The sequence below is a fragment of the Rhizobium sp. 007 genome (genome assembly GCF_015353075.1).
In the GTDB taxonomy this organism is placed as follows: Bacteria; Pseudomonadota; Alphaproteobacteria; order Rhizobiales; family Rhizobiaceae; genus Rhizobium.
In genome coordinates this window covers 1537415-1652757 of the sequence record NZ_CP064188.1, presented here as the reverse complement: position 1 = coordinate 1652757, position 115343 = coordinate 1537415, and the positions used below count along the sequence as shown (strand labels likewise).

The 115343-nt window shown below is 59.7% G+C and carries 100 protein-coding genes and 4 pseudogenes (2 of these 104 running past the window's edge); 46 read left to right on the top strand and 58 right to left on the bottom strand.

The annotated features are described in order from the left end of the window. Positions 1 to 1170, top strand: the 3' portion of a protein-coding gene (gene nuoF, locus ISN39_RS28900; protein WP_194731421.1) for an NADH-quinone oxidoreductase subunit NuoF. Its footprint begins 96 nt before the window's first position; the window shows 1170 of its 1266 coding nt (coding positions 97-1266); the start codon falls outside the window, past its left edge; the stop codon is at positions 1168 to 1170. 32 nt (positions 1171 to 1202) lie between these two features. After that, positions 1203 to 3833 carry an NADH-quinone oxidoreductase subunit NuoG gene (nuoG, locus tag ISN39_RS28895; protein WP_194731420.1) on the top strand — a complete coding sequence of 877 codons (2631 nt, stop codon included), beginning with the start codon at positions 1203 to 1205 and terminating at the stop codon, positions 3831 to 3833. Here nuoG and ISN39_RS28890 read toward each other — a convergent pair. From ISN39_RS28890 to ISN39_RS28875, 4 genes are all read right to left on the bottom strand, one after another. Next, positions 3827 to 4267 (bottom strand): CBS domain-containing protein, encoded by a 441-nt coding sequence (locus ISN39_RS28890; protein WP_194731419.1) that lies wholly within the window; start codon positions 4265 to 4267, stop codon positions 3827 to 3829. The two genes, nuoG and ISN39_RS28890, sit on opposite strands and share 7 nt — an antisense overlap. Before the next feature lie 44 nt (positions 4268 to 4311). Then, complete coding sequence (locus ISN39_RS28885) at positions 4312 to 4878, bottom strand: NADH-quinone oxidoreductase subunit I (RefSeq protein ID WP_194731967.1); 567 nt, start codon at positions 4876 to 4878, stop codon at positions 4312 to 4314. A 31-nt stretch (positions 4879 to 4909) separates the two neighbouring features. Further along, the gene (gene nuoH / locus ISN39_RS28880) at positions 4910 to 5896 is read right to left on the bottom strand and encodes an NADH-quinone oxidoreductase subunit NuoH (RefSeq protein ID WP_074071553.1); all 987 of its coding nucleotides are present in this window, start codon (positions 5894 to 5896) and stop codon (positions 4910 to 4912) included. A gap of 326 nt (positions 5897 to 6222) precedes the next feature. After that, positions 6223 to 6702 (bottom strand): Lrp/AsnC family transcriptional regulator, encoded by a 480-nt coding sequence (locus ISN39_RS28875; RefSeq protein WP_194731418.1) that lies wholly within the window; start codon positions 6700 to 6702, stop codon positions 6223 to 6225. 128 nt (positions 6703 to 6830) lie between these two features. Between ISN39_RS28875 and hppD the strand changes: the two genes are divergently transcribed. Further along, entirely contained in the window at positions 6831 to 7943 is a 1113-nt protein-coding gene (gene hppD / locus ISN39_RS28870) for a 4-hydroxyphenylpyruvate dioxygenase (RefSeq protein WP_194731417.1), read from the top strand. Between the two features lie 83 nt (positions 7944 to 8026). Here the strand turns inward: hppD and ISN39_RS28865 are convergent, their stop codons facing one another. Continuing rightward, positions 8027 to 8626 (bottom strand): HupE/UreJ family protein, encoded by a 600-nt coding sequence (locus ISN39_RS28865; RefSeq protein ID WP_194731416.1) that lies wholly within the window; start codon positions 8624 to 8626, stop codon positions 8027 to 8029. A 189-nt stretch (positions 8627 to 8815) separates the two neighbouring features. Then, complete coding sequence (locus tag ISN39_RS28860) at positions 8816 to 9832, bottom strand: substrate-binding domain-containing protein (RefSeq protein WP_074071557.1); 1017 nt, start codon at positions 9830 to 9832, stop codon at positions 8816 to 8818. A gap of 303 nt (positions 9833 to 10135) precedes the next feature. Here ISN39_RS28860 and ISN39_RS28855 point away from each other — a divergent pair, with 303 nt between their 5' ends. The 7 genes from ISN39_RS28855 (at position 10136) to ISN39_RS28825 (ending at position 17541) form a co-directional block, all read left to right on the top strand. Next, on the top strand, positions 10136 to 11401 hold the full coding sequence (locus tag ISN39_RS28855) for an ABC transporter substrate-binding protein (protein ID WP_194731415.1): 1266 nt from the start codon (positions 10136 to 10138) through the stop codon (positions 11399 to 11401). 68 nt (positions 11402 to 11469) lie between these two features. Then, positions 11470 to 12456: a sugar ABC transporter permease gene (locus ISN39_RS28850; protein ID WP_194731414.1), complete on the top strand. Its 987-nt coding sequence runs from the start codon at positions 11470 to 11472 to the stop codon at positions 12454 to 12456. After that, positions 12456 to 13286, top strand: coding sequence for a carbohydrate ABC transporter permease (locus ISN39_RS28845; protein WP_194731413.1), 831 nt, complete (start codon positions 12456 to 12458; stop codon positions 13284 to 13286). Before ISN39_RS28850 ends, ISN39_RS28845 begins: the two co-directional genes overlap by 1 nt. Before the next feature lie 12 nt (positions 13287 to 13298). Further along, entirely contained in the window at positions 13299 to 14324 is a 1026-nt protein-coding gene (locus ISN39_RS28840; protein WP_074071560.1) for an ATP-binding cassette domain-containing protein, read from the top strand. Between the two features lie 65 nt (positions 14325 to 14389). After that, the gene (locus ISN39_RS28835) at positions 14390 to 15175 is read left to right on the top strand and encodes a ThuA domain-containing protein (RefSeq protein ID WP_194731412.1); all 786 of its coding nucleotides are present in this window, start codon (positions 14390 to 14392) and stop codon (positions 15173 to 15175) included. Between the two features lie 10 nt (positions 15176 to 15185). After that, positions 15186 to 16301 carry a Gfo/Idh/MocA family oxidoreductase gene (locus ISN39_RS28830; RefSeq protein ID WP_194731411.1) on the top strand — a complete coding sequence of 372 codons (1116 nt, stop codon included), beginning with the start codon at positions 15186 to 15188 and terminating at the stop codon, positions 16299 to 16301. A 145-nt stretch (positions 16302 to 16446) separates the two neighbouring features. Beyond that, positions 16447 to 17541, top strand: coding sequence for a Gfo/Idh/MocA family oxidoreductase (locus ISN39_RS28825; RefSeq protein WP_194731410.1), 1095 nt, complete (start codon positions 16447 to 16449; stop codon positions 17539 to 17541). A gap of 10 nt (positions 17542 to 17551) precedes the next feature. Here the strand turns inward: ISN39_RS28825 and ISN39_RS28820 are convergent, their stop codons facing one another. From ISN39_RS28820 to ISN39_RS28810, 3 genes are all read right to left on the bottom strand, one after another. Next, on the bottom strand, positions 17552 to 19450 hold the full coding sequence (locus ISN39_RS28820) for an ABC transporter ATP-binding protein (RefSeq protein ID WP_194731409.1): 1899 nt from the start codon (positions 19448 to 19450) through the stop codon (positions 17552 to 17554). A 23-nt stretch (positions 19451 to 19473) separates the two neighbouring features. Beyond that, positions 19474 to 21327, bottom strand: a complete 1854-nt coding sequence (locus tag ISN39_RS28815; RefSeq protein ID WP_194731408.1) for an ABC transporter ATP-binding protein — start codon at positions 21325 to 21327, stop codon at positions 19474 to 19476. Positions 21328 to 21486: 159 nt separating this feature from the next. After that, entirely contained in the window at positions 21487 to 22683 is a 1197-nt protein-coding gene (locus ISN39_RS28810; RefSeq protein WP_194731407.1) for an acyltransferase, read from the bottom strand. A gap of 62 nt (positions 22684 to 22745) precedes the next feature. Here ISN39_RS28810 and ISN39_RS28805 point away from each other — a divergent pair, with 62 nt between their 5' ends. From ISN39_RS28805 to ISN39_RS28795, 3 genes and pseudogenes are all read left to right on the top strand, one after another. After that, positions 22746 to 23675, top strand: a complete 930-nt coding sequence (locus ISN39_RS28805) for an alpha/beta hydrolase (RefSeq protein ID WP_194731406.1) — start codon at positions 22746 to 22748, stop codon at positions 23673 to 23675. A 329-nt stretch (positions 23676 to 24004) separates the two neighbouring features. Next, the gene (locus ISN39_RS28800; RefSeq protein WP_194731405.1) at positions 24005 to 25411 is read left to right on the top strand and encodes an FAD/NAD(P)-binding protein; all 1407 of its coding nucleotides are present in this window, start codon (positions 24005 to 24007) and stop codon (positions 25409 to 25411) included. Positions 25412 to 25524: 113 nt separating this feature from the next. Beyond that, positions 25525 to 27108 (top strand): annotated as a pseudogene (locus ISN39_RS28795) (ATP-binding protein); the annotation flags it as partial. On the opposite strand, the gene ISN39_RS28790 reads toward ISN39_RS28795, so the two are convergent. From ISN39_RS28790 to cyoA, 5 genes are all read right to left on the bottom strand, one after another. After that, positions 27011 to 27700 carry an SURF1 family protein gene (locus ISN39_RS28790; protein ID WP_246763460.1) on the bottom strand — a complete coding sequence of 230 codons (690 nt, stop codon included), beginning with the start codon at positions 27698 to 27700 and terminating at the stop codon, positions 27011 to 27013. The pseudogene ISN39_RS28795 and the gene ISN39_RS28790 overlap by 98 nt on opposite strands. A gap of 119 nt (positions 27701 to 27819) precedes the next feature. Beyond that, positions 27820 to 28221, bottom strand: coding sequence for a cytochrome o ubiquinol oxidase subunit IV (cyoD, locus tag ISN39_RS28785; RefSeq protein ID WP_022716674.1), 402 nt, complete (start codon positions 28219 to 28221; stop codon positions 27820 to 27822). Continuing rightward, positions 28218 to 28838: a cytochrome o ubiquinol oxidase subunit III gene (gene cyoC, locus ISN39_RS28780; protein ID WP_074073032.1), complete on the bottom strand. Its 621-nt coding sequence runs from the start codon at positions 28836 to 28838 to the stop codon at positions 28218 to 28220. Before cyoC ends, cyoD begins: the two co-directional genes overlap by 4 nt. Positions 28839 to 28843: 5 nt before the next feature. Beyond that, entirely contained in the window at positions 28844 to 30847 is a 2004-nt protein-coding gene (gene cyoB / locus ISN39_RS28775) for a cytochrome o ubiquinol oxidase subunit I (protein ID WP_194731402.1), read from the bottom strand. Positions 30848 to 30893: 46 nt separating this feature from the next. Further along, positions 30894 to 32081, bottom strand: a complete 1188-nt coding sequence (gene cyoA / locus ISN39_RS28770) for a ubiquinol oxidase subunit II (protein ID WP_194731401.1) — start codon at positions 32079 to 32081, stop codon at positions 30894 to 30896. A 367-nt stretch (positions 32082 to 32448) separates the two neighbouring features. Between cyoA and ISN39_RS28765 the strand changes: the two genes are divergently transcribed. After that, positions 32449 to 33783, top strand: a complete 1335-nt coding sequence (locus ISN39_RS28765; RefSeq protein WP_194731400.1) for an MFS transporter — start codon at positions 32449 to 32451, stop codon at positions 33781 to 33783. Between the two features lie 98 nt (positions 33784 to 33881). Here ISN39_RS28765 and ISN39_RS28760 read toward each other — a convergent pair whose 3' ends face one another. From ISN39_RS28760 to ISN39_RS28715, 10 genes are all read right to left on the bottom strand, one after another. Continuing rightward, on the bottom strand, positions 33882 to 34352 hold the full coding sequence (locus ISN39_RS28760) for a cyclic nucleotide-binding domain-containing protein (RefSeq protein WP_022716669.1): 471 nt from the start codon (positions 34350 to 34352) through the stop codon (positions 33882 to 33884). Positions 34353 to 34459: 107 nt separating this feature from the next. After that, entirely contained in the window at positions 34460 to 37174 is a 2715-nt protein-coding gene (locus tag ISN39_RS28755) for an ABC transporter transmembrane domain-containing protein (protein ID WP_194731399.1), read from the bottom strand. Positions 37175 to 37367: 193 nt separating this feature from the next. Further along, the gene (locus ISN39_RS28750; RefSeq protein ID WP_194731398.1) at positions 37368 to 38516 is read right to left on the bottom strand and encodes a glycosyltransferase; all 1149 of its coding nucleotides are present in this window, start codon (positions 38514 to 38516) and stop codon (positions 37368 to 37370) included. Beyond that, the gene (locus ISN39_RS28745) at positions 38498 to 39745 is read right to left on the bottom strand and encodes a glycosyltransferase (protein ID WP_194731966.1); all 1248 of its coding nucleotides are present in this window, start codon (positions 39743 to 39745) and stop codon (positions 38498 to 38500) included. The genes ISN39_RS28750 and ISN39_RS28745 overlap by 19 nt, the downstream gene beginning before the upstream one ends. A gap of 10 nt (positions 39746 to 39755) precedes the next feature. Continuing rightward, complete coding sequence (locus ISN39_RS28740) at positions 39756 to 40964, bottom strand: glycosyltransferase family protein (protein WP_074073034.1); 1209 nt, start codon at positions 40962 to 40964, stop codon at positions 39756 to 39758. 93 nt (positions 40965 to 41057) lie between these two features. Further along, positions 41058 to 42230: an ABC transporter permease gene (locus ISN39_RS28735; RefSeq protein WP_074071575.1), complete on the bottom strand. Its 1173-nt coding sequence runs from the start codon at positions 42228 to 42230 to the stop codon at positions 41058 to 41060. Beyond that, a complete protein-coding gene (locus ISN39_RS28730) occupies positions 42230 to 43228 on the bottom strand; it encodes an ABC transporter permease (RefSeq protein WP_074071576.1) in 999 nt (332 codons plus the stop codon). Before ISN39_RS28730 ends, ISN39_RS28735 begins: the two co-directional genes overlap by 1 nt. 1 nt (position 43229) lies before the next feature. Continuing rightward, positions 43230 to 45140, bottom strand: coding sequence for an ABC transporter substrate-binding protein (locus tag ISN39_RS28725; RefSeq protein ID WP_194731397.1), 1911 nt, complete (start codon positions 45138 to 45140; stop codon positions 43230 to 43232). Beyond that, on the bottom strand, positions 45134 to 47029 hold the full coding sequence (locus ISN39_RS28720) for an ABC transporter ATP-binding protein (protein ID WP_074071578.1): 1896 nt from the start codon (positions 47027 to 47029) through the stop codon (positions 45134 to 45136). Before ISN39_RS28720 ends, ISN39_RS28725 begins: the two co-directional genes overlap by 7 nt. Positions 47030 to 47174: 145 nt before the next feature. Continuing rightward, a complete protein-coding gene (locus ISN39_RS28715) occupies positions 47175 to 48518 on the bottom strand; it encodes an adenylate/guanylate cyclase domain-containing protein (protein ID WP_194731396.1) in 1344 nt (447 codons plus the stop codon). A gap of 448 nt (positions 48519 to 48966) precedes the next feature. On the opposite strand from ISN39_RS28715, the gene ISN39_RS28710 reads away from it, so the two are divergent. Next, positions 48967 to 50307: a nucleotide sugar dehydrogenase gene (locus ISN39_RS28710; protein ID WP_281438328.1), complete on the top strand. Its 1341-nt coding sequence runs from the start codon at positions 48967 to 48969 to the stop codon at positions 50305 to 50307. Here the strand turns inward: ISN39_RS28710 and ISN39_RS28705 are convergent. Next, on the bottom strand, positions 50297 to 51472 hold the full coding sequence (locus ISN39_RS28705; protein WP_194731395.1) for a DUF3095 domain-containing protein: 1176 nt from the start codon (positions 51470 to 51472) through the stop codon (positions 50297 to 50299). The two genes, ISN39_RS28710 and ISN39_RS28705, sit on opposite strands and share 11 nt — an antisense overlap. Before the next feature lie 123 nt (positions 51473 to 51595). Here ISN39_RS28705 and ISN39_RS28700 point away from each other — a divergent pair, with 123 nt between their 5' ends. After that, entirely contained in the window at positions 51596 to 52075 is a 480-nt protein-coding gene (locus ISN39_RS28700) for a class I SAM-dependent methyltransferase (RefSeq protein ID WP_074071583.1), read from the top strand. Positions 52076 to 52115: 40 nt separating this feature from the next. After that, positions 52116 to 52371 (top strand): annotated as a pseudogene (locus ISN39_RS38015) (hypothetical protein); the annotation flags it as partial. On the opposite strand, the gene ISN39_RS28695 reads toward ISN39_RS38015, so the two are convergent. Next, positions 52344 to 53222: an FkbM family methyltransferase gene (locus ISN39_RS28695; RefSeq protein ID WP_194731394.1), complete on the bottom strand. Its 879-nt coding sequence runs from the start codon at positions 53220 to 53222 to the stop codon at positions 52344 to 52346. The pseudogene ISN39_RS38015 and the gene ISN39_RS28695 overlap by 28 nt on opposite strands. Beyond that, the gene (locus ISN39_RS28690) at positions 53222 to 54940 is read right to left on the bottom strand and encodes an adenylate/guanylate cyclase domain-containing protein (protein WP_074071585.1); all 1719 of its coding nucleotides are present in this window, start codon (positions 54938 to 54940) and stop codon (positions 53222 to 53224) included. Before ISN39_RS28690 ends, ISN39_RS28695 begins: the two co-directional genes overlap by 1 nt. 302 nt (positions 54941 to 55242) lie before the next feature. Here ISN39_RS28690 and ISN39_RS28685 point away from each other — a divergent pair, with 302 nt between their 5' ends. Continuing rightward, complete coding sequence (locus ISN39_RS28685; protein WP_194731393.1) at positions 55243 to 56331, top strand: glycosyltransferase family 4 protein; 1089 nt, start codon at positions 55243 to 55245, stop codon at positions 56329 to 56331. Beyond that, positions 56328 to 57107: a polysaccharide deacetylase family protein gene (locus tag ISN39_RS28680; RefSeq protein ID WP_194731392.1), complete on the top strand. Its 780-nt coding sequence runs from the start codon at positions 56328 to 56330 to the stop codon at positions 57105 to 57107. The genes ISN39_RS28685 and ISN39_RS28680 overlap by 4 nt, the downstream gene beginning before the upstream one ends. Here ISN39_RS28680 and ISN39_RS28675 read toward each other — a convergent pair. Both ISN39_RS28675 and ISN39_RS28670 read right to left on the bottom strand, forming a co-directional pair. Continuing rightward, the gene (locus tag ISN39_RS28675; RefSeq protein ID WP_074071588.1) at positions 57089 to 57919 is read right to left on the bottom strand and encodes an MBL fold metallo-hydrolase; all 831 of its coding nucleotides are present in this window, start codon (positions 57917 to 57919) and stop codon (positions 57089 to 57091) included. The genes ISN39_RS28680 and ISN39_RS28675 overlap by 19 nt on opposite strands. A 390-nt stretch (positions 57920 to 58309) precedes the next feature. Further along, positions 58310 to 59077 carry an SDR family oxidoreductase gene (locus tag ISN39_RS28670; protein WP_194731391.1) on the bottom strand — a complete coding sequence of 256 codons (768 nt, stop codon included), beginning with the start codon at positions 59075 to 59077 and terminating at the stop codon, positions 58310 to 58312. A 116-nt stretch (positions 59078 to 59193) separates the two neighbouring features. Here ISN39_RS28670 and ISN39_RS28665 point away from each other — a divergent pair, with 116 nt between their 5' ends. After that, the gene (locus tag ISN39_RS28665; protein ID WP_194731390.1) at positions 59194 to 59718 is read left to right on the top strand and encodes an N-acetyltransferase; all 525 of its coding nucleotides are present in this window, start codon (positions 59194 to 59196) and stop codon (positions 59716 to 59718) included. On the opposite strand, the gene ISN39_RS28660 is transcribed toward ISN39_RS28665, so the two are convergent. The 11 genes from ISN39_RS28660 to pcaD all read right to left on the bottom strand — a co-directional run bounded on the left by ISN39_RS28660 (position 59715) and on the right by pcaD (position 69696). Next, positions 59715 to 60431, bottom strand: a complete 717-nt coding sequence (locus tag ISN39_RS28660) for an ABC transporter ATP-binding protein (protein WP_194731389.1) — start codon at positions 60429 to 60431, stop codon at positions 59715 to 59717. The two genes, ISN39_RS28665 and ISN39_RS28660, sit on opposite strands and share 4 nt — an antisense overlap. Beyond that, positions 60412 to 61176, bottom strand: a complete 765-nt coding sequence (locus tag ISN39_RS28655; protein WP_074071591.1) for an ABC transporter ATP-binding protein — start codon at positions 61174 to 61176, stop codon at positions 60412 to 60414. The genes ISN39_RS28660 and ISN39_RS28655 overlap by 20 nt, the downstream gene beginning before the upstream one ends. Then, positions 61173 to 62183, bottom strand: coding sequence for a branched-chain amino acid ABC transporter permease (locus tag ISN39_RS28650; RefSeq protein ID WP_194731388.1), 1011 nt, complete (start codon positions 62181 to 62183; stop codon positions 61173 to 61175). Before ISN39_RS28650 ends, ISN39_RS28655 begins: the two co-directional genes overlap by 4 nt. Position 62184: 1 nt before the next feature. Next, the gene (locus ISN39_RS28645; protein WP_194731387.1) at positions 62185 to 63048 is read right to left on the bottom strand and encodes a branched-chain amino acid ABC transporter permease; all 864 of its coding nucleotides are present in this window, start codon (positions 63046 to 63048) and stop codon (positions 62185 to 62187) included. Between the two features lie 201 nt (positions 63049 to 63249). Next, the gene (locus ISN39_RS28640) at positions 63250 to 64422 is read right to left on the bottom strand and encodes an ABC transporter substrate-binding protein (protein WP_194731386.1); all 1173 of its coding nucleotides are present in this window, start codon (positions 64420 to 64422) and stop codon (positions 63250 to 63252) included. Positions 64423 to 64601: 179 nt separating this feature from the next. Beyond that, positions 64602 to 65648 carry a 3-carboxy-cis,cis-muconate cycloisomerase gene (locus ISN39_RS28635; protein ID WP_194731385.1) on the bottom strand — a complete coding sequence of 349 codons (1047 nt, stop codon included), beginning with the start codon at positions 65646 to 65648 and terminating at the stop codon, positions 64602 to 64604. A gap of 110 nt (positions 65649 to 65758) precedes the next feature. Then, positions 65759 to 66928: an acyltransferase gene (locus ISN39_RS28630; RefSeq protein WP_194731384.1), complete on the bottom strand. Its 1170-nt coding sequence runs from the start codon at positions 66926 to 66928 to the stop codon at positions 65759 to 65761. 184 nt (positions 66929 to 67112) lie between these two features. After that, a complete protein-coding gene (gene pcaG / locus ISN39_RS28625; protein WP_074071594.1) occupies positions 67113 to 67724 on the bottom strand; it encodes a protocatechuate 3,4-dioxygenase subunit alpha in 612 nt (203 codons plus the stop codon). A 2-nt stretch (positions 67725 to 67726) separates the two neighbouring features. Further along, positions 67727 to 68476, bottom strand: coding sequence for a protocatechuate 3,4-dioxygenase subunit beta (gene pcaH / locus ISN39_RS28620; protein WP_194731383.1), 750 nt, complete (start codon positions 68474 to 68476; stop codon positions 67727 to 67729). 9 nt (positions 68477 to 68485) lie between these two features. Then, complete coding sequence (gene pcaC, locus ISN39_RS28615; RefSeq protein WP_074071596.1) at positions 68486 to 68890, bottom strand: 4-carboxymuconolactone decarboxylase; 405 nt, start codon at positions 68888 to 68890, stop codon at positions 68486 to 68488. Beyond that, positions 68887 to 69696, bottom strand: a complete 810-nt coding sequence (gene pcaD, locus ISN39_RS28610; RefSeq protein ID WP_194731382.1) for a 3-oxoadipate enol-lactonase — start codon at positions 69694 to 69696, stop codon at positions 68887 to 68889. Before pcaD ends, pcaC begins: the two co-directional genes overlap by 4 nt. A 92-nt stretch (positions 69697 to 69788) precedes the next feature. On the opposite strand from pcaD, the gene pcaQ reads away from it, so the two are divergent. After that, entirely contained in the window at positions 69789 to 70712 is a 924-nt protein-coding gene (gene pcaQ, locus ISN39_RS28605; protein WP_194731381.1) for a pca operon transcription factor PcaQ, read from the top strand. 197 nt (positions 70713 to 70909) lie between these two features. Here the strand turns inward: pcaQ and ISN39_RS28600 are convergent, their stop codons facing one another. Beyond that, positions 70910 to 71569 (bottom strand): SGNH/GDSL hydrolase family protein, encoded by a 660-nt coding sequence (locus ISN39_RS28600; RefSeq protein WP_194731380.1) that lies wholly within the window; start codon positions 71567 to 71569, stop codon positions 70910 to 70912. Positions 71570 to 71674: 105 nt separating this feature from the next. On the opposite strand from ISN39_RS28600, the gene ISN39_RS28595 reads away from it, so the two are divergent. The 7 genes from ISN39_RS28595 (at position 71675) to ISN39_RS28565 (ending at position 79285) form a co-directional block, all read left to right on the top strand. Further along, entirely contained in the window at positions 71675 to 72721 is a 1047-nt protein-coding gene (locus ISN39_RS28595; RefSeq protein ID WP_194731379.1) for a LacI family DNA-binding transcriptional regulator, read from the top strand. Between the two features lie 28 nt (positions 72722 to 72749). Then, positions 72750 to 74351, top strand: a complete 1602-nt coding sequence (locus ISN39_RS28590; RefSeq protein ID WP_194731964.1) for an FAD-dependent oxidoreductase — start codon at positions 72750 to 72752, stop codon at positions 74349 to 74351. A 33-nt stretch (positions 74352 to 74384) separates the two neighbouring features. Then, positions 74385 to 75668 carry a sugar ABC transporter substrate-binding protein gene (locus tag ISN39_RS28585; protein WP_194731378.1) on the top strand — a complete coding sequence of 428 codons (1284 nt, stop codon included), beginning with the start codon at positions 74385 to 74387 and terminating at the stop codon, positions 75666 to 75668. An 11-nt stretch (positions 75669 to 75679) separates the two neighbouring features. Further along, positions 75680 to 76612, top strand: a complete 933-nt coding sequence (locus ISN39_RS28580; RefSeq protein WP_194731377.1) for a sugar ABC transporter permease — start codon at positions 75680 to 75682, stop codon at positions 76610 to 76612. Then, the gene (locus tag ISN39_RS28575) at positions 76602 to 77444 is read left to right on the top strand and encodes a carbohydrate ABC transporter permease (RefSeq protein WP_194731376.1); all 843 of its coding nucleotides are present in this window, start codon (positions 76602 to 76604) and stop codon (positions 77442 to 77444) included. The genes ISN39_RS28580 and ISN39_RS28575 overlap by 11 nt, the downstream gene beginning before the upstream one ends. 19 nt (positions 77445 to 77463) lie before the next feature. Next, the gene (gene ugpC, locus ISN39_RS28570) at positions 77464 to 78513 is read left to right on the top strand and encodes a sn-glycerol-3-phosphate ABC transporter ATP-binding protein UgpC (RefSeq protein WP_194731375.1); all 1050 of its coding nucleotides are present in this window, start codon (positions 77464 to 77466) and stop codon (positions 78511 to 78513) included. Positions 78514 to 78745: 232 nt separating this feature from the next. Continuing rightward, positions 78746 to 79285 (top strand): DUF2380 domain-containing protein, encoded by a 540-nt coding sequence (locus ISN39_RS28565; protein ID WP_194731374.1) that lies wholly within the window; start codon positions 78746 to 78748, stop codon positions 79283 to 79285. A gap of 326 nt (positions 79286 to 79611) precedes the next feature. Here ISN39_RS28565 and ISN39_RS28560 read toward each other — a convergent pair whose 3' ends face one another. After that, entirely contained in the window at positions 79612 to 79782 is a 171-nt protein-coding gene (locus tag ISN39_RS28560) for a hypothetical protein (RefSeq protein WP_167377989.1), read from the bottom strand. A gap of 235 nt (positions 79783 to 80017) precedes the next feature. Here ISN39_RS28560 and ISN39_RS28555 point away from each other — a divergent pair, with 235 nt between their 5' ends. Then, on the top strand, positions 80018 to 80332 hold the full coding sequence (locus ISN39_RS28555; protein ID WP_194731373.1) for a hypothetical protein: 315 nt from the start codon (positions 80018 to 80020) through the stop codon (positions 80330 to 80332). Between the two features lie 26 nt (positions 80333 to 80358). Beyond that, positions 80359 to 80613 carry a YMGG-like glycine zipper-containing protein gene (locus ISN39_RS28550; RefSeq protein ID WP_194731372.1) on the top strand — a complete coding sequence of 85 codons (255 nt, stop codon included), beginning with the start codon at positions 80359 to 80361 and terminating at the stop codon, positions 80611 to 80613. A 147-nt stretch (positions 80614 to 80760) separates the two neighbouring features. On the opposite strand, the pseudogene ISN39_RS28545 reads toward ISN39_RS28550, so the two are convergent. Continuing rightward, positions 80761 to 81116: pseudogene (locus ISN39_RS28545) on the bottom strand (YciI family protein); the annotation flags it as partial. A 223-nt stretch (positions 81117 to 81339) separates the two neighbouring features. Then, positions 81340 to 82389, bottom strand: a complete 1050-nt coding sequence (locus tag ISN39_RS28540; RefSeq protein ID WP_074071607.1) for a helix-turn-helix domain-containing protein — start codon at positions 82387 to 82389, stop codon at positions 81340 to 81342. 179 nt (positions 82390 to 82568) lie between these two features. On the opposite strand from ISN39_RS28540, the gene ISN39_RS28535 reads away from it, so the two are divergent. Continuing rightward, the gene (locus ISN39_RS28535; protein WP_194731371.1) at positions 82569 to 83645 is read left to right on the top strand and encodes a class I SAM-dependent methyltransferase; all 1077 of its coding nucleotides are present in this window, start codon (positions 82569 to 82571) and stop codon (positions 83643 to 83645) included. A 436-nt stretch (positions 83646 to 84081) separates the two neighbouring features. Here ISN39_RS28535 and ISN39_RS28525 read toward each other — a convergent pair whose 3' ends face one another. After that, complete coding sequence (locus ISN39_RS28525) at positions 84082 to 84573, bottom strand: ROK family protein (RefSeq protein WP_246763459.1); 492 nt, start codon at positions 84571 to 84573, stop codon at positions 84082 to 84084. 29 nt (positions 84574 to 84602) lie between these two features. Between ISN39_RS28525 and ISN39_RS28520 the strand changes: the two genes are divergently transcribed. Continuing rightward, a complete protein-coding gene (locus ISN39_RS28520) occupies positions 84603 to 84959 on the top strand; it encodes a beta-galactosidase trimerization domain-containing protein (protein ID WP_194731369.1) in 357 nt (118 codons plus the stop codon). Positions 84960 to 85184: 225 nt separating this feature from the next. Here the strand turns inward: ISN39_RS28520 and pobA are convergent, their stop codons facing one another. Further along, positions 85185 to 86357, bottom strand: coding sequence for a 4-hydroxybenzoate 3-monooxygenase (pobA, locus tag ISN39_RS28515; RefSeq protein ID WP_074071616.1), 1173 nt, complete (start codon positions 86355 to 86357; stop codon positions 85185 to 85187). A 112-nt stretch (positions 86358 to 86469) separates the two neighbouring features. On the opposite strand from pobA, the gene ISN39_RS28510 reads away from it, so the two are divergent. Further along, positions 86470 to 87351 (top strand): helix-turn-helix domain-containing protein, encoded by an 882-nt coding sequence (locus ISN39_RS28510; RefSeq protein WP_194731368.1) that lies wholly within the window; start codon positions 86470 to 86472, stop codon positions 87349 to 87351. A 35-nt stretch (positions 87352 to 87386) separates the two neighbouring features. On the opposite strand, the gene ISN39_RS28505 is transcribed toward ISN39_RS28510, so the two are convergent. Then, positions 87387 to 88142, bottom strand: coding sequence for an IclR family transcriptional regulator (locus tag ISN39_RS28505; protein WP_194731367.1), 756 nt, complete (start codon positions 88140 to 88142; stop codon positions 87387 to 87389). Between the two features lie 153 nt (positions 88143 to 88295). Between ISN39_RS28505 and ISN39_RS28500 the strand changes: the two genes are divergently transcribed. From ISN39_RS28500 to ISN39_RS28475, 6 genes are all read left to right on the top strand, one after another. Then, on the top strand, positions 88296 to 89003 hold the full coding sequence (locus ISN39_RS28500; protein ID WP_194731366.1) for a 3-oxoacid CoA-transferase subunit A: 708 nt from the start codon (positions 88296 to 88298) through the stop codon (positions 89001 to 89003). After that, positions 89000 to 89704, top strand: a complete 705-nt coding sequence (locus ISN39_RS28495; RefSeq protein WP_194731365.1) for a CoA transferase subunit B — start codon at positions 89000 to 89002, stop codon at positions 89702 to 89704. The genes ISN39_RS28500 and ISN39_RS28495 overlap by 4 nt, the downstream gene beginning before the upstream one ends. A gap of 10 nt (positions 89705 to 89714) precedes the next feature. Next, positions 89715 to 90920: a 3-oxoadipyl-CoA thiolase gene (pcaF, locus tag ISN39_RS28490; RefSeq protein ID WP_194731364.1), complete on the top strand. Its 1206-nt coding sequence runs from the start codon at positions 89715 to 89717 to the stop codon at positions 90918 to 90920. Between the two features lie 116 nt (positions 90921 to 91036). Beyond that, positions 91037 to 91831 (top strand): SDR family oxidoreductase, encoded by a 795-nt coding sequence (locus ISN39_RS28485; protein WP_194731363.1) that lies wholly within the window; start codon positions 91037 to 91039, stop codon positions 91829 to 91831. Positions 91832 to 91908: 77 nt separating this feature from the next. After that, positions 91909 to 94062, top strand: a complete 2154-nt coding sequence (gene glgX, locus ISN39_RS28480) for a glycogen debranching protein GlgX (RefSeq protein ID WP_194731362.1) — start codon at positions 91909 to 91911, stop codon at positions 94060 to 94062. Between the two features lie 15 nt (positions 94063 to 94077). Continuing rightward, complete coding sequence (locus ISN39_RS28475; protein ID WP_194731361.1) at positions 94078 to 95121, top strand: DNA topoisomerase IB; 1044 nt, start codon at positions 94078 to 94080, stop codon at positions 95119 to 95121. A gap of 48 nt (positions 95122 to 95169) precedes the next feature. Here the strand turns inward: ISN39_RS28475 and ISN39_RS28470 are convergent, their stop codons facing one another. Next, positions 95170 to 95730, bottom strand: a complete 561-nt coding sequence (locus ISN39_RS28470) for a type 1 glutamine amidotransferase domain-containing protein (RefSeq protein WP_194731963.1) — start codon at positions 95728 to 95730, stop codon at positions 95170 to 95172. 134 nt (positions 95731 to 95864) lie between these two features. Between ISN39_RS28470 and ISN39_RS28465 the strand changes: the two genes are divergently transcribed. The 3 genes from ISN39_RS28465 (at position 95865) to ISN39_RS28455 (ending at position 100240) form a co-directional block, all read left to right on the top strand. Continuing rightward, the gene (locus tag ISN39_RS28465) at positions 95865 to 96356 is read left to right on the top strand and encodes a cupin (RefSeq protein WP_194731360.1); all 492 of its coding nucleotides are present in this window, start codon (positions 95865 to 95867) and stop codon (positions 96354 to 96356) included. 201 nt (positions 96357 to 96557) lie between these two features. Beyond that, positions 96558 to 97517 carry a trypsin-like peptidase domain-containing protein gene (locus ISN39_RS28460; RefSeq protein ID WP_194731359.1) on the top strand — a complete coding sequence of 320 codons (960 nt, stop codon included), beginning with the start codon at positions 96558 to 96560 and terminating at the stop codon, positions 97515 to 97517. Between the two features lie 581 nt (positions 97518 to 98098). After that, positions 98099 to 100240 carry a TonB-dependent siderophore receptor gene (locus ISN39_RS28455; protein WP_194731358.1) on the top strand — a complete coding sequence of 714 codons (2142 nt, stop codon included), beginning with the start codon at positions 98099 to 98101 and terminating at the stop codon, positions 100238 to 100240. A gap of 259 nt (positions 100241 to 100499) precedes the next feature. Here ISN39_RS28455 and ISN39_RS28450 read toward each other — a convergent pair whose 3' ends face one another. From ISN39_RS28450 to ISN39_RS28410, 9 genes are all read right to left on the bottom strand, one after another. After that, positions 100500 to 101606 (bottom strand): ABC transporter substrate-binding protein, encoded by a 1107-nt coding sequence (locus tag ISN39_RS28450; RefSeq protein WP_246763508.1) that lies wholly within the window; start codon positions 101604 to 101606, stop codon positions 100500 to 100502. A 53-nt stretch (positions 101607 to 101659) separates the two neighbouring features. Beyond that, positions 101660 to 102889 (bottom strand): MFS transporter, encoded by a 1230-nt coding sequence (locus tag ISN39_RS28445; protein ID WP_194731356.1) that lies wholly within the window; start codon positions 102887 to 102889, stop codon positions 101660 to 101662. Beyond that, positions 102886 to 104772 carry an IucA/IucC family protein gene (locus ISN39_RS28440; RefSeq protein WP_194731355.1) on the bottom strand — a complete coding sequence of 629 codons (1887 nt, stop codon included), beginning with the start codon at positions 104770 to 104772 and terminating at the stop codon, positions 102886 to 102888. The genes ISN39_RS28445 and ISN39_RS28440 overlap by 4 nt, the downstream gene beginning before the upstream one ends. Next, the gene (locus ISN39_RS28435; protein WP_194731354.1) at positions 104772 to 105911 is read right to left on the bottom strand and encodes an NAD/NADP octopine/nopaline dehydrogenase family protein; all 1140 of its coding nucleotides are present in this window, start codon (positions 105909 to 105911) and stop codon (positions 104772 to 104774) included. The genes ISN39_RS28440 and ISN39_RS28435 overlap by 1 nt, the downstream gene beginning before the upstream one ends. Next, positions 105908 to 106918, bottom strand: coding sequence for a cysteine synthase family protein (locus ISN39_RS28430; RefSeq protein WP_194731353.1), 1011 nt, complete (start codon positions 106916 to 106918; stop codon positions 105908 to 105910). The genes ISN39_RS28435 and ISN39_RS28430 overlap by 4 nt, the downstream gene beginning before the upstream one ends. Further along, positions 106919 to 108292 carry a Y4yA family PLP-dependent enzyme gene (locus ISN39_RS28425; protein WP_194731352.1) on the bottom strand — a complete coding sequence of 458 codons (1374 nt, stop codon included), beginning with the start codon at positions 108290 to 108292 and terminating at the stop codon, positions 106919 to 106921. It lies immediately after the preceding gene. After that, a complete protein-coding gene (locus ISN39_RS28420) occupies positions 108289 to 108720 on the bottom strand; it encodes a ParB N-terminal domain-containing protein (protein ID WP_194731962.1) in 432 nt (143 codons plus the stop codon). The genes ISN39_RS28425 and ISN39_RS28420 overlap by 4 nt, the downstream gene beginning before the upstream one ends. A gap of 278 nt (positions 108721 to 108998) precedes the next feature. Then, entirely contained in the window at positions 108999 to 110048 is a 1050-nt protein-coding gene (locus tag ISN39_RS28415; RefSeq protein ID WP_194731351.1) for a murein L,D-transpeptidase family protein, read from the bottom strand. Positions 110049 to 110282: 234 nt separating this feature from the next. Next, positions 110283 to 111638, bottom strand: coding sequence for a DUF882 domain-containing protein (locus ISN39_RS28410; protein ID WP_246763458.1), 1356 nt, complete (start codon positions 111636 to 111638; stop codon positions 110283 to 110285). Positions 111639 to 112263: 625 nt separating this feature from the next. Between ISN39_RS28410 and ISN39_RS28405 the strand changes: the two genes are divergently transcribed. From ISN39_RS28405 to ligD, 4 genes and pseudogenes are all read left to right on the top strand, one after another. After that, entirely contained in the window at positions 112264 to 112530 is a 267-nt protein-coding gene (locus ISN39_RS28405; protein WP_022716615.1) for a hypothetical protein, read from the top strand. Positions 112531 to 112545: 15 nt separating this feature from the next. After that, on the top strand, positions 112546 to 112776 hold the full coding sequence (locus tag ISN39_RS28400; RefSeq protein WP_074064889.1) for a DUF2188 domain-containing protein: 231 nt from the start codon (positions 112546 to 112548) through the stop codon (positions 112774 to 112776). Positions 112777 to 112796: 20 nt separating this feature from the next. Next, positions 112797 to 113642: a Ku protein gene (locus ISN39_RS28395; protein WP_194731350.1), complete on the top strand. Its 846-nt coding sequence runs from the start codon at positions 112797 to 112799 to the stop codon at positions 113640 to 113642. A 2-nt stretch (positions 113643 to 113644) separates the two neighbouring features. Then, a pseudogene (gene ligD, locus ISN39_RS28390) lies at positions 113645 to 115202 on the top strand (DNA ligase D). Positions 115203 to 115270: 68 nt separating this feature from the next. Here ligD and fdhA read toward each other — a convergent pair. Then, a protein-coding gene (gene fdhA / locus ISN39_RS28385; RefSeq protein ID WP_074071636.1) for a formaldehyde dehydrogenase, glutathione-independent crosses the window boundary here: on the bottom strand, positions 115271 to 115343 show its final stretch. It continues 1118 nt past the right edge of the window; only the last 73 of its 1191 coding nucleotides appear in the window; its start codon lies beyond the right edge, outside the window — the gene reads right to left on this strand; its stop codon occupies positions 115271 to 115273.

Here is a 115343-nt window from a genome sequence, read left to right as displayed (position 1 = left end):
ACGCTGCGCGAGTATACGCCGGACGAGGTCGTCGACCTCGTCAAACAGTCCAACCTGCGCGGCCGCGGCGGGGCCGGGTTCCCGACGGGCATGAAATGGTCCTTCGTGCCGAAGCAGGCCGGCAAGCCGAAATATCTGTGCTGCAACGCTGATGAGGGCGAGCCCGGAACCTTCAAGGACCGGATCATCATGGAGCGCGATCCACACCAGCTCATCGAGGGGCTGGCGGTAAGCGCCTACGCGATCGGGGCCGAAACCGCCTATGTCTACATCCGGGGAGAATATGTGACGGCGATACGCCGCCTGGAGCAAGCGATCGCCCAGGCTCACGAAAAGTCCTATCTCGGAACGCGTGTTCTAGGCTCTGATTTCAAGTTCACCGTGCACGTTCACTGCGGCGCGGGCGCCTATATCTGCGGCGAGGAGACCGCGATGCTCGAGTCGCTCGAGGGCAAGCGGGCGCAGCCGCGATTGAAACCGCCGTTTCCCGCCGTGGCCGGGCTCTACTCCAGCCCCACCGTCATCAACAATGTCGAGACGCTTGCTTGCGTGCCGCATATTGTGATGCGCGGGCCGGCCTGGTTTCGGGGGATAGGTCCGGATAAGAGCCCCGGCCCGAAGCTCTACTGCCTGAGCGGGCAGGTGCGCAAACCCGGCCTTTACGAACTGCCGATGGGCATACCGCTGCGCGAACTGGTCGAGCAGCACGCTGGCGGTCCGTTACCGGGGCGCAGGATCAAGGCTGTAATTCCGGGCGGGGTCTCGGCGCCGGTAATACCTGAGGGCGGGCTGGAGGTCGGGATGGATTTCGACTCGCTTGCTGCCGCCGGCTCGATGCTTGGTTCGGCCGGCGTTGTCGTAATCGACGACTCGACCTGCATGGTCAAGGTCGCCACCCGGATCATCGAGTTCTTCCATCACGAGTCCTGCGGCAAGTGTACGCCATGCCGGGAAGGATTGAACTGGGCCGTAAAAGTACTGCGCCGCATTGAGACTGGGGAGGGCGGCCCTGGCGATCTGGAGCAGCTGGAGATGCTTTGCAAAGGCATTTTCGGCAATACGTTTTGTGCTTTGGGTGACGGTGCCGCGATGGGATTGCGGGCGGCGCTTAAGCATTTCCGCGACGAGTTCGTCGCCCATATCGAAGAGCGGAGGTGCCCGTTTCACTGAGAGCGTGTGTTTGAGGCGGGCTTGGAGGAAGCATGGTTAGCGTTACGATCGACGGACAAACGCTTGAAGTCGAGGCTGGCTCCACGGTGCTCATGGCGGCTGAGCGTTTGGGCATCGACATTCCAACTTTCTGTTACTGGAAGCGGCTGCCGCCGCTGGCCTCCTGCCGCATGTGCCTGGTGGAGATTGAGGGGTTGCGGCGGCTGCAGCCGTCCTGCGCCACCACGGTCACCGATGGCATGGTCGTGCGGGCGAATACGCCGCTGATCGACGAAACGCGATCTTCCATGCTCGACATGCTGCTTGCCAACCACCCCCTTGACTGCCCGATCTGCGATGAGGGCGGCGAATGCGAGCTTCAGGACATGGTGATGGCATACGGCCCCCGCAAAAGCGAGTTCCACGATCTCAAGCGTGTATTCCACTCCGAGGACATTCGTCTCAGCCCGGTCGTCATCATGAACGTCAACCGCTGCATCCAGTGCCAGCGTTGCGTCCGAATGTGTGAGGAGGTGGTCGGCGCGGTCGCGCTTGGCACCGTCGAAAAAGGCATGGATACGGCCGTCACCGGCTTCGAGGGTAGCCTTGCGAGTTGCGATCAGTGCGGCAATTGCATCGAGGTCTGCCCGGTCGGCGCTCTGATGAGTTTCCCCTACCGCTACAAGGCACGGCCCTGGGATCTGGTCGAGACCGACACGGTCTGTCCGCATTGTGGCACCGGTTGCCAGTTGACGGTGGGCACACGCAAGGGCGAGTTTATGCGGGTACGCTCGAAGTGGGGCGAGGGGGTCAACCGCGAAACGCTTTGCGTGCGGGGACGCTTCGGTCTCGATTTCGTCTCGGGCAGGGACCGGATCGAGCGGCCGATGATCCGTCGCGATGGCACTCTGGCTCCGGTTTCCTGGGACGAAGCGGCGGACTATCTGCGCCGGCGGCTGTCGGCCGTCGAGGACAAGGCTGCAGGGGGGCTGGCCTCGCCGCGCCTGCCCAACGAGGTGCTCTATCAGTTCCAGAAGCTGATGCGGACGGTATTCCGGACCAACAACATTGATTGCTCGTCGCGCTGGTCCGCGCCCTTCGATACGCTCGGGCCATTACTGGCAGCCTTCTACAGCCGCGCACCACTGGAAGAGGTGATCGCCAACGACTGCGTGCTCGTCGTCGGCGGCAACGTGACCGAGGAGAACCCGGTCACCGAATACCTGCTGCGGGACGGCGCGCGGCGGCGGCAGACCGCTTTGCTCATGCTTTCGGCGCGGCCCTCCCGTCTTGAGGCCGATGCCTGCGTTGTGGTTCGCGTGCCGCCGGGCGGAGAAACGGCGAGCCTTGCGGCGGTGGTAGCCGGGCTCGTGGAAGCGGCCGGTCACGCCTTGCCGGGCGAGACTTTTGCAGACATCGAAGCGACGGTCGGCAGGCCGCCGGTGAATACCGGTAGTGACGGGCCGGCTCGTCTGGCCAGTGCGCTCAAGGAAAGCCGAAGCGTCACTGTGCTTGTCAGCGTCGAGCTCCTGAGGTCACCCGAAGCGCGCGCGACGCTGCAGCAACTCAACAACCTGCTGCAGGTTCTCCGCCTGCTCGGCAAGGGCCTGGCGATGCAGTTCCTCTTTGATCGCGCCAACCAGCTGGGCGCCTGGGACATGGGTGTTTTGCCAGCGGCTTTGCCGGGGTTGTGGGCGGTCACCGATGATGCGACCCGTACAACCCTTGCACGGAACTGGGGTGCCGAAATCCCGTCTGAAGCCGGCGCGGGTCTCGAAGCCATGCTGGAGCTCTGCGTCGGTGGCGGGATGGGCGCGCTCTACCTCGCCGGAGCAGACCCCCTGATCGCCTACCCCGACAGGGATTTCGTGACGCGAGCGCTTGGCGCCGCCGATCTCCTGATCGTGCAGGATACCTTCCTAACGGATACGGCGGGCCTGGCCGAGGTTGTTCTGCCCGCGGCAGGTTACGGCGAGGAATCCGGGACGTTCACCAACAACGAGGGTCGGACCCAGAAGATCCGCAAATTCCGCGAACCCTCCTTCGAGGCGCGAGGCAATCTGGCGATCTTCGACTTCGTCGCAGCGCTGCGCAGCCAGACCCTGCAGCCCTCGACAGAAGGCGGAATTTTCGACGAGATTGCCCGGCGGGTTCCGGCCTATCAGGGGTTGACGCAGGATGGACTTGGCGCTGACGGCGCGTTCACCAAGGCGGTCCCGCTGCCACCGGCTGGCGAGTTCTTCGCGCCGCCGCCGGCCGCGAAAGCAGCCACCGGACTGATGCTGATTACCGGCAACTGCCTGTTCCACAACGGATATCTTTCCGAACGCTCGGAGATACTGAATACGGTCGCTGATGACCCCTATGTCGAGATGAGCGCGCAGGATGCCACCCAACTTGGCTTTTCGGATAGCGATCCGGTGGTCGTGCGATCCGCTCTGGGAGAATTGACGGCGAAGCTCAAGGTCAACAGGCGCTTTCCTAAGGGCCTCGTATTTCTCCCCGAGAACTACAGGGCCCTACGCCTCAACAGACTGATGCGTCGGGGTGTATATCCATGTCCGGTGGAAGTTCACCGGGCCACGGCGTCCGCCTGTCTCACTGGTTCTACGTCGAACCCTAAGGATCGACACCAAGGCATGGACGGTGGCTTGCCTGACCCTGCATCGCGCCTTGATCAGTGATACCTGTTCCCGCAGATGTAATCCTGCAGATCCTGTTCCGTGCGCTCCGCTTCGTCGAGCCTATGTTTGACCACATCGCCGATGCTGACCACGCCGACAACGTTGTCCCCATCCATTACCAGGACATGACGCGTACGCCGCCGGGTCATGATTCCCATCGCGACCGGCAGCAAATCCCGGGTCGAACAGGTCGCTACATTGCGGTTCATGATGTCCGCGGCTCGCATCATCGCCGCCGCGGCCCCGTATTCGGCTACCGCATTGCAGCAATCCCGCTCCGACAAGGTACCAAGGTATTCGCCGTCTGATTGGCTGACGACAACGAAGCCTATATTGTTCTCGCGAAACAGTCTCAGGACTTCCACCATCGACTGATCGCGATTGACCGCGATGACACCGACACCCTTGTTCTTCATGATTTCGCCGACAAACATCTGAGCCTCCTGTCCGAGCGCATTGTTTGACAGCTGGCGCGTCTTCACGTTCGCCGTATATTCCGCCACCAGTTGTAGCCCTGCGTCTCTTTGGTTTCGACGAGCACGTCCTTCTCCGTATTCAGGCGCGCGGCAATTACGCCGCCACCGGTTGCCGCCTTGCCCGGTTTGGCGAGCAGATCGTCGCGCCCGATCACCAAATCACGCGAGGAAAAGCTCGAGAATTCGTATTGTTGGCCAAGCGCGATCGCGTCCGCTGGACAGGCGTCCTCACATAGCCCGCAGAATAGGCACCGGGCCGTGTCGATCTCGAATTTTGCCGGGTGACGGTTGCCCTTTTCGTCCTCGTAGGGGATGACTTCGATGCAGTCGCAGGGACAAATCCGGGCGCAGAGTTCGCAGGCCACGCATTTGATCTCGCCCTCTTCGTCGCGCGTCAAGAAGTGATGCCCGCGGTAGCGCGGGTAGGGCAACCATTTTTCCTTGTCCGGATACTGCATGGTGACGGATCTGGCGAACATGTAGCCGAAGGTCAGCGCCAAGGCTCTCGCCAGATCGCCGAAGAACGCCCAGCCGATCCATGTTCCAATACTGTCCTGCGCGCGCGACATCATCGCCCCCGCTATGGAGCCGCTGCGGCCCCTAAATGAAAGCAATTCCGGTTATGATTATGTTCGCCATCGATAAAGGAAGCAAGACTTTCCATCCGATCGCCATCAGTTGGTCGTAGCGGTAGCGGGGGAAAGTGAAACGGAACCAGATAAACAGATAGACGAAGAACGAGACCTTGAGCAGAAACCAAAGGAGCGGTGGCAAGGGGATCAGTACGCCGTTCCAGCCGCCGAAGAACAGGATCACCACCAGCACCGACACCAGCAAGACGATGGCATATTCGCTGATCATGAAAAACGCAAAGCGGATACCGCTGTATTCGGTATGGAAGCCAGCCCCCAGATCACCTTCCGCTTCCGAAAGGTCGAATGGAATGCGCTGTGCCTCGGCCAGTCCGGCAACGAAGAACACCAGGAAGCCGATCGGTTGGTAAACGATATTCCAGACATCGGCCTGCGCCCGTACGATTTCGAGCAGGCTCATGGATTGCGCCAACATGACCACGCCGATGACCGCAAACCCCATCGGGATCTCATAGCTGATCATCTGCGCGCAAGTCCTGAGGCTGCCCAGAACAGCGTATTTGCTGTTCGCGGCCCATCCGCCGAAGATGACACCGTAGACCTCAATGCCGATCACAGCGAAGACGAAAAGGATCGCCACATTCATGTTGGAGACGTAGAGCGTGATCTCGGCACCCAACACCGAGACGGTTTCGCCGAACGGGATCGCGACGAACACCACGAATGGTGGGGCGAGCGCCAGGATTGGCGCCAGTTTGAACAGAAAGCGGTCGGCCTCGTCCGGGATGTGGTCTTCTTTGGTCAAGAGCTTGATTCCGTCCGCCACCGGCTGCAGCAGCCCGTGCCACCCGACGCGCATTGGCCCCATCCGCTGCTGGATGTGCCCAGCAATCTTGCGTTCCAGCCAGGTCAGCGGCAAGGGCAGCAATAGCAGGATCGCGATCAGAAACGCGACCTTGAAGACGATCAGGCCGAGGGCGACGATAAGTTCCATGATCCGCGGCTACTTATTCATCGGTTGAAACGCGCGACCGGATTTTTGCCCGGCTATAGACTGAGCACTTGTGCAGTTATCAGCTTGATAGGGTACAGCGGCGACGCGCTACTTGCAAAGCGGAAATCAATTCTGCCTTCTCCGATGGCAAGAACCGCTTTTAACGGGTTTGTATGAGCCTACCAAGGTTGTTGAAAGGCAGAGCTTAGGTCCCGCTTTGGGCGAGGGAACGGAGTCTGACAAAAATAATCACAGAATCCAACGCAAACAAATTTGTCGCTGCAATTTCAATAAGATCAATATAATAGGAAACCTATGAATAAGGCTTACGGCCTACTGCGCTGGTGGACTGGCAATCCCTGAAAGTCCTTGAGCGTCGCTAATACGATCGACGTCTTGACATGCTGAACGCTGTCGTGCGGCAGGAGCACGTCGTTGACGAAGCGCGAAAGTCCGGCAAGGTCAGGCGTCACGACCTTGAGGTGGTAATCCATTTCGCCGGTCAGGGCGTAACATTCCAGCACCTCCGGCAGGTCCGCAATCAGTGTTGCGAAACGCTTGGCGTTGTCGCGGTTGTGGGTCGCAAGGGTTACGGCGATGACGACCATGAGGTCGAGCCCCAGCCTGCCGCGATCGAGCACGGCGCGATAGCCGTGGATAAAGCCCTCCGCCTCAAGCCGTGCCCTCCGGCGCGAACATTGCGATGGCGAGAGCGCGATTAATTCCGAGAGCTCGTTGTTGGTGAGGCGGCCGTCGCCTTGCAATTGGGCAAGGATTTTTAGATCGTATCTGTCGAGCTGTTCCATTTGTGCGCGTTCTCCCATTTTTTTGCATGAAACATGTATTGAATCGCTAGAACTGCGCGTGAATGCAAGCACCATGCGTAAAAATCCCGTCATAATGCCATCCAGGATCTTGGTTGGAGGAAAGAACGATGGGCCCCTATCCGCACGACGCGCCGCCGACAGGCATCACTGCCGACAATCCGGCCGGCACTGACGGTTTCGAATTTGTGGAATTCGCCCATTCGGAGCCGGAAAAACTGCGCGAGCTTTTTATCCGCATGGGCTACAGTTGCGTTGCAAAGCACCGCACGAAGGACGTTACCGTCTGGCGCCAGGGCGATATCAACTATCTGCTCAATGCCGAGCCCGGCAGCCATGCCATGCGCTTCGTCGCCGAACACGGCCCTTGCGCGCCCTCCATGGCCTGGCGTGTCACCGACGCCAAACATGCCTTCGACCACGCGGTTTCAAAGGGGGCGACGCCGTATGAAAGCAAGGACAAGGCCGTCGATATCCCGGCCATCGTGGGCATCGGCGGTTCGCTGCTTTATTTTGTGGAAACTTACGGCGAGAAGGGCACGCCCTATGATGCAGAGTTCGAATGGCTGGGTGAACGCAACCCGAAGCCGAAAGGCGTTGGCTTTTACTACCTCGATCATCTGACCCACAATGTCTATCGCGGCAATATGGACAAGTGGTGGGAGTTCTATCGCGAGCTCTTCGGTTTCCGCCAGATCCATTTTTTCAATATCGACGGCCGCATTACCGGGCTGATGAGCCGGGCAATTACGTCTCCTTGCGGCAAGATCCGCATCCCGCTGAACGAGTCCAAGGACGACACCAGCCAGATCGAGGAATATCTGCGCAAGTACAAGGGCGAGGGCATCCAGCATATCGCCGTTGGTACGGAGGCAATCTACGACGCGACGGACAAACTCGCCGAAAACGGCCTGAAATTCATGCCCGGGCCGCCCGATACCTATTACGAACTCTCGCATGAGCGCGTACACGGCCATGAGGAGCCGATCGAACGGATGAAAGAGCATGGCATTTTGATCGACGGCGAGGGCGTCTTGGATGGCGGCACGACCCGCATCCTGCTGCAGATTTTCTCGCGAACCGTCATCGGACCGATTTTCTTTGAGTTCATTCAACGAAAGGGCGACGAAGGCTTTGGCGAAGGAAACTTCCGCGCTCTGTTCGAATCGATCGAGGCTGACCAGATCCGGCGCGGCGTGCTGCGCCCGACGGCTGCCGAATAACCAGAGCCGCGTTTGAGAACACGGTGAGAATAAGCGGCGATAGACGGATCGCCCCTCTTACATTTTTGGTGTTTGTCGAACGATTATATCATGCCGGCGAGGATGCCGACGCCTGCTATAGCGGCTAGGCCGCCGGCAAGGCGCGTGACGATGAAGCCTCGGCGTTCGCCGATGCGGCCGATCGCATAGCCAAGCCCGAGTCCGACAGCGTGCAGAAGAGCGGTCGCGATCAAAAAACCTCCCCCGTAAGCAGCGCCCGCAGCACTTTCCGGCATTTCGGTGCCGTGGGCATAGCCATGGAAGATCGCAAACAGCCCGACCACGGCCATCGCAATGGCTGCTGGGGCCTTGACGTTGAACGCCACGACCGCGCCGAGAAGGACCACCGATAACGCGATACCCGCTTCAACAAATGGGATATCGATTCCGGCAACACCGAGCGCGCCGCCGAGGGCCATAACAAGGACGAAGGTTGCCGGGACAAGCCAAGTTGCGCGACCGCCAAGCTGATAGGCAAAAACGCCAACCATGATCATCGCAAGGACATGGTCGATACCCGATACGGGATGGGTGAAGCCATGCGCGAAGCCTGCTGCTTCGCCGGCGACGGGATGGGCATAGGCGGCGGCTGGAAGCGCTGTTGCGACCAGTGCCAAAAGGCCGCTCTTGAGTGTTGATTTCATTAATCAATTCCCCATTGAGTTATAGAATGCGTTGCGGGCGCTGGATCGGGTAAGCACGGTGAATATCGCGGGGGCAATGCTATGTGAAACACGCCGGAAACGTCAACGAAAAAAATGTCGAATATGGATGTATTTCAATAGTTTATCAGTAGTGCATTTGCGGCATGCATCTGCCTAATAGGCGGGCACTCATCGCCTTACAGGACGCGTCGATTCCCGCAAATTGAGTTCGACAGGCCATAATTCATGAATATCTGAAACCGAGCGTCCCGCCAGCAGTTGCAAGGTCAGGTCGGCGCACCTTGCGCCTGCTGCTCTCATCGATGATCGGCTTGCCGAAAGTGAGGGTGCCATGTTTTCCGCCGTCAGGTAGGGAAACACGTCGTCATGGGCGATGACAGAGACGTCCTCGCCGATAGCGAGGCCGAGGGATCGGACGGCGCGATAGACGCCGAGTGCTGTCATCATCGAACCGGCCACGAAGGCCGTTGGCGGATTGGAACTCTCCAGAAAAAAGCGGGCATGTCTAAAGCCGAGCTCGTCGGTGAATGTGTCATGGGCGATCAGCTGTGCGTCCTGCTCAAGAGCCCGCCCCTCGAAGGCCTTGCGGAAGCCGATATCGCGGTGGATGGAATAAGTCAGTCCTTTGCGGCCGTTGATCATCGCGATCCTGCGGTGGCCGAGGTCGAGCAGATGCTCCGTCGACCGGCGGATTGCCCCTTCATTGTCGATGTCCAGCCATGCATGGGGAACGGCGATATCCGATCGCCCATGCACGAAGAAAGGAATTTTGAGCCTGTCCAGAAGCTCGATGCGCGGGTCGTTCGGTTTCGGAGAGTGGACGATAATTGCATCGACGCGCCGGCTTTCGGCAAGCCGTCTATAGGTCTGCATCTCCTCGTTAAGATCGCGATCGGCCATCGGGATCACCAGGATATCAGTATCCTCCGAGGCCAGTCTCTCCGCCATGCCGGCCATGAATTCGGCAAAGTGGAATTCACCGGAGCGTCCCATAATGACCCCGATCGCGCCGACGCGGCCGGTCTTCAGCCGGACGGCGTTGACGTCCGGCCGGTAGCCGAGCCTCAGGGCTTCCGCAACGACGCGTGCGCGGGTCGTCTCGCTTACCTCCGGATAGCCGCTCAGCGCTCGGCTTACCGTTGTCGGCGACAGGCCGACTTGTTTTGCGAATTCCTTGAGCTTCATTCGAACACGTGAGGTTGGATCCGCGCGGATCAATGACGGATTGTTGAGCGCTCGGCAATCTCGTCTATCACCAACTGCGGGTATTTGAAATCGGTTTCAATTGTTTAAAGCCAATAATGAGGAACGATCAGTTGCTCTGATCATCTAATTTAAGAGTTTAAATAGTTGATATAAAACATAAAAATAGAAATTTAGCGACATTGTGGATCTCTGAGGTGGCGCTCTTGACGGTTGAAAAAACTTTTGTAATGTTCCGTCTAGCCAAATCGATTTCAATTTTTCGTCTGGCAACGGGAGGATGACATGAAATATCGTTTGATGGCCGCCGTTTCGGCGGTGAGCATGATCTGTACCTTGAATCTTGCGGCTGCAGCCGAGCTTTCCTTCGCGGCGAGTTCGACGGGCAATAACCTCGAGTTTTTCCGCAAGCAGTTTGCCGTCTTCGAAGAGAAGACGGGCCACAAGGTCAACATCGTGAGCATGCCGTCGTCGAGTTCTGAACAGTTCTCGCAGTACCGTCTGTGGCTTGCCGCCGGCAACAAGGACGTCGATGTCTATCAGACCGACGTCATCTGGGCACCGCAGCTTGCCGATCAGTTCGTGGACCTGAAGGAAGCTGCCAAGGACGTCGTCGAGCAGTTCTTTCCTTCGATCATCGCATCGCAGACGGTCAACGACCGTCTCGTGGCGCTGCCGATGTATACCGATGCGCCGGCGCTTTATTATCGCAAGGACCTGCTTGAGAAATACGGTAAGCAGCCGCCGAAGACCTGGGACGAGCTTGCCGAGACCGCCAAGGAGATCCAGGAAAAGGAACGCGCGGCCGGTCAAAAGGACATGTGGGGCTTCGTCTTCCAGGGGAATTCCTATGAAGGCCTCACCTGCAATGCGCTGGAATGGGTGAAATCCTCCGGCGGCGGGCAGATCGTGGAGCCGGACGGCACGATCTCGATCAACAATGAAAAGGCAGCAGCCGCAATCGACCGTGCGAAGGGCTGGGTCGGCACGATCTCCCCGCCTGGCGTGCTCGCTTATCAGGAAGAGGAGTCGCGCGGCGTCTGGCAGACCGGAAATGCCGTCTTCATGCGTAACTGGCCCTATGCCTACTCGCTCGGCAATGGCGCCGATAGCGCGGTGAAGGGCGAGTTCGACGTAACGACGCTTCCCGTCGCCGCGCTCGGCGACAAGCCGTCTTCAGCGCTCGGCGGCTGGAATCTCGCAGTTTCGAAATATTCTGACGAGCAGCAGGCGGCCATTGAGCTCGTCAAGTTCCTGGCGTCGAAAGACGTTCAAAAGGCACGTGCCATCGAACTTTCCAATCTGCCAACCCTGGTGGCGCTTTACGACGACAAGGATGTCGCTGCCGCGCAGCCTTTCATGCCGGAGTGGAAGCCGATCTTCCAGGATGCCGTACCGCGTCCTTCGGCGACAGCCAAGGTGAAGTACAACGAAGTGTCGTCGAAGTTTTGGACGGCGGTACACAACACGCTGTCCGGCAACGGGACCGCGGCTGAGAACCTTGAGCTTCTCGAGGCCGACCTGACGACCCTTAAGGGCGATAACTGGTGATGAGCGGGACCGGCGGCCGGCAGGCCGCCGGTCCCGCTTCAGATGTCTCGAGCACGGATAGCCTTTCCATGAGCGAAATCGCAGTTTCACAAGCGCTCAAACCGCCAGCCTCCGCTTTGAGGTCGGCGAGCGAATTGCGCTCCGAGCGTGTCAGATCGGCCTGGCTGTTTCTGGCGCCGACGCTTTTAATATTGGCTGTGGTGGCCGGGTGGCCGCTGTTTAGAACGATTTATTTCAGCTTCACGAATGCGTCGCTGACCGATCTTGGCAATGCGCAGTTCATCGGTTTCGGCAATTATCTGTCCTGGGTCACGCTGAAGAGCGGGCGAACCATCTATCGTGGGCTGCTTGCCGATCCCGTCTGGTGGAGCGCCGTCTGGAACACCGCCAAATTCACGGTGGTCTCGGTCATGACCGAGACGACGCTTGGCCTTATCGTTGCGCTGGTCCTGAACGCACAGTTTGCCGGGCGCGGCATTGTGCGCGCTGCAATTCTAATTCCCTGGGCAATTCCGACGATCGTTTCGGCAAAAATGTGGGCCTGGATGCTCAACGACCAGTTCGGCATTTTGAACGATATCCTCCTTGGTGTCGGCCTCATCAGCGAAAAGATCGCCTGGACTGCCAATCCGGAAACGGCAATGATTGCGGTTCTGATAGTCGACGTCTGGAAGACGACGCCCTTCATGGCGCTTCTGATCCTTGCCGGACTGCAGATGGTACCGGCGGATATCTACGAGGCTGCCAGGATCGACGGGGTCAATCCCGTCAAGGTCTTCTGGCGGCTGACGCTGCCGCTGATCCGGCCGGCCATTATGGTCGCCGTGATCTTCCGGATGCTGGATGCGATGCGCATCTTTGATCTGATTTATGTGCTGACGCCCAACAATGCCCAGACCAAGACCATGTCGGTCATGGCGCGTGAGAACCTGTTCGACTTTGACAAGTTCGCCTATGGCGCAACCGCTTCGACAGTTCTCTTCCTCATCATCGCGTCCGTCACCGTACTCTACATCTGGTTCGGGCGCGTCAAACTCGGTGGGGAGGACCGTTGATGCTCTTGCAGATCACGAAGAATACGGTCTTTTACCTGCTCGTCGCTGTGATCGTCCTTCTTGCCGTTTTTCCTTTCTACTACGCGATCCTCACGAGTCTCAAAACCGGCACGGCGCTTTTCGAAGTCAATTACTGGCCGAGGTCGATTTCATTCGGAAATTACACATCGGTGATGAACCAGGGCGGCTTTGTCCGAAGCCTTGGAAATTCCATAATGGTTGCCTTGATCGTGGTTGCCGCGTCGCTGCTGCTTTCGATCACCGCATCTTTCGCCTTGGCGCGAGTGAATTTTCGCGGCCGGGCGCTGCTGATGCTGACGATCCTTTCAGTGTCGATGTTCCCGCAGATCGCCGTACTTGCAGGCCTTTTCGAGCTCATTCGGTGGATCGGCATCTTCAACACGCCTTTCGCGCTGATTTTTTCGTACATGATCTTCACACTGCCGTTCACCGTGTGGGTACTGACGACCTTCATGCGCGACCTGCCGATCGAGATCGAGGAGGCCGCGATCGTCGACGGTGCTTCGCCATGGGTCATCATCACCCAGGTCTTCATGCCGCTCATGTGGCCGGCGCTTGTGACAACCGGCCTGCTTGCCTTCATCACCGCTTGGAACGAATTCCTCTTCGCGCTAACGTTCACATCATCGAATGCGCAGCGGACCGTGCCGGTTGCCATTGCCCTGCTTTCGGGCGGCAGCCAATTTGAAATTCCTTGGGGCAACATCATGGCGGCGTCGGTCATCGTCACCGTGCCGGTTGTTGTTCTCGTCTTGATATTCCAGCGCCGGATCATCTCGGGACTGACCGCCGGCGGCGTTAAGGGTTGAGGGAGTAGACCATTGGCACAGATACGCCTAGACAATATCCGCAAGAGCTTCGGCGCCTTCGAGGTCATCAAGGGTGTTACGATGGACATCCGCCGCGGCGAGTTCATGGTCTTCGTCGGTCCCTCCGGATGTGGCAAATCAACGCTGCTGCGCCTCATCTCGGGCCTTGAGGACATTACGTCCGGCACGCTCTCCTTCGATGACGAGGTGGTAAACCAGCGTGCGCCGTCGAAGCGAGGGATCGCCATGGTGTTCCAATCCTATGCGCTTTATCCCCATATGACGGTTTTCGACAATATGGCCTTCGGCATGAAGCTTGCGGGACGGACGAAGGATGAATGCCGGCATAGGGTGGAGCAAGCCGCCGGCATGCTGCAGCTATCGCCCTATCTGGACCGTCTGCCGCGTCAGCTATCGGGCGGGCAGCGTCAGCGCGTCGCGATCGGCCGGGCGATCGTTCGCGATCCCAAGGTCTTCCTCTTCGATGAGCCGCTGTCGAACCTCGATGCCGCCCTGCGCGTGGCGACAAGGCTGGAGATCGCCAAGCTGCACCGCAGCATGCACAACACGACGATGATCTATGTGACGCACGATCAGGTTGAGGCCATGACGCTTGCCGACCGTATCTGCGTGCTGAGGGACGGCGTTGTCGAGCAGATCGGCACGCCGCTTGAGCTTTACGAGAGCCCGAATTCAATCTTCGTTGCCGGCTTCATTGGCTCGCCGAAGATGAATTTCCTGTCCGGCGGCCTGGCGCAGCCCTATAATACCCATACGATCGGCGTGCGTGCAGAGCATATCCGGATCACGCCGCAAGCGGCAGTCTGGAACGGAACCGTCATTCATTCGGAGATCCTCGGTTCCGACAGCTTTGTCTATCTGGACATCGGTGCAGATGAGCCGCTGATCGTGCGTGAGACCGGCGTTTCCGGCCATGAGCCGGGCCAGAAGCTCGGCGTTGCGCCAGTAGCCGGCCACATACACCGTTTTGACCAATCTGGCCGCGCGCTTGCGAAGGCATCCATGCGCGCTGCCTGACTATCCACCAAGGATCGATCCACCTCCCAGGCTCGGTCCTCTTCACATCGCAAGGAGTAACGACCGTGCCTATTCGCACCATTGTCTGGGGTGAAAACATCCATGAGAACACCAATGCCGTCGTCAGGGAAATTTATCCCGAAGGCATGCACACCACGATTGCCGCTGCGCTGAACAGCGACCCGGCAATCAGGGCGACGACCGCGACGCTGCAGGAGCCGGAGCACGGCCTGTCGGAAGCGCGGCTTGCCGAAACCGATGTCCTCACCTGGTGGGGCCACAAGGATCATGGCGCAGTCTCCGACGAAGTGGTCGAACGCGTCGCCAAGCGGGTCTGGGAAGGCATGGGCCTGCTGGTGCTTCATTCCGGACATTTTTCGAAGATCTTCAAGCGGCTGATGGGAACACCCTGCGCGCTGAAATGGCGCGAGGCAGGCGAACGCGAGCGGCTGTGGACCATCAATCCGCGCCATCCGATCGCTGCCGGCCTTGAGGAGAACTTCGTCCTTGAAAACGAGGAGATGTACGGCGAACAGTTTTCGGTTCCCGAGCCGCTGGAAACAGTGTTCATCTCCTGGTTCCAGGGCGGTGAGGTGTTCCGGTCCGGGATGACCTGGCGGCGTGGGGCGGGCAACATCTTCTATTTCCGTCCCGGTCACGAGACCTATCCGACCTATCACGACCCCAATATCCGCAAGGTGCTGATCAACGCTGTCAAATGGGCTCATAACCCGCAGGGCGACCTCAAGACCATCACCGATGCCCCGAACGTTCCGGTGGAGAAGGCGCACGAACCGATTGTGGAGCGCGGCCCGAAATTGCACCAGGCCGGCGAAGCCGGTTATCGCTGAGGGGGCAAGGATGAGACTTCTTGTTCTTGGTACAGGCTCGATGGCGAAGAGCCAGGTCAGTCATTTCAAATTGATCGAAGGCGTCGAGGTCGTCGGCGCTGTCGACACTGATCCGTCACGCCTTGCCGAATTTTCCGATCATTTCGGCATTGAGAAACGTTTCCTCGCGCTTGAGGAAGCAATCGCCTGGGGAGATTTCGATGCCGCCACCAATGTAACCCCAGACCGAATCCATCATCCGACGACGATGGCGCTGATTGCCGCCGGCAAGCACGTCTTCTGCGAAAAGCCGCTGGCCGAAAACTACGCTGACGCTCTGGAGATGACGACTGCCGCGGAGACGGCCGGAGTGATCAATATGGTCAACCTCACCTATCGCAACGTCGCGCCGCTGCAGCGGGCTCGCGAGATGGTGCTCGCCGGTGAACTCGGTACGATCAAGCATGTTGAAGCATCCTATCTGCAGAGCTGGCTGGTGTCGCGGGCCTGGGGGGATTGGCGCACGGAATCGCGCTGGCTCTGGCGGCTTTCGACCGGTCACGGCTCGAACGGTGTGCTTGGCGATGTCGGCATCCATATCCTCGACTTCGCCGCCTATGGCGCGGCAACCGATATCGACCACGTCTTTGCGCGGCTCAAGACCTTCAACAAGGCGCCAGGTGGCCAGATCGGCGAGTATCTGCTCGATGCCAACGACAGCTTCACGATGTCTGTCGACTTCGCCAATGGTGCGCTCGGCGTCATTCACGCGACCCGCTGGGCGACGGGTCATCTCAATGAGCTGAAGCTTCGCATCTACGGTGAACGGGGCAGCCTCGAGGTCATTCACCGGCCGAACGGCTCGCAGCTGCGCGGCTGCTTTGATGAGAACATCGAGACGGCGACCTGGGCCGATATCGATGTTGCGCCGGTGCCGACCAACTATCAGCGTTTTGTCGAAGCGGTCGCGACCGGCAAGCAGCTTGATCCGAATTTCCGTCATGCCGCTAACCTGCAGAAGGTCATCGATCTCGCGATCGTCTCGGAAAAGGAGCGCCGTGAGCTCAATCTGCTGTCGGAGGAGGTCGGCATGACGCCCGGACCGGAAGGCGCCGGCAACGTGGAGGTGCTGCCGATCGCGGTTTAAGCGCTTGCCGCACGAAGCCCCATGCGGCCCGTCCAAAGGGCCGTATGGCCGGATGTTGAAGTCCCGCCTTGATGAAGCATGACCGAGGGCCGGGCGCAAATGCCAACGTGCCCGTCTGGTCGGGTGCAAGCACAAGGAGGCAACAATGAAGCTGATCATACTTGGCACTGGCTGGTGGGCGAACACCCATGCCACGAGTTTCTCGGAGATCGCAGGCGTGGAGATCGTCGCGGCGGTCGATAGTGATGATGTGCGCCTGCGCGCCTTTGCCGCCCGGCACAATATTCCGCTCACCTTCAATTCACTGGAGGATGCGCTTGCCTGGGGCGAATTCGACGCAGCGACCAATGTCACGCCGGACCGCGTGCACTATGCCACGACCTTGGCCCTGCTTGCAGCCGGCAAACATGTCTTCTGCGAAAAGCCGCTGGCTGAGAATTTCGCCCAGGCTGCAGAAATGGCCGACGCCGCCGAGAGGTCGAAGCAGATGACGATGGTGAACCTCACCTATCGCAATGTCGCTCCGCTGCAGAAGGCTCGGCAAATGGTGCTGAACGGCGATATCGGTCAGATCCGGCACTTCGAGGCTTCCTACCTTCAGAGCTGGCTCGTGTCGAAGGCCTGGGGCGACTGGACGACGCAGCCGCAATGGCTCTGGCGCCTGTCGAGCAAGCATGGGTCGAACGGCGTTCTCGGGGACATTGGCATTCATATCCTCGATTTCGTGGTTTACGGGGCGGGAAGCGATATCAAGACCGCGGCTGCGCAACTGAAGACCTTCGAAAAGGCGCCGGGTAACAGGATTGGCGAATACGAGCTCGACGCCAACGACAGCTTCGTGATGATGGCCGAGCTGCAGAACGGCGCTCTGGGCGTCATCCATGCCAGCCGCTGGGCGACTGGACACCTGAACGAACTACGGCTGCGGGTCCACGGCGACAGGGGGGCAATCGAAGTCACCGACACGCCGAACGGCGCGACGCTTAGAATCTGCGCCGGCGCGGATGCCGACAAGGCGATCTGGCGGCGGGTGCAGGTTGAACCCGTTGCGACGAACTTCGAGCGGTTCGCCGAGGCCGTGAGGACCGGCGTCGGACAGGAGCCATCCTTCCGGCATGCCGCCAGTCTCCAAGAGGTCATCGACCACGCGCGCAACTCCGCCGCCAGCCTGCCCGCCCTGATCATCGCCGCTCAAGGCGGACAATATGACACGGTGGCTGCCGGGGAGCGTCGTCGTTAGACAGTTGCGGTCACGTCGTCGAACTGCTGAGGGCCGTCTCTTCCAAAACCTCCTCCGGAATATCGTCGAAGGAGGCATAGTTCAGATTGTAGAGCCGCGAATAGAGTTTGCCGTTCGTCATCAGCTGCCGGTGATCGCCGCTTTCGATGAGCTCGCCATTTTGCAGGACGATGATACGGTCGGCCTCCCGGATCGTCGCCAGCCGGTGGGCGATGACGAGGCCGGTGCGGTTTTCGAGAAGTTTAACCAGCGCCTTCTGGATCAGCATTTCCGTGTAGCTGTCGATATTCGCCGTCGCTTCATCGAGCACCAGGATCTTTGCATCGGCAACGAGCGCACGAGCGAAACTGAGCAGCTGCCGCTGGCCGAGCGACAGGTTGCCGCCGCGCTCGCCGAGCACGCTGTCGTAACCTTCGGGCAGGCGCATGATGAAGTCGTGAGCACCCACGGCCTTGGCGGCTTCGATCACCTGTTCGCGCGTCGCCTCTGTCTTGTGATAGCGAATGTTGTCGAAGACGCTACCGGTGAAAAGGAAAGGTTCCTGCAATACCATGGCGATCTGATCGCCGAGTGAATCCTGCGTCAGCTGGCGTACATCATGCCCTCCGACCAAAACCTGGCCCTGCTGCACATCATAAAACCGGTGGATCAACGACATACAGCTCGATTTGCCTGAGCCGGTCGGGCCGACGAGGGCGACTGTTTCGCCGGGGTTCACCTTGAAGCTCACCTGCTTCAGCACCGGGTGCTTCGGATTGTAGCCGAAGACGACGTCGCGGAATTCGACTGAACCGTCCATGTCTTTCGAAAGCGCCATGGCGTTCGGTGCATCCTTGATCTCTACCGGGACATCGAGAACCTCCGTCAGTCTCTGACCCGACGCCATGGCGCGCTGCATGACGGAATATTGCAGCGTCAGCGAGCGGATCGGATCGAAGAAACGCTGGATGTAGAAGAGGAAGGCAACGAGCACCCCGACATCGAGAGCCTGGTTCAGGACGCGCGCCCCGCCGACGACGATAACGAGAGCCATTGCTACGCCGGTCAAAGAATCAACGATCGGTACCATCACCTGTGCATAGCGGGCGGCCGTCAGATGCGTCTTGAGGTTCGCGTGCGCCTTGTCGTCATAGAGCGTGAAATTGACGCCCTGGCGATCCATGCTCTGCACGGCGCGGACGCCGTGGATTGCCTCGGCAAGCGCACCAGCCGCAACCGAGTTCGTCTCGTGCGCCGCCATGAAGGATTTGCGCGCCAGCGGCAGCCAGAAGAGACGGACGATGAAGAGGACAGGCAAGACGGAGAGCGTCAGCAGGCCAAGCCTGAAGTCGAGATAGAGCATCACGAAAACGATGCCGAAGAGTAGGGCGATATCGCCGACGGAAAGCACTGACGTCTCGAGAAACTCCTGCATGGAGTTCACGTCGCCTTGAAGACGCGACATCAGCCGTCCGACCTCCGTCTTGTCCATGAAGGAAAGCGAGACCCGCTGGAGATGGGAGAACATTGCCTTGCGGATGTCGAAGAGCACCTCTTCGGCGACGTTGCCGACCAGCGTCTCCTGGGCGTAGCTCGCCGCATAATTGATCAGGATCACGATCACAAACGCGATGATCGAATAGAGGAGGGCGGAACGATCCCCGCCCGGCTGCATGCCGTGGTCGATCGCGTAGCGGATGATCAGGGGGATCAACAGCTGCATCGCCGTGAAGGCGAGCACGGCTACGACCGACCACATGACTTGCGTGCGATATGGCTCGACAAAAGCCCAGATGCGCTTGACGATGTTGCCGTCGAAGGCCTTTCCGAACATTTCCTCTTCAATGCGATGCGAGCCGACGACCGCCCGCGGCGGACGGCGTCCGTCCTCGCGAACGTCGGAACGTTCGGTTTCCAGTTCCTCGGCCATGAAGTCCTCCCTGCGCCGGTTTCTTACGCGCTCAAAGCGTCGTCGCCCGGCCGCACCTGCAAGTCGTAAAGTGCCTTGTACCGGCCGCCGGCGGCCAGCAACTCCTCATGCGTGCCGCGCTCGACGATGCAGCCGTCTTCGACGAAGAGGATCTGGTCGGCATGCATCAGCGAACTCAGCCGGTGGGCGACGATGATCGTCACGCGGTCGGCGGCGTATTTGCGCATGGCGGCGCGGATGCGCTGTTCGGTGGCAGCGTCGATCGCCGCCGTCGAGTCGTCAAATACCATCACTGCCGGCCTCAGCATCAGCGCGCGCGCGATCGAAAGGCGCTGGCGCTGGCCGCCGGATAGCGAAATGCCGCGTTCGCCGACCACCGTGCCGTAGCCTGTCGGCAAGCCGAGGACATAGTTGTGCAGCTGCGCGCTTTCGCTCGCGCGCTCGATCCGCGGCTCCTTGGCCCACGGGTCGCCATAGGCGATATTGTTTTCGATGGTTGTCGTGAACAGGAAGGAATCCTGCTGCACAACGGCAACTGCGCGGCGGAGCGATTGCAGTGTCACCTTGCGGATATCCTGCCCGTCGATCGTGATCCTTCCCTTCGTCACGTCATAAAAGCGCGGGATCAAATGGGCAATCGTCGATTTGCCGCTGCCCGGCGGGCCGACGATGCCAACCGTTTCACCACGCCGCGCTTCGAAGGAAACGCCGTGAAGCACCTGATGCATGTCCGAGCTTGGATAAGCGAAGGCGACATTCTCGAAACGAAGCGTGCCTTCTGACACCTTCAATTCCTTCGCATCCGGGGCATTGCGTATGGCGATCTCCAGGTCGAGCAGATTGAAGAGGCGCGTGCCGCATGTCGATGCCCGGGCAAAGGCGTTGACCATCAGGCCGAGTTGACGCACCGGCATTTGCAGGATGGTCATGAACGTCAAGAACGAAGCGAGCGTGCCGACGGTGATGTCGCCGGCTATTACCTTTTCTCCGCCGACCCAGAGCACGAGGCCCATCGCAGCGAAGAAGGAAAAGGTCATGGCGCTGGTATTGGCAACACGGATACCGACACGCTGGTGTGCAAGCGTCAGCGCATTCTTCGATGCCTTTTCGAATTTGGAGAGCTCGTGGTCTTGCGCTGCGAAGGCACGGACGACACGGATGCCGCCGAGATTCTCCTCCATGATACGGGTCAGCACCGAAAGCCGCTCCTGCAGGTCGAGCCACGTGGCACGCAGCCGCAGCTGCGTCACTGAGGAACGCCAGCCGACGAAAGGCACGAAACTCAGCGCCAGGAGGCCAAGAACCACATCGGCCGAAATCAGCATGTACGCACCGATCCCGATCAGCGTCGAAAGCAGGAAGACACGCACAAGCGCTGTCGAAAAATACATTCGCACGCCTTCGAGATCGAGCAGTCCGACAGTGATCAGATCGCCCGAATGAACCGTGTCGTGAAAGCTGAAGGAGAGCCGCTGGATCTTCTCGTAACAGGCAAGCCGCAGCTCGTAGCCCATGTGGTGGCCGACGCTTTCGCTGTAATAGTTCTGAACCATCGTGAAGACGCCGCGTAGCACGCTGGCACCGAGTAAAAGCAGCGCCGTCGTCAGCAGCGCCTCCTGCGCCAGCTGGCCGGCCGCTCCGCCGGTCAGTGCAACCTGCGTATGGTCGACCGCCTGGCCGAGCAGGCGCGGAATCAGAAGCTGGAACGCGGATGCTATGAGGGTTGCGCCGATGGCGAAACCCGCTTGCCAAGGGTGACGAAAGGCCATGACGGTGATGCGGACCAGCGTATAAAGGCCCTTGCCCCAGCCTGCCGCATTCACAAGCGCAAGCGAAGCTGAAGGCTTCGTCGCGCGTATCGACGCATCGCTGCTCACGGTATTGATTCCAAATAGATGTATGGTTCGGACGCTGGCCCGAAAAGACGGCAATTCCATGAAGGGATTGATTAGCGCGCTTAGTTTTGCCGATTCTACCTGAGCGTTCAAGTAAAGAATTCACCAGTTGGTTATTTTCTCGTGAGTGAGACGAATCCCTCAGCTCGGTCCCAATTGCGGCGAACGCCGCAGCATTAGAGGTTTCTTCACGATCCTTTCTGCGGACGTGACGAAACAGGACATCAAAAGGACGGCGCAAACCGAAGCGCAGAACAGCAAACCGACAGACACCCGCGAGACTGGCGGCAGCACTGTCGCCAGCGATTGGACGATCAAGCCGCCGAACGTGTAATGATTAAGGTAGAGTGCGTAGCTCAGGCTTCCGAGATATCGGAATATTGTCCGCTGCCGATGGGTGAACCGGGTTTCGAATGCGTCCGCATGCATGATGCAAAAAACCATAAAGGCTGTGGCCGTCAGCCACACCACACAGGCCCCGGTGCCGATGCCCCATAAGAGATCCCTGCCGACGAATATCTCGACAATGCACATCAAACCTGCTGGCAGCAGGGCGCCGATCGCGACTTTGGAGCGATGGCCGCGCAGGTGAGCCCACAGCAACATGCCCAGCGCGAAGAATACGCCGTAGCGCATGAGAAAGACCTTCGAAGGGAAACGCGAAAGCGTCGCAAACAGCTCCTTGTCGAGTAGAAAGGCCGCAGACCATACCACGAGATAGACCGAGCTTCCGGCGCAAATGATCTTCGCCAGGTTTTCCAAAGAAAGACGCGGCGCAAAGACGATCGTGATCCCGACGGTCAGGTAGAACGCAGCCTCGACCACCAGCGACCATACGACGCCATCGATATAAGGCCCGACCGGCGAAAGGACCGAGGAACGGATGAGGGGAGGGACGAGAGACGTAATGTCCTGGCCCGCCAGCGATAAGGCCGCAAAGCCGATCACGCTGGAAATCCACAAAGCCGGCAGGATTCGAAGGGCGCGCAGGTGAATGAAACGGAGAGCGCCGTGCATGCCGCTGGCGCTTTCTGCGCTCATGGAGATCACGAGGCCGGAAATCACGAAAAAAATCTCAACGCCAATGCTGCCAACCCCATCGAATGGCCAGAGGAAGGCGAACACCGGCCCGCTAGTTTGCGGAAGCTGGAAGCTTGAAAAGTGGAATAGCAGAACCAATGCAGCAGCATAAATTCTGACTATATCTACCACGTAATAATGTGTTGCAGGCTTTTGTTCAGGCATAGTCTCATCCAAAAGGAGTATATGTCCCGGATAAGTTTCGAGTATTTGTTTCTTTAGCGTATTACTATTAATATAATTCCGTTGTCCACCCATATTGCGCGTGGATTGTAAACTTTTTATCTTAGCACACGTGGCGGACGGCGAGAGGTTGCAGCATGAGTTACGGATTATCGAGGCGTATCACGGCGATGCTGGCTATAGCCGGGCTCGCATTTTTCTTACTTGCGGCCGGAACTTGCGAGCTTTTGGCCTCGACTGATAGGGACGGTCCTGCCTTCAAGGACATCGCCTACGGAAGCGACGCCCGCAACAGGATGGACATCTATAAACCGCCCGGTGCCGGTCCGTTTCCGGCGATCATCTATGTCCATGGCGGTGGATGGTGGAATGGTGACAAGCAGTATCTCGCGGCCAATGCCAGGGACTATATGCTGTCGAAGGGCGTTGCGGTCGTTGCGATCAACTATCGCAATCTGGTCGAGGCAAAACGCGACCGGATATTCCCGCCCGTGCTTGCCGCGCTTGAGGATACCAAATCGGCCTACGGATATCTCCTGAAGAATGGCGGGAGCCTTGGCATTGATAATACACGGCTTGCCATATACGGCGCTTCGGCAGGCGGCTTCAATGCGCTATGGCTGGCATTGTCGATCAATGAGGACGGTTCGCTGCAGGCGATCAAGGCGGTCGGCGGCATCGATGCGCAAACCACGATCGATCCCTTTGAGATGCGCGATTGGGTCGGTCCATCCATCAATTATGGAGGCCATGCCTTTGGCCTGCCCGAAGCGGATTTCCAATCCTTTCTGGCGCAAAGAGATAAATTCCTGAATTACATCTCGACGCTGTCACCCTCCTATCTGGTTCGCGCAGACTCGCCGCCGATCGTGCTCCTCTATTCGGGGGGGCTGCAGGATCAGTCGAGCGATCACATGGCGCTCGTCCACAGCCCGAAGTTCGGTGCAGAATTTCAAAAGACCGCCGAAAGGAACGGCCATGCCGTGACCCTTCTCGAGGGGGCAGAGCGTATTCCGGCGCGCTACAGCGATTTCTTCAATTTCCTGATCGATCGCGTTGTGAAATAGCCGCCTGGTCCGAACAGGTATCTTAGACAAGGCAGCACAAGGCGCGGTGGAAAGGACAAATCTCTCTTTTGTTTCAGCGCTGTGGCTGACTTGTCTGCAGTTATGCCGAACAAAACGCTTGCCACCTTCCCATTTTAGGGCTTTCATACACGACTAGTTTGATAGACTATGCCGACGGCAATGTTCCCTCGTTTCTGACGAAGCTCAATGCTTCGATGAGCGGCAAGCGTTCCAGACGGCCGCATGAACCTCACCAACGCAGGCGCATTGTCCTGCGTTGAAAACCTTGATCGAGACACGATGCGGGCTGATCCTGCAAGGGAGTTGAGATGACGGTTCAGGGACTTTTTGCTTCGAAGTTCAAGACGACGGCACGGGTTTCGGCTGTCCCTCGTATCGCAATCGTCGGCCGGGGTTTTTCCGGCATGATGAGCGCAATCGCCTTGATGAAAACGGTGCGAACGCCGTTCCATCTTCAGCTTTTCGATCCGAATTCCTCGGTCAGCGGGGGCCAGGCGCTGTCGTCGGCGCGCGCTTCGACGATCCTCAATACCCGCGTGCGCGACCTTTCGGTGTCGCTCGGCGACGCCGACGATTTCAACGACTGGCTCTGTAGCAACGCGGAATTCCGGGCTGCCGTGCGTGCCGCGATCCCGGGTTTCCGCCAGATTTTCGTTCCAAAGGCACTTTTCAGCGACTACGTCTATCAGCGCTTTTCAGAAGCGCTCGCAGCCCGCAAGGATATCACCGTACAGGTCTGTCACGAGCCGGTCGTCGCAATCCGCAGAAGCGATGCAAACCGCTTTCTGCTTGAAAGCGCCCATCCAGCCAATCCGCTCTTCGATACCGTCGTCCTGGCCACCGGCTACGGGCTTTCCGAGCCCGAGCCGGAGACGGAGGATCGGTCGCCGGTGCGGGCCCAGCGTCTCGTCGCCCGGCCGCATGCTGTTCTCCTTGGAAGCGGCATCCGCGTGGTCGACCAGTTGCTGCAACTGCGCGATAGCGGTTACACTGGCGAGATCACGATTGTCTCGAAGCATGGTTTCCTGCCACAGAGCCATACACCGAATTCCGCCGATCCGGTTTTCCCGGCCGAGGCGTTGCCGCAAAAGCTGCCCGAGATCGTCCGCTTCATCCGCACTGCCTGCCGTGAGGCAGAAGAAGAGGGCCGTAGCTGGCAATCGGTGATGAACGGTCTGCGCAGACATGCCCGCTCTCTCTGGCGTTCGCTGCCGGCCGATCAGAAACGCCAGTTCAACCGGCATCTGCGCGCCATCTACGACAGCCACCGCAACCGCCTGCCAGAAGCGATGTATCTGCGCTTGAAACGCGAGCTTGCCGAAGGCAATACTATCCTTCGTCGAGGCACGGCCGGCCGCCGGGGGCTCAGCGGCATCTTCTTCACGCCGGCCGGATCAATTGTCGAGGAAGTCATCTATGCGGAGCGTGTATTCGACTGCCGCTGCAAGGCACCTGATCTGGCGATGCCTTTGATGCAGAGCCTGATCGGCTCCGGCCTTGCCGTGCCCGACGAGCTTTCGCTGGGGCTTGCCGTCGATCAGCGCGGCGACCTCTGCCTCGAGGACGGATCGACGGTGGACGGCCTCTTCGCCGTCGGTCCGCTCGGCCTTGGCAGTCTGCCGGATATCGATCTGGTCCCTGAAATCGTCACCCAGGCCTACGCGGCTGCGGAGAAGGTAGGAGAGCAGTTCTATCCTCGAAGCAGAGCTGTTTGAAATTATTCGGACTTTTGTGGGAACCATTTCGCGGCTCCTTCGGTTTAGGAAACTGGTGTTTCCCACGGGGGCTTATGGAAGTGATGGATCGATTTGGTGCGTCTCTCACGGGCGAGGGCCGCTTGCGGTTACTTGTCGATGCCATCACCGACTACGCAATCTATATGCTTAGTCCGGAGGGTCACGTCGCCACCTGGAACGTCGGTGCTCAGCGCCTCAAAGGATATTCACAGGAAGAAATCATCGGCAGGCACTTCTCGAATTTCTACACCGAGGAGGACCGTGCTGCCGGTGAGCCGGAACGTGCGCTTGAAATTGCCCGCCGCGACGGCCGCTTCGAAAAGGAGGCCTGGCGCATGCGCAAGGACGGCAGCCGCTTTTGGGCGAACGTGGTCCTTGACGCTATCACGGACGATTGCGGGGAAGTAATTGGTTTTGCGAAGATCACCCGCGACATGACCGAGAAGCGCGAAATCCAACGTGCGCTCGATCAGGCACGCGAAGAGCTTTTCCAGGCGCAGAAGATGGAGGCGATCGGCCAGCTCACCGGCGGCATTGCCCACGACTTCAACAATCTTCTGATGGCCGTTCTCGGCAGCCTGGAGATTTTGAAGAAGCGGATGCCTGAACAACCGGAGCTGATGCCCCTCGTCGAAAATGCCATCCAGGGTGCGCAGCGCGGCGCTGCCTTGACGCAGCGCATGCTCGCCTTTTCGAGGCGCCAGGAACTGGCGGTCAAGACGATCGAGATTGCAGCGCTCATGGACGGAATGGCCGACATGCTGCAACGTTCGCTCGGGCCGCTGACCATGCTGGAAATCGAAGTGCTGCCGGGCGTTCCAACAATTGCCACCGATCCCAACCAGCTCGAAACAGCAATCCTCAATCTGATTGTGAACGCGCGTGATGCCATGCCCCGCGGAGGGAAAATCACTGTCAGAGCGCAGGAACGGACGGTAGGTGAAAGGGAAGGGATCCTTACGCCCGGTGCGTATCTTTGTCTTTCGGTCATCGACGGCGGAGAGGGCATGGACGAAGAGACACTTGAACAGGCGACGACACCCTTCTTCACGACGAAGGGTGTCGGGAAAGGCACCGGTCTCGGATTGCCGATGGTTCAAGGGCTCGCCGCGCAGTCAGGCGGCCGGCTCGTCTTGAAGAGCCGCCTCGGCGAAGGCACGGTCGCCGAGCTTTGGTTCCCTGCGGTCCTGGCACAGGACGCACCGGTAGAGCTCCCGGAAAAAGCGGCCGATCATCCCGGCCTTCCGCGCTCGCTGCGCATCCTGGCCGTCGACGACGACAGTCTCGTGCTCATGAACACGGTTTTGATGCTGGAGGACCTAGGCTACGACGTCATAGAGGCGGCATCGGCCGCCGATGCGCTGGCCATCCTTTCCAGCGAACAGGTCAACCTTGTCATCTCCGACCACGCAATGCCGCGGATGACGGGTGCAGAGCTTGCAGAGGCGATCCGCCGTGATTGGCCGCACATGCCGATCATCCTTGCCACGGGCTATGCCGACATTCCGCCCGGCGGCGGCCTCATCGACCTGCCGCGTCTCGGCAAGCCCTTCTCGCAGGCACAACTTGCCGAGGCAATCAGCCGGACGATTGCCACGGCCGGTGCGTCCGAACCTCGCTTCGGATCACGAATGCCAGCAGGCCCGCCACCATCAGCGCCAAGCCAAACCATGTGATCGCGTAGACGAGGTGGTTGTTCGGAAAGACGATGCGTGTCAGTCCGCCGATCGGCAGACCACCGGGATTGGGAGTGTTGTCGGCATCGATGAAATACTCGGCAGCGTCTGCCACATGCTTTTCCGCCGCGATTGCAGCTACATCGCGGGAGTACCAGCGCCCCGAGGCCGGGTCGTTCGATTGTAGCAACGAACCCTTCGATTCCGTGATCCGCATCAGCCCTGTGATCGTGACCTGACTGGAGAGTTGGCCGGACGGCCGGGTTTGCGGATCGCGCCTGTCGGTCGGCACGAAGCCGCGGTTGATCAAGACCGTCTGGCCATCACCAAGCGACAGCGGTGTCATCACCCAAAAGCCTGGACCCAGTTCGGTTGAGGCATAGACCAGCGTCTCCTTGCTGTTTTGCAATGTGCCGGTCGCCGTTACACGGCGGTATTCGTCGTCTGCGGCATGGACTGCCCTTCCTGTCGGGGCCGGGGCCGGCTCGGCGTGGACCCGTTGATCGACCCGAGCAATGAGGTCACGTTTCCAGGACAGCCGCTCCACCTGCCAGAGGCCGAGAGCGACGAAACCTGCCGTCGAAAGAAGCATCAGACTGCATAGCATTGCCAGCCGGATTGATGGTCGGCGTCGGTCTTTCGGTAAAGGAAAGCTGTCTGGCATGGCGGAAAACCTGCACGGGCGGCCTTGCCGCCGCCCGCTCGACACCCCTAGGGCATGTTCTTCATCATTTCAGGGCTCATCGGCATCATATTGGTATTCAGATGATGCATGACCCAAAGCGAGCCGGAAAGCGCGATCGCCACGATCACGATCGTGAAGATCAGCGCCATCATCGTCCAGCCGCCTTCCGAGCGGGTGTTCATATGCAGGAAGCAGATCATGTGAACGACGATCTGGATCGCGCCGAGCGCCATCACAAGAAAAGCAGTCACCCCCGGGCTCTCGAAGACACCGGCCATGACAAGCCAGAAGGGAATGGCGGTCAAGATGACCGAGAGGACGAAACCAATCGTATAGCTCTTCATCGAGCCGTGGCCTGCCCCGTGTCCGTGGCTATGGCCATGATGGGCTTCGTGTGCGTCCTCATGTGCGGGTGCTTGCGAACTCATCCGAGAACTCCCATCAGGTAGACAAAGGAAAAGACGCCGATCCAGACGACGTCGAGGAAGTGCCAGAACATCGAAAGGCACATGAGGCGGCGCCGGTTGGCCTCGATCAGGCCGTACATCGAAACCTGCACCATCAGCGTTGCCATCCAGATGATGCCGGACGTGACGTGCAGCCCATGGGTTCCAACCAGCGTAAAGAAGGCCGAAAGGAAAGCGCTGCGCGATGGACCTGCACCCTCGTGGATCAAATGAATGAACTCATAAAGTTCAAGCCCGATGAACGCCGCCCCGAACAGGCCGGTCACCGCCAGCCACATCAGCGTGCCCGATTTGCTGTTCTTTTCCATCTGGAGCATGGCGAAGCCGTAGGTGATGGAAGAAAAGAGCAGCATCGACGTGTTGACTGCCACGAGCGGCAGATCGAACAGGTCCTTCGGCGAAGGCCCTGCCGCATAATTGCGGCCAACAACGCCATAGGTCGCAAACAGCACCGCAAAGATCAGGCAGTCGCTCATGAGGTAGAGCCAGAAGCCGAGATTTGTGCTGCCTTCGGGATGATGTTCTTCGGTCAGATAGAACTCAGGCTTTTCGGCCGTGTCGATAGTATGATCGCTCATGGTCATTATACCTGTGTCGCAAGCAGTTCGGTCCGCTTGCCTTCCGTTTTACTGACCTCTTCGGCCGGGATATAGAAGTCGCGCCTATAGTTGAAGGTATGGACAATGGTGACGACGAGCAGCGCCGCGGCGGAGGCCACGACGAGCCACCACATGTACCAGATCAGGCCGAAGGCGAGAGCCACGCTGATGGCCGAAAGGATTGCCCCGGTGCCGGTGTTCTTCGGCATGTGGATCGGCTTGAAGCCTTCGAGGGGTCGTTCGTAACCGCGGTTCTTCATGTCGTACCAGCTGTCATGATCGTGCACCACAGGGGTAAAGGCGAAGTTGTAGTCGGGCGGCGGCGACGACGTCGACCACTCAAGTGTGCGGGCATCCCATGGATCGCCTGTATGGTCGGCAAGTTCCTCGCGCCTGATGAAGCTGACGACAAGCTGGACGAGGAACGACAGTATGCCGAGCGCGATCAGGAAAGCACCGAAGGCTGCGATGATGAACCAGATCTGCAGCGACGGGTCCTCGAACTGCGACACGCGGCGGGTGACGCCCATCAGGCCGAGCACATAGAGCGGCATGAAGGCGAAATAGAAGCCGGTCAGCCAGAACCAGAAGCTCATCTTTCCCCAGAAAGGATCGAGCTTGAAGCCGAAGGCCTTCGGGAACCAGTAGTTGACGCCTGCAAGCAGACCGAACAGCACGCCACCGATGATCACATTGTGGAAGTGGGCGATCAGGAACAGCGAGTTGTGCAGCACGAAGTCTGCAGGCGGAACGGCAAGCAGCACCCCGGTCATGCCGCCGATGACGAAGGTCACCATGAAGCCGACGGTCCAAAGCATCGGCACTTCATAGCGGATGCGGCCGCGATACATGGTGAAGAGCCAGTTGAACATCTTCGCTCCCGTGGGGATCGAGATGATCATGGTCGTGATTCCGAAGAAGGAGTTGACGCTGGCGCCGGAACCCATGGTGAAGAAGTGATGGAGCCAGACGATATAGGAAAGGATGGTGATGACCACTGTCGCATAGACCATCGAGGCGTAGCCGAACAGGCGCTTGCCGCAGAAGGTCGCGACCACTTCCGAGAAGATGCCGAAGGCCGGCAGCACGAGGATATAGACCTCCGGATGGCCCCAGATCCAGATGAGGTTGACATACATCATCGGATTGCCGCCGAGGTCGTTCGTGAAGAAGTTCGTGTCGGCGTAGCGGTCGAGCGCCAGCAGCGCAAGCGTTGCCGTCAGGATCGGAAAGGTGGCGACGATCAAGACGTTGGTGCAAAGCGAGGTCCAGGTGAAGACGGGGAGCTTCATCATGGTCATGCCAGGCGCGCGCATCTTCACGATGGTGGCGATCAGGTTGATGCCCGAAAGTGTCGTCCCAACACCTGCAACCTGCAGGCCCCAGATGTAGTAGTCGACGCCGACCCCCGGACTGTAGTCGGCGCCTGAAAGCGGCGGGTAGGCAAGCCAGCCGGTGCGCGCGAACTCGCCGATGAAGAGCGACAGCATGATGATGATGGCGCCGGCCGTCGTCATCCAGAAGGAGAAGTTGTTGAGGAAGGGAAAGGAGACGTCACGAGCACCGATCTGCATCGGTACCACGAAGTTCATGAGGCCCGTGACGAAGGGCATGGCCACGAAGAAGATCATGATAACGCCGTGGGCGGTAAAGATCTGGTCGTAGTGGTGCGGCGGCAGATAGCCTTCCGATCCGTTGAAGGCGATCGCTTGCTGGATCCGCATCATGATCGCGTCCGAAAAGCCGCGCAGCAGCATGATGACGGCGAGGATCACGTACATGATGCCGATTTTCTTGTGATCGACGCTGGTGATCCAGTCGCGCCACAAGGGACCCCAAAATCTGTAATGAGTAATGAGGCCGACCAGGGCGAGACCACCGATGACCACGGCTATGAAGGTCGCGACGAGGATCGGCTCGTGATAGGGGATCGCCTCAAGGGTCAACCGGCCGAAGATGAACTTCAGGAGGTCAGGATTGGAAAACATGGATTAACCCGTTCATTGGTGTCTTAGCGACGCAAAGCGCCAGGTTTTAATTGTTGCTGCCCGGTTGAGCCGGACTGCCGCTGCCGTGATCCATCCCGGGCATCGAATGACCGTCATGCTGCATCCCGGGCATGGTCTGCCCGCCCTGCTGCGGCTGGGCGTCAGGCTGCTGGCTGTTGCTGTCGGTGCCCTCGGGTTCTTGCCCGCTGCGTGCCGGCGTGCCGGTTGCAGGGAAGGTCGGGGCATTGGTGCGCTCACCCTGTTCGGCATGGCGGTTGTCATATTCCAGCCGCTCCCGGTTTTCGGCGCTCTCCTTGCCTGCGCCGCCCATCATGTCGATGTGCATCACCTCGTTCATGCACATCTTACCGGGCGTCGCGCACATGTTGAGGATGGCCTCGTAGAGGCCGGCCTCGGCGCTGGCGTAGTAGCGCACGGGCTCTCGTTCGCTCGGCCTTTCGAGTTTCAGGTAGGCATCGCGGTTAAGCGCCGTACCTTGCGCTTTGACACGGGCGATCCAATCGTCGAAGCCCTGCTGGTTTAGGCCGTGAAACTTGAAGCGCATGTGCGAGAAGCCGTCGCCGCTGTAATTGGCAGAAAAGCCTTCGTACTCGCCTTCCTTGTTGATGACGGCGTGCAACTTCGTCTGCATGCCGGGCATGGCGTAGATCTGGCCGGCGAGCGCCGGAATGTAGAAGGAGTTCATTACCGAAGACGCGGTGATTTTGAAATTGATCGGAACGTCGACCGGGGCTGCCAGTTCGTTGACGGTCGCAATGCCGAGGTCAGGATAAAAGAACAGCCATTTCCAATCGAGCGCCACGACTTCGACGGTGAGCGGCTTCGCACCAGCAGGAATCGCGCGTTCTGCATCCAGCCGGTCAAGCGCGCGGTAGGGGTCGAGCTTGTGTGTGCTGATCCAAGTGATTGCGCCGAGCGCAATGATGATGGCAAGCGGCGCTGACCAGATCACGAATTCAAGGCGGGTGGAGTGATGCCATTCCGGATCATAGGTCGCCGCTGTGTTCGAGCGCCTGTATCGCCAGGCGAAGAACAGTGTGAGGAACAAGACCGGCACGATGATCAAAAGCATCAAGAAGGTCGAGACCAGGATAAGGTCTGCCTGTTGATTGGCGATATCGCCCGAGGGCGACATCACCACCAGATTGCACCCTGCCAGCATGAATAGCGGCAACACGGATAGAAGGCGGGAAAACTTCATCAGTTTTTGCACGTCTCTAAGCTCTTGTTGTTTCGTCCGAACCGCGACTAAAGCACGAAACGGCATGGTGACATGAGGTGTTTGGTCGCAGTGCAGCAAATATGCCGCGATGCGGCAGAATGTTATTTCACGGCTTTCTGAAAAATCCTGATCAATTCAAGAAGGATTGTGCCGGGATCAAATGTTTTTCCGGCCTATATATCCGCAAATGCGCAGTTGGCCAGTTTCGCAAGCCGCCCCGTGCGCATTTTGCGATCTACATGCAATTTTGAGAATGGATGATGAACTATTTGCGCCGTCCGGACTTGATAACCCGGCGGGTTTGATCAAGATCGTCTTGAGGCGCTTCGTAAAAGCACCTCAACGAGGGAGGCGTTAAATGGCTGAAACACAGGTACACTACGGACCGTCATCGCGCACGCTGGAACGCGACGCACGCAGAATTCACGATGACAAGCCGGTCTCGCCGGGCAGCATCGCGATCGGCGTCGTCATCGGACGCATGTCGGAATTTTTCGATTTCTTCGTTTACGGCCTGGCCTCAGTTCTCGTCTTTCCGCAGCTTGTCTTTCCCTTCGCGCCGGACCGGCTGACGGCGACGCTTTATTCTTTCGCGATCTTTTCGCTGGCTTTCCTTGCCCGCCCTGTCGGCTCCGTTGTGTTCATGACCATCGACCGCTTCTACGGCCGCGGCACAAAGCTGACGATTGCGCTCTTCCTGCTCGGTGGCTCGACGGCCTCGATTGCCTTCCTGCCCGGCTACAACGTAATCGGCTACTGGTCGATCGCCTTGCTTGCGCTTTTCCGCCTTGGGCAAGGCTTTGCCCTCGGAGGCGCATGGGACGGGCTTGCTTCGTTGCTGGCGCTGAATGCGCCGGAGCGGCACCGCGGCTGGTATGCGATGATCCCGCAGCTCGGTGCGCCGATCGGTTTTGCGCTGGCGAGCACCCTGTTCGGCTTCTTCATCGCCAATCTCTCAAACGATGATTTCCTTTCCTGGGGCTGGCGCTACCCGTTCTTCGTCGCATTCGCCATTAACGTCGTGGCCCTCTTTGCCCGCCTGCGTCTCGTCATGACGAAAGAATTCGGAACGCTCCTGGAGCAGCATGAACTGGAAGCGGCGCCAATTGTCGATGTCCTTCGCATCCACGGTCGCGATATCCTGATCGGCGCCTTCGTCCCTCTCGCAAGCTTTGCAATGTTCCATCTCGTCACCATTTTTCCGCTTGGTTGGATGAGCCTTTACGGCAGCCAACCGCTCGGCACTTTCATGGTTGTGCAGATCATCGGTGCCATGGTCGGCATCGTCGCCATCATCGCCTCTGGCCTGATCGCCGATCGCATCGGCCGCCGCGGTCAGCTCGCCGTCTGTGCCGTGCTAATCGCGATCTTCTCCTTCATCGGTCCGATGCTGATTGCCGCCGGCGACACCGGTCAGGACGCATTCGTCATCATTGGCTTCGGCGTGCTTGGCCTTTCGTTCGGTCAGGCTACCGGTTCGATCTCTTCGCGGTTCGGCCGCGGCTATCGCTATACGGGCGCAGCCTTCACGTCGGATCTCGCCTGGCTGGTGGGTGCGGGTTTTGCGCCCCTCGTTGCACTTAGTCTGTCCAGCCGCTTCGGCCTGCCTTTTGTCGGCTATTACCTGCTTTCGGGCGCCATCTGCACGCTTGCCGCACTTGCCTTCAGCAAGGCGCTGGAACAGCGCGAGTAGCGACCACTGAAGCATGAAGCCCGCCGACCTCGGTGAACTGACCCCCGAAAGTTGGACAACAGCCTTCGGGGGTTTTCATGTCCGGAACTTGCCGAAGATTACTGAAGCGCCGCCTGCGGCTGCTTTGCAGCGCGTGCGGCCGTCAATTCCGCCGTCGTATGGTTCAGGCGGTCGGCAAGGACGCGCATGATCTCGACGGCAATTTCGGGAAAATCGCTGAGAAGCTTCAGGAAATGCTCCTTGCTGATGCGCAGCACTTCCAGTGGAGAGGTAGCACGGACAGTCGCGGTGCGCGACACGTCACAGAGGATGGCGATTTCGCCGACGATGGAATTAACCTCGACGTCGGCGACTTTTATGTCGCCTGCAGGCGAATTCACGAGAATATCGGCGGTGCCGGAAAGCACCACATAGGCCGCGTCGCCCGGATCGCCCTGGTGGAAAAGATCCTGACCGGCCTTGTAGGTCATCCGATCGGAGGTGAAGGCCAAAAGCTTGAGTTTCGCCGGGGCGATCCTTGCGAAGATCGGCACCCGCCGCAGCATTTCGACTTCATCTCTCAACAGCATGAGCGTCTCACCCCCTGCCGCTTCTCCTCGCCGAAGGAGAACGCGCTTTAAAAAACTCTACTGACATTCCCTCGCAAGAATGCCGTCTCAGCCGCTGCAATAGAATATTACGATAACAGTTCCTTGAACATCCCGTTTTTCTCGGAAAGTTCCGGATAGTTTCCCGCTTCCACTAAATCTCCGCGATTAAAAAGTAAAATCCTGTCGAAGATTTCTGCAAGTCTTGCGTTTGAAAGCACCCAGATGATCGCTGGGCGTTTACCCTCCTCGTGCAGGTCTTGGACGACGTTGCGGATGATGTGATCCTGCACACGCTGATCGAGCGCGGGAAGCGGCCGGTTGAAGATGAAATAATCCGAGCGCTTCAAAAGCGCGCGGGCGAGGTTGAGTTTCTGGCGCTGAACCATCGTCAATCGCTTGCCGCCGGAACCGACGTCAAACTCAAGGCCGATCGACAACACGTCGTCGTAAAGATCAAGCGCATCGAAGAGTTCGCTCATGATGGTGCGAATACGATCGGAAGCGTCCGCCTGCTGATAGGCGATACGGCCGAACAGCACGTTGTCCATCAGCGTTGCGGAGGAGGTGAAGCGCTCGGGATCGTGCCGCTCGATGAGAACGGCAAGATCATCCGGTATATGCTCGTGAAACTGCTTGCGGGCGCTCACGATCTTGGCCATCAGTTCATCGCTCAGCAAGCCGAAGCGATGGCGCGGCTCGATATAGGCAAAGCTCAGCCGGATGATCATCGAGCGCTCATCGATGCTCGCATCCTCGAACGGGCGGCTCTGCAATTTCTGCAGCAAGGCCTGATAGGTCGGAATATCATCCGCCGTCATGAAGGTCAGCTGCTGGAAAAAAGGGTGGTCGGGCGGTAGATCGTGGAAGAGTTCGACGGCGTTTTCGGCGATTTCCAGGCCCATCGCATAGAGGTCGTTGCTGAGGCCGGTATCGCGGAAAAGCTGCTGGAAATAGGGGTGTGCCGCAAGCTTGCGGTTGTTCATCATCGGTCGTTTCATCGTGCCGAAGAGCAGGTTTTCGCCGACCGTTGCCTGGGAATTGTAGTTATCGAAATCAAAAGGCACGACGATGGCATCGAGGCTCTCGTCCTTCATACGCTCTCGCAGCGACTGACGCAGATCGACGATGCGATCCGCAAGCGCCACATGCACTGTTGTATCAACCGTCGAGCGGAGGGCTAGGTCGAGAATGTCCTGCGAAATCAACACGGCGTCGAGCACCGGTCGGATCGCCGTCAGCAGATCGTCCGGTCCGGTTGCCCCGGCGGCGTTGTAATCGACCCAGTCGCTGTTGAGATCAAGCGTCGGGTTGCCGGCCTTCAGCGCCTCGGCGGCATGCCATTTGAATTCCTGTGCTGCCTCGTCCTCGTAGTTGGGATCGGTCAGCGGTGCATGCTTGAGACCGTAAAGTAGGTTGTCGCGCAGCGTGCCGTGAAAAAAATAGCTATCGGCGGAAGCGTAGGAAATCCGACGGCCGGTAATCGATTCCGGCAGTTCCAGAAGGTCGCGGCCGTCGATGCTGATACGGCCTGAGTCCGGCCAGACGATGCGGCCGAGCGCTTCGGCGAAAGCCTCCGCACCGCTGCCGTTCGGCCCGACAATCGCCACTGTCTCGTTCGGCCTGATCTCGACCGAGACGTGGTCGACCAGGCGCGCGCCGCTATCGTCGCTGAGGGTGAGGTTGCTGACGACGAGGGCTGCCGTCAGCGGGCCGATTGCCTCTGCCGGGATTTCCTGGATGCGGCTGTCAATGAGCGGCTCGACATTGAACTGTTCATAGACCTGCTGATACTTGACCTGAACGTCCTGGCGCATCTGATCCCAGTCGATCAGTTCTTTCAATGGCCCCGGAAGATCCTTGTAGGCGCTGATGACGGCAACGAGCTGGCCGATGTCAAGGCGCCCCTGCAACGCGAGATAGCCGCCGATCGCGTAGAATAGGAACGGCGTCACCTGCGCCAGGAAGTTGTTCAGGAACTTCACCAGGAACTTCCACTGGTAAAGGTCGTAGCGGATCGAGAAGATGAGGCCGAGACGCGTGGCAATGTCGGCGCGTTCCAGGTTCGAGGTGTCATTGCCGTGAATCGTGCCGATACCCTCGACAATCTCGCCAACGCGGCCGGAAAGCTCGCGGGCTGTCAGCTGCCGCTGGCGGCCGAGTTCGAGCAGTCGTTTTCTCATGCGCGGAATGACGACCGCCTGCACGCCGACGATTGCGGCCGCAATCATGCCGAGCCAGAAGTTCTGGACAATGATGAAGGCAAGCGCCGTCAGCGCCTGGCCGCCGAGAAGGGCAGGCGAGACGAAGGCATCACCGGTGAAGCCGCCCATTGGCTCCACCTCGTCCTTGATCATCGTGGCAATTTCAGCCGATTTCACCCGCTTGAAATGGACGGGCGGGAAACGCAGCACCCGGTCGATGAGTTGGAACCGAATACGCCTTAACATCCGCTCGCCGAGGCGGCCTTTGTAGGTATTGATGTAGAATTTGAAGAGGCCGTTCAGTACGACGAGCGCCAGGAAGACGAGGCTCAGCGCCATCAGCATCTGAAGGCGGTTAAGCTGGAACCCCTCGAAGAACTCGACATGCCCGATCAGCGGGATGTCATAGGCAAGATGCATGAAGGTCTGGGTCGCATTCGCATTCTCGAAGCCATCACCTTGAATCGGGCCGTTGACGATCTGTTTCGGCAAATCGAAGGACAAGAAATAGGGGACCATCGAGACGGCAACGACAGCCAAAATCCAAAGCTGCTGCCGCCGCGTGTTCGACCAGATATAGCGGGCGAGGCTTTTTTCCATGCTAACCGTCAGCCTGATTGGAAAGGGCGGGCCGGGATAGGGGGCCATTCGTAAGGGGAGATGCCGAAAACAGATTCATGCAACCGGACCGCCGGGTATTGTAGGGAAATCAAGGCGAAGCGGATTGCTGTCGAATGCCGATTCTCGCCGGAGCTTCAGTTATATCACAGGATTTTCATAATAGGCGAGCGATTCAACCAAGCATCGAACGGATGATCGAAGCAGTTGTCTCGGCTCCCGTCAGATCGAGCGTGACGTCCTTTCTGGCGGGTGCTGCAAGCATTCTTTCGACTGCCGCTGCCACATGCTCTGCGGTCAGTCCTTGCTCTGGAAGAACTGCGGCAAGACCCAGTGCCTGCAAACGCTCGGCCCGCACCGTCTGCTCCGTTTCGCCGCCGGCGACAAAGGGGATAAGGATCGAACGACAATTTGTTCGCAGCAGGTCTCCGACCGTGTTGTAGCCTGCCTGCGAGATCGAGATTTTCGCGCCGCGCAGCAGCGAGGGAAAGTCCTTGCGGAAGCGCGCAAGCGTGATGTTGGCAGGTGCGGCCCGGCTCAGCCCGATAAAGTCCGTCTCCGGCAGATTGGGACCGGTGACGAGCAGCCAGCGATGACTTGCGGGCAGCATGGCTGCCGCATCGCGCGCCGCGCGGATGAGCTTCAGGCCGACGGCCCCGCCGCCAGCGGAGGCAATGATGTCGAAGACGTCGGTCGGAGCGGCGGCCGGTGGGGGTGCAACGAGACCGGTATATCGTACCTTGTCTGCGATTTCGGCCGTCAGCGGAAAGGTATCTTCAAGTCGCACAAAATCCGAATCACCGTGAACGAGCACGGCGTCGAAGTGACGTTTCACCAGGTCGACGGTTTCCTCGTCCCGGCCGGGCTTGCGGTTTTCTTGAAGGATGTCGCGCACCGAACTGAAGAGTTTTGGCTTTGGATCCGTCCTGCCGATCATATCGAGCAGCGGCAGCAGTTCGAAGCGCATCTGACGCCTGCCGAAGGGGAAGGCCTCGGTGATGACGGCATGCGGCCGCACCTCCTGAAATGCGGCAAGCAGCAGGTCGCGCCGTCTTGACAGAAAGGCGTCGCCGGCGACATTGCCGTGGGCGTCCGCCAGACCCGAAAAGCCGGCATTGCTGGCAACGACCGGCGGCAAGGCTATGGTCTTTATGCCTGCGCCGGGAAAGCCTGGAACTGGTAAGCCGCCTGTTGCGACCGTCACGTCAAAACCGTCCTTGACCAATGCGTCGGCAATGCGGCTTGCGCGCGCGATGTGGCCGATGCCGAGCAGGTGCTGGACGTAAAAGAGGATGCGTTTTGCGCTCATGAGGGTTGTTGCCATTCCTCTTCGAAGAGGTGTATCAGCTGCTTTATGCTGGAATGATAGTCGAAATGCTCACGCACGCGTTTTTCCGCCGCATCGCCCAGCCGTCTTCGCAGCGCCGGATCGCGGATCGCTGCCTCAAGCGCGCCAGCGAGCGCCATCGGATCTTCCGGTGGAACGACGAGACCGTTCTCGCCGTTTGTCAGCAGTTCCGGCACACCTGAAACATCGGTCGAAAGGCACATGAGCCGCTGGCTCGACGCCTCGACCAGCACATTTGGCAATCCATCCCTGTCGCCGTTGGCTGCAATACGGCAGGCAAGCGCAAACAGGTCGGCGCTGCGGTAATGAGCGAGCACCTCCTTCTGCGCCATCGCGCCTTTCCAGGCAATGTTGCCGGCAAGTCCGAGCTCCGCGGCGAGCGCCTTCAATCTGGCCAGGTCGTCACCGCCGCCGATGTGTTCGAAACGCCAGTTGAGGCTTTTTGGAAGCAGGGCAAGGGCGCGCAGCAGCACGTCGTAGCCCTTCTTTTCGACCGCCCGGCCGACGCTCAATAGAAGAACCGGGTCGGACGGATCGGTGCCATCCCGGTTGGAGTGCTGGCCTTCGAAACGGCCGAAGCGGGCCAGATCGAGGCCGTGATAGCTGAGGTGTACTGCATCCGGCCGCCCGGTCAGGCTTCGCATATGCTCCCAGCCGCTCCTCGTGCACGTTACCGCCCAGCGGGCGGTGCCAAGCTTGGTGTTCAGCTCCCAGTCGGGTGACGTCCAAATGTCTTTCGCATGGGCCGAGACGGTCCAGGGCACGCCTGTCAGGATGCTTGCATAATCGGTGACAGAAGCAGGTGTATGGATGAAGTGTGCGTGCAGCCATTGGCCGTTATCGGGCCACTCGCGGGCAAGCACCAGCGCCTGGCCGAGGCGGCGGAAGCGGTTGCGCGACATATCGCGTGGCAGATCGGTCAGAAAGCGTTTCATCAAGGCCTTGAAACCCGGCTTTCCAAAGCCGGCAAAAAGCCCCTTCAGGACGCGCAGCGGCTCTTCGTGCAGGTATTCCGGCAGGTAGACGACGCGCGCCTTGATCTCGTCATGCACCGGGTGGCGTTTCGTGTCGGTCGGCCGCCTCATCGAAATCAGCGTCAGATGGAAGCCCGCTTTTTCCAGGCCGAGCAGCTCTTGGGCAATGAAGGTTTCGGAAAGGCGCGGATAGCCTTTCAGCACGACAAGAATCTTGCGGCGCTCCGGCAAGGCTTTGATCTTATTCTGCGCCGACGACGGCAAGATGGCTGCCGCGATTGTCGAGCCAGTGGCCGACGGTCTGCGAAATATGGTCGAGCCCTTGAAGTTGCATATCGCGTCCGCTCTTTGATGGTGGCAGGCGTTGCGGCAGCCGTTTCAGTGCCTCTGCCATGATGGCCGGATCAGCCGACTGATCGGGCAGAAGCACGTCCACAAGGCCGAGTTCGCTGGCGCGCTGGGCACGCAGCAACTGCTCTTCCCGGGGCTTGACCCGCGGCACGACGAGGGCCGGCTTGTCGAAGGACAGAATCTCGCAATAGGTGTTGTAGCCGCCCATGGCAACGACGCCCGTGGCGCCGACCATGAGTTCTTCCATGTGGTTGTCGAACTCGATCACTTCGATATAGGGGATCTTTTCGCCTTTCCTGACGAGTTTCGCGCGCTCGACTGCCGGCATGTAGGGTCCGAGCACGACCAGCGCTTTCTGCTCAAGCGTCGCATCATGCTCATAGGCGTTCATCACGTCATGTACGAGGTCGGAACCATCTCCGCCGCCGCCGGTGGTGACGAGGATGTAATCGTCCTTGCGCGCGTTGACCGATGTCTTGCCGACCGAAACGCTGCGTTGCAGGAAGCCGACGAAGTCCATCTTCCGGCGCACGCTGTGGGGAACGTCGAGGCCGATCAGCGGATCGTAAAAATCAGGCGGCCCGTAGACCCAGACGCTGTCGTAATACTGGTCGATCTTCTGCATGATACCGTTCCTCTTCCACTCGGCATCGAGCAGATGCGGCGCATCCATGATCTCGCGCAGACCGAGCACCAATGTCGTGCCCCGTGCCTTCAGATAAGCAAGCGTGTCCTCGATTTCGCCTTTGAGGCCCATCGGCTCCTTGTCAACGATGAAGATGTCCGGCTGAAAGGTCTCTGCCGTATGGCGGATGCTCGATTCGCGCATCTTCAGCGTTTCGTGAAGATCGATATGGCTCGCCATGGACGTATATTCGCCGTTGTGAAGCTTGATCACGCTGGGGATCTTCACGAAGTCGACGCGCGCCCGGTAGTCGAACGCACCGGCAATCGTTGCGCCGGAAATGATCAGCACATTGAGACCACGATAATCCTCGACCAGCGCATGTGCAATTGTCCGACAGCGGCGCAGGTGGCCGAGGCCGAACGTATCGTGGCTGTACATCAGAATGCGAGCATCTTCCACGCGTCTGGCCATGGGTATTTCCTTCGGGGCGAACAACATAGTTAGGCCCCCAGTCTTCCGGAGGGCGAGACACAGCAGAGCGGCAAATCTCCACCAAGCCTGCTGCTATTTGTAGGGATCTGCTGCATCGCGCAACCCATCTCCCAGAAAGTTGAAGGCCAAAATGACAAGAACCACTGGAATAATCGGGAAAAGCAGCCACGGATAAAAGGCAATGACGCTGACGCTCTTGGCCTCGGTGAGCAAGATACCCCAGCTGGTGATCGGCGGCCGAAGGCCAAGCCCGAGAAAGGAAAGCGCCGTTTCTCCGAGGATCATGCCCGGGATCGAAATCGTCGCCGAGGCAATCAGATGCGACATGAAGCCGGGAACAAGATGCCGCGCGATGATGCGGGGCGTGCTTGCCCCCATCAGCTGGGCAGCCTGCACGTAATCCTCTTCGCGCAGCGCCAGAAGCTTGGAACGCACGGCACGCGCAAGCCCGGTCCAATCGATGATGCCGAGGATTACAGTAATACCGAAATAGATGACGATCGGGCTCCACGTCACCGGCATGATGGCTGCAAGAGCCATCCAGAGCGGCAGGCTCGGCAGCGACTGCAGCACCTCGATCACCCGCTGGACGATCAGGTCGAAGACGCCGCCCCAATAGCCGGCAAGGCCGCCGATGACGATGCCGAGCACGAAGCTGATTGCGATGCCGATCAGGCCGATTGTCAACGAAATCCGGGCGCCGTAGAGGATACGGGAGAGCACGTCGCGGCCGAGGCGATCGGTGCCGAGCAGGTACATCTGGCCGCCTTGTGCCGGGCAGACAAGATGCAGATCGGACTGAACGAGGCCCCAAAACTTATAGGAATCGCCACGGCAGAAGAAGCGGATCGGCTGAACGTCGTTCGGATTGTCGGTGTAGACCCGGCGCAGCGTGTCAAGGTCAAGTTGCATCGTGCGGCCATAGACGAAGGGACCGACGAATTCGCCCTTGTCGAAGAGGTGCACGCGCTGGGGCGGGGAATGGATGTAGTCGACATTGCGCGTGTGCAGGCCGTAAGGCGCCAGAAACTCAACGACCAGTATCATCAGATAGACGACAAGCAAAAAGATGCCGGAAGCCAGCGCTAGACGGTGCTGCTTGAACTTCCACCACATCAGTTGCTTTTGGGAAGCAAGGTGAATACGCGAACTGGCAGCCGCCATCGTTTCCGTGGCGATGGGATCGAACGGTGCGGTCGAGACATAGTGCTGCAAGGGAGCGCCGGGCGGTGGCAAGGGCGACATTATTTGGTGCTCCTGCCTTGCAGACGGATGCGCGGATCGAGGAAGCCGAGGGCGATATCGGAAACCAACACGCCGATGACGTTCAGGAAGGCAAGGAACATCAGGAAGGAGCCGGCAAGGTACATGTCCTGGCTCTGCAGGGCCTTTATCAGCATCGGGCCAGTCGTTTCGAGCGACAGCACGATGGCGACGATCTCGGCGCCGGAGATGATGGACGGCAGGATCGAACCGATGTCGGCGACAAAGAAGTTGAGCGCCATGCGCAGCGGATATTTGATGAGCGCACGGGTCGGATGAAGACCTTTGGCGCGCGCAGTCGTTACATATTGCTTCTGCATCTCATCCAGCAGATTGGCACGAAGGCGGCGGATCATGCCGGCCGTACCCGCCGTGCCGACGATGATGACAGGGATCCACAGGTGGGACAGGATCGATCGCGCCTTCTCCCAGCTCATAGGCTCGGAGAGATATTTCTGGTCCATCAGATGACCGATCGAGATGCCGAACCAGATATTGGCGAAATACATCAGGATGAGTGCCAGCATGAAGTTCGGAATGGCAATGCCGAGCAGCCCGAGAAACGTCAGCCCGTAGTCGCTCCAGCTATATTGATGGGTAGCGGAATAGATGCCGATCGGAAAGGCGATCAGCCACGTCACCAGGATGGTCGTGAAGGAAACGAGGATCGTCAGCCACAGACGGTCGCCGACCACTGCGGAAACCGGCAACTGGTATTCGAACGAATAGCCGAAATCGCCGTGCAGCATGCCGCCGACCCAATAGAAGTAGCGGATGATCGTCGGTTTGTCGAAACCGTATTGCTGCCGCAGCTCCTCGATTTCTTGCAGGTTCGCGCTCTCGCCCTGTGCGCGCAGCTCGGCGATCTGGCTTTCGAAGAAATCGCCCGGCGGCAACTCGATGATGGTAAAGACGAGCGCCGAAATCACGAGCAGCGTGGGGACCATTGCGGCAATCCGCCAGAGAATATATCTCAGCACGTCACGCCTCCTTCAGCCAGAAAGCATCCGGCATGTAAATGCCGAGATAAGACGTTGGATCGAAGCCGTAGAGCGCCCGCTCCGGCACGTTCTGCATCTTGGCAGAACGCAGGATCGGCTGCAGCGCGCCATTGATGAGCCCGATCGAAAACACCTGCTGCGTATAGATCGACAGCATCTTGTGCCAGATCGCTTCGCGCCTGCGGAAGTCGGCAGTGGCACCCCACTGTTTCAGGAGGTCGACGAGCTCGACCGCCTCAGGCAGGTCGGGGGCGCTGCCCTCCTGGCCGGCAGACAAATAGTACATGCCCCAGATTGGCCATTGCAGCTGATCGTCGACGGTCGGCGCCAGCTGGCTTGGCGCCATGTCGGCGGTCGGAACGCCGTTTTCAATGCCGAACCACGTCGACATCATGATCGTGCCGCTCATGGCGCGGCTCTGAAAGACGTCACGCTGCGACGTTCGCGTGTAGAGCGCAAGCCCGATATTCTTCCAATGATCGCGGACGAGTTCGAGCACGTCGGTATCGAGTGTGCTTTCGCCGGAAGTTTCGACGGTGATTTCCGCTCGCCGTCCGTCCGGCAGCAGGCGGAAACCTTCGCCGTCACGCGCTTTGAGACCCAGTTCGTCAAGCAGGCGGTTGGCTTCATCCGGATCGAACTGAATGAAGGCGTCAGCGTATTCTTGCTTATAAAGCGGGCTGTCCTGCAAAACGGTGTCGGCGCTCGGCTTGCCGAGGCCGTAGAAGGCGACCATGTTGATTTCGTGCCGGTCGATCGAAAGTGACAGCGCCCGGCGGAAGCGAACGTCGCGGAAGAGCTTGCGCCAGGTTTCGTCGGCGCAATTGAGGTTCGGGAGCAGCGCGATCCGCGATCCGCGCGCCTGTTTCCAGAGATTGACTTTGACCGGGAAGCGCTTCTCGGCCTCTTTGAGGAAGGTATAGTCGTTGAAGTCGATGCCGGTCGCCTGCAGGTCGGATTCCCCCGCACCCGCTTTGGCCGCGATGATCGACGACGAGCTGACGTTCAGGATGAAGCGGTCGATATAGGGCAATTGCATGCCGTTTTCATCGACGCGATGGAAGAACGGATTGCGCACGAAAACGAATTGGTCGGCTGGCGGCGCTGTCGTGTTGCGCCATGGATCGAGCGTCGGCAGCTCCGGATTTTCCGGACGCGAGGCGCGCGACATCTTGATGTGCAGATCAACCCACTTCTTCACCCGGTTTTCCCGCATGAGTGCGGAAAGCCGGAAGTCATCCTGGTATTTTTTGTGGAACTGCTTGAGATAATGGGCGGGACCGAAGATGACGAGCGGCAACGGTCCGGCGAGCGCCGGCAGGAAATTCGGGTTGGGCTTGTCCCAACTGTAGCGGACGGTGAATTCGTCGAGCACCTCGAAATGCGGAAGCACGCCGTGCGGGCGCAGCTCCAGCGCCCCGCCGCCGGGCGTCAGGGAGTTGTTGGAAATGACGTCTTCCCACCAGTAACGGAAATCGTCGGCCGTGAAGGGATGCCCATCGGACCACTTGTGGCCTTCGCGTAGGTGGAAGGTGAAGATGCTACCGTTTTCCGATGTATAGCCGCCGAGAATGTCGGCCTGGAACCGCAGGTGCTTGTCATACCCGACAAGGCGGGAATAGCCGTAAACGGTCATGTAGCGGATGTCGCGGGCGGCGCCGATGATGGTGCGCACAGAACCGCCGTAGACGCCGGGCGTCAGGCCGGCCTCTTTCATGTTGATGATGCGCGGATGCTTCGGCAATCGCTCGGGCATTGGCGGAATGCGATCTGCAGTCAAAAGGTCACGCAGGAATTCCGGCTCAATATCGCGGTCGCCCATATCACGTGCAGCAGCCGGTCCGACGGCTGCGCCAAGAAGGCCGCCGAGAAAGGTTCGGCGGGTTACCATGCACGCAGTTCCTTTGCATCTGCACCCTTGCGGGCGCGCACCAGATGACCGTTGCCGAGATCGGCATAGGCAAGTTCGGACGCATCGTCATGTTCGGCGGTAAAGGTGATGCCCCAGTTCTGTTTGTCGGCGGCGCCATTTTTGCGCAACGCTTCGAAATCGAGTGGCCGGTCGAGATCGGGGAAGGGGACTGCGGCAAGCAGTGATTTCGTGTAGGGATGCACCGGATCTCGCAAGATGATCTCGCGCGGGGCGATTTCGACGATGCGGCCCTTGCACATCACGGCGATGCGATCGGCCATATAGTCGACGACGGCGAGATTGTGCGAAATGAAGAGGTAGGTCAGGCCGAGCTCTTTTTGCAGATCCTTGAGCAGATTGAGAATTTGCGCCTGCACGGAAACGTCGAGGGCGGAGACCGGCTCGTCCAGGATGATGAGTTTGGGACCAAGAGCCAGGGCTCGAGCAATGCCGATGCGCTGGCGCTGGCCACCCGAGAAGCTGTGCGGATAGCGGCTCAGGTAACGCCGGTCGAGGCCGATCGCGCCCATCAGCGCTTCGACCTTCTGCTTGCGTTCGGCGCTGTCCCCGCGATCGTGGATTTCCAGCGGCTCGCTCAGGATGTTGCGCACCGTCATGCGCGGCGACAGCGACGAGACCGGATCCTGAAACACCATCTGGATCTTGGTTCGCAGCGCCTGCAAATCGTCGCCCTTGACGGAAAGGACGTCGATCACGTCCTTGCCGTCATTGAAGATCACCGAGCCGCCATCGGGCGTGATTGCGCGCATCAGGATCTTGCTGACGGTGGTCTTGCCGCAGCCCGACTCGCCCACGAGCCCCAGACATTCGCCGCGCCTAATATCGAAACTGACGTCGTCGACGGCCCGCACGACTGCCGCTTGACCTCTGCCGAAAAGACTGCGCTTGCGCGTCGCAAACGTCTTGGAGAGATTGTTGACCGAAAGCAAAAGCTTCGGCCCGTCCGCACCCACCATTCGCTTTTTGCCGAGGAACGATTCCAGATTGACCGGAACATCACGCAGCGCTTTTAGCCGCTCGCCCGGCTTCATGTCAAAATGCGGCACGGCAGCCATCAGGCCCTTCAGATATGGATGCTGCGGATCACGAAATATCGCATTGACGGGTCCAGCTTCCATGATTTCGCCGTGATAGATCACGACGACCTCGTCTGCCATGTTGGCGACGACGCCGAGATCGTGTGTGATAAGCAGCATCGCCATGCCGAGCTTATGCTGGAGGTCGCGCAGCAGCTCGAGAATTTGCGCCTGGATCGTCACGTCGAGCGCCGTGGTCGGCTCGTCGGCGATCAGCAGAGCGGGTTTGCAGATCAGCGCCATTGCGATCATCGCGCGCTGGCGCATGCCACCTGAAAGCTCGAACGGATACATGTCGTAGGTGCGCTGCGGATTGGCAAATCCGACGAGGCCAAGCATCTCCTCGGTTCTTTCGCGTGCCTCGATCTTGTCGGCATCGGTGTGGATCAGCAGCACCTCGCTGATCTGGTTGCCGATGGTGTGGAGCGGCGAGAGCGACGTCATCGGCTCCTGGAAGATCGTCGCCATGCGCTTGCCGCGCAAATCCCGCATTTCCTCGCTGTCGCGGCCGAACTGCAGGATATCGGTGGTCTCGCCGTTGAGCGGATCGGTGAAGAGAATGCGGCCGGTCGCCTTTGCGGCGTTCGGCAGGATGCCCATGATCGACTGGCTGATGACCGATTTGCCGGAGCCGGATTCCCCGACAAGTGCGGTCACCTTGCCCGGAAGAATGCGCAGTTCAGCATTCTTTACAACGCGCAGCTTGTCTCCGAACACTGAGAATGAGACGTCGAGATTCTCGATGCGCAATAAGTCGGACGCGGACGCCATACCAACGATATTCCCAGTCTCTTTTGTGTTCCCGTTAAGGCACACTATCGTACCGCAATCGGGGTGTCCAGTTGATGACGGGGCATGGGGAACCGACACGTTTCGTCTGATTTACAAAAGCAAAAACAAGCATTTCAGCCGCAGCTTACTGAACGAATCCCTCGGCCGTCGCCCGCTTGGCCTGCTTCTTGGCATCGCGGTGGAGGAGGATGACCTGTTCGGCCTCGGAAAGGCCATTTGGCGCGACTTCGCGGAAATTACCGTCGATGGCGCGTGTCGGTGCGGGCGCGCGCGGCTGAAGGATCGTCACCTTCTGGCGGATGCCGCGCAGCTTCTCTTCACCAAGCGTCGTCCATTCACCGCCGCAGTAACCGGCAAACGCCTGGCTGGCGACGACCTCGCGATTGTACTTCTTCGTCAGCGCCTGCAGACGCTGGACTTCGTTGACGGCCGAACCGAAGGCCGAAAACGTCAGGCGGTCCTTGAGGCCGACATTACCGAGCATCACGTTGCCGATATGCAGTCCGATGCCATAATTGATCGCGCCAAGACCTTTTTCGGCGCGTTCGTTGTTGAGTTCGGCAACGCGGGCCTGCGCCTGATGGACGGCAGAAAGGGCCGCCTGCGAGGCGATCTTCGACGGATCCTTGTGACGGCCGCAGGGGTAGACGGCGAGAAAGCCGTCACCGAGGAAGCTTAAGATCTCGCCGCCGTTGCGGTTGAAAGGTGCTGCTATCGCGTCGAAGAACTCGTTCAGCGTGTCGATATAGGCCTGCCGGCCTTCCTTTTCGGCATACATCGTCGACTGGCGCATGTCGCCCATGACAAGGGCGGCCCGGATCGTTTCTCCGTCGCCGCGGCGGATCTGGCCGTTCAGCACGCGCTTGCCTGCGTCGCCGCCGAGATAGGTCGTCAGCATATTGTTTGCGAGCTTGCCGAGCACGGCCATCTTGGCGGCGACGGCCAGATGGTTCTGCATGCGCAGCAGAGCATCGATCATGTCGTCGGAAAAGCCAATATGATTGTCCGTCGACCACGAGCCCATCATGCCCTGGACGGAACCGTCGCCGAAGGGCTGCACGAAGGCGAGATAGTCGGTGATCTTCTCGGCGCGCAGGTCCTCGAAAATCGGGAATTCCGCAGCGCCATCAAGCGAGATGCGGCGGCGGATATGCTGTAGATTGTTGTCGAGAAGATAGTAATACGGGCTTTGGAGAAAGCGGTCGGGCTTTGCGCCCACCGAATGGCGGTAGCCTTCGATCGTGACGCCGCTCGCACGCCGCCAGGTGAAGCCCAAAGCGTCATAGAGCGGATGAAGCATCGAAAAGGTCAGGTGCACGCGCGCGATCGGAAGACCGGCGGCAGCAATCCGCTCGCAGAACCCGCGAACGATGTTTTCGAGATCATCACCGGCAAGCGAGGAATTTGTCAGCCATTCGGCGACGCGGTCCAGAAGGATGGAGGACACGCTGGATTCGATCGTGCTCATTCTTGGTATTATCCTCATAAAGCACGTCCGTTCCTGAAGACGATAGAAAACCGGCCCGCGGCACTGTCGTGCGCAGGGCGGAAACTCAAGATGGACGAGCGCTATTATCGTGTCAACGATCTGCCGAGGAACCGGCAGACGTACCTGTCAAACCCACAAAAACCGGGAGGACGGGCAGCCCTTTCCGTCATTCACTTATTCGATTTAAATAGGCGCGCCGGGAATGCGAAACAATGGCATCGGCGCATTTTTCTCCGCTTGGACAATCATCTCGAGCAGCTTGCGAGTCTTTTCGGTCACACCGGAAAGACCTGCCCTGGCAGATGCGGGCCGATGGGGGCAAGGCGATCACGCCGGCTTCACATCGCCGTTGGAAGACGGCGGGTTTCAATCTCGGCGATCTTGCATTATCTCACGGCCTAACTTCCTCTTATTGAAGAGATCTGTCTTGGCCAGCCCATCCTCCTTCGCCGACCTTTCCGCAAAGATTAAAGACCGCTCGGCCCGTGCGGGCGTCATCGGGCTCGGCTATGTCGGCCTGCCGCTGGCGATTGCAATTGCGCGAAGCGGTTTTGAAGTGACTGGCTTCGACATCGATCCGAAGAAGATCGTAGCGCTCGATGCCTGCAAATCCTATATCGACGCGGTGGCAGACGAGGCATTGACCGCCGAGAGGGAGGCGGGCCGCTTTTCGGCGACGACGGACTTTGCTGGCCTTGCAGCCTGCGACGTCATCGTCATCTGCGTGCCGACACCACTTACGAAGCATCGCGATCCGGATCTTTCCTATGTCGAAGCGACGTCACGCTCGATCGCAGCGCATCTTCGTGCCGGTCAGCTCGTCGTTTTGGAATCGACGACCTATCCCGGCACCACGGACGACGTCGTGAAGGTCATCCTGGAAAAGACGGGCCTGAAATCGGGCGTGGATTTCTTCGTCGGCTTTTCTCCAGAGCGCGAGGATCCCGGCAACCAGCACTATCACACCGCGACCATTCCGAAGGTGGTCGCTGGCGACGGCGCGGAAGCGCTAGACCTGATGAAAGCCTTTTATGGTGCGGCGGTGAAAACCGTGGTTCCGGTTTCTTCCAACGCGACGGCCGAAGCGGTGAAGCTTACGGAGAACATCTTTCGCTCGGTCAATATTGCACTCGTCAACGAGCTGAAGACCGTTTATGCGGCGATGGGCATCGATGTCTGGGAAGTGATCGACGCGGCCAAGACCAAGCCGTTCGGCTATATGCCGTTCTATCCTGGGCCCGGACTCGGCGGCCACTGCATTCCGATCGATCCGTTCTATCTGACATGGAAATCCCGCGAGTACGAACTGCCGACGCGCTTCATCGAACTTGCAGGCGAGATCAATTCGGCGATGCCGCGCTATGTCGTCGGCAAGCTTGCAGAAGCACTGGATATCCGTTGCGGGAAGGCACTGAGCCGCAGCAAGGTTCTGGTCCTCGGTCTTGCCTACAAGAAGAATGTCGCAGATATCCGCGAGAGCCCGTCGCTACGCTTGATCGAGATCATTGAGGAGCGCGGCGGCAAGGCGGATTATCACGATCCGTTTGTGGCTGAAATTCCGCCGACCCGCGAACATCAGGCCTTGAAAGGACGCAAATCCGTGGCGCTGGCGCCGGAGATCTTGGCAGATTACGACGCTGTGCTGGTCGCAACCGATCACGATGAGGTCGATTACGCCGCGCTTGTCAAAAGCGCGCCGCTGATTGTCGACACGCGAAACGTCTTCAGGCGGCTCGGCCTTTCGGCAGGTCACGTCATCAAGGCGTGACGCTTGCCGCCGAAACAGCCTTGCCGGTGATCTTGGCGGCGGCAACGGCATAGCCGCCGTTTGCGCCATCTATGAAATGCATGTGGTCGCGTGAGAGCGGCGTCGGCACGAAACACGTCATCAGCGCTGATTTCTGCCGATGCAGGCCGTAGCGGGCAATGCCGCCGGCTTGCGCTTGATCGAGCAGCTTTTCGATCCGCTTCAGACGTGCGGCATCTACATCGATCGTCATCTTCAGCCCGTCGTCGAATTTGCGGAAATCCGAGTTTCCGGCAACGTCCTCCTTGTAGCGCTGGGCGTCGAATTTGCCGAGCGGCATCCCGATTTTATAGAGCGCGGAAAGGAGGGCGAGCTGAAGCACGATGAAGAGCTTTGTCAGGAAGCGTTTTCCCTTCGGTGCAGTCACCTTGACCTCGCGATCGATGCCTTTCATCGAAAAGGAAAGCTTGGGACCTTCCGGCGGTATCGGATGGCCGCCTCGGCCCTGCTCGGCGGCAATCGCGACGATTGCCGTAACCAGTTGTTGAAACTGCGCGCCTGCACCCATTGCGCCGGCAACGGCAATGATGGAGACGATTTCTCCATGTCGCGATTCAATCGGGTTCCAGCGGCAGGAGAGGCCGGCGAGGTCCGGCCGGGTGCCTGGGGCGGCGCGCGCAACGGCGTACTTGCCGTCTTTCATCTGCCGTTCGGCCCAGCTGTTGCCGCCTCCTGAAAACATCGCGTAGCTGACGTAGGGGCTCGCGGAATAACGTGCGATCATGACATCGAGACCTTCGCGGCGGATATCGGCGAGCGGCACGACGGCGGCGCGCAAGATGAAGCCGAGCTCTTCTTCGGCCCAGATCTGTACGGCTGCGAGAGCATCGCGCGCAATCATTTCGAGTGATCCCGGCAGAGCGATGAGCGCCCCGTCGCCACCGAAGACGAAGGGATAATCGCCCTTGCTGACGGCATTCAAGACGGCGGAGATAACAGAGGCGCCCGCCATGTTGACGTCCTTGTAGCGTCCGGCTTCGATCGCCTGCGTCGACCCGACGATATCAGCAAGCGCCAAAATCCAGCCGTCCGGCAGTGGCCGGTAGTTTCCAGCATCGGTCACGTCCTCGAAATCGGTGAAGACCGGCACTGTCGCGAAGAATTGTTGATCCGGAACGGCATTCATGATCCGACCTTATCACAGACGCGTGTCGCCGCGGCAACGGCATTTTGATTTACGGTGGTCGACTTTGCGCGGTTTCATGTGATAGCACCGGATTGCAAAAATGAATGACGGACAAGGACATAGATGAGCCGCCTCGACAGCTTCATCCGCCGTTTGACGGCTCAGCGCGACATCCTCAATTCCATCTGTGATCTGGTGAAGGAGACAGAAGGTCCGGTTTTGGAATTCGGCCTTGGAAATGGCCGGACCTATGATCATTTGCGCGAGCACTTCCCGACCCGCCGCATAATCGCATTCGATCGCGAGGTGCATTCCTATTCGGCCTCGACCCCGCCTGCCAACGACATGGTGACGGGCGATATCCGCGAAAGCGGCCAAGCCTTCATCGGTATCGGTGCAGCACTTGCCCATGCCGATATCGGGACGGGCCATGACGAGATCGATGCAATAACGCTGACCTGGCTGCCGCAGCTGGTGGCCGGCGTTCTGACAAGGGGCGGCGTCGCCGTCAGCGGTCTGCCGCTCGATTGGCCGGAGCTTGAGCCGCTGCCGCTGCCTGACGGCATCAAGGAAGGACGGTATTTTCTCTACCGGAGGATATAAGCCTGCTTAGGTGCGCAGGTTTCCCGTGCCGTAGGCCAAGAGCCCACTTCCTGCGCGGCTCGGTTGTGCATTTGATGAGGCGCCTTCGGTCCGGTCATCCGCACCGATGGCAAGCAGGAGACGACGGTCAAAGACGTCATTGCCGCCAGCGATGCGGCAAGCGGACGCATAACGCCACGCTTGCGTCGGCTTCGGCCGTCCTTGCTGGCGTCAACTGCCATCTATCCCTTGCCATGCATGTGCACGCCGGGGGGCCGCAAGCGAGGGATCAGGGCAGCAAGAGGACGTCGTACTGATCAATGCCGCCTGGCAGGTCGCGGACCTTCATTTCCTGCTCGCCCTCCTCGAAGAAGACGACGCAATCCTCATAGCAGCCGGCAAGCATCGTTACGAAATCGCGGGTCTGTTCAAGGCCGTAGAAAATGGGTGTGAATTCCATGTAGAGCAGCACGCGCCGCGACATCAGCGGAGCCATGGAGCGGCAGGCGACAGGCTCGTAGCCTTCGATGTCCATCCAGACGAGGCTGACGTCGTCCGGATTGAGACCTGCCTCGCGGAGGATGTCGCTCACCGGCTTTACCGGGACGCTCACCTTCATATCCGATGAACTCCGTCGAATGGCGCTGCTCTTTCCATGGTTCGTTGCGTTGAGAAAGAAGTCGATCTCCCCTGCAGTCTCGCCTGCGGCGCAGTTGACGAGCGTGACCGTCTCCTCCAGCCGGTTCTGGCCAATGTTGGTTTGCAGCAGCCGGAAATTGCGAGGATCAGGTTCGACGCTGACGATGCGCGAATAAGCGTTGCTCAGCGCGAAATAGACCGTCTGCGTGCCGATATTGCCGCCAAGCTCGAGCAGCACGCCGTCCTTTCGCAAAAGGCCGCGCTCGCGCAGCACCGCCAGGAGCCGATCGACGTTCCCGCGCTCGAAATGCCCCTTCCGGAAGACTTTGCGGCCGATATAGTCGGATGGCGAAAAGGTCATCAGATGATCGCCGGCATCAACGGTCATGGAAACGACCCGCGGGCCGATGTTCTCGATGAGCAACCGCCGGCCGAAGCGCGTGTCGAAGAAGCGGCTTGCCACGGCGTTCCGCGCTCTGCGCAGGCGCTTTCGCCAGTATTTTTTTGATCCCAACGCGTCAACGGCCATCAGGCTTTCCCATTGAGCGGCCCACCCGCCCGTTCCTTGTGGATCACATAGACTTTCAAAGGCAGCGCCCGGCCGCGCACGCTGATGTCGCGGCTTTCGATGCCGCGCATATCGGCGCCCGACAGATCGGCCACAGGCTCGGAAATGACGAGCGCTGCACCGAACTCCTTGGCGGCGTTTTCAAGGCGGCTGGCAACGTTTACCGTGTCGCCGACGGCGGTGAGATTTCGCACCCTGCCGTACCCCATCGTCCCGACGACGGCCGGTCCAAAATGAATGCCGATCGCGATCTGAAGCGGTATCGTCAGTTCATCGGCGAGTTCGGCGCCGAGTTTTTCAATTTCCGACGTGATCGTTTCGGCTGCTTTCAGCGCCTGGCGGCAGGCCTCGCCGGGCGAAGTGCCGATGCCAAAAAGGGCCATGGCGCCGTCGCCGATGAACTTGTCTATCCGTCCGCCGGCTTGTTCCACTGCCTTGCCGACGAGGGCGAAGTAGCGGTTGAGCAGGAAAACGATGTCGAAAGGCAATCGGGTTTCCGTCAGACTCGTGAAATTGCGAATATCGCAGAAAAGCACGGCAATTTCACGCTCCCGGCCAGGACTTGTTTCCTGCGTGTTGGCAGGAAGGGCCGTTTCGGTCGCCGGGATCAGAAGTGGCGCGACGGTGATGTCATGGTCCGGGCGCAGCTGACAGGCGAGACGCACGTCCGGCGCCGCATTGATGCGCTCGAGCGTCTTCTGCTCCAGTTGATCAGGTTGCGGCAGGCGTTGGTAATCGCCGAGGATCTGAACCCGGCAGGTGGAGCACTGTCCCTTGCCGCCGCAGACCGAGTAATGGGGCAGCCCGCCGAGACGGCTCGCCTCCAGCACCGTAAAACCGCGTGGCACCTTGATCGTCTCACCCCCCGGATAGTGCACGGCAATCTGGTCAGTGCGCTCCTTCCACTTGCGGCGGGTGCGCGCGGCGACGACGGACAGAAGCGCCAGCGAGAAGCTGCCATAGAGCCCGGCGCGTATCATCGCGATCTGCCGCTGGGCGTGCGGGTCGGAATAATAGCGGGTATTCAGGTTTTCCTGATAGCGCCCGGTGTCGACAAGACCCTCATAGTCCGGCTCGGCGATCGTGCGGCCCATCTCGATAAAGCCGAGCAGCGAAAGCACGGGCAGCAGGATGGCAAGCGCCAGAAGCAGCGGTGCAAGACCGTCGTACCAAGGCCGGTAGCGCAGCCAGAAATGCAGGCCGATGCAGCCGTGGATCCAGACGACGATAAGCGCGACTGCCTGCCGGATGCCGTTGCCGAAGGAGAGGATCCACAGCTGGCGAACGACCGTTTCGTAGTTGTCGGCATATCTGTAAAGTTCATGGACGATACGGGTTCCGATCACATGATCGATCAAGAGCAGCGGGATGGCGAGGCCGAGCACGATCTGGGCCATTTCACCGTTTGGCATGACCAGGCTGCGACGCATGTATAGCGAGCGAAGCACCAGCGCGATGTGAATGAAGATCGCGCTGTAGAAGATCAGCGTGCCGAGCGGATTTCGCCAGAGGGCGACAAACAGCCGGCGGCCGTCATCGGCAGCAGCGACGGAAATGAGGCCGAGTGCATGGTTCGACAGGTGGAGGACCACGAAAGTGAACATGACAAGGCCTGAGCCGAGCCGGGCGCGCCGGATGTTGCGCTCCGAAAAAATGCCTGTGTCCGCGATGGTTGCCATTCATTTCCGTTCTTGACGTTCACCTGCATATGCCGAAAGTCGGTTAACTTTAGATCGTCTTTTCCTAAATCTGAATCCGCCACCAGTTCGAGACGCTGGAGCGTGACCTGCGGAAAACCGTTTCACAGCTTCGAGGATCATGCTCTAGAGATGTTGAGGTGAAAGCGAAATGCCATCTTCTCCAGCCACGATCACATTCCATATGTTTATCAGTAACTTTTAAGGAAACGGACAATAGCGGTAATTTTTGCGATAGGCTGGATGGGCGGCGCAATAAAGCGCTTTCTCAATGGAGCGTCCTGATGCGGATTGCATTTTACGCGCCGCTGAAATCCCCAAACCATCCGACACCATCCGGCGACCGCCTGATGGCACGGCTGCTTGTCGAGGCGCTGCATCGTTCCGGTCATTCGGTCGAGATCGCCTCCGAGTTCCGCAATTTTGCGCCAACTCCCGAGGCGGCAACTATGCTTGAAGGCGAGCGGCAGGCGGAGCTTTTCCGGCTAAAAAGCGCGTGGCGCCGTGGACCAAAACCGCATCTGTGGTTCTGCTATCACCCGTACTACAAATCGCCGGATCCTTTCGGACCCGTGCTTGCGGCCGAATTCGGCATTCCCTACGTCACTGCCGAGGCGTCCTATTCCCGCAAACGCGACGCCACCGGCTGGGCATCGGCGCAGGCGACGGTTGCGGCGGCAATCCGGCAGGCGGCGGTCAACATCGTGCTCACGGAACGCGACGGGGCAGGGATCGGGCAGGCTGTTCCCGAGGCCCGTCTTGCTTCAATCAAGCCGTTCATCGACACGGCATCGATCAAAAACATCGATCTGCGGCCGGATTCGAAACGGCTCGTGACGGTCGCCATGATGCGCGCCGGCGACAAGATGGCGAGCTATAAGGTGCTGGCTGCGGCACTGCGCGTGATCGAAGACAAGGCCTGGACGCTCGGCATCATCGGCGATGGCCCGATGCGGGCGCAAGTCGAGGCGCTGTTTTCGGATTTCGCGCCCGCCCGCATCGATTGGCTGGGCGAACGAAGTGCGTCAGACGTCGCAAGTCTGCTCGCTCGATCGGGAATCTATGTCTGGCCCGGTTGCGGTGAAGCCTATGGCCTTGCCTATCTCGAGGGGCAGGCGGCCGGCCTGCCTGTGGTGGCGCAGCGAACAGCGGGCGTGCCAGCGGTCATTGAAGATGGGGTGACAGGCATATTGACGGCAGATGGCGATATCGACGCCTTTGCCGCCGCCACCGGCCGCCTGCTGGACGATCCGGCGCGACGCCAGGAAATGGGCGCGGCGGCGCGGCACTTCGTGCTGGAGGAGCGATCGCTGGAGATCGCTGCCCTGGACCTCGACAGAATACTGAAACGATACGCAGGAGTTGAACCATGAGCGGCAGTTCGACCTGGAAACCCCTCCGTGAGGAACTCGCGCGCTGGCGGGAGGCTGGAAGGGTGGCCCGCTTCTGGTGGCGCGATGACGATGCGATCGAGCCGACGGCGGCGCTCGACAGATTGCTCGGCCTTTCAAGCGCGCATAAGATCCCGGTGACCGTTGCCGTCATCCCGGCAACGACCGGTCCAGCACTTTCTCAACGGCTTTCGGGTGCGAGCGGGGTCAGCGTAGCCGTGCATGGCTGGTCGCACGAGAATTATGCGCCGCCGCAAGAAAAAAAGCAGGAACTTGGCGGACACCGGCCGGCGGAGGCCGTGCTTGGCGAACTTTATGATGGCTTCCTGACGCTGCACCGGCTGCATCCGGCCAGGTTCATTCCCATGCTGGTGCCGCCATGGAACCGCATCGACGGCAGCCTTGTTCCCAAGCTCCCGGCACTTGGTTTCGAATGCATGTCGACGTTCGGCCGGGCGACTGCGGGGGCGGCGATCCCGCTCCTCAACACCCATATCGATATCATGGGACGGCGAGCGGACGGAAAGGGGCCGCGCGTCGGCCGACCGCATGACGAAATTGTAAGCGAACTTGTGGGAGAACTGCAGGACCGCTTCGAAGGCCGAAACGAGCCGGTCGGTTTGCTGACCCATCACCTCGCGCATGACGAGACGGCGTGGAGATTTACCGAGGCATTTCTCTCGGAGGCCAACAGTCATCAGGCGATTTCATGGAAACCGGCAGCTGAGCTGCTGAAAGATCAGATGTCGACGACCTGATTGTCACGCGCGGCGAAGGCGCCGGGGAATGCTGCCTGGGCATTCTTTTCCATCTGGCCAAGCTGCTCGTCCGTGCGCGAAGGCGCGTGATGGAAGAGCGCGAAGCGTTTCGTTCCTGCCATTTTGGCCAATTCGATGCCGTGCTGCCAGGTCGAATGGCCAAAGCCCTTGAAGCGCTGCATCTCGTCTTCGTTGTAGGTGCAGTCGTAGATCGCCAGATCCGCATCCTTCATCAATTCCAGAGACACCGGGTCATAAGTGCCGGGGATATGCTCGACGTCGAATACAAGCGCGACGATCCGGCCGCCCCACTCGATGCGATAGCCGATCGCCCCGCCTGGATGGTTCAGTTTGTAGGTCTTAATGCGCACACCCTCGCGCGGAGAAAGCATGTCGCCGGCATGGAAATCGCGGAAGTTCATCGTCGCCTGGCAGATATCGGTCTTTACCGGAAACCAGGGCGGGCTGATGAACTGATCGACCATATCCTTGGTGCTCATCTTGCCGTCGAGATGGCCGGACCAGATGTTGACATTGATCGAGGGATAGTAAATCGCCTTGAAGAAGGGCAATCCAATGATGTGGTCGTAGTGACAGTGGCTGAAGAACAGATCGACCTGCGTGACGCCTTCGTTGAGCATCGCAAGCCCGGCCTCGCGCAGCCCGGAGCCTGCGTCGAAGATCAACCGGTGGCCGCCGCAGCGCAGTTCGATGCAGGTGGTGTTGCCGCCGTAGTGATCGAATTCGGGGCCCGATACCGGGATGCTGCCGCGAACGCCCCAAAATTTTACCTGAAACTGATCGTTACTCATGGTTCTTCAAAATCGGGCTCCCGCACAGCGCTATCGTAATCATAGTTTAACCCTGATGCGAAGTGCGGAATTCCTCGGGGGTGCCTCTATCTTGCCTATTCTCCCAATCGCTAGCAGCAGAAGGAGTAGATTTTCCTAAGGCAGCAGGAGTTGGTCCGAAAGCAGCCGGATATGGTTTGCTTTGCGTAAACGGAAATGCCGGAGTCTGAAAGCCGGCGGACATCTCCTGTTCTATTAGGTGGCTCTTCCGGGGCGAAAATACAATTCTCCGCTTTTTCTAGCCCATCTTCGTCGGATTGAATGTCACAAGATTGAGATCAAACTATTGCAAGGCCGTCCTATTGGCAGATCCACGGAATCTTGCCGGTTGCGTTCGCGCAGCCGGCAATACTAGAGGCTGGCGGCGATGCCGCCATCGACCATCAGCATATGGCCGTTGACGAAAGAGGAAGCGTCCGAAGCGAGAAAGACCGCCGCGCCGACCAGTTCCTCGACATTGCCCCATCGGCCTGCAGGTGTGCGCGTCTCCAGCCAGGCCGAGAATTTCGGATCGTCCACCAGCGCCTGGTTGAGCGGCGTTTTGAAATAGCCGGGGGCGATCGCATTCACCTGCAGGCCGTACTTTGCCCAGTCGGTCGCCATGCCGCGGGTGAGATTTCTGACCGCACCCTTGGTCGCCGTATAAGGAGCAATGCCCGGCCGGGCGAGTTCAGCCTGGACAGAGGCGATGTTGATGATCTTGCCCCTGCCGCGCCCAATCATCGCCTGCGCCACGGGCTGGCTGACATAGAAAATGCTTGAGACATTGGTCTTAAGCAGTTCATCCCACTTTTCGATCGGGAAAGATTCCAGCGGCGTTCGAAACTGCATTCCGGCATTGTTGACGAGGATGTCGACCGGGCCGATCTCGCTTTCGATATAGGCGACGCCATCGCGCGCGGCGGCAGCATCGGTCACGTCGAAGGCGGCACTCAGCGCATGCAATCCCCTTGCCCTGATCGTCTCTGCTGCAACTGCCGCCTTCTCGGCACTGCGGCCATTGATGACCAGGGAAGCGCCGTGTTCTGCAAGGCCAAGGGCCAGCGCATGACCGATGCCCTGGCTGGAGCCGGTAACAAGCGCTCGGCGGCCGGTGAGGTCGAATAAGGGGAAAGACAAGCGGGGCTCCTTTATTGCGGTGCCCGATTGAAGAGGAGTCCTTGGGTCGATGCAAGCATCGTTTTGACGCAAGGCGCTCCGGTCTGTTATGTGCGGCACTGCAATGGAGGTTCATCATGCGCATCCGCAACGAGACAAAAGCCGATATCCCGGCGATCCGCGCGCTGGTCAGCACGGCGTTTGCCGGCAAGGCCTACAGCAGCCAGACGGAAGCGGCAATTATCGATGCCCTGCGCGGGAACAGAGCGCTTTCCGCCACGCTCGTTGCCGAAGATGAAGGCCGTATCGTCGGCCATATCGCGTTCTCACCGGTGATGATCAATGGGAGGGATTTGGGCTGGTACGGCCTCGGACCAATCGCGGTAACACCCGAAAGGCAAGGCGAGGGGATCGGTACTGGTCTGGTGAAGGATGGACTTGCAGCCATCCGCAAACTCGGCGCCCAGGGATGCGTCCTGCTTGGCTATCCCAAATATTACGGCCGGTTCGGCTTCAAGGCGGATGCTCGCCTCAGGCTTGCAGGTGTTCCGGCCGAATATTTTCAGGCATTGTGCTTCAGCGGTGAAATGCCGTCCGGCACGGTCACCTATGACGCGGCTTTCGACATCACGAATGACGAGGCGCCACGCCACGTGACCTAGTGCAGCCCGCCGACCCCGAGCAGACGTTCCACGGCGGCGTGATCCGTCGACAGCGCTTCGGGCGTGCCGGTCCAGGCAAGGCGCCCCCGTTCGAGGATGATGACCTGATCGGCGAAGTCGAGCGCACTCTGGATGCGTTGTTCAACAAGCAGGATCGTCATGTCGCCGGTCTTGGCGAGTTCGGAAAACGCGGCCATCAACTCTTCGCAGATGATGGGTGCGAGACCTTCCAGGGGTTCGTCAAGCAGCAGAACGGAGGGGCGGCCGAGAATCGTGCGGGCAGTCGACAACATCTGCTGCTCGCCGCCGGAGAGTTGGCCGCCGAGATTGCGGCGGCGCTCCTTCAGACGTGGAAACATCGCGTACGCCTCTTCGAGCGCCGTCTTCGGCCGTCCTTTGAGACCGACGAAGAGGTTTTCCTCAACCGTCAGCGTCGGGAAGATGCAGCGCGCCTGCGGCACATAACCGAGCCCTTGACGGGCGCGAGCTGAGCTGGCCATGGCGGTGAGGTCTGCGGAGCCGAGGCGGATGCGGCCGTCATAACGCCTGGTCTGTCCGGCAAGCGTCGCAAGCAAGGTTGTCTTGCCCATTCCGTTGCGGCCAAGGATGGCAAGGCGGGCGCCTGCGGGCACGGCGAATGAAACGTTTTCGAGAACCCGCGTCGGTCCATAGCCAGCGGAGAGATTGTCGACCTCAAGCGGCGTGGCTGGCATTGGCATAGCTCCCGAGATAAGCCTCGCGCACGCGGGCATCCTTGGTGACCTCGACCGGCGAGCCGTCGAAAATGATGGTGCCCGCCGCAAGCACGATGACACGCCTGGCGAAGCGGAACACGAGGTCCATATCGTGCTCGATCATCAACACCGCGAGATCGGCCGGCAGATCGGCGAGCGCCTGCTCGATCCGGGCGGTATCGCTTTGCGGCACGCCGGCAGCAGGTTCATCAAGCAACAGCACCTTCGGTTTCAGTGCCATGGCGACGGCAATCTCGAGGAGACGCTGCTGTCCATAAGCAATTTCACTGACCCTGCGGCACATGAGATCGCCAAGGCCGAGTGTGCCGAGCAGATCGGTGACTTCTGCCATGAGATCCGGCATCGCGAGAAAGTTGCCGAACATCCGGCCAGTGAGTCCGTCACGCTGCAGGATCGCGAGCGCGACGTGTTCGGCCGGCGTCATTTCCTGGAAGAGCCGTGTGACCTGGAAGGAACGGACGAGGCCGCGCCTGACGCGGCCCGCTGCACCAATTCTCGTCACGGTCTCGCCACCGAGGCGGACATCGCCGGCGTCCGGCGAAAGGTTGCCAGTGACGAGATTGACGAAAGTGGTCTTGCCAGCGCCGTTCGGGCCGATGAGCGCGACGCGGTCACCTGCTGCCACCGAGATCGATACATCGTTGGTCACCACGAGGCCACCGAAGGATTTCCTGAGCTTGACGACTTCGAAGACGGGGCTCATTGCGCAGTCTCCTTCCGGCGGACGAAAAAGGCAGTTGCGGTCCCATAAAGGCCCTTCGGTGCGAAGAGGACGACAGCGACCAGTAACGCGCCGACCATCGTCAGCCAGTGGAACGGGTTTGCAGCCGAGACATAATCTTCAAAGAGCATGAAGATGACGGTGCCGGAGAGCGCACCGAAGAGCGAGCCGGTGCCGCCGAGAACGAGCATCACGAGGCTTTCGGCCGAAAGCGTGAAGGAGAGGCTGTCGAGGCCGACCACCTGTGTGGAGATGGCATTGAGGGCTCCACCGACACCGGCGACGGCGCCTGAAATCACATACATCTTCATCAGCGCCGCTTTCGGCGAGGCGCCCATGGCCCGGATGCGCAAGGCATCTTCCTTGATCCCGCGGCAGAGCATGCCAAAGGGCGAACGCACCACAAGGCGGAGCAGAATGAAAACGACAAGCAGCAGGATCACCCCGAAAACATAGGCGGTATGGCCGTAGAGATCGAACTCGAAGGTGCCGAAGATTGGATCGGCCGAGATGCCGGATAGGCCATCGCTGCCGCCGGTCCAGGATGATGCCTTGTTGGCGAATTCGTGGAAGAGGTTGATGAGCGCGATCGAAAGGACAAGCTGCGGCAGTCCGTGGGCACGCAGGATGACGATGCCGCAGACGAGGCCTGCAGCAGCGCCACCGGTGATACCGGCAAGCGTCATCAAAAGAGGATCGGTGATGCCGTAATGGGCCGAGACGATGCCCGCCGCATAGGCGCCGGAGCCGAAGAGTGCTGCATGGCCGAGCGTCGCCACGCCGCAATATCCGGTGACGAGATCAAGCGAGAGAACGAGCAATGCGATTGCGATGACGCGCGTCAGCAGCGCAAGGTTATCCGGAAAGAGTAAATAGCCGATGCTGGCGAGCGCGACGATTGCGGCAATGCCGGCTGTATCGCGGACGAAAAAGCGATTGCGCCGGATGGGTACTGCTGTCGTGGTTTGCGTGTTCATGGCGAGCGTCATCCTACTTCACCCTTCCGGCAAAGCCGCGCGGAAAAACGCAGATGATTGCAATGACGGCGAGATAGAAGAAGAATTCCCCGTATTCCGGCATCAGGTAGCGGCCCGTGGTGTCGATGCCGCCAAGAACCAGGCAGGCGATCAGTGCGCCGGGAATCGAGCCTGCGCCGCCGACCGAGACAACGACGAGGAAAGTCACCATGTAGCGCAGCGCATAATAGGGCTCGACCGGCAAGAGCTCCGCGCCGACCACGCCGCCAAAGGCGGCCAGGCCGACGGCGACTGCGAAGCTCAGTGCATAGATGATCTCCGTGCGCACCCCAAGCGCGGCGGCCATGGCGGCATTATCAACGGATGCGCGCAGTTTTACACCGAAACTTGTCTTTTCGATCGTGTACCAAAGGGCGCCCGCTACCGCGAGGCCGCAGAAGATGGCAAAAAGCCGGTGCACCGGAATGGTGCGAAAGCCTAGATCGGCGGAGCCCTGCAGGCCGTCTGGCAATGGGATTGTCTTCAGCGTCGGCCCCATGACGTAGTTGGCTATGCCGATGATGCAGAAGGTGATGCCGATCGTCATCAGAACCTGGGTCAGTTCCGGCGCGCCGTAGATGCGCCGGTAGAGGAAGCGTTCGACCGGAATGGCGATGACGATGGTTCCAGTGACGGCGACAAGAACTGCGATGCCGTAGCCATGGCCAAGATCGCGCGTTGCATAGGAGGCAATGTACCCGCCGATCATGGCGAAGGCACCGTGGGCAAGGTTGACGACCCGCATCAGGCCCATGGTGACCGAAAGGCCGATCGAGATCACGAACAGCACCATGCCATAGGCAAGCGCGTCGACGGCAATGCTGAAGACAGTCTGCATGAGGCTCGTGTGTTCCTTTTCTCAGCAGGTGCTGAAGCCCGCTCTGCGTCGTTGAGGGCGCCGTCTCGCCCCATCCACCTGCCGGAACCTTCTCCCCTGCCGGGAGAAGAGACTTGCGGTTTGCGCCATATGCCCTTTCGTCGACAACGGGATGGGCTGATGGGTGGTCCGGGCGATCGCCTTTTAAGAAAGCCTTGCTCCTTACTTTGTCGCCGCCAGACCTGGATCCCCCTGCTTTTCAAATGTCTGGATTTCCTTGTTGATGTATTTGCCGTCCGCATCCTTGGCGACTTCGCGCAGATAGATATTTTCTGTGATGTGGCGGCTTTCGGGATCGATGGAAACGGGGCCGCGCGGGCTCATCCAGGAAAGGCCCTTTACGGCTTCGACAGCTTTTTCAGCATCCTGCTTGCCGCCAGTTGCCTCGATCATCTTGTAGATGACGTGCATGCCGTCATAGGCCCCGACGGCCGGGAAGGTGAGTTCGGCCGGATTGCCGAGTGCCTTGCCGGCGGCTGCAACGAAGGCCTTGTTTTCGGGCGAGTCATGCGAAACCGCGTAGTGGTATGTCGTCAAAATGCCGAGAGCGGCGTCGCCGAGCGCCGGAAGGTCGGATTCCTGCGTCAGGTCACCGGTCGCAAAGAGTTGGATGCCGGCGGCTTTCAGGCCATTCTCGCTATAGGATTTCACGAAGCCAAGCGTCGGCGGACCGGACGGCAGGAATGCAAAGACGCCCTCAGCACCCGAATCCTTAATGCGCTGCATGATCGGGCTGAAATCGTTGGTGGCAAGTGGCATACGGATCGCTTCGACGATTTCCCCGCCTTGCTTTTCGAAGCCCGCCTTGAAGGCGTTTTCAGCGTCGACCCCCGGACCGTAGTCGCTGACAACCGAGATGACCTTCTTAATGCCTTTGTCGAACGCGACCTTGGCGATTGGCATGGAAGTTTGCCAAAGGGTGAAGGATGTACGAACGACCAGAGGGCTCTTGGTGACGATGGCAGAGGTTGCGGCGTTCATGATCACGAGCGGCGTATTGGCCTGTTTCAGGATGGGCGTGACGGCCATTGCGTCAGGCGTGAAATAGAACCCGGCCAGATACTGGACTTTCTCCTTGACGACGAGTTCCTGGGCAAGCGCCTTGGACTTGGCCGGATCGGCGGCCGGCAGGTCGCGATAGATGACTTCGACGGTATTGTCGCCGATCTTGGCGCCATTCGTTGCCATATAGGCGTCGATCCCGGCCTTGAAGTTCTTGCCTTGCAGCGCGAACGGACCCGAAAACGGCCCAACGACCCCGACCTTGATGGTGTCGGCATAGGCGGCGGTACCCATGACGATTGCCGCCGCAGCGGCCAGAACCAGCTGTCTCATCTTTCCTCTCCCTTTATACCCGGCGGACTCCACCGCCGGGTTAGCGCGCAGCTAAATTTCACGTCAGTGTGTCATGCGAAACGGTAATGTAAAATGAAATAAATACGGTAATTCATAACTGATGCATTATGTTAAGCATCTGCCTGAGGCTGACATGAAGGGTGAGGAAGGAAGCTCGTCTACGAGCCCCCGAGGCGGAGGATATTGCCGGTCAGCTCGCGCGCAAGCCGCAGGGCGCCGGCGGTCGCCATGACCATCTGCGGCAGCACGAGCCATTCAAGTGTCCAGGCGGCACCCGAACGTTCCTGTTCGTGAACAAGCGCTTGGTGGATGGCCGAAAGTTGGGCGGCGTTGAAGCGGGAAAATGTGACAAGCGTTTCGGCACCGACCGGGTTCTGCTTGTGCACCATGGCTGACGATCTTCCGCCGCCAGCAAGTTCGATCTCTCCACCCGCCTGCGCCAGAAGGGCGATGTCCTGGCCCATCTTCCCCAGGCTGCCGGTGATCAGCGAAAAGAGGTTGGCAAGGTCGGCGATTGGTGCGCGCTGGTTTTGCCATTGAGGCTCGTCAGTCAGTCCAAGTTCCTGGGCGAGTGACGCGCGGATGTCGGCAGCCTTGCCGCCCAGCCTGTCCAGCGTCCCGGCCGCGCCACCGAACTGGATGGGAAACTTCTGTACCCCTAGCCGGCCGTGATAACCTTCAAGCGGGGCTCGCCATGTCCGCAGACGATCGGAAACGGCAATCGGGATTGCCGCCTGCATGCGGGTATGGCCCATCAGACTGTTCTGGCCGAACTGGCGATCGAGCGCGTCGAGAGCGCGAACAATGGCATCGAGCCGGCCGGAAAAAAGAAAGACGATCGCCTTTAGCCTAATCATCAGGCTGGTATCGATCGCGTCCTGGCTGGTCGCCCCGAAATGGACATACTGGGCCGCCTCGCCGCCCACTGACCTGCGCAGTTGCGTGACGAGATCGGGAACGACGACGCCGTCTGTGGCGGTCGCAACCTTGAGGCCCGCGATGTCGGCAGTGAAACCTCGACAAGCTTCGGCAATGCGGCTTGCTGCCCTTTGTGGGATCAGGCCATGGGCGCCTTCGGCCTTGGCAAGTGCAGCCTCGAAGGAGAGCATAGCGCGGATGTCGGCATCCGCCGAAAGATGGGCCGAAATCTCATCGTCTCCGAAAAGGCCGCTGAGGAATGGGTGGTCGAAGGCGGATGCGGTCACGTGACCTCTCATTGATTTTGCCTACTTCTGCCGCCAGCTTGCCGTTGCAGAACCGCACCGGCTGTAAAGATGCCGGCAGAGATGGCGCGGGATGTCCGCCCCTTTGCCAACTATGCCTTTACCGGTTTCTCGACGGGCAGGATCTTTATATCCGCATTCTCGTCGACACCTCGCGCCTTTGCAACGAACGAGAATTTCTTTCGCATGCCCAGGATCGGCTTCTCGATCATATGCCAGGAAAAGACAGCGATGCCCATCGCGGCGCAGATGCCGATAGCATAGAGCGCGAGCGCGCCGGTATTCGGGATCAGGAAAAGGCCCGGCGCCAGACTGATCAAAATCTGAAGAAAGGGGTCGTGATAAAGATAGACGCCATAAGAATAGTCGCCCTTGTGAAAGACGGAGGGCAGGGGCACCGGCGTCAGACCGACAAATACCGTGATATAGACGAGCGCTGGGATTACGAGCAGTCTGTTTGGCACGCTCTCGATGGAGGGGCTGCTCAAGGTCAGCATCGCCAGGACGCAAACCGCCATGCTGGCCAAGAACAGTGATTTTTTATGCGGAATGAAATCCCGCAATTGATAGGCCAAGATGCCGAGCAGAAACGCAAATACCAGCTGTGCGCCGCGGCTGACGAACAGCGTGCTCAAAACCAGGTTTACGCGATAGGGCAGCAGATGTCCGAAGGACTGGACGATAAGCCCGCTCAGGATAAAGCCACCGGTCAAAAGTGCCAGCTTCTGCCATGACTTGATGATCGAGGTGATCATGAGCGCAGACATGATGATGTAGCAGAAGATTTCCCATGGCACGGTCCACAGAGCTCCGTTGACCCGATGCGTCGGGTTTTGCTCAAATACACTCGGCAGGCTGTAATGAATCCAGCCGATGATGTTGAGAAAATACTTGTAGAAGTCGGCGCCGAGAAAATAGTCATGCAAAGCGACGGTCGTCACCAGCGGGCCGATGATGAGCGCGCAGACGACGATATCGACCGCAAGAGCAGGAACGATGCGCAGTCCGCGGTTCAAGAGAAAGTTCTTCAGGCTGAGGCGCTGAGCGCTGCCGGCGATCAGAAACCCGCTGAGAGCGAAGAACATCGGAACCAGTGCGTATTCGGCAAACCACAACGGGCTCGAACGGAAAAAAGCGTCATTTCCGGTCAGCAAAAATGAATGTGCCAATACGATTGAAAAAGCCAGGGCAATTCTGAGGAAGTCAAAACCTGGACCAAGACCCTTGTGTGCCGTCAGGACGTGCCCGAATGTTTTCTGCATGTTTCCACCATCAAGGTTCAGCCCGTCAAAAGTCTTACTGCGGTGCAGCATTTTTAACAACCCGCCTATCGTCGTTTCGACACGCGCGCAGCTCTCTATGATTGTAAACGGGGTGCCGGCGGCATCGGCTTCCAGCAGGAAGCGCCCTGCATTGAAGGGAAAAGCGCCTTATCTTACCTGCTGATCAAATGTCGAGAAATACCGTTTCCTTCTCCCCCTGAAGGCGGATATCAAACGTATAGGTTGCGCCGTCCCGGGTCGCGATCATTGTTGCAATGCGCTCGCCGAGTTCGACACGGGCAAGCAGCGGATCGGCGTTGTTGGCGTCTGCTTCCTCCGGAAAGTACATGCGGGTGTGGAGCCCGATATTGATACCGCGCGCAACGATCCAGAAAGAGATGTGCGGCGCCATCGTGCGGCCGTCCTTGAAGGGCACGCAGCCAGGCTTGACGGTTTCGAATCTATAGACGCCATCTTCGGCGCTGGTCGGGCAGCGGCCCCAACCGGCAAAATTCTGGTCGGCCGCGCCGCGCATTTCCGATGGGCTGTTGTAAAGCCCGGCGCTGTCGGCCTGCCAGATTTCGACGACCGCGTCACGCACGGGCGCGCCTGTTCCATCATAGATGTGGCCCGTCACGGTGATGCGCTCGCCGAGGGTCTTTTCGTTGACCATCGCGCTGCCGAGGTCTTGTGCGTAAACGCCGCCGATATCACAGAAATTCGGCGTCAGGCCGATATGGACATAGGGACCTGCCGTTTGCGACGGGGTTTCCTTGAGATAGCCGAGTTCCTGCATGATCAGTTGCCCTCCAGCCGGTTTTCGAACAGGGTCGAGCGGCGGCCGCGCAGAACGATATCGAACTTGTAGGCGCGCGCGTCCATGGGGATGGTGTTGCCCCAGTCGAGCGCTGCAATCAGCTGCTCGATTGCAGCCTTGTCCGGGATCGTGCCGACGATCGGACATTTCCAGATCATCGGGTCGCCTTCGAAATACATCTGCGTGATCAGCCGCTGAGCAAAGCCGTGGCCGAAGATCGAGAAGTGGATGTGCGCCGGGCGCCAGTCGTTGACGCCGTTCGGCCACGGATAGGCGCCGGGGCGAATGGTGCGGAAGGAGTATTGCCCATATTCGTCGGTGATGCAGCGCCCGCAGCCGCCGAAATTCGGATCGATGGCCGCGAGATAGGTTTCTTTCTTGTGGCGATAACGCCCGCCGGCGTTGGCCTGCCAGAATTCGACCAGCGCGCCCGAGACTGGCCGGTCACGCTCGTCAAGCACCCGTCCGTGAACGATAATGCGCTCGCCGATGGCGCTCTCGCCGGGGCGGGCGAAGTTGTGGATCAGGTCATTGTCGAGTTCACCGATGATCGAATGGCCAAAGACCGGCCCGGTAATCTCTGAAATCGTGCCGTCGAGCGACAGTAACGCGCGTTGTGGGGAACGCAGCACCGAGGTCTTGTAGCCGGGCGCATAGGCCGGTGGATGCCAGGCGCGGTCGCGGGCGAAGAAGGCGCCGGTTTCCGGCTTGCGGTTCGAAATATCGGACATCTCTTCCTCTCAGGCTGTCTTTTCGGCGTCCATCTGCTCGAAAACCTGTTTGGCGATTTTGATCGCGTGATTGGCAGCCGGAACACCCGCATAGATCGCCACGTGCAAAAGCGCTTCGCAAACATCCTCGCGGCTGGCGCCGGTATTGGCCGTAGCGCGAACATGCATCGCAGTCTCGTCATCCTGGCCCAGGGCTGCCAGAAGCGCGATCGTTACGATCGAGCGCTCGCGTTTCGTGAAGGTTGGGCGCGACCAGACATGCCCCCAGGCAGCCTCCGTAATCAGGTCCTGAAACGGTTTGTCGAAAGCCGTCGAGCCTGCTTCGGCGCGATCGACGTGGTCGTGGCCGAGGATCGCGCGGCGGGTCGCCATGCCCTGCCGGTATCGTTCGGACGGGATTGAGGCTTCATTCATGGGCTTAGTTCTCCATGCAAGGCGAAATCGATGAAGGCGCGGATGACGGCGGTAAGCGCCTCCGGTTGTTCGACGCAGGGGATGTGACCGGCATCGCGGATCGTTTCAAACCGGGCGTTCGGGATCAACTGCGCGGTGGACCTCACCAGGTCCGGTGGCGTCGAACCGTCCTGATCGCCGACAATGCAGATGGTGGGAACCGCAATCTTGCCTGCGGCCTTTGTGAAATCGGCATCGCGGATGGCGCCGCAGGTTGCCGCATAGCCTTCGACGTTCTGGCGGGCAAGCATGTTGCAGTAGCCGGCATAGGCCGGATTTTCCGGGCGGCGGAAGGCGGGCGTGAACCAACGCTCCATCACCGCATTGACGATGCTGCCGATCCCGTTGTTTTCGACCGCCTCGATGCGGGCGTTCCATGTTTCGGCGGTGCCGATCTTATGTGCCGTATCGCAAAGGATGAGGCCGCGCACGAGATCCGGGCGCTGCTGGTAAAGCGACTGCGCGATGAGCCCGCCGACCGAAAGGCCGCAGATGAAGGCCCGCTCGACCTCAAGCGTCTCCAGGAGGCCGATCAGGTCTGAGGCATGATCGTCGATCGAATACGGCAACTGGCCGACATCCGAAAGACCATGCCCGCGCTTGTCGTAAAGCACGATTGCAAAATCACCTGCCAGCCGCACGATCACATCGCGCCAGATCCTGAAATCCGTGCCGAGCGAATTGGCAAAGACAATGACCGGCTTGTCGGCAGGGCCACCAATGATTTGATAGTGGATCGTGACATCGTTGACGCGGGCAAATTGCACGGAACTTCCTCCTGACACGAAATTGAATGTTTAATTCGGTTAGGTAAAATGATATTTCGTGGCTTTCCGATAACTTGTGGGTTATGTGACCAATGATCGACAGCCGTATCAAGTTTCGCCATCTACAGACCTTTGTCGAGGTTGCGCGACAGAAAAGCGTCATGAAGACGGCTGAACTCCTGCGTGTCAGCCAGCCTGCGGTGACAAAGACGATCCGCGAACTGGAAGAGGTGCTTGGCGTTGCGGTTTTCGAGCGCGACGGGCGCGGCATCAAGATCACACGGTACGGTGAGGTGTTCCTGAAGCATGCGGGCGCGGCGCTGACGGCGCTCCGCCACGGGCTCGATTCCGTCACCCAGGAGCGGGTGGGCGATGCTCCGCCGATCCGCATCGGCGCGCTTCCGACGGTTTCGACGCGCGTCATGCCGCAGGCGATAGAGCTATTCCTCAAAGAAAATACCTGGAGCCGCATCAAGATCGTGACTGGGGAAAATGCGGTGCTTTTGGAGCAGCTTCGGGTCGGCGACCTCGATCTTGTCGTCGGACGCCTTGCAGGAGCGGAAAAGATGGCAGGCTTTTCCTTTGAGCATCTCTATTCCGAGCAGGTGGTGTTTGCCGTCCGGGCTGGCCACCCGCTGCTGAAAACCAAACAGTCGCCCTTTGGCGCGCTTGCGGATTACACAGTGCTGATGCCCACGCGGGCCTCGATCATCCGGCCTTTCGTGGAAAGTTTCCTAATCGCCAATGGCGTACCGAACCTGCCGAACCAGATCGAGACGGTTTCCGATTCTTTCGGCCGCGCCTTCCTGCGGTCAAGCGACGCAATCTGGATCATCTCGACTGGCGTTGTGGCAGCCGACATCGAAGACGGCATGCTTGCGGTCCTGCCGATCGACACGAGCGAAACGAAAGGGCCTGTGGGTCTGACGATGCGCACGGATGCCATCCCCTCATTGCCGCTATCTATTCTGATGCAGACGATCCGGGAGGCCGCGCGCGAGACTTCCGCAAGATGAAGTGCCGAGGATGTCGGCCGACACTGATCGGGCCGCCGCCCACGCACGGACTGGTTAGCCGCGAGCGTGTTCTTCAATCGAGCCCTCGGCTGTTCTTGTGGCGACGAGGGGCCATGTTGCGGTCGACGCTATGCAATCTGCTTGACACGACGGAGACGGAGAGGCCGACGGTGGGGCTACCTCTGCTTGAAGCCCTTTCAACGACGCGCATTCATGAACGCACCAGAGATCGCGCGATGTCCGGCATCGCTCGGATGGATTTGATCAGCTGAGGCCAAGACGCCGTCGCCATGAGCTTTCATGCTCTCGTAAACAGGTGCATAGAAGAGTGAGAAGCGTCGCGCCAGCATGCGCACGACCTCGACATAACCTTCGAAACCGGTTCGCGTCTGGCCCATGAAGCCGGCGCTGCCGACCAAAAACCCGGCATCGGGGATGTAAGGCGGGCTGCCGATTGCGAGCCGCTCGCCGTGGCCGGCTTCGATCAGCTTTTCCAGCATCCGCGCATAGTCGCGCGTGAAATTCCGCACATTCATGGTCTCCGGCGCCGCCGTATAGCGGGCGTCGTTGTAGCCGTAGAGGATCAGGATCGCATCGCGATGCGGCCCAGCCAAAAGAGCCCGTTTGAAGCGGCCGAGCCCATTGTCCGGCCGCGGCTTGCCATCCGCAAGGCGTGAGCCCTGCAACACGGTACCTGGAACCGCGTGGTTTTGGATCGGCAAGCCGTCGACCTCGGCTGCGAACAGAGGAGGCCAGGCAAGATGCGGCTGGCTGGCGTTCAAGCCGGCCGTGATGCTGTCGCCGAACACGCGGATGTTGGAGATTCCCAGTGATTTCAAGTGGTCCCCGAATTGCATCGACGCTCCCTCGTTTTCCCGCTTGACAGCAGGTCATCCAATCTTGTTTATACGTATTAGCAGCTAATACGCATTAGCAGTCAAGAGGGGACGGGAGGGATTGGCGTGACAGGCAGTAAGCGCTTGACTCAGCACGATATTGCGAAACTAGCCGGCGTCAGCCAGGCGACCGTCTCGCTTGTGCTGAATGGCGCTCCCGCAGCTCTGGCGCGCATCCCGCAGGACACCCGCGAACGTGTGCAGCATGTCATCCGCACGACGGGTTATGTGGCCGACCCGATCGCCCGGCGCATGGCCAAGGGCCTCAATCGCATTCTCGGCGTCTTCACCTACGAACCAGCCTTCCCGAGCGAGCAGGCGGACTTCTTCGCGCCCTTCCTGCTCGGCATCGAGGAAGAAGCGCAGGCGCAGAACTACGATCTCCTGCTTTTGACCGGCGCCGGTGTCGGCCGGGAACGGAAGATCTTTGCCGACGGCAACCGGCTCAGGATCGCCGACGGCTGCCTTGTGCTTGGCCGCGAATTCGATCGCGCCGAACTCAAGCGGCTGGTTTCTGGCAATTATCCCTTCGTGGCGATCGGCCGACGTGAGGACGCTGGCGGACCCGTTCCTTACGTCGGCGGCGATTACACGAACGGCACGCGGACACTGGTCGAGAAGGCGAGGGCGTTGGGACACGAGAAGCTGGCTTACGTCGGCCCCAGTGGATCGGCCGAATCGGTCGCGGACCGCTGGCGCGGCTTTGCAGACGCGACCACCGCGGGCGCCGAGCTGGTTTTGCATGTCGACGAGGTCGGTCGGCCGGCCGGCGAGACCCTCGATGTCATCGTCGCGAGCGGCGCGACTGCCGTCTTCTTCATCGAACTGGCGGATGCGGTGCGCGTCGAGGCGGCGGCTCGCAAGCGCGGCCTTTCCGTCCCCGAAGATTTCTCGGCGATCGTACTCGGCAGCCATGTGCGCGCCGAGCGCAGCCATGTGCAGTTCACCGCCTTCGACATTCCTCGCGAAGAAATGGGGCGGCAGGCGACCGCCATGCTGGTGCGCCGAATCGAGGGTGCGGCCCCGATCGAACAAATTCTTCTGACCTGTGAACCGGTCGAAGGCGAGACGCTTGGTCCCGCCCCTTTCGGCTCTGCAAAGAAACGGATGTGAGAACGTGACATACATGCCTGCGAAAGAGATGCGAGCGGATATTCTGGTGGTGGGCGGCGGCCTCGGCGGTGTAGCGGCGGCACTTGGTGCATGCCGGGCGGGCAAGAGCGTCATTATGACCGAGGAATTCGACTGGATCGGCGGTCAGTCGACCAGCCAGGCCGTGCCCTCCGACGAGCATACTTGGGTCGAGCAGTTCGGCATCACGCGCTCCTATCGAAAGCTGCGCAATGGCATTCGCCAGTATTACCGCGACAACTACCCGCTGACCGAAGCGGCTCGGGGCTGGGGCGATCTCAATCCGGGCGGCGGCTGGGTGAGTCGCATCTGCGCCGAGCCGCGGGTCAGCCTCGCGGTGATGGAAGCGATGCTGATGCCCTATCGTGGCGCCGGTCGTCTCAAGGTGCTGCAGCCCTATAGACCGGTCACGGCTGATGTCGATGGCGATAGGGTTCGCTCCATCACCGTCCGCCATCGCGATACGGGCAGGGAGATCGTCATCGCTGCCAATTACATCCTTGATGCGACCGAACTTGGCGATCTGCTGCCGATGACCGGCACCGAGTATGTGAAGGGTTTCGAGGCCCAGTCCGATACGGGCGAGCCTAATGCACCGGCAAAAGCCCAGCCGGACAACGTCCAGGCGGTGTCGGTCTGCTTCGCCGTCGATTGCGTGGATGGCGACCAGACGATCGACAAGCCGGAGCACTACGACTACTGGTGCAAGTATCAGCCGCATTTCTGGGGCGGCCCGCTGCTTGGTTTCACTGCGCCGCATCCGCGCACGCTGGAATTCACGACCCGCTCGTTCACGCCGAATGTTGACGACAATCCGCTGCTGGTCGATGCCGACCAGCGCAAGGGCGGTGGCGACGAAAACCTCTGGCTTTTCCGCCGCATCGCGGCACGCCGCAATTTCGTGCCCGGCTTCTACGAATCCGACATCTGCTTCGTGAACTGGCCGATGATCGACTACATGGACGGCACGATCGTCGACGTTTCCGAAGAGGAGAAGGCGAAGCACCTGAAGTCGGCCGCCGATCTTTCTTACTCGGTCTTCTACTGGCTGCAGACGCAAGCGCCGCGCGTCGACGGCGGGCAGGGCTATCGCGGCCTACGGCTCCGCGGCGACATCACGGGCACCGAACATGGCCTCGCCATGGCCCCTTATGTCCGCGAAAGCCGCCGCATCAAGCCGGTAACGCGCGTCGTCGAACAGGATCTTTCTTATGCTGTACGCGGAGGAAAAGGTGCCGTGAGCTATCGCGACAGCGTCGGAATCGGCATGTATCGCATCGACCTTCATCCCTCGACCGGCGGCGACAACTATATCGATGTGGCGTCCTGTCCGTTCGAGATCCCGCTCGGCGCGCTGCTGCCTGAGCGGATGAAGAACCTCATTCCGGCCAGTAAGAACATCGGCACCACCCACATCACCAACGGCTGCTACCGCCTTCATCCAGTCGAATGGAATATCGGCGAAGTGGCCGGCATGCTCGCGGCCTATTGCCTGGAGAAAGGACTGAAACCTCACCAGGTCCAGGAAAACGACGAGCATCTCCGCGACTTCCAGCGAGAGCTCACCCGTGAGGGCATTGAAATCCGCTGGCCGGACATCGCGGCCTACTGACCAAGCAAACCGATCTTAGGAGGAGGAACGGGAATGAATTATCACAGGACACTGAAATCGCAGGTGGTGGCGCTTGCCGTTGCCGTGCCGCTCGCCATCGCGCTCCCTTGGGGCGGCATCGCCAACGCACAGGATGCGGTCAACCTGCGAATGACCATCTGGAGCGCCAACGAGGCGCATCTGAAGCTCTTCAACGAGATCGCTGCCGGGTTTAAGAAGGACCATCCGAACGTCACGGTGACCTTTGAGTCGCTGCCGTTCGACACCTACACCACCGCGCTGACCACCCAGATCGCCGGCGGCAATGCGCCGGACATGGCCTGGATCTTCGAGACTTCGGCCTATGACTTCGTCAATTCGGGCGCGCTCTATCCGCTCACCGATACACTCAAGGCGACGCAGGGCTACAATCTCGACGAAGTGAGCGCCACTGCGACCGAACGCTGGGCGAAGGACGGCAAGTTCTACGCCTATCCCTTCTCCACCTCGCCGTTCGCGATGTTCGTCAACAACGACGTCATCAAGGCTGCTGGTGCGAAGACGCCTGCCGAGCTCATCGCCGCCGGCCAATGGACCTGGGACAACGCGATCGCCACAGCTTCAGCCGTGGGCCAGAATGGCAAGGGCGGCCTGATCGTCCGCGACTTCAACTACCAGATCTGGCAGAATCTCGCCTCCATCTGGAACGGCTGGGGCGCTTCCCCCTGGAGCGCCGACGGCAAGACCTGCACGATGACGGAAAAGCCGATGGTCGACGCGCTGACCTTCATCCATGAGGCGATCTTCAAGAAGAAGGCGATCCCGGGTCCCGGCGAAAACGTCGATTTCTTCGCCGGCAATGCGGCGATGACGATCACGCAGATCAGCCGCGCCTCGCTGCTGCCGAAGGACAAGCCCTTCTCCTGGGATCTGGTGCCGCTGCCGAAGGGACCTGCCGGTGACTATGCGCTGATCGGCCAGGCCGGTATCGGCGTCATGCAGACCGGGAAAAACGCCAAGACGGCCGCCGAATTCGTCGCTTACATGACGAGCCCGGAAAACTCGGCCAAGCTCAGCCAGTTCTTCCCGTCGGCCCGCAAGTCGCTGCTCAATGCTGAAGTGCTGAAGAAGACCAATCCGCTTCTGAGCCAGGAGCAGATCGACAAGGTCGTCATCTCCGGAATTGTAACGGGCAAGGTCATCCCCGGACACACCGGCTTTGCGCAGATCCAGCAGGCCGTTCGTTCCGGCCTCGATGCCGTCTGGCGTCCGGATGCGGATATCCCGGGCGCGCTCCAGAAGATCTGCGGCCAGATCGGCCCACTCTTGAAGCGCTAAGGGAGTGTAAGATGGCTGTCGCGCAAGATCGCGCAATTGCGGAAGACCGCTCCTCATCGCCGTTCTGGACGGTTGCGCGGCGCGACAGTCTCGCTGGTTTCCTCTTCATCGCCCCGCAGCTGATCGGCATCGTCGTCTTCGTGCTGATCCCGCTTGGGCTCGTCTTCTGGTATTCGCTGCACGAGTGGAACGTGCTTGCCAATACCTTCACCTATACGGGCGCACAGAACTACTGGATGCTGATCGAGGATACGAACCTCCTGGAAGTCCTGGGGGCGACCGCGATCTTTTCCGCCGGGCTCGTCGTTTTCAACCTCTCCCTGGCGCTCCTGCTTGCGGTTCTCCTCAACCAGAAGCTCGCAGGCATCGCCATCTTCCGCACGCTGTTCTTTTCGCCGGTCGTCGTCTCGCTGGTTGCCTGGACAATTGTCTGGGGGTTCCTGCTTCAGAAGAATGGCGGCATCAACGGCGTACTGCAGGTCTTCGGCATCGAAGGGCCGAACTGGCTTCGCGAGGAAACGACCGCGATGATCTCCGTCATCGTCGTGCAGGTCTTCAAGAATGTCGGCCTCAACATGATCCTGTTCCTGGCGGCGCTGCAGGGCGTGCCGAACGAGCTCTACGAGGCTGCGCGGATCGACGGCGCGCCGCGCTTCAAGCAGTTCCGCCGCATCACCCTGCCGCTGATCAGCCCGACGATGGTCTTGACCTCGATCATCACCATCGTCGGATCGCTGCAGGTTTTCGCGCAGATCGCGGTGCTGACCCAAGGCGGCCCAGGGCTTTCGACGACGGTGCTCGTCTATTACCTCTACCAGCAGGCCTTCCAGTTCCATTTCTTCGGCTATGGCTCGACGCTGTCGATCCTGCTCTTCGCGATCGTCGCCGTGCTGACCTTCGCCCAGTGGCAGATGCGCAAGAGGATCGTCTTCTATGAAAGCTGAGTTCTCCCCGCGCATGAAGGTTTTTCTCTACGGGTTGATGTGCGTGCTGCTCATCCCCTTCGTCTTTCCGACCTGGTGGATGGTGACGTCTTCGGTGAAACCGATCAGCGACATCTTCGCCTTTCCACCGCAACTCGTTCCGGCAAGGTATGACTGGACGACCTACCGCAAGGTTTTCGAGCTGCAGCCTTTCGTGCAGCAATACTGGAACTCGGCCTATATTGCCGCGGTGGTGACGGTCGGCACGATGATCGTCTCCTCCATGGCTGGTTATGCCTTTGCGCGCATTAAATTTCCTTTCGCTAACACGATCTTCATGATCGTGCTGCTCGGGTTGCTTATCCCGTCTGAGGTGACGATCGTGCCGCTTTTCCAGATGTTCCTGAAAGCCGGCATGGTGAATACCCACTGGCCGCTGGTCCTTGTGCCGATCTTCGGGGCGCCGAGCGTCTTTGCCACGTTCGTCATGCGGCAGTTCTTCGTGACGCTGCCGGCGGAGCTGGAAGAGGCGGCACGCGTCGACGGCCTCGGCCGCTTCAAGATCTTTCGGAAAATCGCTCTGCCGCTGGCGAAACCGGCGCTCGCCTCAGTGGCGATCTTCACTTTCCTCCATTCGTGGAACCTGTTCCTCGAACCGATCGTGTTCCTGTCGAGCGCGGAAAAATTCACCCTGCCTCAGGCGCTGACCCAATATACCGACGCCTATGGCGGTCCGATGTGGAACATCCAGCTCGCCGCCGCGACGCTGACGGCGCTCCCCGTTCTCATCGTCTTCATCATCGCGCAGAAGCAATTCGTCGAAGGGCTCGCGCATACCGGCCTCAAGGGCTGAAGAACCGGAAACCTGATTCATGGCTGAAGTTACCCTTTCCCGTGTCCGCAAGAGTTATGGCGCCGTCGACATCATCCACGGTGTCGATCTCGGCATAAGCGACGGCGAATTCGTGGTGCTGGTCGGTCCATCCGGCTGCGGCAAGTCCACGCTTCTGCGCATGATCGCCGGGCTGGAAACGATCACCGGCGGAGATATCAAAATCGGCGGGCGTGTGGTCAACGACCTCGACCCGAAGGATCGCGACATCGCCATGGTCTTCCAGAACTATGCACTTTATCCGCATATGACCGTCGCGACCAATATGGGCTTTTCGCTGGAACATCGCGGCACAGGCAAGGCCGAGATCGCGGAGCGGGTGAAGTGGGCGGCGGACATTCTCGGCCTGTCGCATCTGCTCGATCGCTATCCGCGCCAGCTTTCCGGCGGCCAGCGCCAGCGCGTCGCCATGGGCCGGGCGATTGTCCGAAACCCACAGGTCTTCTTGTTCGACGAACCGCTGTCGAACCTTGATGCGAAGCTCCGGGTCGTCATGCGCGGCGAGATCAAGAGCCTGCACCAGAAGCTCAAGACCACGACCATCTATGTCACCCATGACCAGGTGGAGGCCATGACCATGGCCGACAAGATCGTCGTGCTGAATAGCGGGCGGGTGGAGCAGATCGGCGCCCCGCTCGATCTTTACGACCGGCCCGCCAACCAGTTCGTGGCAGGTTTTATCGGCTCGCCGGCCATGAATTTCCTATCCGGCACGATCACGTCGACGGGTTTCGCCGCACCCGGCATACTGCTGCCGCTTCCGCAAGCCGCCCACGAGTTCAGTGACCGCAAGGCGGTTTACGGCATCCGGCCCGAGCATTTTGCTCTCGACGATAACGGCGTGCCGGCGGAGGTCGCGCTCGTCGAGCCGATGGGTTCGGAGACACAGGTAACGATGAAGCTCGGTGAAACGCAGGTCAAAGGCGTCTTTCGAGAGCGCGTATCGCTCTCAACCCGCGCGACGATCCGCGTCCGTCCGGAACTCGCCAATATCCACCTCTTCGCAAGTGGCGGCCAGCGACTGAACTGAGTTTTCGTCCAAGCCGACTTACCCGGAAGGCGATTTCTTACGAGGAGACGCCGTCATAGCGCAATGGCTAGATCGAGGATGGTGGCGCTGGTCACGGGCGGCTATCGTGGCCGATCCTTGCACCAGACTTCCGGTTACTGAACGCGTTGGCATGGCAGCGGCGTTCATCTCGCGTGAGGCAACATAGGACGCTGCCCCTGGCTTGGCGTCAAATTTAAGTTGGGAGGAGCACGTGGTAAAAGCGAGCTTTAACGTTGCAAGGAGATGGTGCTTCCCAGGTTGGTGGGCCGCCACAGCGTTGGCGGGTGCCAGCGCCCTTGCATCAGTCGCCGTTGCCGACACGATTGAACCGTTAACGGTAGCCGTTGCCAATTTTGACTTTAGGGACACGTCCGGCGAAGCTGGTCACCAGCTCGGCGACCACGATGCTCGGTTGACGGCGTTTGTCTCAACCCTACGCGACAGTCTCTCGAAACGTAGCAAGATCAGCATCACTTCGTTGGCTTGCCAGAATGGGCGGTGCACGGCGCGCGAACCGGGGATCGCGGAGCTTTCGAAAGAGGCGAAAACGGCTGGCGCGAATTACTTGCTGATAGGCGAGATTCACAAGATGAGCACCTTGGTGGGCTGGGCGAAGTATGTCCTGTTGGACATCCACACCAACAAGCCCACCTGCGACCGGTTTATAACGTATCGAGGCGACACAGGCGAAGCCTGGAACCGTGCTGCAAGATTTGTGGCAAATGACATTGAAAAGAACTGCATTCCGTAAGGCAGTTGTTGCGACCGCGGATCGGACCGTCGTTAGGATCTGAGGTGCCGAAGTCTAGGCGTTTAACTGTCCCTCGATCATCACCTGCATCTCGGTGCTGCGTTCGCTCAGCGCGTGCGGCGGCCTCTTTCATGCCGACGGGGCCTCAGACACTGGTCCCGAACTATGATTGAATGAACACTAGATCGTTCATAGCAACACCCGTCTTGAGCTGCAACGACTAGAATGAGCTGTCGCACTTCGTCGCCAACCAATCGAAAAGTCGACCGAAGGATGGATGAGATTGAACAGCCCCCGCGGGTCAACTCGTGTGCTTCTCGATCCCGTTAGCCTCCATCGGCGGTGGCCGCGGCTTCACGAAGACTCCTCGTCAATTGCTCGCTGTCGCCCGACAGGAGTTGACCATAGACGTGGAGCAAGGCGGCAAGGGCGATGACAATGACGACGGCCGCCACGCTCCAGCCACTTTTGCCACGGGTGGATCCATCGTCCTTCATTGCAAACCTCCTTTGACCGTTCTTCCGGCACGCCACCCCAATGCCGGGCAGTGAATGACGTTCCCGATCCGGGACCACAGTCTGAAATTCAGAAGGACTTTGGACTTGGTCTTTCATGGGGCCAAAGTCCGATCGATCTGGGACTAAAGTCCGACACAGGAGATCGGGCCGGCGCGCTAGCGGAACAAAAAAGCCATCCAACGCTTCCTTATTCATCAGAAAGCGGAGAATGAAGATGACGTACGACCCTAATAATCCGAACGATCCTAATCGCACAACGACCCCGAACCCCGATCTGGACCTCCGCACGACACCGGTGGAGCACACCCGATCCAGCGCATGGGTGGGCTGGGCCGCCGCCATTGCAGCAATCGCCGTGATTGCGGTTGCCTACACACTGTGGAGCGGTGCTCCGGATACGGATCCGCAGCCCACGGCATCCACGACGAATTCTGAGCCAACCCCTGGTCCGGCAAAGCCGATGGCACCAGCTGATAACAACGCGACGCCGGCACCGGCTACGCCGCCGGCCTCTCCCGCGCAGCAGTAGTATCGGCAGATAAGGAGGCGTTCAAAATGATGAGAAAAATTGTCATTGCGAGTGCCTTCGTTGGTGCCCTGGCATCTTGCACAGCGACGGAGAAGGGAACGGCCATTGGGGCCGGCACCGGAGCAGTTATCGGCGGGGCCGTCAGCAATAGCTGGGAAGGTGCTGCGGTCGGAGCCGTCGCCGGCGGCGTCGCCGGCGCCCTGATTGGCCGCTCGACCGAACGTCGCGGCTACTGCGTGTATCGAGATCGCTATGGACGGACCTACGAGGCGCGCTGCTAATACGGCGGAATCGCTTCCACCCAACAGATAGAGCTGGCTCTTTGGCAGATGGCGGCCCATTTAATGTCTTTGCGGCCTTTGCCCAGGAACGTGTCGCGCCAGGCGTCGCAGCGTGGGGTAAAATGCTGCGGCGCGCACGCCCACCCAACCCTCGTCCCGCGATGCCAGTGGCGCACCAGGGAGAGAAAGCGAGATCGGCCGGATTTCGTAGACCGCGGAGGGATGGCGCGGCGCAGGTCGCGCGCTGCGGCGACGGCTGCCTCAAGCGTTGGATAATCCACGACGTAGAAGCCGAGCAATTGCTCCTTGGTTTCAGCAAAGGGCCGTCGGAGATCATGCCGGCACCCGTCCCCCCGCAAGGTCACGGCGCGCCCCGTCGGGCCAAGCCGCGCAGCCGGTCCTAAATGCTTCTCCTCGACGAGGCGATCATTGACCTGGAGCAGTTCGCTCATCAGCGCCGCATCCTCCTCTTTGGTCCAGGATTCGACCACTTTCTTCGTGATAGGATGGCGTAAAGCATGGAATGTCCTGTGCGCCCGTCATTTTCCTGAAGGTCTGTCACCGGTCTTGCTTGAGCTTAGAGCTACCGGCACAACGGCATCGACACCTGCCGCGAAGATCGAAACGTGTTACCGATATCTCCGGCTGGGAATTCCGACAGCCTGAGCGATAGTGCGGAATTTGCCGGAAACAAGTGTAACGTGCCGAACGGCCTAGTCGAGCACCTTAATCCCTTACACGGGTCTGTGCATACTCAGGAATTCTGAAACGCCGTCGATAGCCCCCTGGCGTCAAGCCGGTGACTCGCTTGAAGAGACGGCGGAAAAAAGCCGGTTCCTCGTAACCGACCTGCCAGCCGATCTCGTCGACCGATGCCTCCGTCCGCTCCAAACGGCGTTTCGCGTCCTCGATCCTTAGGCGCTGCACGTAGGCGATCGGGCTCAATCCGGTCGCGGCTGTGAAACGGCGTTTGAAGGTGCGCTCGGCAAGTCCGGAGCGGCGGATCATTTCCTCAAGCGGGCTCGCCACGGGGAAATGCGTGGCCACCCATTCCTGAGCCGCCTGGACAGCGACGTCTCCATGATCGTTGCGCCCCTCGAATACCATGTAGGGCGTAAGTCCGTCCTGATGCCATTGGAGGGCAAAGCAGCGCGCAACTGCCTGTGCGGCGGTCGCTCCCGCATGTCTAGCAATCAGGTAGAGGACCAAATCATGCCAGGTCATGGAGGCTCCTGAACTTACAAGTTCTTCGCGCTCGCCCGAAACGACCAGAACCCGCTCAGGGTGGATATGGACCTGCGGAAAAGTTGCCGCGAAGGCGTTGGCGTAACCGAAATGTACCGTCGCCTCTGCGCCATCGAAGAGCCCTGTTTCGGCGAGCAGGAAAACGCCGGAGCAAGCCGAGCATAGAAGCGCACCGCGCCGGTGCATGGCTCGCAGCCATTCTACTAGTTCCGGGTGTCGACCTTTTCGCCACCCCTCAGGGCCAAGCAGGATGGAAGGGACGATAATGATGTCGGTCGTATCAAGTGCGGCAATGCTGCGTTGGACCATGACGGGGACGCGACTGGCAAGCGACAGCGGCCCGGATTCGAGCCCAACAATCTCGACCTGGAACGGTGGCGCGCGGCGCTGTGCGTCGCCTAGCGGAGGCATAATAACAAAGGCGTTCATCACGTCGAAGATGCCACTCAGCGTCGACACCACGGCCTCGGGAATAGCGATGAGGCTGACATGGAGCGGCTCCGGACCCGTCTGCTCAGCGTTTTGCAGCATGTTAGATTTCCTTTGACGCAAGGACGACACGATAACGCGGATGGGGCAACCGCGCCACGCCCCGGTGATGTGGCACGATCGGCCCGTTTCTGGACAGTTCCGCTCTGCCGGGCACTCCCTAAAACTGCGATGCTCTCCCCGCCCTCCGCTTCCGAAGGCTTTTGAACAGGGGAATTGAAATGGGACATGTCCAAATCAGCACGATCGATTCGGCAAAGCTAGATACGCTTCTTTCGCGCGTGGTCGGAGATCTTTCGGCCGGCTATGGCGGCGTGATGGTGAGTCTTGGAAACCGGCTCGGCCTTTATAAGACAATGGCCGAAGCAGGCCCGCTTACATCGCACGAGCTTGCCCGCCGCGCCGGATGCGCCGAACGCTACGTTCGCGAATGGCTCAATTCGCAGGTCGCTGGCGGCTATGTCGCTTACCACGCGATCAGCGGTACATATGAGCTCACGCCGGAGCAAGCGCTTGTCCTTGCCGACGAGGATAGCCCTGTCTTCATTCCTAACGCCTGGGCAGTCCCTGCTTCAATGTGGGCGGACGAGGACAAGGCGGTAGAGGCCTTCCGCACTGGCAACGGCGTACCGTGGGGCGACCATGACGGACGTCTCTATTGCGGAGTTGCCGCCTTCTACCGCAATGCGTACAAGGCAAGCTTGGTCGCCGAATGGCTGCCGGCTCTCGATGGAGTCGTCGAAAAGCTCAAGGCCGGGGCATTTGTGGCCGATATCGGCTGCGGACACGGACATTCCACCGCCCTCATGGCCAAGGCATTTCCGGCTTCGAGATTTTGTGGCTTCGACACTCATCAGGGCTCCCTGATCGAAGCCCGGAAGGTTGCCACCATGACAGGCGTTTCGGAGCAGGCAACGTTCGCGGCAGCTCCGGCCGACAACTATCCAGGAACCGGCTACGACCTGATCTGCTTCTTCGATTGCCTGCACGATATGGGAGATCCCGTTGCCGCGGCCGCACATGCCGCTAAGGCGATTGCACCAGATGGTACGGTCGTACTCGTGGAACCCTTCGCCAACGATCGGGTGGAAGACAATATCTCGCCGGTTGCCAGAATGTATTATGCGGCTTCCACGACGATCTGCTGCGCCCACGCAATTGCAGATGGCGGCCGTATGGTACTTGGTGCGCAGGCCGGCGAAGCCCGCCTGGCAGGAGTCTTCCGCAAGGCGGGCTTCACCCGTTTCCGCCGCGCCATGGAAACGCCGTTCAACCTGATCCTCGAAGCGCGGCTCTAATCCGGCGATCGTACACTCAGCAGGAGTGGCCTGCATTAGGACGGCAGTGCCTCTTCCGTGAAAACATCCGGCGGAGACCACTTGCCGGCCCAAGGCAAAAAGGGAACCGGTGATTGCGTAGCCTCACGCCGTCCACCTCTGCAGAGTTCGCAAATTGCAGCCGCCAAATTGGAGAGCATTGCAAATGACGTCAGCCACAAAACGGCCGCTCCGAACGGTGGAGTGGATGCTCAAAATATTGCGGGCCGTCATTGGAACATTTGGCGGCAGGGAGGAACCGCCAGCCACCAGCTGTGCGCTTTCGGCTCTAAATGATCACCTGCTGAAAGACATAGGAGTTACCCGCTTGGAAATTGATTTTGGCCACCTGGCACCCGCGGATCAGCGACCCTGCTCAACGTGCGATCCCGCCAAATCCCGGGGCCTCCTCAGCCCATCAACCACTTGGTGAGCGTTCGAAGTCGAAAATGTTCTGCGTCGCGAGTGCGGCAGCGCCCCTTGCCCAGGAACTCGGAACCCAATCTGCGACGAGTTCCGGCTTGGTGAAGAACGCGAATTCCTCCATTGTTTTGCGGATCGGGTCGAGTAGCGCATCACCGAATTGCACGGCTTCTCCGCCCACGACGATGATCTCCGGATCGAACAGATTGACCATGTCGGCCAGGTGTCGTCCGATCCTCGAACCACAGTCCGACAAAATCGAAAGTGCGAGGTCTTCTTGATGTTCGACGGACCTGGCAAACTCATCGCGGCTTATCGAAGAGCCGGACCGGCTCTGCCATTCGTCCAGCATGTAGGGCTCGGCTGCATGCGCCATCAGGCATCCCCGCCGGCCGCATTCACACAATCGGCCATTCGGAACGGAGGTCGTGTGGCCAAGCTTGCCGGCGGCACTGTGGCTTCCGTGATAGATCTCGCCCTTGATCACGAGCGAACAGCCGATACCCGGACGTCGAGGTGCTTGGGCAGTGGAGCAGCCGCTTTGCCAGCGGGCGGGCAGCCATTACGAACCGCAAAGTGGGCAGGGGTCGTGCTGTCTACATAGGCACGTATCTTACGGAGGCCTTGGTCGAAGGCCTGGCTGACCAGCTCTTCGCACACACCGGTATCGCGCCGCTGATCGCCGACCTTCCCGCGAATATGGAAGTGACCGTCCGTGAAGCTGCCGACAGGAAACTGCTGTTCGTGCTCAATACGGATGAAGGCAGAGTCGAGGTCTCGTCACTGCCAACCGGCGTCGACTTGCTCACAGGTAAGGAGGTGAACGGTTGCCTTTCACTTGGGCCGCATGAAAGTGTGGTCATTCGGTTCTGAGGATGCGTTCTCGTTTGAAGAAATGGAAAATCGCATTGGCAATTCTTCACCTTCGCGGCGACTTGCCTGTTTTAAAGGCTACGCAATTGCGGGGTGGCCGGTTCGCATTCCTTTCGACGAAATGCCTCTTAGCGTGGGCAAGCCGAAGCTGAGGCCGCCGTCTAGCGTCTCAAGCAGGCCGATGAGATCCTTTCAGCGGGACCATTTGGAAGCGGAACGCTTCGGCTAGTAGGGAAGCCCAACATAGTTTTCCGCAAGCGCTGTCGCGGCTGCCTGGGAATGCGTCAAATAGTCGAGTTCGGCTTCCTGGATCTTCTGGTCGAAGTCGCTCGTATCGGGGAACCGGTGCATCATCCTCGTCATCGACCAGGAGAAGCGGACGGCTTTCCAGACGCGGGAGAGCGCGCGTTCGGAATAAGCATCGATACCGGCATCCGAGCGATCCTGATAGTGCTCGATAAGGCCGCCAAAAAGGTAGTGTACGTCGCTGGCGGCGAGGTTGAGGCCCTTGGCGCCCGTTGGCGGGACGATATGGGCGGCATCCCCGACCAGGAACAGCCGGCCGAAACGCATCGGCTCGGAGACGAAGGATCGAAGCGGTGCGATCGACTTTTCGAACGACGGTGCGGTGATCACTGCGTCTGCGTGGTGAGTTGGAAGGCGGCGGCGGAGTTCCGCCCAGAAACGGTCGTCGCCCCAGTTCTCGATTTTTTCATCGAGCGGGCACTGGATGTAATAGCGGCTGCGGGTCTGCGAGCGCATCGAACAGAGCGCGAAGCCGCGGGGATGGTTGGCATAGATCAACTCGTGGCTGACCGGCGGCACGTCAGCCAAGATGCCGAGCCAGCCGAAGGGGTAGACCTTCTCGAAGGCGCGGAGCGAACTTTCCGGCACGGCTTTGCGGCTTGCACCATGAAAGCCGTCACAGCCGGCGATGAAATCGCAATCGATACGATGCGTGGTGCCGTCCTTATTATAGGTGACGCAGGGGAGCCGGCCGTTGAATTCGTGCGGCTGGACGTCAGCCGCGTCGTAGATCGTCAAGGTGCCGCTCTTTTCGCGATGGTCCATCAGGTCGCGTGTGAGTTCCGTCTGGCCATAGACCATGACGCGCTTGCCTCCGGTAAGCCCAAAGAGATCGATGCGGTGATCGCGACCGTCGAAGGCAAGCGAGAAGCCGTCATGCGGCAGGCCTTCGGCATGCATTCGGGCGCCGGCCTTTGCCTGATCCATAAGGTTAACCGTGCCTTCCTCCAAGACCCCGGCACGAACGCGTCCGAGAATGTAGTCCTTGCCGACCCGATCCAGAATGACGTTTTCAATACCGGCCTCCGTCAAGAGCTGGCCGAGCAGAAGTCCGGATGGCCCGGAGCCGATAATCGCAACCTGTGTGCGCATGCTTCCTCCCCGCGCTTGTCTTTCGTCAAATTCTCCTCTCAGGCGACAGCCCCGGCAATGGACTTTTCATCCGAGAAATTGCACAAATCGAACATCAAGGGATGTGCGTGCGATGACGAAATTCGTTCCGACCTATGAGCTCTATGGCGAGAGTGCCGGCAAAAAGCCGGATTTCTGGGTGCATTGCGAGACAATTCCATCGCGCAGCAGCCTTCATCACTGGGAAATCCGGCTGCATCGGCATGAAAGCTTCCTTCAGATCTTGTACATCGATTCCGGATCGGGCGATGCGATCTTCGGCCAGGAGCGGCATGCAATCCATCCGCGCTCGGTGATCACCGTACCGCCCGGCCTGAGGCATGGCTTCCGCTTTTCGAAAGATATCGATGGCTTTGTTATCACGGTGCTCGCCTCGCATCTGAAGGCCACACCTGGCGATCGCAGCTGGTTCGGGGAGTGGCTGGCGAAACCGCACCTGACGGAGCTCGATATGCAAAACGAGGATGCCGCTTACGTGGCGCAGACGCTGACGCGGTTGGGAGAAGAGTTTTCGGGGCGGCGGAGCGGCCGGAACGATCTGCTGGATGCCTATCTGACTTCCGCACTGCAACTGACGGCGCGGATTTGCGAAGGTGCCGAGAGTGAGATGGCCGATGAGAATAGCCGACGCATGGAGGTTCTAAGCGGCCTGATGCAGCAGCATCTAAGGGGACATAAGCCGGCCGCCTTCTACGCTCGCGCGCTCGGCATCTCGCCGACGCATCTGAACCGCATCGTCAAGGCTTCAACGGGACATAGCATGCACGAACTCATCGCCCGCAAGCTGACGGATGAGGCAAAACGCGAACTGGTCTTCACCTTCGGCAGCGTCCAGGAGATCGGCTACCGGTTGGGCTTTGCCGATCCGGCCTACTTCTCGCGCTTCTTTCTGAAACGGACGGGCGAGACGCCGCGCATATGGCGTATGGCCGAGCGGACGAGGCTCGGGGTATGACTTCGCTTCGGCTTGCGGGGAAGGGCTCTCGCCCGCTATCGCAAAACCAGCCGCAAGGCCCTTTGCGTCTCCTGTAAAAGAGGCAGATAGCGCCCGGCCATTTCCGATGCAGGGGCGTGGGCTGCCGGCGCTCCGATGTTGATTGCCGCAACCGTCTTACCTCGATCGTTTTCGACCGGAACGGCGATGGAGCAAAGGCCGATTTCAAGCTCTTGATCGATGATGGCATAGCCTTTTGAGCGGATGCGGCGGAATTCGGCAATCAGGTCTTCCAGGTCGGTCTTGGTGTTCGGCGTGTTCTGCTTCAATTCCGTCCGGCCAAGAATAGCACGCGCTTCACTTTCCGGCAGTGCTGCGAGCAGCACACGGCCCATCGAGGCGCAATAGGCAGGCAGACGGCTGCCTGGCGTCAGATTGATCGACATGACGCGGCGTTGCGAGGCGCGGGCGATATAGACGATCTCGCTGCCATCGAGAACCGAGGCCGAGGCGCTCTGCCCGGCCTTTTCGGACAATTGGTCGAGATGCGGTTGGATCTGCAGGGGCAAGGGCGTTGCCGAAAGATAGGCATGGCCGAGGCGCAGGATCTTCGGCGTCAATGTGAAGAACTTTCCGTCGTAATCCGCATAACCGAGCTCTGCGAGCGTCAGAAGCGAGCGGCGGACGGTGGCGCGGTCAAGGCCGGCGAGCTTGGAAGCTTCTGTGATCGACAGACGCTGGTGCGTCTCACCGAAGGCTTCGATGACTTTCAAGCCGCGGGCAAAGCCGCTGACGAAATCCGTTTCCCGCATTTTGACCTCCAATCGGAATTTTAACTCTGTGCGATATACGAACAAAAGTCAAATAGCGCACAAAGTATCTTGCCGCCGATTTCGTCTCGCACTATTCGTGATCACGGGCATGGGAGGAGCGTGTCCCGCCTATTCGGCAAGGAGAGATCCCGCATGGACAAGACAATCAGGAGCGCGGCGGAAGCTGTCTGCGAAATCAGTGACGGCGCCAGCATCATGATCGGTGGTTTCGGCGGCTCAGGGGCACCGATCGAGCTTATCCACGCTCTCATCGACAAGGGACCGAAGAGCCTGACCGTCATCAACAACAATGCCGGCAACGGCCGCATCGGCATCGCCGCGATGATCGACGCCGGCATGGTGCGGAAAATGATCTGCTCCTTCCCGCGTTCCTCGGACCCGCGTGCCTTCACGCAAAGATATCTTGCCGGGGAGATCGAGCTGGAACTCGTGCCGCAGGGGACGCTTGCCGAACGCATCCGTGCGGCCGGTGCCGGCATCCCGGCTTTCTACACGCCGACGGCCTACGGCACCGAGCTTGCCGAAGGCAAGATAGTCGCCGAATTCGATGGCAGGCACTATGTCCAGGAGCGCTGGTTGAAGGCCGATTTTGCGATCGTGAAGGCGCATATCGGCGACTTGCACGGCAATCTCACCTACAACAAAGCCGGCCGGAACTTTAACCCGCTGATGTGCATGGCGGCTGCAAAGACGATCGCACAGGTCTCGAAGATCGTGCCTGCGGGCGGGATCGATCCCGAACATGTCGTCACACCTGGCATCTTCGTCGACCGTCTCGTCGAGATATCCAATCCGCAGCAGGAAGAAGAGCTCGTTCGAGCCGGAGTGGCTTACCTATGACCGTCGATACCCGACCCGTGACAACGCGCGAAGACATCAAGCTTTCCAATGCTCAGATCGCCTGGCGTGCCGCTCAAGATATTGCCGACGGCGCCTATGTGAACCTCGGCATCGGCTTTCCCGAAATGGTGGCCCGCTACCAGCCGCCCGGTCGGCAGGCGATCTTCCATACCGAGAACGGTATCTTGAACTTCGGTGAAGCGCCACCTGTCGGCGAAGAGGACTGGGATCTGATCAATGCCGGCAAGAGGCCGGTGACGCTGAAGCCTGGTGCGTCCTTCTTCCACCACGCCGACAGTTTTGCCATGGTGCGCGGCGGTCATCTCGACGTCGCCATCCTCGGTGCCTATCAGGTTGCCCAGAGCGGCGATCTGGCCAACTGGCGCGTCGGCAGCAAGGGCGTGCCGGCCGTCGGCGGCGCGATGGATCTCGTCCATGGTGCCAAGCAGGTCTTTGTCATTACAGAACACGTCACCAAGAACGGCGAGCCGAAGCTCGTCGCCAGATGCACTTTCCCGCTGACCGGCGTCGGCTGCATCACGCGCGTTTATACGAGCCACGCCATCGTCGACATTGTGAAGGGACGTTTCGTGCTGCGTGAGAAGCTGGCGGCGATCTCGATTGAGGAACTGCAGGCCATGACCGGTGCGCCGCTCCATGTCGAGGAGCCGGTTGCCGACCTTGTCGTTCCGGAACTTTGAGGAAGAGACCATGAGCGACGCCTATATCTGCGACTATATCCGCACGCCGATCGGCCGCTTCGGCGGCTCTCTGTCATCGGTGCGCGCGGACGATCTCGGGGCGGTGCCTCTCAAAGCACTGATGCAGCGTAACCCATCGATCGACTGGGAGGCCGCCGACGACGTCGTTTTCGGCTGCGCGAACCAGGCCGGCGAGGACAATCGTAACGTGGCGCGGATGTCGCTGCTGCTTGCGGGCCTGCCGATTGCAGTCCCGGGGACGACGATCAACCGGCTCTGCGGCTCGGGCATGGATGCGGTCATCGCCGCTGCGCGCGCCATTCGCGCCGGCGAGGCGGAACTGGTGATTGCAGGCGGCGTGGAGAGCATGTCGCGCGCACCATTCGTGATGCCGAAGGCGGACACGGCCTTTTCGCGCAATGCCGAAATCTACGACACGACGATCGGCTGGCGTTTTATCAACCCGCTAATGAAGAATCAGTATGGCGTCGATTCCATGCCGGAAACGGGCGAGAACGTCGCCGAGGATTACAAGGTCAGCCGCGAGGATCAGGATACCTTCGCACTGCGTTCGCAGGCTAAGGCCGCCGCCGCTCAGGCAAACGGCCGGCTGGCGAAGGAGATCACGCCAGTCGTGATCCCACAGCGCAAGGGCGCTCCCGTGGTAATCGAGAAGGACGAGCATCCGCGCGCAACGACGATGGAAGCCCTAAGAAAGCTTGGTACGCCGTTCAAGAGAGAAGGCGGCACGGTCACGGCCGGTAATGCGTCTGGCGTCAACGACGGCGCCGCGGCATTGGTCTTGGCCTCCGAAGCAGCGGCGAGGAAACATGGCCTGAGGCCGATCGCGCGTATCCTGGGCGGTGCTGCCGCCGCCGTGCCGCCGCGTGTCATGGGGATCGGACCGGTTCCGGCATCGCGCAAGCTGATGGCGCGGCTCGGCATGACCGAGGATCAGTTCGATGTCATCGAGCTGAACGAAGCCTTTGCTTCGCAGGGGCTGGCCGTGCTGCGCGAACTTGGGATTGTCGATGACGATCCCCGCGTCAACCGCAATGGGGGCGCCATCGCGCTCGGCCATCCGCTTGGCATGTCGGGCGCGCGCATTACCGGAACGGCTGCGCTGGAGCTCATCGAATCGGGCGGGCGCTATTCGCTCTCGACGATGTGCATTGGCGTCGGCCAAGGGATTGCGATAGCTCTCGAAAGAGTTTGACGGCGCACAGCGGTTCTCGCTTTCACGCGTTGTCCATCCGCAATTTCGCCTGCTAAGACGCTCGTCAAATCCATTTCACTATCTATTTCATGTCTTTTCGGGAGGCTGCTGCTGCCATGGCTAATCTTGCTCAATCACTCGCGTCCATAAAAATACCTGATCTGAACGGCAAAGCGGTGCTGATCACCGGTGCATCGACCGGCATCGGTGCGGCCATTGCCCGGGCTTTCGCGGCGCAGGGCATGAAGGTTGGCATCCACTACAATGCAAGCCGCGAGCCGGCCGAAAAGCTTGCCGAGGAGATCAGAGCCACTGGTACCATTGTGCATCTGGTGCAGGGCGACGTTTCAAAGGAAGGCGAGACGGAACGCGTTGTAGAGGAGACCGCTAAAACCTTCGGACATCTCGATGGCCTCATCAACAATGCTGGCGGCATGCTTGGCCGCAAGCCGACCGCGGAATATACCGACGAGCATTATGCCAAGGTAATGGATCTGAATGCCCGTTCTGTTCTTGCCGCAACGCGCGCCGCGCATCCCTGGCTGAAGAAGCAGGGCGGCTTTATCATCAATACCACCTCGATCGCTGCACGAAATGGCGGCGGCAACGGTGCGATTCTTTATGCAGCCTCCAAAGGCTTCGTCTCGACGATCACGCGGGGCCATGCCAAGGAGTTCGTCGGCGACCGCATCCGCGTCAACGCCGTCGCACCGGGCGTCATCGCAACGCCGTTCCACGAACGCTATACCAACGTCGAACAGATGGAGATGCAGCGCAAAACCATTCCGATGGGCTTCGTCGGTACATCGGAAGACTGCGTCGGTGCTTATCTGTTCCTCGCTTCACCGACGCTGTCAGGATACATCACCGGCCAGATCATCGAGGTGAATGGCGGCCAGCTCATGCCGTAGCGCCCTTGGCGCCGGCGCAGGGAACTTTCGCACTGCGGTAACGTTTCCCGCTCGGCGATCCACCAAGCGGAGTGATTATGAGTTTTTCTTTTTCCGAACTCGATTTCATGAAGCCGGAACTGGGCGCCGAATATACCGGGACCGGGACTCATTTTGCTGTCTATTCCGCTCACGCCGAGCAGATCGACCTTTGTCTCTTTTCCGACGACGGCAAAAAGGAAATGGCACGCATGCCGTTGCCCAAGCGCGAGGGCGATATCTGGTCGGGCTATATCGCCGGTCTGAAGCCGGGCACCGTCTATGGCTATCGCGCAAGCGGACCCTATGATCCAAAAAGCGGCCACCGTTTCAATCCCAACAAGCTTCTACTCGATCCCTACGCCAAGCAGGTGGTTGGCGATCTAACATGGGACGATGCGCTCTACGGCTATACGATCGGCAAGGACGATCTCTCCTTCGACGAGCGCGACAGCGCACCCTTCATGGTGAAGGGCGTGGTGCAGGATCCCGATTTCGACTGGGACGGCGATGAGGCAATCCGGCGCCCGTGGACGGAAACGGTCATCTATGAAACGCATGTACGCGGTATGACGATGACGCATCCGAAGGTACCGGACAGATTGCGCGGTACCTTTCTTGGCATGTGCAGCGACCCGATCATCGATCATCTGACGAAACTCGGTGTCTCGGCCGTCGAATTGCTGCCGATCCAGTTTTTTCCGAACGACCGGTATCTGGAAGAGAAGGATCTCACCAACTACTGGGGCTACCAGACGCTCGGTTTCTTCGCGCCGCAGTCGCGCTACATGTCGAGCGACAAGATCACCGAGTTCAAGACGATGGTGAGAAAGTTTCATGCCTCCGGCATCGAGGTGATCATGGATGTGGTCTATAACCACACGGCCGAAGGCAGCGAGAGAGGTCCGACGCTTTCCTTTCGCGGCCTCGACAATGCAAGCTACTACATCCTTTCACCTGACGATCCCCGCCACACCTTCGATACGACAGGTACCGGCAACACGCTGAACGTTGCCAATCCCATGGTGATGCGCATGGTGCTCGACAGCTTGCGCTATTGGGTTGGCGCCATGCACATCGACGGTTTCCGCTTCGATCTGGCGAGCACGCTCGGCCGGCAGGATATGGAATTCGACCGGCAGGGCATCTTCTTCAGCGCGATTCGGCAAGATCCGATGCTTGCCGGCGTGAAGCTGATTGCCGAGCCTTGGGATGTCGGCGAAGGCGGCTATCAGGTCGGCGGATTTCCCCACCCCTTTCGCGAATGGAACGACAAATTCCGCGATGACGTTCGACGTTTCTGGAAAGGCGACGGTGGCCAGGTGTCGGAGATGGCAGAGCGCGTTACCGGCTCGGCGCTGCAGTTCAACCATTCGGACCGTGGCTCGACATCGTCCATCAATCTGCTTTCGGCTCATGACGGCTTCACGCTGATGGATACCGTCTCCTTCAACGGCAAGCATAATGAAGCGAACGGCGAGGACAACCGGGACGGCCATTCCGACAATCATTCGGACAATATGGGTATGGAGGGCGCGACCGGCGACGCCGATATCAATGACGCGCGCCGCAGGCGGCGGCGCAACATGATGGCAACGCTGCTGCTCAGCCAGGGCGTGCCGATGATCCTTGCAGGTGATGAGGTCGGCAACAGCCAGGGCGGCAACAACAATGCCTATTGCCAGGACAACGAAATCGGTTGGATCGACTGGAGCGGGCTTGACGATCCATTTCTGACCTTCTGTCAGAAGATGATTGCTTTCCGTAAGGCGCAGCCGGAGCTTCGGCAGGAGCGCTTCCTGACAGGTGAAACCGCAGAGGACGGACGGATCGAAATCGCCTGGTACAAACCGGATGGCGACTTCATGGACGATGGGGCCTGGAACGACAACGAATTGCGGGTGCTGAGCGTTTACGTGTCACGGAGTGTCCTCGCATCGGATGCGGAAAAGATGGATGGTCTCTTCATGGTATTCAATGCTGGCGGTGATTGCGAAGTCACGCTTCCGGGAGTGAACGGCATCAAGACGTGGCAGCGGGTGGTCGACACTGGTGCCGACGATCCATTCACGGTATTCGATCCGGAAAACCCGGTGATGGTCTACCGCGAAAGCATTGCCGTCTTTGCGCCGAAAGGTGCCTCGGTGCCACCGAAGAATGCCACAAAGACTGAACGTCAACGCTGGTTTCGCTTCGGCCGCCGGAACAGTTAGCAATCGAACAAAGCGATGAGTGCTGAAGCCCTAAGTGACATTGGCCTGGTTTATGTGAGCGACACCGAACCCGGTATTCGCAGGCAGAGAAAGGGCCGAGGCTTCTGTTACCGGCTACCGGACGGCTCGTTGGTGTGCGAGCCGCAGCAGAAGCACCGTATCGCCGCACTCGGGTTGCCTCCCGCATACGAAAACGTCTGGATATGTCTGAAGGAAAACGGCCATTTGCAGGCGACCGGATTTGATGCACGGGGCCGAAAGCAATATCGCTATCACAAGGATTGGCAGTCCTTCCGCAGCATCGCAAAATTCGATCAGCTGATTGCCTTTGGCCACGCCTTGCCTAGGATACGGCGGCAGGTGCAGCGCGATCTTGAGGTCGGTGCGGAAAATGTCCGCGGTGTCCTCGCGGCGTTGACGACATTGCTCGATGAGGCACATCTTCGCGTCGGCAGCCAAGCCTATCTTAAGGAAAACGGCACTTATGGCGCAACGACGCTGTTGAAGCGGCACATCACGCTGGTGGAGGGCCGGATCGAACTGAAATTTCGTTCCAAGGGCGGAAAGCGTGTCCGGCGCAGCCTCAGGCATCCCAGATTGCAAAAGATGCTGGAAGAAATCGCCGACCTCCCCGGTCGCCAGCTTTTTATCTGGAAGGACGAGACGGGCACGCTGAAACCGATCGAATCCGGGCGTCTGAATAGCTACCTGGCGGAAATTTCAGGTATTGCGATCACCGCGAAGACCTTTCGGACGTGGGCAGGCTCGCTCGCCGCCTTCGCCGTTGCGCGCAATGCGCTCGAAAGGGGCAAACGGCCGACCGTGAAGGACATGGCGGAGGCTTCAGCCGCCGTGTTGCACAACACGGCGGCTATCTCGCGCTCAAGTTACATTCACCCTTCCATCATTGCGCTCGCAGACAAGGACTATTCTGGAGGCGAGGGGATTTTGCCCGCCGCTAAGCCGTTGTGGGGGCTACGGGCGGCGGAGAACCGACTGCTCGATTTCCTGTCTCGCGATCGGCAGTCGGCGGAGACGCCTGTCCGCAAAGCCTCATAAAAAAGAGCCCGCGCAGGGGTGCGCGGGCTCAGCGAACAGGAGGTCCTATCAAGCGGCTCGCTTCTCGTGGCGGCCTTCCTCGATCTCTTCGACGATCTTTGCAACGAATGCGTCCAGATCGTCCGGCGAACGGGAGGTGATGATGCCTTGGTCGGTCACGACCTTTTCATCTTTCCAGGTGGCGCCGGCGTTCTTCACGTCGGTCTTGATCGACCAGTAGGAGGTTGCCTGCCGGCCTCGCAACGCATCGGCTTCGATAAGCAGCCATGGTGCATGGCATATGGCGGCGACAACCTTACCCGATTTCACGAATTCGCGGACGACGCGCATTGCATTCTCGTCGGCGCGCAGCTTGTCGGGATTAATCTGGCCTCCAGGCAGGACGAGGGCATCGAAATCGGCAACCTTTACCTCCTTTGCCAGAAGGTCGACACCGATGCTATCACCCCAGTCGCCTTTGCTCCAGCTCTTGATGCTGCCCTCCCTGATAGAGGCAATCTTGACGGTGGCGCCACGCCTTTTCAGCTCCTCATGCGGTACCCGTAGTTCGGAGCGCTCGTAACCGTCAGTTGCAAGAACAAGAATTTTTGCAGAACTGATGGAAGGCATGGACATGTCCTTTCCTTCTCCTGTTGAATTCGAGATGCATATGCACAACTACCCGAAGCGCGGTTGGTTCCCCAGATTTTCGGGAACCCCTGGAGGCAATGGTGATTATCGTTCAGTGGAGGAGAAGGCGCACAATGGAACCCGAAGCAATCCGGCTTGAGCCTGGCAATGTCATTCCGAACAATCCGACATTTCCGCTGCTGCTTTATCGTGGCGTGCTGAAGGGTGACGACCGGGCAGCCGGCTTTGAAGCGCTGTTCGGACGCAACGGCTGGGGCAATATGTGGCGGAATGGCGTCTATCCGTTCCATCATTATCATTCGAAAACCCATGAGGCGCTGGGCTTTGCAATCGGTTCGGCGACGTTGATGCTCGGCGGGCCAACGGGCCTCAAGGTCGAGATCCATGCCGGCGATGCAGCGGTATTGCCTGCTGGAACCGGCCATTGCCGGCTTTCGGCAAGCAGCGATTTCCTGGTGGTCGGTGCCTATCCGGCTGGAGCCGATTATGACCTCTGCCGTGACGAGCCAACGCCGGAACAAAAGAAACGGATTGAAGACCTCGCCGCGCCAATCACCGATCCCGTTACCGGCGGAAGCGGCGGGCTTATTGCGCTGTGGCGCTGAAATGCCGGAACTTTTGGCCGCTCGCCGAGATTGAATTGGAGGCAGAGGGAGGACGGAATGTGTGGGGCTGGTCAGTGGCTTGATTAACATGGCCGCGAGCATCATTTGAGTTGCGATTAACCTGTAACTGACAGCTTCTTGCTCTTTTGTAGACGCTGCCGGTCATCAACGTGACGCGTCCTGCGTCCGAGGAGTTTTTCAATGGGCTTCATTGATCGCGACATCCAGCCGTCTTCGGACACCGGATTGCTGGATGCCTATTCTTTAGCAGTGTCTTCATCGGTCGATCTTGTCGGCCCTGCGGTCAGTCGGATCGAAAGAGCCGGTGGGCGTGCCGGTCATGGATCGGGCTTTGCAATCTCGCCGGATGGCCTTGTCGTCACCAACAATCATGTCGTGGATGACGCCAAGAATATCCGGATCACCACGCCGGAAGGAGCGGTCGTCGATGGCAGGGTGCTAGGACGCGATGCTGACACCGACCTCGCTTTGATCCGCGCGAACGACTGGACGGGTGTTTGGGCGAAACTGGGAGACTCAAAAAGCCTTAAGCGCGGCCATATCGCCATAGCAATCGGTAATCCTCTGGGCTTTGAATGGACGGTCACGGCAGGAATAGTATCCGCATTGGGTCGGTCGATGCGCGCGGCCAGTGGTCGTTTGATGGAGGACATCATCCAGACCGATGCGGCGCTCAACCCAGGCAATTCCGGCGGTCCACTGGTGTCGTCTGCGGGTGAGGTGATCGGCGTTAACACCGCGGTCATCCAAGGCGCGCAAAGCATCGCGTTCGCGGTCGCGTCCAATACGGCAAAGCATGTGGTCTCCGAGCTTCTGCGCTTCGGTCACGTTCGTAGAGCCTATGTCGGCATTGCTGCGGACACCGTCGAGCTCCATCGAAGGATAGCTTTGGAAGCGGGTATCGTGCAAAAGACGGCTGTCCGACTTCGCCGCGTCGAGCCGGGCAGCCCAGCCGAGAAGGCGGGGCTGCAGGAGGGCGACTATCTCCTGTCAATCGACCGCCATCCGGTTTCGGGCATCGACGACGTCGTGAGATTGATGGACGGAGAAAGGATCGACACGGACAGCGATTTCCTGATCTTCTCGGTGGCAGGCCGGATAGAAAACCGTACGGTCAGGCCGCAGCGCAGGCATTCATAGCGCCCCAAAGCTGTAAGTCCTGTCATTGGTATCAATGCCCCCGCCCGCAATCGCTAGCAAATGAAGGGCCGGAAGGGGTAGCGCGCTGCCAGCGGAGCCCTTTAGTTCCGGCACGACGCGGTGCACCAGATAAATGGGAAAGGCATAGGCAGCAGTCAGCGTAACCGAGCGGCTCCTCCATACCGTCAATCGAGCGCGCGGGAAAAAGATAGCGAGAAGCACCGCAAGGGTCGTCACTTACTGGCGGTTGCCCCGATCCACACCTGCTTCCAGAAGGCGAGAGTCAAGCATGTTACTGCAACGGCCGTCAGAACGAGGCTCTTTGCCGGATCATGGTGGCGCCAAAAGGTCGCGCGGTGAAAGACTCAGTAGATCGTGAAGATCTGACGCGGACCGAAGTCAAAGACCAGCGGCAGTGAAAAGCGGTTGTGCAGCGCCAATCTTTGGAGCGAAATAGCCCGATCCTTCGAATATGTTGACAATCATAGTCATGTTATCTAACACCCCTCAAACCAACGGCATCTTGCACCTGTCGAGGCAGGCGAAGTGTTTGATTGGTCCGCGCATGAGAGGGGCTGTGTATGGAACTGCGTGTTGGACTGCTGACTGTTTTGCTGGCGACGGTAAGCCGCGCCGCACTGGCGCAAGATGCTACGGTGTTGGAGCGCATCGAGATCAAGGCGAGGTCTTCAACATCGACGATAGGCACGGCTCCGGACGAATATCCGGGCGGACAGGTGGCGCGTGGCGGTCGCATTGGATTGCTCGGCAACCGGGACTTCATCGATACGCCGTTCAACATTACCAGCTACACCGCGGAGACGATCGAAAATCAAGGCGCTCAGACGGTAGCCGATGTTGTGGCCAATGATCCATCGGTTAGAAGCACCCATGCGTCCGGCGGTATGCTCGATTCCTTCTATGTCAGGGGATTCCCGCTCAACGAGGGGAACTTCGGCGAAGTCGCCTTCGACGGCGTATTCGGTGTCGCTCCGACCTACCGCCTGTTCACGGACTATGCAGAGCGCGTGGAGGTTCTTAAGGGGCCGACGGCGCTTCTTTACGGCATATCGCCGAACAGCAGCGTCGGCGGCACCATCAACATTGTGCCGAAGCGCGCTTCAGACGTCGACTTGACGCGGGTGACAACCGATTATGCTTCGGATCTTTACGGCGGCAGCCATCTGGATCTGAGCCGCCGCTTCGGCGAGGAACGCCAGTTTGGTGTGCGCTTCAACGGCAGTTTTCACGGTGGCGACACGCCGATCGACAATCAGTCGCGCGACATTGCGGTGGGCGCTCTCGCTCTCGACTACGAGGGCGAAGATCTAAGGGCGACGCTCGACTTCATTGGCCAGCGCGAAGACTTCGACGCTCCGCAGCGTCCGTTCTTTCCGATGGCCGGCATAGAAATTCCAGACGCGCCAGATGGCCGGTCAAATGTTCAGGGACCTTGGGAGTGGTCGAAGAGCAAGGATCTGTCCTGGCTGGGGCGCCTCGAATATGATCTCAGTGACACCGTGACAGTGTTCGGTGCCGTTGGCGGCGGCAATTCGCGCGTCGAACGTCTTTTCGGCACGCCAACCATTCTTAACTCCGCCGGCGACGTCAGCATTACGCCGCAGAATTTCATTTTCGATGTCGACCGGCTCACGGCCGAGACAGGCATAAGAGCTGCGTTCGAGACGGAGGCCGTGGAGCATACCGTCACGTTCCAGGTCAGCGGTCTCCAGCAGACCCTCAACCGAGGCTCGAACTCGGGTACCGCGCAACTTACCAACCTCTTTGATCCGCTTTTCCGCCCCGAACAGGACGTGCCGCAACCGAGCCACGTGCCGAAGGTGTCCGAGAACACGTTCTACGGTTTTGCTCTCTCCGACACGATGTCAATGCTGGACGAGCGTGTGCAACTGACGCTGGGTGGGCGCTGGCAGCATATCGATACCGAAAACTTCAGCCCAGTGACGGGCGACGTCACCAGCTCTTCCGATGAGGCCGCAGTGACCCCACTCGCTGGTATTGTCGTCAAGCCGTGGGAGAACGTCGCCCTCTACGCCAACTATGTCGAAGGCCTGAGCGTCGGCGACACCGCTCCCACGACAGCCGTCAATGCCGGCGAGACGCTCGCTCCCTATCGGTCCAAACAATACGAAATCGGCACGAAAATCGACCTCGGACGGGTGGCGGTAACCGTCAGCGCGTTCCAGATCGAAAAGCCCTTCGGTCAGCTTGAGACGCGCGGCAGTGACCTCGTCTTCGTCGAGGGCGGCGAGCAGCGCAACCGCGGCGTGGAGCTCAGCATCTTCGGCGAAGTAACGCCTGAGATCCGGGTGCTTGGCGGCGTGACCTTCATTCATGGCGAGTTGACGAAAACGAACAGCGCAACAACCCAAGGCAATACCCCGATTGGCGTGCCGTCGGTGCAGGTCAATGTGGGAGCGGAGTGGGATACGCCCTTCCTGCCGGGCCTGACGCTTGCCGGCAATGTCATCCACACGGACGAGCGGTTCGTCAACACGGCGAATACACAGAAAATCCCCTCATGGACGCGCCTTGACCTCGGCGCCAGATATCACACCGAAATCAACGAAAAGCCTGTTACCTTCCGCGCCGAAGTCGAGAATGTCTTCGACCTCGATTATTGGTCCGGCGTCGCGAGCTTCGGCACGATCTCGCAGGGAGCACCGCTGACGGTGAAGGTCTCGATGACGACTGATTTTTAACGGCGCGGTGAGTGCCGCCGCCGACGGGCGAACCACCTTAGTGATACGCACCGAGGCGCCGGCCAAATGCCGGCGCTTCGGCCGTTTGGAGCTCGACTGACCGGAACACGTAAAAGCGATTTTGCCGATCAGCCAATTGCGGCTACGGGGAAGCAATCTTCGCTTCAGCTTGCGTTGCGGACAAAGAAGAGACAAGGAGAGGCTCTCCTAGTATCAAGAGCCTCGCCTGCGGAAAGCCAATTGCGCGGCTGGTTCCTGTCTAATTCGCCCTGTCAGAAAGGCTGACGGCATAGCCCGGCCGATAGGGGATAGGCAGGAAGCGGCGGTGGTATTCCGCAAATGTCACGTCCGGGTCAAGATCGGCGAACAGGTCCGGATGGAACCATTTCGCCAGTTGCTGGACCGCAAAGAACTCGTAGGGGCTGTTGTAGAACTGGTGCCAGATACCGTGGAAATTCCGCGTCCTCTGCGCGGCGATGCCGGTATAGGCGCTACGGGTGGTGAACCATTCGAGCTTCTTGCGGGTCACCTCGGGATCGGCGCCCGGGCCAAGCTGGATCCACTTGCCACCTGGGACATAGGCTTCCCAGTCGGCGCTGGTAACCACCACCTGCTCAGGATCGGCGGCGATCACCTGCTCGGGGTTGATCTGTCCGAAGGTGGAGGGAAGCAAGTCGCTGCCGATATTGTGGCCGCCGGCAAGTTCGACATATTTGCCGAAGTTTTCCGCACCAAATGACAGGCAGCAATCATCGGCATACCCGCCGATCCGTTCGACGAACACGCTCGGGCGTTGCGGCTTGGCACGGGCGAGCACATCAGTCACGCGGGACATGGCCTGATGCCGGAAAGCGATAATCTCTTCCGCACGCGTATCGCGCGCCATGATCTTGCCAAGGAGGCGAATGGTCGGTTCGGTGTTCTTCAGCGGGGCATGACGGAAGTCGATATAGAGCACCGGAATCTTCAGCTCCGCCAGCCTCTCGATATAGTTGACGTCCTGATTGGCCCTCATCGCTTCGAGATTGAGCAGGACCACATCGGGCTTCTGGACGATGGTCGATTCGATGTCGATCAGCCCATTCTCCTTTCCTGCGAAGGCCGGAAGCTTCGCCAGTTGGGGAAAGGCGTCGAGATACTGGGCGTAGGTGGCGGGATCGGCCTCGACCAGATCGTTGCGCCATCCGACGACGCGGGCCAACGGGTCTTCCTTGTCGAGCGAGGCGATGAGATAAAGCTGCCGCCCCTCTCCAAGGAGAATCCGCTTGACCGGCGCGTTCACTGTCACCTCACGGCCGGCGATGTCGGTGACAGTGATCGGTGCTTGCGTTGCCTGTTCGCCGGCGAATATGATCGCCGGGCCCATTGCAATCAACACAAAAGCCGCGATCACGGCACGCAAGGCCGAACGGTCTCTCCTCACGATAATTCTCCTTTGTCGGATGACGGGCGCGATTTGAGCCATAGGCCAAGCGCCACTAAAAAAGATAGGCCATAAAGGCTCGCAACGAGCGGGAATGCGATTTCGAGACCGTACCGTTGCGTGGCAACAACGCCGGCGATGATCCCGACGACCGAAGCAATCTGCTGGCAGCTCTGCGCGAGCCCCAGGACCGATCCCTGCCGGTCGCTTTGCGTGGCTGCCGAAACGAGGGACAGCAGCACCGGCGTCGTTCCTCCAAGGAGCGCGCCCCAAGCGAAATAGAGCGCAGCGAAAAGGCCGATGGCACGGGTCGAGCCGGCAAAACCGGTGACCGCGAGGCAGCCGGCTGCGATCAACACGCTCCATCCGAGTACAAAGGACGGCGCGCGATCCTCGAAGAGCCGTGCCCATAGGGGCGCGGTGACCACGAAACCGAGCGCCATGAGCCCGTAGCTTAAGCCGGTGATCCAATGATGAGCGCTGTAGACCTCCGACATGAAGAGCGAAAACGGGACCTGCAGGACCATCCTGCTTGTCAGCAGTATCCCCATCAGTGCCAGGAGTCCGGGCACGGATAAGCCGGCCGATGGCGCAAGACCCGCCGTGCTCCGCTTTGCCGGACCCTTGAAGCCCGCACCTCCTGGCGGTACCGGCAAGCTACCCCAGGCAACAATGGCGCAGAGCGCACAGATCACGCCGGCGGTGAGATTGACGGCCGCGAACGGCAAGGCATCAAGGATAAGGCCACCCAGGAAGGCGCCACCAAGAGAGCCGACATTGGTTGCCACCTGGAGCCAGGCGAAGAGACGCGCGCGATCGCGCCCGCCTGTGACCTGCACGCTATAGGCCTGGGACGGGGCGATATAGCCGGCGCACGCCCCCTGCAGGAAGCGCAGAGCCAGAATGGTCCACACGTCGTTCGCAAAGGCGACAAGTAGTTGCGTGACCGCCAGGCCCGCCAAGGCGCGGACCATCATCAGCCGATTGCCGTAGCGGTCGCCCATGCGCCCCCAAAAGGCGCTCGTCAGCGATACGCCGAGCATCGGACATACATAGACGCCGATTCCGGCGAGACCGAACATGCTTCCGGAAGTGCTCAACGCCTTGATCTGGATCGGCCAGAAGGGGCCGCTCATTTCCATGGCGCCCATGGAAATGAATTGCAGGCCGAACAGCAGCGCGAAGACAGGTCCGAAGCCGCGCAGGACGGCGACTGCACTGGTCATTGCGCCCCCACCAGCGGGTTGGGCAATTGGTGTTCGAGCCGATAGTCGCGATAGCGTTCCAGATGCATCCGCAGAACCGAACGGGTCGGCCAAGGCAGTTCAAGAAAAGCTTCGCGCTCCGCAAGCCAGAACGCATCAGACAGCATCCGGGGCCGCAGCGTCTGGAACGCCTCTTCTGTCTCCTCCCGCAGGATGCGCCACAGACGGTCGGCGGAAAGCTTATAGTGCTCGGTGAGGCAAAGGGCGATCTCATGAAGGTGGCAGACAAAGCAGGCATCGATGACGAAGGAGCGGACGAGACTGATGTCGTCGTCGAACGTCGTCGGCAGAATCCCCTTGCGGCTGAACGGCTGCAGCGCGTAACCGCGCTCCTTGAAGAGTGGCACGAAACTGCGGCCGTCGCCGAAGTCGCGGATCAGCAGTTTCCGCGGCTGGCCGCGATCGTCGAAGAGAATCGTACTATTTTGCTGATGCGCCTCGAAAGCAATTCCGTAGAGAAGGTACATGGCGAGCGCCGGCCGGACGACGGTGCGCGCATAGGCGCGGAAGAATGCGGCAACCGCCGCCTCGCTCTCGTTGCCATTTCTGGCGATGAGCTCGCAGATGAGAGGGTTGCCGTCCAGCGGGCTTGCCGTCAGCAGCGCCGCGACGGTTACGGGCAACATGCCATCGCCGCGTGCCAAGGCACCGGTGCTGCGATAGACCACCGACAGGAAACGGCCGGGATGCTCGTCGCCCGTGTCCGGATGATGCAGAATGGCGCCCAGCTCTTCGGTGAAAATCTCCAGCTCATTTTTGAGATCTTCCTCCTTCGACAGAATGTCGGAAATCAGCGCGCTGAGGCGAGGCCCCATATGGATCGATTTGGCCTGCAGCGTGCGCTGCTCGCTCGTCATCCAGATTGCTACCGGCAGCTTGATGAAAGGTCTCGGTGCCTCTGTCTCCGGCAGCATCGTGCGGAACGACATGGACGCCAGCGTGACGATCTCCGGGCCTTCCGGGTCGAAAACACCCGCCGAGATCTCGGGCGCGAATTCGCGATGCACAAAATTCTTCAGGTGCCATGCGTGGACAGGGAAAGGAAGCCAGTCTTCGGGTAGTTTCCCGCGCTCTCTCAGGCCATCGGTCCAGTGCTGCCAGAGGTCGGGGAAGTTCTTCGAAAACCATCCCGAATAGCTTTCCACATGCGGCATCTTCTCCACATAGGCCCAGTCGTTGCGCAACGCGGCAATGCGAAGCCGCACACGGGCGCCGAACTCCGGTGATAGTGCAATAACGTCTTCGGGCGGCAGGCCGGGCTTTGCCTTCCATGTCGGATAGAAGGGGTGGCCCTCAAGCGCACCCCATTGGTCGAGGGTCATGGCAGCCAAGTGCGGGGGCAGGTTTCCTTCGAGATAGGCAAGGAAGCCTGATGCATCGGCCTCAGCGATTTTCTGGCGTAGTTCGGCGCTCCAGCGTTCCCGATGGCGCCGTGCGAGAACGTCGTTGCGCATGCTATCGTCTACGTCGCGGAGCAGGTGCTCTAGTCCGTCGGGCGCAGGCGTAAGCGCGAGAGACGGCGCAACCTCCCGCATCAGGGCGGCGGGACCATCGATCCTGTATCGGATGCCTGTTCCGTCCAGCACTTCGATTTGCCCGCGATTTTGCAATGTTCCGGCCGGCGCAAGGTACAGGTCGGTAAAGTGCAGCACACGCCGCGAAACCCAAAGGGGAAACCAAGCCTGCCTGCCGTCATGAGCCCACAACAATGCATTCGGATCCAACAGACGTTCCGCGAACAGGCAGCGGACCAGGCGGCTGATCGCATTGCACGCCGCCTTCTCCAGAAGCTCTGTCTCACCTGTCGCAATTTGATCTGTTGCAGAAGAAATTTTCTCGTCCATTAAGCTGCCTCCGGCCAGTCAGATGGTACATAGTCGAGCGCTCCGTCGGCCAATCCGCCATGATAGTCGCGCGCCCATTGATAGGTTTTGGCAATGGCGGGAACCGCCACATTGAGCCGTTCCGCCATTGTGACGAGCAGGGCCTGTCCGAAGGCGATATCCTCATGGAAGGCGCGGCTTTCGCGATCGACGATGAGTCCCGGACCGTATGGGTTGGCAACGAGGGGCGCACGGATGCCCGCATAGGCGCGATTTGTGCGCAGAAGCGTGTACAGAGTCCGGTCGTCCGCGATCTGGTTCCCATAGGCCTCCACGAGTTCCTGCTGAAGCGGCTTTACGGAACTCAAATCAATGCTGAGACGCGCCTCACTCGCTTGCCGGATCGCTTGATTCTCCGCGTCGCAAGCTTCCAGGAGCTCGGCGCCTGCTTGAGGGCAATCGCTCCACCAGCACAGGGGTTCGTTGAATGGCCTGTTCTCGAAGGGTGCGCCAGGGCCGATGAGAGTGTAAAGGATGGCGGGATGCATCAGTGCGTTGCCCGGCGTCAAAGTGATCTCAAGGTAGTCTCGCAAAAGGGTGACGGGCGCCACGTAGAGGCGATTCAACATTGCCGTGAGTCCGGCGCCGCTGGCAGCGCTTTCGCGACGATGAAGAGCGACAAAGAGTTCTGCTTTGGCCCCACCCATTCGCACCTTCTGCCCCGCGACCAGGTCGAAGGCGATGTGGGGCACGTCCTTCATGCCCCAGATCACTACATTCTCGCATCCTGAAAGCGCTTTTGCCGCGAGCCAATCGAAGCCACAAAAGCCGGGAATTGCTCCGACATACACGCTCTTATCCCGAGGCAAATGCGGCGCGATTCGATGCAAGAGTGCCGGTCTCGCCTGGGCTGGCTGCGTGATGACGACCATATCGGCATTCTCAAGCGCCTTGGCAGGATCGGTTCCGACATGGTCGGGCCTGGCGCTCAAGATGTGATCGTCCCGGGTCTGTGCTTGCCAGAGATCGTCGCCACTTGCCCATCGCCCGGCGACCGTGTTGGAGGTGGTCAGGACAGAAACCTCAATGCCTGGAACCTGCTTGAAAAGAACCGCGTTCAAGTGGCCAGTGCGGCCAGCGCCACAAATGGTCACCTTCATGCTGCGCGCGCCCGTCCGGAGAGCCAGCCATCCAGCTGGACGGCGATTGCCGGGTCGAGAAGGCGGCGCTTTGCCATCCATTCGTCGTCGAAAATCGAACCCAGATATTTCTCTCCGCCATCCGCGACCGTCGTCACGACCGTGCCTGTCAGCTTGCCGGCGGCGATAAGCTCCAGCGCCTTGTAGATGGCGCCGCCCGTTGAACCGCCCACCAGCAGTCCTTTGCTGCGTGCGATGTAGCGCGCCGTCTCGAAGGCTTGGGTGTCCGTCACCTGGACGCCCTCGTCAATGCAGCCATAGTCCAGCACTTTACCGACCTCGTCACCTGCCGGCGTTCCCGTTCCGGATTGATAGTAGGGATGCCCAGGCTTGCCGAAGACAATCGATCCTGCCGGCTCGACCGCGATCGTGCGCACGGCCGGGTTGTGGCGCTTGAGGCGCTGGGAGATCCCAGTCATAGAGCCGCCTGTCCCGACGCAACCGACAAAGGCATCAATGCCGTCCGGGAGTTGGGTCAGCAACTCGTCGACGAGACCGGCATAGCCTTCCGGATTTGCCGGATTATCGGATTGGTTCATGAACAACGCGCCTGGAAGCTGGGCTCCTAGCTGTGCGGCCAGCCTTTGTCGCTCGACGACGGCAACTTCGTCCTCGCGAAAATCGCCTTCGACGTAGCGGATCTCGGCGCCGAGCGCCCGCATCATGCGGACCTTGTCGGGTGCCGCATGATGGTCCACCACTGCGATAAAGCGCAGCCCGAACTCCAGTGCAGCGAGCGCAAGGCCGGTGCCAGTATTGCCGGAGGATGATTCGACGATGGTGCCTCCCGGCGCGAGGCGCCCATCTTCGAGAGCGGCGACAACCATGCTGCGTGCCATGCGGTCCTTCATCGAGCCGCCGGGATTGTTCTTCTCTATCTTCAATACCAAGACGGCTTCGCGGCTCGGCACGTCAATCGACATTACCGGAGTTTGGCCGATCAATTGCGTTACGGTCGTGTGCAGCATTTAAACCTCTTCGTCTGCGTCGGGAATGAGGATGGGATGCCCTTTAGCGTCCCCGACGACGCATAGGCGGGCGGGCATCGGGTGGCGGTGGAATTCGTTTTCGAGAAGATCCATCTGGTAACCGCCAGTATTGGCGAAGACCAGGAGGTCTCCGGCTTGCGGGGTGACGGGGAAGGTCAGCCACCTGTTGCTGAGAACGTCCTCGTCGAGACAACTATGTCCGGCGAGATAGGCCCGGATTGGGGAAGACACGGAGAGTGGTCTGGCGGCTGGCACGAGAATCGGATCGACCAGAAACTCGGAGGCAAACCAGGTTTCGCAGGCGCTGAAGCTGCTGCCTTCAACGAAGATGACGTACGTGCCCGCATCGAGGGATTTCACGCGCGTTACCCGAACGACCGTAATGGCCGCCTGGTCCGCCAAGGCGCGACCCGGCTCCATTGCCAGAACGAGCTGCTCCTGCCTAAAATAGGTCGCGACGCTGCGGCCTTCGCTCATCTCAGCCTGCAAGAGGCGGCGCAGCCAATCCGGCGCTGCGAGAGCGCTGCCGTAGGGATAGAACGAGCCCGGTATTTTTCCGGTACGATAGTCCTCAGGCGTCTGGGCTGCGATATGCGCCTGATACTTCAACTGATCGACGTATTGAACTGGCAAGCCCCCACCGATGTCGATCATGCGCGGAGAAAGTCTCATGGCCCGCGCTTCGGCAATGAGTTCAGCGGCCTCGTTCAGTGCTGCCAAGCGGGTCTCCCAGCCATATCCGCTGAGATGGAAATGTAGCCCGTCGAAGCGCAATCTGCTTTCCCGTGCAATACGGGCAAGGCAAGGAATGACGGTCTCCGCCGGCATGCCGAAACGGCTCTTGCTCTGATCCCTCGGCCGAAGCCGCAGGAGGATCGGGTGCGGACTGGCATGTGCCGGCAAGCGAACGACCAGTTCTTCCAGCTCCTCGGGCGAGTCCACCGATATCAGCGCGTTGCAATCAATGAGCTCTTGATGGAATGCGCCCGTTTTCGCCGGCCCGGTCGCCACGAGCCTGGTGCCATTGGCCCCAAGCCGCCTTGCGTCGCGAAGTTCATAAAGACTGGAGACGTCGAGTCCAGCGCCTGAGCTGAGCGCCGCCTGCATGAGGCCGGGCGATTTGTTGACTTTCACTCCATAATAGATCGCATGCTCGACGCCGCCCTCCGTCAGCACGGTTCTTAACGCCGCAAAGTTGTCCTGCAACGCGTCCGGCCAGACCAAATTGAGCGGTGAGCCGAAACGGGCAACCCAGTCGAGAAGAAGAGGATCGTGCCGGGTGAGAAGGTCTGCAGTCGCCGATCGTAAAATCGGCGGCAGGTCAGAGTCGATCTTGTGGCAATGCAACGTCATGACAGCGCCCCGGAAGCGCGTAGAGGCGCCATTTCTGACGAAGCGGGCTTGCACAAAAGCTCAAGAGGGACATCGCATGTCGGCACGCCCTGGGCAAAGATGTGCCGTGTTGTTTTGTAGGGAAACTTGCGGCCGCTGCGCGCCATTTCGAAGATTTCCGCAGGGGTGATCTCCTCACCCGGGCGCCAACTTTCCACCCGCACTGAATTGTAGTCGAGAAGGACCACGGGTATCTTGGCGAGCTTTAGGCGATGTGCAACCGTCAGTCGGTGATGGCCGTCCATGACGAACAGGGCATCTTTTTCTGCCGTTATTGGCGCGGTCCATGCACCTGCTTTCAGGATTTTGGCTTGTAATGCGTCGACTCTGTCGAAATTCACCTCTTCTGTTGGGATCAATCGTGCTGGGGAGAGAAGGCAATATTCCATGCGGTCCGGCCTCATGCTCGCTTTTTGCATCGCATTTTATATCTTGAGTCTATGACTCAAGATATGGCCGCTATAACCAGCAGTGATTGCAGCGTCAACAGCGCCTTCAATGACCGATTGCTACAAGAGTTAGAGAACGCCTGATAGCGTTACCGCTTTCCTAAAGGCCGTGGATCCATCTCGTCCAAAACGAGACAAGCCTCGGACGTAGCGACGAAAGAGGCCGTTCGCCGTTGGGCAATACTTCGCGGGCATGACAAGCGAGACTGCGGCTGAAATCATTCCTTTTCGTAAGGGTCAGCCAGCGCTGCATCTGGCTGGCTTACGGGATAGTCGATGTTGGAAATCTTCTCTGCCAGCTTCTTAGGGCCGTTCTGCTTGAGAAGCGCCCGAAAGCTTGGGTGCATGCCGCCGTCGACATAGGCTGTCAGATGAGAAGGGCCGTCCTTTTCGAGCAGCGCGGCAAGCTCGGCATCTTCCGTCTTTATCCTGGCGGCGACTGCAGGATCGGGGGTGTCGATGCGCGCAGGGCACGCGGCCAACGGATCGTCTGGATCGCCTCCCTGAAATTCGGCGTTAACGACGTATTTTCCCCCACATGCGGAAATCCTGGGTTCTGTCCTCGTCGCCTCGAAGGCGTCATATCCCGACTTCAATGTCTTCCAGAAGGCGAAATTGGGGTCGCTTCTGTGTTTGGCCATGTTTTTCGCCGTCATACGGAAGGGGAGCGCCTGAACCGGGAATGATGTTTGGCCGCCGCCCAGCGAGGCATTGACGATTGCATAGATCTCGCCGACGCCCTGGTCAGTCATCGCGTAGCAGCCGGCGGAGGAGCACGCACCATGCACCATGAGCGCCGTGCCGCTATATCCAAGGGCGGATTCGAGCCTGTTGGGATAACCCAGGTTGAAGGAAAGGTAGTACTGGGACCTAGGGTTCAGCATGCTCTTGCTGACCGAATAAAAGCCTTCGGGAGCTTGGCGGTCGCCGTCGGTCTTCTTGGGTCCGAGCTTGCCCGACCACCGACATATCGGGAAGGATTTCAGCAGGCGATAACGCCCCGTGGCGTCCTGCTTCCACACCTCGAGCTCGCTTTCCTCCTTGAAGGTTCGAACGAGCACCGGGCTTTGAGGCGACATTTTCTTCTTACGCATCTCCGCCATTGTCTTGGTTGAGATCTGAGGAGCAGCGTCGCCGAGATCGTCCAGCGCCGTCTGCACGCAGCCGCTGGTCGCAGTCGCGATCAGGATCATCACGGCAGCCGGCACGACGCCTCGCAGGCGTGACAGGCGGTCAAGAGGACTGCGACAGAGTTTGGTATCATTCATGTCTTGTCTTCCGGGGCGGCATCGCGCGGTGCCTCGAGGTGGCTCTTTGCCGGGAAGACAAAGACAGCGGCAGTCACTTCTTATCCCAGTCCGTTTCGGAATTCGACGGGGAAGGTGGACAAAGGATATGGATGTCGGCCTTCCTGCAGTTCGAGAGGGCGGGCCTGATCTCCGCAGTAAGGGCCGACGGGGAAGACCTGCGGAGGATCAAAGCCGCCGCGATGACGAATGCGCTTAGCCCTCGGGGGGTGAGGCAAACCGGTCGGCGTCGAACCGGTCAGTGGCGGCGACCGGAATGATGTTCGTACCGGATGCGGCATCCGGATTATGCTGAACCGTGCGGCGGGAAACGCGAGGCGCTCTCATTCCAATCACCGCGCCCGGGGGATGCAGCGCCCAATTCATCAGCGCCGTGTCTGAAATCGATCCGAATAGATCTGCCTCCTCCCAGGAGGCAGTCATTGGCAGGGAGGCGATCACGTTCGCGTCCTCTTGTGAGGCGCGATGTGCGGCAGCGAAAGGTTTGAAGCCGCTATAGGTCGGCAATGCAGATGTCCGTTTATCCGGAAGCATGCCGATTGGGCCAATCGAAGCAATCTCCAGCTTGGCGTCGGCCCCCAAGTCGGCTGGCCGCATTGCCGGTATCGGGATCGGGAACGATGAAAGATCCAGGGAGGACCGTTCGTCGTCCCGCTCGGCCGCGTCGGTCTGCAAGGCCAGCGCATTCAATGCGCGGCTTCGCGGCGTGGGCAGGAGCGCCGTCACGAGGCTATTGTCTATCGCGTCGCGGCCCGACGTTCCTGCGTCATCGTCTTCTCCAGCGGTGCTGGCGATCTGGATGGAGGCGGCGCCGGCGCGCTTCCTATAGTTGGCAACCGCCTGGTTATATCCCGGCAGCGGCCGGCCATCGGCTGGAAGATGCATCGTCTGCCCGTTCGGGAATATTCGAGCAAGTTCTTGCCGAGACATGCGGGGCCAAGCCCGGACGTTGCCGACGTCGAGATGCACGAACGGCGATCCCGATGTCGGATAATATCCGACACCACCGGCCTGCATCTGCATTGCAAGGGTACGCAGCGTCGAAAGCTTCACACCTGGAACGTAGAAGTCCATCGCCTTGCCAAGCATGTGCTGGCTCTTCTTGGCGACGCCCGTACTGCGCGAACGGTTGCGGAGCATGTTATTGGTGGCCGGAGAACGGTAGGCGGAGACGATGTGGATGTAGTCCTTCGCGCCGCTGCGCTTGTACACTTCCCAGACCAGGTCAAGCAGCCGGGGATCCATCCGGGTCGGCTCGTTCCTTCGCCAGTCGCGCAGAAACCGATTTATCTGGGACAGGCCCTTTGGATCGAACCTTCCGTCGCGCTTGTAGGTAATCGTGGCCCTCTCGCCCGTATGGGTAAAGAACAGCTTCAGCGTACGATCTTCCGCGGAGGCAAAAGATGCAGAACCGATAAGCGCGGGGAGCGCGAGCAGAGTTCGCAGGATGGTCTGCGCGACGAGCCGTCCCACACGCGAAAAGAGTGCGGCGACCGCGCCGTCCGATGCTGCACCCCAGAACCCTTTCACTGGATATTTCGACACGAACAATCCCGTCTCACACAGAAACACTCGACGACGTGCGGGAACGTCCGCATCCATCGCGCTCAGTAGAACCACTTTATGGTCAACAAATTCCTAACAGACGGATGCTTAGGCTCGGTGAATCGAGGCAGCGGGGCCATCCGAGGACGGCCAGCTTTTCAAACGCGAATATCGTCTCCATTTTCTGGCTTGGGCTTGCCAGATCGTGCAGCCCCTCGGACTGAACATTGATCGGCTTTGCGTTCACGAAAAACGTTGGTTGTTGCCACGATTTCGGCGCCTCGACGACTTCCAGGTCCTGGACTGCAGCGCCTCAGCCTCAGGGTGCCGCTCAGGACCCGGTTGCGTGTCGGGCAGAGTCCGAAGGATGGCAGGACTCAAATCAGAAGCCGAGCTAGGTAACAAATCGCATCCCGGCTCCATTCGTTTCCGAGCATGCTGCTGTGATGTGACTTTTCGCGGGAAAACTCGGTTTCATCATGGACTTTGCTCATGGCACCTGCCCTTCCAAGGACAGGTCATTCGTAGGCAAGCATCGCCCAGTCGCGCTTTGGTGCTGAAATATCGGAACTTTTCGGGCTGTAATCAGTTGAAAAGCTTTGATCAGGAGAAATCGCGAAGGGCCACCTGCATGCCGAACATCCGGAACATGGCGCCGAAGAGCGGGTTCGATCCTCGCGACCGGCTGATCGTGGCACTCTATGCGCAGCTGAAGGCAGAGCGGGAAACGCGTGAAACATTGGAATGGGCAATCCGCAACGGCGCGCTTTCAGACGAAGTGCTCGAAGCGATCGCCGCGGACCCCGTGCGGCCCGTTACCAGCGACGATATCGCATCCGTCGAAAAGATTATCGCCTTGGATGAGCGCCGCAAAGCAGCGCCACGCGATGACGACTGAAGAGAGGACAGGAATATGGTCGACATTACCTATCAGATTGTGCCGCATGACGAAGGCTGGGCATACAAGCTCGGCGGCACGCTTTCCGAAACCTATGCGACCGTCGAAGAAGCGATCAATCACGCCAAACGCGCAGCGTCCCGCCAGAAGATCGGCGACGGCGACGCTACGCTGGCTTTTCCGGCTCCGGACGGCGGCTGGCGGTTTGTGCCGCTTGAAACGGATAAGAGCGGAAGCAGGCTCTGATCGATACGCAGGAGGCGGGGATGGCAGCGCGGGCAAGCTGGAAGGGTCATCTGAAGATTGGCGACCTTGTCTGCGCCGTCGGGCTTTATACGGCAATTTCCGCATCGGACCGGCTCTCCTTCAATATCATCAACCGGAAGACCGGCCATCGCGTCGAGCGTCAGTTCGTGGACAGCGAGACCGGCAAGCCTGTGGAGCGCGAGGATCAGGTCAAGGGTTACCGGATGGACAATGGCGAATACATCGTCATCGAAGGCGACGAGATTGCAAATGTCATGCCCGAGAGCGACAAGGTCATGGATGTCCAGAGCTACATTGCTCTCGATGAAATCGACAAGCTCTATTTCGACCGTCCTTACTATCTTGGACCTGTCGATGAGAATGACGAAGAGGCGCTGCGCCTGATTGCGAGGAGCATGCGTGAAAACAAGGTGGCAGCGCTTGCCGAGGCCGTGCTCTTCCGGCGCAACCGGACCCTGCTGATCCGCCCGCGTGAGGACTACGTCATCGCGACGATGTTGAACTTCGACTACGAGGTCCGTTCTGCCGATCCGGTCTTCAAGGACATTCCGGACATCAAGTTCGACAAGGAGATGCTCGAGCTTGCCGGTCATATCATCGGTACGAAGAAGGGCGTGTTCGAGCCGAGCGAATACGAGGATCGCTACGAGGCGGCGCTGACCGAATTGGTGAAGGCCAAGGTCGAGGGAAGGGCACTGCCGAAGAGGAAGCCGAAGCCGGAGGGCAAGGTTGTCGATCTGATGGAGGCGCTGCGCCAGAGTGCCAAGTTGAGTGAAAAGAAAGCGCCTGCGAAAGGGACGGCGCAACGCCCTGCCTCTGATAGCCGCCGCAAGAAAGCTGGCTGACCATGGCGCTCGAGACCTATCAGGCAAAACGCAACTTCAGGATCACCCCTGAACCGCGTGACGCCAAAGGCCGCAGTCTTAGAAACAGTTTTGTCACTCAAAAGCACGATGCCACGCGGCTGCATTATGACTACCGGCTGGAGATAGACGGGGTCCTGAAAAGCTGGGCCGTGACCCGGGGACCAAGCCTCAATCCGGAGGACAAGCGTCTCGCCGTCCACGTGGAGGATCACCCCCTTTCCTACGGCGATTTCGAATACGTCCGGCCGCAATGGCGATTGGATCAAGGCCAAGTGCTCGCACCGACAGGAGCTTGTCATTGGTGGTTATGTGCCATCGACCTCCATGAAGAATGCGATCGGCTCGTTGGCGATGGGTTACTATGATAATGGCAAGCTGAAGCATGTCGGACGTGTCGGCACCGGCTACACAGCCACGGTGGCCCAGGATCTCTATGAGCGGCTTTCCAAAATCGAAGAGAAGGGGAGTTGTTTTGACGGTAAGCTGACGTCGGAGGAACGGCGCGGGCTTATTTATGTGAAGCCGGAGCTTGTCGCGGAGGTGGAATTTCGCGCGTGGTCCGCCGATGGTAACCTGCGGCATGCCGCTTTCCGCGGTTTGCGCGAGGACAAACTGGCGAAGGACGTGGTGCGCGAGATGGATAAGACGACCGCAAAAAGCCTGCCGAAATCGCAAGTGACGCTGACCCATCCGGATCGCATTTACTGGCCGGATGAAGGCGTTACCAAGGAAGGACTTGCCAATTATTACGCGCAGGTCTGGCGCTTCATGGAGCCTTACGTGGTCAATCGTCCTTTGGCTCTGCTGCGTCTGCCAGACGGCATTGAAGGACATCAGCGTTTCTTCCAGAAACACGCCTGGAAGGGCATGAACGAGAATATCGAACAGATCACGGATCCGAAGGACAGGGGCGGAGAAAAGTTGCTGCGCATTGCCGATTTCGATGGTTTGGTGGCCCTCGTGCAATCGGCTGTGCTCGAAATTCATCCCTGGGGCGCGACGACGGACAATTGGGAAAAACCGGACATGATAACCATGGACCTCGATCCGGGCGGCGAGGTTGCGTGGGATAGTATCATCGCTGCCGCCCGCGAGATCAAAGAGCGCCTGGAGGCCGAAGGACTTGCCGGCTTCGTCAAGACCTCCGGCGGCAAGGGCCTGCATGTGGTCACGCCACTGAAGCCAAAAGCAGGTTGGGCGGAGGTGAAGGCCTTTGCGAAACGGCTGGCGGACACCATGGCCGCAGAAAGCCCGGACCGCTACATCGCAAAGGCGACGAAAGCCGAACGCACCGGCAAGATCTTCATCGACTACCTGCGCAATGGCCGCGGCAACACCGCAGTCGCCGCCTATTCGACGCGTGCCCGGCCGGGAGCGGCCGTCTCGATGCCGCTGGAATGGACCGAACTCACCGCCGACCTCGGCCCGGCCTATTTCACCATCGAGAACACGCCGCCGCGGCTCGACGCGCTGCCGAAAGACCCGTGGGACGGGTTCTTTGCGGCAGCAAAGCCGCTTGAGAAAAAGAAGAAGCGTTAGCGCCTGGCAGTGGCCTGCCGTCAGCCTCTCCCGTGGAGGAGAGACTGACAATGCGTTGCTTCCAGCAACTAGGCTGCCTTCGCAACTTCGCCGTGCGGGTCGAGCACGAATTTGGTGGCGGCTCCCTGGTCGAAGCTCTCA

Coding starts and splice junctions, on each gene's coding strand:
- pcaH (WP_194731383.1), bottom strand. CDS start 68,476: ATGTCCGATATTTCGAACCGCAAGCCGGAAACCGGCGCCTTCTTCGCC.
- pobA (WP_074071616.1), bottom strand. CDS start 86,357: ATGCGCACACAGGTTGCGATTATCGGCTCCGGGCCATCCGGACTTCTG.
- ISN39_RS28655 (WP_074071591.1), bottom strand. CDS start 61,176: ATGAGCCCCGTCTTCGAAGTCGTCAAGCTCAGGAAATCCTTCGGTGGC.
- pcaF (WP_194731364.1), top strand. CDS start 89,715: ATGAGCGACGCCTATATCTGCGACTATATCCGCACGCCGATCGGCCGC.
- ISN39_RS28875 (WP_194731418.1), bottom strand. CDS start 6,702: ATGGAACAGCTCGACAGATACGATCTAAAAATCCTTGCCCAATTGCAA.
- ISN39_RS28700 (WP_074071583.1), top strand. CDS start 51,596: ATGAGCCGCCTCGACAGCTTCATCCGCCGTTTGACGGCTCAGCGCGAC.
- ISN39_RS28755 (WP_194731399.1), bottom strand. CDS start 37,174: ATGGAAAAAAGCCTCGCCCGCTATATCTGGTCGAACACGCGGCGGCAG.
- ISN39_RS28790 (WP_246763460.1), bottom strand. CDS start 27,700: ATGCTTCTTTCGACGGCAGGTTTCGTCGCTCTCGGCCTCTGGCAGGTG.
- ISN39_RS28430 (WP_194731353.1), bottom strand. CDS start 106,918: ATGCTGCACACGACCGTAACGCAATTGATCGGCCAAACTCCGGTAATG.
- ISN39_RS28590 (WP_194731964.1), top strand. CDS start 72,750: ATGCGAGCGGATATTCTGGTGGTGGGCGGCGGCCTCGGCGGTGTAGCG.
- ISN39_RS28540 (WP_074071607.1), bottom strand. CDS start 82,389: ATGCTGCAAAACGCTGAGCAGACGGGTCCGGAGCCGCTCCATGTCAGC.
- ISN39_RS28740 (WP_074073034.1), bottom strand. CDS start 40,964: ATGGCCAGACGCGTGGAAGATGCTCGCATTCTGATGTACAGCCACGAT.
- ISN39_RS28675 (WP_074071588.1), bottom strand. CDS start 57,919: ATGAGTAACGATCAGTTTCAGGTAAAATTTTGGGGCGTTCGCGGCAGC.
- ISN39_RS28415 (WP_194731351.1), bottom strand. CDS start 110,048: ATGAATGATACCAAACTCTGTCGCAGTCCTCTTGACCGCCTGTCACGC.
- ISN39_RS28395 (WP_194731350.1), top strand. CDS start 112,797: ATGGCAGCGCGGGCAAGCTGGAAGGGTCATCTGAAGATTGGCGACCTT.
- glgX (WP_194731362.1), top strand. CDS start 91,909: ATGAGTTTTTCTTTTTCCGAACTCGATTTCATGAAGCCGGAACTGGGC.
- ISN39_RS28735 (WP_074071575.1), bottom strand. CDS start 42,230: ATGTCGCCCTTGCCACCGCCCGGCGCTCCCTTGCAGCACTATGTCTCG.
- ISN39_RS28460 (WP_194731359.1), top strand. CDS start 96,558: ATGGGCTTCATTGATCGCGACATCCAGCCGTCTTCGGACACCGGATTG.
- ISN39_RS28485 (WP_194731363.1), top strand. CDS start 91,037: ATGGCTAATCTTGCTCAATCACTCGCGTCCATAAAAATACCTGATCTG.
- ISN39_RS28550 (WP_194731372.1), top strand. CDS start 80,359: ATGATGAGAAAAATTGTCATTGCGAGTGCCTTCGTTGGTGCCCTGGCA.
- nuoG (WP_194731420.1), top strand. CDS start 1,203: ATGGTTAGCGTTACGATCGACGGACAAACGCTTGAAGTCGAGGCTGGC.
- ISN39_RS28800 (WP_194731405.1), top strand. CDS start 24,005: ATGACGGTTCAGGGACTTTTTGCTTCGAAGTTCAAGACGACGGCACGG.
- ISN39_RS28585 (WP_194731378.1), top strand. CDS start 74,385: ATGAATTATCACAGGACACTGAAATCGCAGGTGGTGGCGCTTGCCGTT.
- ISN39_RS28665 (WP_194731390.1), top strand. CDS start 59,194: ATGCGCATCCGCAACGAGACAAAAGCCGATATCCCGGCGATCCGCGCG.
- ISN39_RS28405 (WP_022716615.1), top strand. CDS start 112,264: ATGCCGAACATCCGGAACATGGCGCCGAAGAGCGGGTTCGATCCTCGC.
- ISN39_RS28470 (WP_194731963.1), bottom strand. CDS start 95,730: ATGCCTTCCATCAGTTCTGCAAAAATTCTTGTTCTTGCAACTGACGGT.
- ISN39_RS28820 (WP_194731409.1), bottom strand. CDS start 19,450: ATGGCCGAGGAACTGGAAACCGAACGTTCCGACGTTCGCGAGGACGGA.
- ISN39_RS28555 (WP_194731373.1), top strand. CDS start 80,018: ATGACGTACGACCCTAATAATCCGAACGATCCTAATCGCACAACGACC.
- ISN39_RS28580 (WP_194731377.1), top strand. CDS start 75,680: ATGGCTGTCGCGCAAGATCGCGCAATTGCGGAAGACCGCTCCTCATCG.
- ISN39_RS28855 (WP_194731415.1), top strand. CDS start 10,136: ATGAAATATCGTTTGATGGCCGCCGTTTCGGCGGTGAGCATGATCTGT.
- ISN39_RS28440 (WP_194731355.1), bottom strand. CDS start 104,772: ATGGACGAGAAAATTTCTTCTGCAACAGATCAAATTGCGACAGGTGAG.
- ISN39_RS28890 (WP_194731419.1), bottom strand. CDS start 4,267: ATGTTTGTCGGCGAAATCATGAAGAACAAGGGTGTCGGTGTCATCGCG.
- ISN39_RS28810 (WP_194731407.1), bottom strand. CDS start 22,683: ATGGGTGGACAACGGAATTATATTAATAGTAATACGCTAAAGAAACAA.
- ISN39_RS28705 (WP_194731395.1), bottom strand. CDS start 51,472: ATGAATGCCGTTCCGGATCAACAATTCTTCGCGACAGTGCCGGTCTTC.
- hppD (WP_194731417.1), top strand. CDS start 6,831: ATGGGCCCCTATCCGCACGACGCGCCGCCGACAGGCATCACTGCCGAC.
- ISN39_RS28845 (WP_194731413.1), top strand. CDS start 12,456: ATGCTCTTGCAGATCACGAAGAATACGGTCTTTTACCTGCTCGTCGCT.
- ISN39_RS28400 (WP_074064889.1), top strand. CDS start 112,546: ATGGTCGACATTACCTATCAGATTGTGCCGCATGACGAAGGCTGGGCA.
- ISN39_RS28455 (WP_194731358.1), top strand. CDS start 98,099: ATGGAACTGCGTGTTGGACTGCTGACTGTTTTGCTGGCGACGGTAAGC.
- ISN39_RS28690 (WP_074071585.1), bottom strand. CDS start 54,940: ATGGCAACCATCGCGGACACAGGCATTTTTTCGGAGCGCAACATCCGG.
- ISN39_RS28495 (WP_194731365.1), top strand. CDS start 89,000: ATGACCGTCGATACCCGACCCGTGACAACGCGCGAAGACATCAAGCTT.
- ISN39_RS28420 (WP_194731962.1), bottom strand. CDS start 108,720: ATGGAATATTGCCTTCTCTCCCCAGCACGATTGATCCCAACAGAAGAG.
- ISN39_RS28680 (WP_194731392.1), top strand. CDS start 56,328: ATGAGCGGCAGTTCGACCTGGAAACCCCTCCGTGAGGAACTCGCGCGC.
- ISN39_RS28600 (WP_194731380.1), bottom strand. CDS start 71,569: ATGCAATTCGGGGACCACTTGAAATCACTGGGAATCTCCAACATCCGC.
- ISN39_RS28535 (WP_194731371.1), top strand. CDS start 82,569: ATGGGACATGTCCAAATCAGCACGATCGATTCGGCAAAGCTAGATACG.
- ISN39_RS28720 (WP_074071578.1), bottom strand. CDS start 47,029: ATGGCGTCCGCGTCCGACTTATTGCGCATCGAGAATCTCGACGTCTCA.
- ISN39_RS28560 (WP_167377989.1), bottom strand. CDS start 79,782: ATGAAGGACGATGGATCCACCCGTGGCAAAAGTGGCTGGAGCGTGGCG.
- ISN39_RS28695 (WP_194731394.1), bottom strand. CDS start 53,222: ATGGCCGTTGACGCGTTGGGATCAAAAAAATACTGGCGAAAGCGCCTG.
- ISN39_RS28640 (WP_194731386.1), bottom strand. CDS start 64,422: ATGAGACAGCTGGTTCTGGCCGCTGCGGCGGCAATCGTCATGGGTACC.
- ISN39_RS28765 (WP_194731400.1), top strand. CDS start 32,449: ATGGCTGAAACACAGGTACACTACGGACCGTCATCGCGCACGCTGGAA.
- ISN39_RS28860 (WP_074071557.1), bottom strand. CDS start 9,832: ATGAAGCTCAAGGAATTCGCAAAACAAGTCGGCCTGTCGCCGACAACG.
- ISN39_RS28865 (WP_194731416.1), bottom strand. CDS start 8,626: ATGAAATCAACACTCAAGAGCGGCCTTTTGGCACTGGTCGCAACAGCG.
- ISN39_RS28445 (WP_194731356.1), bottom strand. CDS start 102,889: ATGACCAGTGCAGTCGCCGTCCTGCGCGGCTTCGGACCTGTCTTCGCG.
- ISN39_RS28685 (WP_194731393.1), top strand. CDS start 55,243: ATGCGGATTGCATTTTACGCGCCGCTGAAATCCCCAAACCATCCGACA.
- pcaG (WP_074071594.1), bottom strand. CDS start 67,724: ATGCAGGAACTCGGCTATCTCAAGGAAACCCCGTCGCAAACGGCAGGT.
- ISN39_RS28830 (WP_194731411.1), top strand. CDS start 15,186: ATGAGACTTCTTGTTCTTGGTACAGGCTCGATGGCGAAGAGCCAGGTC.
- cyoC (WP_074073032.1), bottom strand. CDS start 28,838: ATGAGCGATCATACTATCGACACGGCCGAAAAGCCTGAGTTCTATCTG.
- ISN39_RS28760 (WP_022716669.1), bottom strand. CDS start 34,352: ATGCTGTTGAGAGATGAAGTCGAAATGCTGCGGCGGGTGCCGATCTTC.
- cyoD (WP_022716674.1), bottom strand. CDS start 28,221: ATGAGTTCGCAAGCACCCGCACATGAGGACGCACACGAAGCCCATCAT.
- ISN39_RS28805 (WP_194731406.1), top strand. CDS start 22,746: ATGAGTTACGGATTATCGAGGCGTATCACGGCGATGCTGGCTATAGCC.
- ISN39_RS28725 (WP_194731397.1), bottom strand. CDS start 45,140: ATGGTAACCCGCCGAACCTTTCTCGGCGGCCTTCTTGGCGCAGCCGTC.
- ISN39_RS28645 (WP_194731387.1), bottom strand. CDS start 63,048: ATGCAGACTGTCTTCAGCATTGCCGTCGACGCGCTTGCCTATGGCATG.
- ISN39_RS28825 (WP_194731410.1), top strand. CDS start 16,447: ATGAAGCTGATCATACTTGGCACTGGCTGGTGGGCGAACACCCATGCC.
- cyoB (WP_194731402.1), bottom strand. CDS start 30,847: ATGTTTTCCAATCCTGACCTCCTGAAGTTCATCTTCGGCCGGTTGACC.
- ISN39_RS28850 (WP_194731414.1), top strand. CDS start 11,470: ATGAGCGAAATCGCAGTTTCACAAGCGCTCAAACCGCCAGCCTCCGCT.
- pcaC (WP_074071596.1), bottom strand. CDS start 68,890: ATGAATGAAGCCTCAATCCCGTCCGAACGATACCGGCAGGGCATGGCG.
- ISN39_RS28475 (WP_194731361.1), top strand. CDS start 94,078: ATGAGTGCTGAAGCCCTAAGTGACATTGGCCTGGTTTATGTGAGCGAC.
- ISN39_RS28500 (WP_194731366.1), top strand. CDS start 88,296: ATGGACAAGACAATCAGGAGCGCGGCGGAAGCTGTCTGCGAAATCAGT.
- ISN39_RS28465 (WP_194731360.1), top strand. CDS start 95,865: ATGGAACCCGAAGCAATCCGGCTTGAGCCTGGCAATGTCATTCCGAAC.
- ISN39_RS28450 (WP_246763508.1), bottom strand. CDS start 101,606: ATGGGCCCGGCGATCATATTCGCCGGCGAACAGGCAACGCAAGCACCG.
- ISN39_RS28660 (WP_194731389.1), bottom strand. CDS start 60,431: ATGCCAGCCACGCCGCTTGAGGTCGACAATCTCTCCGCTGGCTATGGA.
- ugpC (WP_194731375.1), top strand. CDS start 77,464: ATGGCTGAAGTTACCCTTTCCCGTGTCCGCAAGAGTTATGGCGCCGTC.
- ISN39_RS28630 (WP_194731384.1), bottom strand. CDS start 66,928: ATGCAGAAAACATTCGGGCACGTCCTGACGGCACACAAGGGTCTTGGT.
- ISN39_RS28575 (WP_194731376.1), top strand. CDS start 76,602: ATGAAAGCTGAGTTCTCCCCGCGCATGAAGGTTTTTCTCTACGGGTTG.
- ISN39_RS28505 (WP_194731367.1), bottom strand. CDS start 88,142: ATGCGGGAAACGGATTTCGTCAGCGGCTTTGCCCGCGGCTTGAAAGTC.
- ISN39_RS28885 (WP_194731967.1), bottom strand. CDS start 4,878: ATGTCGCGCGCGCAGGACAGTATTGGAACATGGATCGGCTGGGCGTTC.
- ISN39_RS28435 (WP_194731354.1), bottom strand. CDS start 105,911: ATGAAGGTGACCATTTGTGGCGCTGGCCGCACTGGCCACTTGAACGCG.
- ISN39_RS28425 (WP_194731352.1), bottom strand. CDS start 108,292: ATGACGTTGCATTGCCACAAGATCGACTCTGACCTGCCGCCGATTTTA.
- ISN39_RS28750 (WP_194731398.1), bottom strand. CDS start 38,516: ATGGCAACAACCCTCATGAGCGCAAAACGCATCCTCTTTTACGTCCAG.
- ISN39_RS28715 (WP_194731396.1), bottom strand. CDS start 48,518: ATGAGCACGATCGAATCCAGCGTGTCCTCCATCCTTCTGGACCGCGTC.
- ISN39_RS28510 (WP_194731368.1), top strand. CDS start 86,470: ATGACGAAATTCGTTCCGACCTATGAGCTCTATGGCGAGAGTGCCGGC.
- ISN39_RS28650 (WP_194731388.1), bottom strand. CDS start 62,183: ATGACGCTCGCCATGAACACGCAAACCACGACAGCAGTACCCATCCGG.
- nuoH (WP_074071553.1), bottom strand. CDS start 5,896: ATGGAACTTATCGTCGCCCTCGGCCTGATCGTCTTCAAGGTCGCGTTT.
- pcaQ (WP_194731381.1), top strand. CDS start 69,789: ATGATCGACAGCCGTATCAAGTTTCGCCATCTACAGACCTTTGTCGAG.